Source organism: Microbacterium hydrocarbonoxydans (assembly GCF_900105205.1).
Taxonomy (GTDB): Bacteria; Actinomycetota; Actinomycetes; order Actinomycetales; family Microbacteriaceae; genus Microbacterium; species Microbacterium hydrocarbonoxydans.
The window spans coordinates 281,424-394,552 of record NZ_FNSQ01000005.1; the positions used below are offsets into that span (position 1 = coordinate 281,424).

Below are 113,129 nucleotides of genomic sequence, written 5' to 3' on the forward strand. Positions count from 1 at the left end.
AACCCTGTTAACAACTCGCGATCAGGTGAAAACCGTCGTGATGAGGATCGGTGGCAGGAACGCGACGATCAGGACCAGCGCGACGACGACCGCGGCGAGGAGCAGGATCTGCGCCGTGCGCTGTTCCCGGCGCCTCGTCCTGGTGAGGATGAATGCGACGAGAGCTCCCACGATCGCCCCGCCGAGATGCGCCTGCCAGGCGATCCCGCCGATGACGAATCCGAGCACGAAGTTGATCCCGAGGATGACGAGGATCCCCGTGACGTTCGCGCCGATGTGTCGGCCGATGATCAGCAGTGCAGCCATGAGGCCGAAGATCGCTCCCGAGGCGCCTACCGTCGCGCCTCCCGGATCCAGGACGGCGACGGCGACGGAGCCCCCGAGACCGCTGATGAGGTAGAGCGCCAGGTACCGCGCCCGTCCCAGCATCGGCTCGAGGTTCTGCCCCAGCATCCACAGGGCGAGCATGTTCAGCGCCAGGTGGAAGAACCCGCCGTGGACGAACACGCCGGTCAGCAGGCGCCACGGCTCGAAGGGCAGGAGGAAGAGATCCGGGTACAGGAACCTCGGCGCGAACAGCAGCAGCTGTGTGACCGTGGTGCCGATCCCGGGGATCATCTGCACGAGGCCGATGAACGAGGTCACCGCGAGCAGCACGTACGTGACGAGGGGCTTGCCACTGCGCACCATCGCGGTCGCGGTGTTACGACCACCCCAGCGGCGCTCGGCGCGCTTCTGCGCCGGGGTGCGGTTCTTGCGCTCTGCTGCCATGCACTCCGGGCAGATGACCCCGACGGCCGCCTGCGTCTGGCACTCGGGGCAGATCGTGCGCAGGCACCGCTGGCAGAGCACGAAGCTCTGCCGATCCGGATGCCGGTAGCAGAAGTTGTCGCGGTTGTCCGCGAACTCAGGCGTGGTCATCCGGATCGGCCAGCGTCGGCGTCAGGCCGCGACGATGTCGATCGACTGCAGCACGACGGGCTCGATCGGGCGGTCGCCCGCAGCGGTCGGCACAGCGGCGATCGCGTCGACGACGGCCTTCGAGGCGTCATCCGCGACCTCGCCGAAGATCGTGTGCTTGCCCTGAAGCCACGGGGTGGGGTCGGTCGTGATGAAGAACTGCGATCCGTTAGTGCCCTCGGGCTTGCCCGTGATGGCGTTCCGACGCAGGCCTGCGTTGGCCATCGCGAGGATGTAGGGCTCGTTGAAGTTGAGCTCCATGTTGATCTCGTCGTCGAAGTTGTAGCCGGGACCGCCGACTCCCTGTCCGAGCGGGTCGCCGCCCTGGATCATGAAGTTGGGGATGATGCGGTGGAAGATGACGTCCTTGTAGAGAGGACCCTCGCCGGGCTTGCCAGTGGCGGGGTGGGTCCAGTCCTGGGTGCCGTCGGCGAGGCCGACGAAGTTCTTCACCGTCTTGGGGGCGTGGTCGCCGAAGAGGTTGATGACGATGTCACCGTGGTTGGTGTGCAGGGTTGCGACATGAGAAGCGTGAGCCATGCATCCATTCTCGCAGAGCTTCCCATGAGTTGGCCGTCGTCTAGCGCTGATCGCCGTGAGACGCAAGGGTTCGGCGATTCCCTCCCCCCACCCAGGGTCGCGTGGCAAGATGGGGAATCCGTACTCCAATCGACAGGAGAGCATCGTGAGCATCAGCCGCAAGCGGAAGAAGGAACTGCGTCGTCTTCAGGCCGACGCGAACCAGCTCTGGGAGAACCAGCAGGTACTCGTCGGTCACGCAGCCGACGTCGCACGCGAGGCTGGTCGCCAGCTCGGCCACTTCGGTCGTGAGCAGGTCGGACCTGTCGTGCAGGACACCTACAACCGTCGGGTCGCGCCCGTCGTCGACCGTAGCGTGCGCTTCGGCCAGCACGTCGTCGACGACAAGGTCGTCCCGATCGTCGGAGGCGTCGTCGGCACCGCGCTCACCGCGTGGGACGTCGCGAACTCCAAGCGCCAGGGCGTCGTCAAGCAGGTCAGGAAGGCCACCAAGCCGGAGCCCAAGGGCCCGAGCGTCGGTTCGGTGATCGCCATCATCCTCGGTGCGGCCGCAGCCGTCGGCGTGCTCTACGCCGCATGGCAGGCACTGCGCGCGGATGACGAGCTCTGGGTCGCCGACGACCCGCTGTCCGCTCCCAACGCGTGACATCGAACACGGAGCCCCCGGCCGACGCGCCGGGGGATCTCCATGCTCGCGTGAGGGATGCCGCCGCGGCGCGGGGCCTCGAGATCGAGATCCGGGAGCGCCCCGCCGCTCAGAGTCTCGCCGAGGCCGCCGAACTGCTCGGCATCCTCCCCTCGGGAATCGTGAAGACCCTCGTCGTCAAGCGTTCCGATGACACCTATCTCTTCGCGCTCGTGCCCGGTGGTCGGTCGATCTCCTGGCCCAAGCTGCGCGCGGTCGTGGGCGTGAACAAGCTCCGCCTGCCCGAGCCGGACCTCGCTCTCGCGGCCACGGGCTACGAACGGGGGACCATCGTGCCGATCGGCAGCACCACCGACTGGCCCGTGTTCGCCGACGAGTCCATCGTCGGCCACCGCATCGCCATGGGGGCTGGTTCGCACGGCTACAGCCTGTTCGTCGAGGCGGACGATCTCATCGCCGCCTACGGGGCGACCGTCGCAGACATCTCCGTTCCAGAGGAGCCTCGGGACTGACCGACCTGCGTCCGTACCGTGACGAGGTCAGAGGATGCCCGCCATGCGCAGGGCGATGTCGACGAGCTTCACCCTCTGCAGGTCGTGCACTGCCTTGAGCGGGAACCACTCGGCCATGTCCGTCGAGCCGTCGGTCTCGAACGTCAGCCTTCCGCCGCTCACCGACGCCCGGTACACGATGCGCAGGGTGTGCAGCGGCTGGTCCGAGGCGTTCACCCGCTGACTGGCCGGGATCACCCGGGAGTGGATGCCTAGCAGCTCACCGACCTTGACCGTGTAGCCGGTCTCTTCGCGTAGTTCCCGTCGCACCGCGTCTTCGGGCGCCTCTCCGGGCTCCAACCCTCCGCCCGGCATCGTCCACGCCACTCGGCGACCCTCGGTCCACCGCGCGAGAAGGATGCGCCCGTCGTCATCGGTGACGACCGCGTATGCCGCGACCCGCATGTCCATGCACCCACCCTAATGCCCGCGAATCCGCGGACGAACGCGCGCGACGACCCTGGACGAAACCCGCTCCGACCCCGGTCATGACCTTCATGGGACTCGACGTCATCGAACCATCGATCAGGAATCGAGAAGCGGGGGAGGCAGCGGCATCCCTACTGTGGGATCCATCGCAGACCACCCGTGAAAGGAGCCATGATGGCTGACAACGACAAGAACTTCAGCGCCGAGGAACGCGAGGCGATGAAGGAGGCCGCCGCAGACAAGCGCAAGTCGCGGTCCCGCGCGAAGAAGACCCCGGAGGAGGTGCGCGCCGAGGGCGTCGCCGATCTCGAGGCGGCGATCGCCAAGCTGCCTGACGATAAGGATCGCGAACTGTCGAAGGCGTTGCACGAGCTCGTGACAGAAGTCGCCCCCGAGCTCATGCCGCGGACCTACTACGGCATGCCGGCGTGGGGGAAGGACGGCAAGGTCCTCTGCTTCTTCCAGCCGGCGAGCAAGTTCAAGGTTCGCTACGGCACCTTCGGTTTCGAGCCGATCTCGAACCTCGACGACGGCACGATGTGGCCGACCGCCTACGCGCTGCTCGATCTCACCGATGCGAACCGCCGGGTACTGGCGGAGCGCATTCGCCTCGCTGTCGGCTGAAGGCTCGCAGACCCGAGCGATCGAGCACTAGCGTGGATGCCGTGAGCACACTGCCGTTCCCCGCATCCGTCTACGCATCCCGTCTCGATCGCGCCCGGGAGCTGGCATCCACCGCAGGACTCGACGGCGTCATCGTCGGCCCCGGCCCCGACCTGCAGTACCTGGTCGGTGTCGAGGGTGACACGATCGAGCGGCTGACCGCCCTCGTCTTCGGCCCCGACCGCGAGCCGACGATCATCGTGCCGCGCATGGAGCTCGCGAAGGTCAGGGCGACGGCCGTCGGCGAGCTCGGTCTCGCGGTGTCGGACTGGGTCGACGGAGAGGACCCATACGCTCTGGTCGCGGACGCCCTCGGTCGTGCAGGTCGCGTCGGCGTTTCAGACGCCCTGCCTGCTCTGCACGTCGTCCCCCTCGCCGAGCGGTTGGCTGTGCGGTTCGAACTCGCCACTCCCGTGCTGCGCGAGGGGCGGATGATCAAGGATGCGCAGGAGGTCGCGGAGCTGCGCCGGGCCGGCGAGGCGATCGACGCCGTGCATCGCCGCGTGCCGGAGTGGCTGCGCGCCGGTCGGACCGAGCGAGAGGTCGCGGCCGACATCGCCGAGGCGATCGTCTCCGAGGGGCACCGCTCTGTCGAGTTCGTGATCGTCGGATCGGGGCCGCATGGCGCTGACCCGCACCACGAGGTCTCGGATCGCGTCATCGGGGACGGCGAGATCGTCGTGGTCGACATCGGGGGAGCGGTGCCTTCCGGCTACAACTCCGACAGCACGCGGACTTACGTGGTCGGCACTCCGAGCGACGAGGCCGCCGAGCGGACCGCCGTCCTGGTGCGCGCCCAGCAGGCGGCGGTCGACGCGGTGCGTCCGGGGGCGACGGCGGAGCAGGTGGATGCCGCGGCGAGGACGGTCCTCGCGGAGGCCGGCCTCGGAGACGCCTTCCTGCATCGCACCGGTCACGGCATCGGCGTCTCGGTGCACGAGGAGCCCTACATCGCACCGGGCAACGACCTCGTCCTCCGCGAGGGCATGGCCTTCAGCATCGAACCGGGGATCTACTTCGCCGGGGAGTGGGGCGCGCGCATCGAGGACATCGTCGTCGTGACGGCTGACGGGTGCGAGCGCCTCAATGTCGCCCCGCACAGCCTCACCGCGGTGTAGCGCCGTCCGCACCGCGGGAGATTACGACGTATCCGTTCTCCGCGTCAAGAGTCTCTTGAGGGATCGTCGGGCCTGAGGGCACTGAGGGTCGGGCGGCGCGCCGGCGGGTCAAGCCCCTAGGCCGGCGCGCAGCCCCTCGTCAGACTCTTCCCATGTCAACGGAAGACGCAGATGCTCAGGACAGGTCGACGGGTCCAGAGCACACGGCCGACGGACACCACATCGTGGTCGAAGGACGGCGCTGGCGGTCGACCGATCCGTCGATTCCTGAGAACTTCCGACAGGAGCTCGTGGACGAGCTGATGTCGGCGCGACGCGCCGTGAAGAGCCAGGACCCGGACGCGCGTCGAAGGGTCCACGATGCCAAGACTGCACTGGGGGAGCGAGGCAGGCCATGGTGGGAGTCGCGTGCCGGTGCGGACTTCGACGAGCGGATCGCCGCAACCGTGCGCACCCTCGTCCGCAAGCGGAGCGAGTCCTCGATCTGTCCGAGCGACGTCGCCCGCACCATCGGCGGATCGTCGTGGCGCGCACTCATGCCGGAGGTCCGCCGCGTCGCCGCCGATCTTGCAGACCGAGATGAGGTCGTCGTCACGCAGAAGGGCACAGCCGTGAGCATCCGCGAGGCGAAGGGGCCGGTGCGGATCATTCGGGGGTCGGCTCTGTAGCCGCCCTCCCTCACATAGCGTCGAGGTACCCGCTGTACGGGAAGTCCACGTCGCCGGTGTCCCGCGGATCGTACGCGACCGTCGCGACGCTGATCGTCACCTGCGTGCTGGAGGTGATCAGTACGCTGACCGCCTTGTTCCCCACCACCACCATGTCGACGAAGGTGCCGGCCGTCTTGGCTGCAGCCTCGATGCGTCGGCGGAGATCATCGACGTCCTGATCCTGCGCGAGCAGGAACCGTGCGCCGTCGAAGACCACCTCGGTCTGGATCATCGTCTCCCCGTTGGTCATGCGAGCACGCTACGCGCGTCGATCCGATGTGTGAAGGGGGGTTGAAAACTAGCCAGACTCCTGAGAGGGATCGGTGTGCGAACTCGCACCGGCAGAAACGAGAAGGCCCCGCACGATGGCGGGGCCTTCTCGAACTGTCTCAACACAGTGTGGAGCCTAGGAGATTCGAACTCCTGACATCCTGCTTGCAAAGCAGGCGCTCTACCAACTGAGCTAAGGCCCCGTGAGGGTAATTCTTGAGTTGAGGAGTGGGCCCACCAGGACTTGAACCTGGGACCTCTTCATTATCAGTGAAGCGCTCTAACCGCCTGAGCTATGGGCCCGTCAACCTCCGAAACTTTACCGGAGATTCCCCGAAATACCCAATCGAGCGCGGAGACCCCGGCGGGTCCCCGCGCTCGACCCCGATCAGCGACCGGGGCGGATGGTCACGCTGCCTGCAGAGAGCGACACGTCGATCATGTTCGGGGTGTCGGAGGACCGATCCACGGTGACGTCGAGCGACCCGGCGCTGACGTCCTGGATGACGTCGTAGGACTCGTCCGGAACGGTGAGGTCGACCGAACCCGCACTGACGTCGACAGTCGTCTGCGACGGTGCCCGGCCCGTGAGTTCCATGTCGACCGTGCCGGCAGATACGCCGAGGTCGGCGACGTCGACATCGTCGAGCACGCCGTCCGCACGACCGGCACTCATGTCGAGCGTCAGGCTTTCCGCTGACCCCTCGACATCCAGCGCACCCGCATTGACGGTGACGTCGAGAACCCCGAAATCGCCCACGACATCGAGGCTGCCCGCGTCGAGGGTGAGTTCGGCATCCAGCGCCTCCTCACGGAGGTCCTCCGGCAGCGTCAGCACCGCCGACTCGTCGTCGCCGAACCAGCTGCCGAACCACCATCCGAACCGGAACTCGGGGCTCCGGACCACCAGCTCGTCTCCATCGCGCTCGAGCGTCCAGGCCGACCCTCGCCCGTTGCTCACCGCGAGCTCCGCCTCATCGACGTCGCCGAACTCGATCCGCATGTCGCCGGCATCCACATCGAGGTCGATGGCCGTGATGCCGGACGCATCCTCGGTCAGCACGGAATCGCTGCCGCCGGTGGATGACGCCATCAGGCTCCCCGTCGCCGCGACCGCAGCCGTGCCGCCGGCGCCGAGCAGGGCCACGCCGCCGACGATCGCGGTCACGACCATGATCGCCGTCGTACCGGACGAGCGCCCGGGGGCGGCCGGTCCCCGATCCGGTGACCCTGGCGCGGGCGCCGGCGGCTGCTGCTCTGGCCCCGAAGCCGGAGGCGGTGTCAGCGGGATGTGTCCGCCCTGGAAGTCGCCGTCGTTCGTGGTCATCGTCCCACTCCTGTCTGTGTGGTCGGCGCGGTGCCGCCCGTGTTCTCGATGTGCGCGAGGGCCGCCAGCACGCGGCGGTTGCCCGATTCGCCCTGTTCGAAGCCCAGCTTCTGGAAGATCGCGGTGATGTGCTTCTCGACGCTGGCCTCGGAGAGGAAGAGAAGCCCGGCGATCGCCTGGTTCGACTTCCCCTCCGCGATCAGCGCGAGCACGGTGCGCTCCCGCTCGGTGAGCCGCTGCATCCGATCGTCCCGGTTGCGCCGCGTCAGCAGCTGCGCGACGACCTCGGGATCGAGCACGGTTGCCCCCTCCGAGATCCGCTGCACCGAGGCGAGGAACTCGGCGACATCGGCGACGCGATCCTTGAGGAGGTACCCGAGGGGCCCTCCCTGCGCGGCGATCAGGTCGGATGCGTAGCGCTCCTCGACGTACTGAGAGAGCACCAGCAGCGGCAGCGCCGGGTCGGTGGCGCGAAGTCCCAGCGCCGCGCGGATCCCCTCATCGGTGAATGTCGGCGGAAGCCGGACGTCGAGGATGCACAGCTCGGGTGCCATCTCGGCGACGGCTTCGGTGAGACCTTGGGTATCGGGCAGAGCCGCGACCACCGTGTGACCGGCGTCCTCGAGCAGGCGCACGAGTCCTTCGCGGAGCAGGACGGAGTCCTCGCAGATCAGGATGCGCATGGCACATTCACCTCCAGGCTGGTCGGTCCGCCCACGGGGCTCTCGAGGCGGAATGTGCCGCCGGCGGCCAGGATGCGGTTCGCGATGCCGTCGAGGCCTCCGCCTGGCTGCACCTGCGCACCGCCCATGCCGTTGTCCTCGACGCGAGCCCAGAGGACCCCGCCATCGCGAAGGCGGACGGTGACCCTGGCCTCGCTGGCCCTCGAGTGCTTGGCCGCGTTGGTGAGGGATTCGGCGATGGAGAAGTACACGGCGGCTTCCGCCTCGCGGCTGCACCGACCGTCCATCCGCACATCGAGGCTCACCGGGATGTGCGATCGACCGGCGAGCGCCGAGAGCGCCGCATCCAGTCCGCGATCGTCGAGGACGGAGGCGTGGATGCCCCGTGCGAGCTGCCGGAGTTCGGTGATGGCCGCCTTCGTCGAGGTGTGCGCCTCGGCGATCAGCTCCTTCGCGGCATTCGGGTCGTTGTCGATCTTCTGCTGCGCGAGGCCCAGCGTCATACCGACCGAGACCAGACGCGGCTGGACGCCGTCGTGCAGGTCCCGCTCGATGCGGGTGCGCTCCACATCCGCGGCGCGCACCGCCCCCTCACGCTGGGCGCTGCTGGTGCGAACGCGCTCTGTGAGCTCCGCCTCCCGACTGCGCGCGACGATCGCGAGGGAGAGCGTCCGGTTGAGGAGTGCGAGCCCGATCATGCCGGCGAGGCAGGCGGCGAGGCCGAGGATGCCGATGAGCGGCGCCCAGGCGGGATCGATGCCTCCGCCTCCGAACGGCCCCATCACGGCATCAGCGCCGGTCAGCGGCGCGAAGGAGATCACGATCGACCAGATCACGCCGAAGGCGAGACGCAGCACGACCCAGCCGAGCACCGCGGTGATGGCGAAGTTGGCGAGGGCTCGCCACATCCGGCCGTCGATCGCCTGTCGGCCGAGGGACCGCAGCCACCCGCCGAAGCCCGGGCGATCACGCGGCCGCCAGCGCAGCGGGGCGATCGGGGTGCGGTAGAGCGCACCGACCCGCTCGACCTCGAACCAGCCCACGCCGAACAGCGCGTACACGAGTCCGACGAGCAGCACGAGTCCGACGCCGGCCGCGAACAGCAGACCGAGACCGGTGCCGAGGAGACCGGAGAGGGTCGCGAAGATGAACCCGCCGATGACGCCGATCCCCGCGAGATGCAGGATCGTGAGGAAGATCCGCAGCGGCGGCTTCGTGGCCGTCACCGGTGGCGGTGGCGTGGCTGTCTGAGTGGTCATGCCTCCACGGTACGGCCGCGCTGATCGCGCCGACACCGAGTCAGCCAGACACCCCGGTTCGGGTTTTCCCTACCCCGACGACAGAGGGGGCGGATGCTATGCGCATCCGCCCCCTCGTGAATCCGTGCGTCAGTTCGACATGAAGCCGACGAGCAGACCGCCGGTCACCTTGACGGCGACGTTGTAGATGCCGGCGACGACGGCGCCGAGCACCGTGAAGACGATCAGGTTGAGGATCGAGACGACGGCGGCGAACGCCATCACCTGCGGCAGTCCTGCCACCTCGGAGATGATCACCGAGTTGTCGGTGATCTGACTGATGAAGTCATCGGCCTGGGCGAGGATCCCGGTCGCCTGCAGCACCAGGTAGATCAGGAAGAACGACACCATCGTCACGATGGCCAACGCGACCGCGCCCAGGAAGGAGAGCTTCACGGCCGACCAGAAGTCGATGTAGACGAGGCGCAGGCGCACCTGCTTGCCACTGGTCTTGCGCGTGGACTTCTTCGCCAGCTTGTCGGCTACTGTGCTCATGCGTCTGCTTCCTCAGGGTTCTCGTTCGACTCGGGGGCGGTCGTCTCGGACTCCGTGTCCGCCTCATCCGATTCGTCTTCTTCGGTGAGGCCCCGCTCTCCGTTGCGGGCGATGGCGAGGATCCGGTCGGCTTCCGTCGTCCGTGCGAACACCACTCCCATGGTGTCGCGGCCCTTTGCAGGCACCTCGGCCACGGCAGAGCGTACCACCTTGCCGCTGGACAGAACCACCAAGACCTCGTCGTCCGAAGACACCATCAGACCACCCGCGAGAGTGCCCCGATCGTCGTTCAGCTTGGCGACCTTGATGCCGTATCCGCCGCGTCCCTGGACCCGGTACTCGTCGATCGCGGTGCGCTTGGCGTAACCGCCGTCGGTCACCACGAACACGAACTGACCGGGCGCCGCGACGGATGCCGACAGCAGACTGTCGCCCTCGCGGAACTTCATGCCCTTGACGCCGGCGGTCGCTCGTCCCATCGGACGAAGAGCCTCGTCGGTCGCGCTGAACCGCACCGACATGCCCCGACGGCTGATGAGCAGGATGTCGTCCTCCGCGTTCACCATGAGCGCCGAGACGAGCTCGTCCTCGTCGTTCAGACGGATGGCGATGACGCCGCCCTGACGGTTGGTGTCATAGGTGTCGAGGCGGGTCTTCTTGACCAGGCCGTCACGAGTGGCGAGCACGAGGTAGTCGGCCACCGCGTAGTCGCGGATGTCGAGGACCTGCGCGATGCTCTCATCCGGCTGGAGCGCGAGCAGGTTCGCGACGTGCGTCCCCTTCGCGTCACGACCGGCCTCAGGTACCTCATAGGTCTTGGAGCGGTAGACGCGACCCTTGTCAGTGAAGAACAGCAGCCAGTGATGGGTGGTCGTCACGAAGAAGTGCTCGACGATGTCATCGGCGCGCAGCTGCGCGCCCTTGATACCCTTGCCGCCGCGGTGCTGCGAGCGGTAATTGTCACTGCGCGTGCGCTTGATGTAGCCGGCGCGGGTGATGGTGACGACCATCTCCTCCTCGGCGATGAGGTCTTCCATCGACACGTCGCCGTCGAACCCGTGCAGGATGTGCGTGCGTCGCTCGTCACCGAAGCGGTCGACGATGCCCGTCAGCTCCTCCCGGATGATGTCGCGCTGCAGCGACTCGTCGGCGAGGATCGCCTGGTACTCGGCGATGAGCCGCTCGAGCTCGGCCGCCTCATCGAGGATCTTCTGACGCTCCAGAGCCGCCAGACGACGCAGCTGCATGTCGAGGATGGCCTGCGCCTGCTCGTCGTCGATGTCGAGGAGCTTCTTGAGTCCGTCGCGCGCATCCTCCACCGTCGCCGAGCGGCGGATCAGGGCGATGACCTCGTCGAGCGCGTCGAGCGCCTTGAGGTAGCCGCGCAGGATGTGCATGCGACGCTCGGCCTTGGCCAGACGGAATCGCGTGCGACGCACGATCACTTCGAGCTGGTGGGTGATCCAGTGCGTGACGAAGCCGTCGATCGCGAGCGTGCGCGGCACGCCGTCGACGATCGCGAGCATGTTCGCGCCGAAGTTCTCCTGCAGCTGCGTGTGCTTGTAGAGGTTGTTCAGCACGACCTTGGCGACGGCGTCGCGCTTGAGCACGACGACGAGGCGCTGGCCCGTGCGGTCGGAGGACTCGTCACGGATGTCGGCGATTCCGGTGATCTTGCCGTCGCGTGCGAGGTCGCCGATCTTCACGGCGACGTTGTCGGGGTTGACCTGGTACGGCAGCTCGGTGATCACGAGGCACGTCCGGCCCTGGATCTCCTCGACGTTGACGACCGCGCGCATCGTGATCGAGCCGCGGCCGGTGCGGTACGCCTCCTGCACGCCCTTGGTGCCCAGGATCTGCGCGCCGGTCGGGAAGTCCGGGCCGGGGATGCGCTGGATCAGACCCTCGAGGAGCTCCTCGCGGGGAAGGCCAGGGTTGTCGAGGGCCCACAGCGCGGCAGCCGACACCTCACGCAGGTTGTGCGGCGGGATGTTCGTCGCCATGCCGACCGCGATGCCGACAGAGCCGTTGACGAGCAGGTTCGGGAACCGCGCGGGCAGGACCGTCGGCTCCTGCGTCTGACCGTCGTAGTTGTCGGTGAAGTCGACCGTGTCCTCTTCGATGTCGCGCACCATCTCGAGCGCGAGCGGAGCCATCTTGGTCTCCGTGTATCGAGGGGCCGCGGCACCCATGTTGCCGGGGGAGCCGAAGTTGCCCTGGCCGAGCGCGAGCGGGTAGCGCAGCGACCACGGCTGCACGAGACGCACGAGCGCGTCGTAGATCGCCGAGTCGCCGTGCGGGTGGTACTGACCCATGACCTCGCCCACGACGCGGGCGCACTTGGAGAACGACTTGTCCGGGCGGAAGCCGCCGTCGTACATGCCGTAGATCACGCGGCGGTGCACCGGCTTGAGTCCGTCGCGGACGTCGGGCAGCGCACGGCCGACGATGACGGCCATCGCGTAGTCGAGGTAGCTGCGCTGCATCTCCGACTGCAGGTCGACCTGGTCGATCTTGCCGTGCTCGTGTGCCGGCTCGGGGCGTACTTCGTCAGTCATGTGTGTTGTCGATTCCGGTCGTTATGCGAACGAATGCAGGCGCGTTGACGCGTCAGATGTCGAGGAAGCGGACGTCCTTGGCGTTGCGCTGGATGAAGCTGCGTCGCGACTCGACGTCCTCACCCATCAGCACGCTGAAGATCTCGTCGGCCGCCGCGGCATCCTCGATGGTCACCTGACGCAGTGTCCGCGTCGTGTGATCCATCGTCGTCTCCCACAGCTCCTTGGCGTTCATCTCGCCGAGACCCTTGTAGCGCTGGATGCCGGCATCCTTCGGGATGCGCTTGCCGTTGTCGAGCCCGTGCTTGAGCAGGGCGTCGCGCTCGGCGTCGCTGAACACGTACTCGTGCGGCTGGTTCGTCCACTTGAGTCGGTACAGCGGCGGCATCGCGAGGTAGACGAATCCGGCCTCGATGAGTCCGCGCATGTAGCGGAACAGCAGCGTCAGGAGCAGCGTCGTGATGTGCTGGCCGTCGACGTCGGCATCCGCCATCAGCACGATCTTGTGGTACCGCGCCTTCTCGATGTCGAACTCCTCGCCGATGCCCGTGCCGAAGGCCTGGATCATCGCCTGGACCTCTTTGTTGCCGAGGGCCTTGTCGAGACGCGCGCGCTCGACGTTGAGGATCTTGCCGCGCAGCGCGAGGATCGCCTGAGTGTGCGGGTCGCGACCCTGCACCGCCGAACCACCGGCCGAGTCACCCTCGACGAGGAAGATCTCGCTGATCGAGGGGTCCTTGCTCGTGCAGTCCTTCAGCTTGTCCGGCATCGCGGCCGACTCGAAGACGCTCTTGCGGCGCGCGGTCTCGCGCGCCTTGCGTGCGGCCATCCGCGCGGTCGCTGCGTCGATCGCCTTGCGGATGATGTTCTTCGCCTGGTTCGGGTTGCGGTCGAACCAGTCGCCGAGCTGATCGCCGACGACCTTCTGCACGAAGGCCTTGGCCTCGGTATTGCCGAGCTTGGTCTTCGTCTGACCCTCGAACTGGGGCTCGCCGAGCTTGATGGAGATGACGGCCGTGAGTCCCTCGCGCACGTCGTCGCCCGACAGGTTGTCGTCCTTCTCCTTGAGGAGGTTGTTGGCGCGCGCGTACTTGTTGACCAGGGTCGTGAGTGCCGCGCGGAAGCCCTCTTCGTGGGTGCCGCCCTCATGGGTGTTGATGGTGTTCGCGTAGGTGAAGACGTTCTCGGTGTACGACGTCGTCCACTGCATCGCGACCTCGAGCGAGATCTTGCGCGCGGTGTCCTCGGACTCGAAGGCGATGATCTCGTCGTTGACGACCTCGGCGTGACGCACCTTGTTGAGGTACTCGACGTAGTCGACCAGCCCGCGCTCGTAGAAGAAGACGTCGTTCGGCTGCGTGACGGTGGCCTGACCCTCGACCTCGACCTCGTAGGCGGATCCGGGACGCTCGTCGGAGAGCTCGATGCGCAGGCCCTTGTTGAGGAAGGCCATCTGCTGGAACCGCGTGCGCAGGGTGTCGTAGTCGAAGTCGATCGTCTCGGTGAAGATCTCGGCGTCCGGCCAGAACGTGATGCTCGTTCCGGTCTCGTCGGTCGGCTCGCCCTTCTCGAGCTGCTGCTGCGGAGCGCCGCCGTTCGCGAAGCTGTGCCGCCAGGTGAAGCCCTTCTGCTTGACCTCGACGTCGAACCGCGTGGAGAGGGCGTTCACGACCGACGATCCGACTCCGTGCAGACCGCCCGAGACGGCGTAGGCGCCACCGCCGAACTTGCCGCCGGCGTGCAGGATGGTCAGGACGACCTCGACGGTCGACTTCGTGGGGTCGGAGGAGTGCGGGTCGACGGGGATGCCTCGACCGTTGTCGATCACGCGGACGCCGCCGTCTTCGAGCAGCGTCACGAAGATGGTGTCGGCGTATCCGGCCAGAGCCTCATCGACGGAGTTGTCGACGATCTCGTAGACGAGGTGGTGCAGACCGCGCGGACCGGTGGAGCCGATGTACATACCCGGCCGCTTGCGGACCGCCTCGAGACCCTCGAGGATCTGGATCGAGTCGGCGCCGTACTCACCCGGCTGCTTCACCTTGGGGAGAGCTTGTCCTGGGTGGAGGAGGGGGTGCCCTCGTCGGTCGATTCCGTCTCGTCAGCAGGGGATTCAGGCGTCATCAGAGGGCATTCTCCACATCGATATCACGAACTCCCAGTCTAGCGGTCTTTCGAGACGATATGCGGCTGTGCGGCCACGTGTGGCCCTCTGAGCGTGTCGGACCCCATGCGTGGTGTCCTACCCATAGGTATCGCGCGGACCCCGCCCTGGAACGACTCTGGGACCCCATTTCCACGAGGGTACGTCCGGTCCGATGAAGCGGAGGTTCTCGACACCGGCATCCGGATACCGCCGACCGATCTCGGTGAGGATGGTCGCTCGCATGTACTGCAGGTTCTTCGCCCACGCCGTCGAATCGCACTTCACCGTGAGGACTCCGCGCTCGAGAGACACCGGCTCGGAGTGCTTCGCTGTGTCCGCTCCCGCCAGGTCGCCCCACTGCCGGACCAGATCCTCCCTGGCGAGGGTCTTCTGCCACCCGGAGTCCCGACTGAGCTTGTCGAGCACTGCTCCGAGCGCTCCGGGGTCGCGGCCGGGAGTGAACGGGGCATTGTCGTCGTCGGTCGTGATGCGGCGCTTGCGCTTCCACGTCTTCGAGCTCGGCTGCAATCCGCGCAGCCGCAGGTAGGTGGCGACGGTCTCAGGGGTCTCGGATGCCGGAACGGCGGCGATGTCAGTCATCCGACACCTCTCTCTCATCGCTGATCGTTCCCGCCGAGATGCGCACCACATGCGCATGCAGCACCTCGGGGATATCCTCCTCCACGGCCGCGGTGACCACCACCTGCTCATACGCCGCGGTCAGGGTCGCGAGACGTTGCCGACGATCGGCGTCGAGCTCGGCGAACACGTCGTCGAGGATGAGGACGGGATCGCCGGCGGGGGATTCGCTGCGGAGCAGTTCCGCCGACGCGAGCCGGAGTGCCAGGGCCACCGACCACGATTCGCCGTGCGAGGCGTATCCCTTGACGGGAAGACCCCGCACCCGCAGCACGAGGTCGTCGCGGTGCGGGCCCGTGAGCGTCAGTCCGCGATCGAGCTCGTTCGAGCGCTTCGCGAGCAGTGCGGCATGGAACATCTCCGCGATGTCGCCGGAGGTCTCGGCGGGGGCATCCACGCCCTCTTCGGGGTCGGCGCCGCGCACCGACAGTGCCCAGTCGAGTTGCGGGCGGTGATCTTCACCGGCGATCGCGGCGTAGGCCTCGGCCACCGGCTGCTGCAGGTCGGCGGCGAGACGCTGACGGGCGGTGATGATCTCGGCACCGAGCGACACGAGCTTGTCATCCCACACGTCGAGCGTGCTCAGTCCTTCGCCCCGCACGCCGCGTGCACGCGCGGACTTCAGCAGCGCATTGCGCTGCTTGAGCACCCTGTCGTAGTCCGCGAGGACGGATGACATCCGCGGCGTCCGCTGGATCAGCAGTTGATCGACGAACCGGCGACGAGCCGACGGATCGCCGCGGACGATCTGAAGGTCCTCGGGCGCGAACAGCACGACATGCGCGTAGCGGGGGAGTTCATTGGTCTTCGAGGGCGAGCCGTTGATCCGCGCCTTGTTCGATCCCTGTTTGTTGAGCTGCACCTCGACCAGCACCCGGCGCTCGCCGTGAGAGAGACGGGCGCGGATGATCGCGTAGTCCTGTCCCTCGCGCACCATCGGCGCATCGGACGACACCCGATGGGACCCGAGTGTCGCCAGGAAGACGACCGCTTCGGCCAGATTGGTCTTGCCCTGGCCGTTACGGCCCACCAGCACGTTCGGGCCTCGATGGAGCGCGAGTTCAGCGGTCGCGTAATTGCGGAAGTCGACCAGACTCAGGTGTTCCACGATCACGCAGTCAGCCTACCTTCGGGGTCCGACACCGGTTCCGGTCGCCGACCCGCTCGGGTGCCGGCCGACGCCGACACAGCTGGTCGACAGGATCAGCGCAGCAGCAGGTTGGGCTGGAGCAGGTACTTGAACGAGTCGAGTCCGGCCTGGTCGACCGAGGTCTGGCTGGTGATGAGCACCGGGCTGAGCTTGTTCGCGTTGTCACTCGAGGTGAACGTCACGCGGACGAACTCGCTCTTGACCGCGCCGAGCGCCTCGATCAGGTACTGGGGGTTGAGTCCCAGGGTGACCTCGTCGCCTCCGGAGAGGATCGCGTCGACCGACTCCGATGCGCGAGCGTGCTCATTGCCGGACGCGTCCATGGTGACGCCGTCAGCGGCGAATGTGAACCGAAGCGGTGCAGCGCGGTCGAGAACGAGCGACACACGACGGACGGCTTCGACGAGATCGGCGGTGTTGACGACCGCGTAGTGCTCGGTCTGCTCGGGGAACAGGCGCCGGACCGGCGGAAAGTTCCCCTTGATGAGCAGCGAGGTGACGGTCTTGTTGCCCGCCGTGAAGGCGATGATCTCGCGGTCACCCGCTCCGGAGAACGCGATCTGGATCGTGCCGGCGTGGCCGAAGGTCTTGCCGACCTCGAGGAGCGTGCGGGCCGGAACGAGCGCGCTGGTCTCGACGGCCTCGCCGTCCCAGGGGACGTCACGGAGTGAGACGCGGTAGCGGTCCGTCGCGACGAGGCTCAGGCTCTGGCCGGAGACCTCGAGCTGCACACCGGTGAGCACCGGGGTGACGTCGTCACGAGAGGCGGCGAAGCCGACCTGCGAGATCGCGGTGCCGAAGTCATCCGCCGGCACGACGCCCGACGAACCGGAGACCTCGGGGATCGACGGATATTCCTCGACCGGCATGGCTGCGAGCGTGAAGCGAGCCGAACCGCACGAGACCGTGATGCTGCCGTCATCCTCGACGGCGATCTCGATCGGAGCGTTGGGGAGTCGGCTGGCGATGTCGGAGAGCAGTCGTCCGTGGACGAGGATCGTGCCGGGGGTGTCGACCGTCGCCTCGATGGTCGTGCGGGCGGAAGCCTCGTAGTCGAATGCCGAGAGCGTCAGGCCCGAGCCGTCTGCCTCGATCAGGACTCCGGCCAGGATCGGCTGCGGATTGCGCTGCGGGAGGAGCTTGACGACGAATGACACAGCCTCGCTGAAGACATCGCGGTTGACCTGAAACCTCACGGGTGCTCCCTTGTCGTCGTTCTGAGACGCGTCGTCATCGGTCCTGCCAGTGCAGGGCTTCCCATGCTAGCCCCACAGTCGGGCGTATCCCTACGCCTGGGCCCAACCGGGTTCGCGTTCGACTTTCCCCACCGTCTGGTGATCGGATCGCCCTTGAATTGAATTAACTCCTTAACGGTGTTAACACCTGTGGATACTGTGGATAACTCGGTGGAAAGCAGACGCGAGTAGGGAACTACATGCTTGTCACTTGTGGAATCCCTGAGGAATCCGCGGGTGTGGAGGGTGTGGAGGGTCTCGGGCGTCGAGGTAGTTATCCACAGGTTGCCCGGTTTCCCACACATTCGTCCCGATGTCGACGCGATCCATCCACAAGTTATCCACATGTGCAAACTGGCATCGATCCGCAGCTTCATATGCCGCTCCGACGTACGAGAAGGGGCCGTGGCGTCCTGACGGACACCACGACCCCTTTCGAGCGACGGTCTGTACGATCAGCGGCGGCCGAGCTGCGTGGTGATCTCCGTGACCTGGTTGTAGATCGAACGACGCTCCTTCATGAGCTCGCTGATCTTCTTGTACGCGTACATCACCGTCGTGTGATCGCGGTTGCCGAAGAGCTGCCCGATCTTCGGCAGCGACAGGCTGGTGCGCTCGCGGCACAGGTACATGGCGATCTGGCGGGAGGTGGCGATCTGCTGGGATCTGCTCGAACCGTAGAGGTCGTCGACGGTGAGCTTGAAGTACTGCGCCGTCGCGGTGATGATGTCCGTCGGCGAGATGACGTTGTCCTCGGCCGTGTCGATGATGTCGCGCAGCACCGTCTGCGCGAGAGAGATGTCGAGCGCCGACCGGTTCAGGCTCGCGAATGCCGAGACGCGGATGAGAGCGCCCTCCAGCTCGCGGATGTTGGAGGACACGACGGTGGCGATGTATTCGAGCACTTCGTCGGGGATGTGCAGAGCCTCGCTCTGCGCCTTCTTGCGGAGGATGGCGATTCGCGTCTCGAGGTCGGGCGCCTGGACGTCGGTGATCAGGCCCCACTCGAAGCGGCTCCGCATCCGATCCTCGAAGCCGGTGAGGTGCTTGGGCGCGACATCGCTCGTGATCACGACCTGCTTGTTGTGATCGTGCAGCGTGTTGAAGGTGTGGAAGAAGGCCTCCTGCGTCTCCGCGCGGCCCTGCAGGAACTGGATGTCGTCGATGAGGAGGATGTCGACGTCGCGGTAACGCGCCTGGAACGCGGCGCCGCGGTTGTTCGCGATGGAGTTGATGAAGTCGTTGGTGAACTCCTCGCTCGAGACGTACCGCACCTTCACCCCTGCATAGAGGGACTGGGCATAGTCGCCGATCGCATGGAGGAGGTGGGTCTTGCCGAGTCCGGAGTCGCCGTAGATGAAGAGCGGGTTGTAGGCCTTGGCCGGCGCTTCGGCCACCGCGACCGCTGCGGCATGCGCGAACCGGTTGGACTGTCCGATGACGAAGTTGTCGAAGGTGTACTTCGGGTTGAGTCGTGATTCGTGCCTCAGCTGCGTCGGCTGCTCCATCGGCGACTCGACGCGGATCTGCTCCTGGCGCCCATAGTCCGCGACGGCTATCGGCGCGGTCGGCTGCTCGGCGAGCTCGTGGTTCACGACGACCCGATAAGAGGTGACCTCCTCGCCGATGTGGGAGAGGGCCTCCATGATCGGCAGTCGCAGCCTCTTGTTGATCTGCGCTGCGGTGAGGTCGTTCGGCACCTCGAGATAGAGGGTCGCGGCCATGACACCGGCCGGGACGGCGAGACTGAGGAATCCCTGCAGCTGTGGCGTCACTCGGTCGTCGGCTTCGAGGAGCTCCTGCACCGTGGTCCAGATGGGAACGTCGGGCTGGGCAGGTGATGACATGACGCTCCGTGCTGGGGGACGCGGAGGGTCGTCGAGAAAAAGGCGGCCCCCCTGTGGATAACTTCGGATGCCACGGTAGTCACAGCGGCTGGGAACGGCAACCTGCCTGCGTGAATCCGCGCGCGTGTTGCGCATACGTGCAGGCGAGGGGTTGTGGATAATAGCTGTGCGGATCGTGCAGCTGGTCTCATGTCGAAGCGCGCAGATTTGCTCTGCGCGCCGTCAGGACGTACCCTTAATCGGTTGACTTATGCCTGAACGGCAGATCCCTATGTCTCCGGTCAAAATGATCCCGGTGGCAGCATTCCCGGAGTGATTCCATGAGCAAGCGCACCTTCCAGCCCAACAACCGTCGTCGCGCCAAGAAGCACGGCTTCCGTCTTCGCATGCGCACCCGCGCCGGCCGTGCCATCCTGTCGGCTCGCCGCGCGAAGGGCCGCACCGAGCTCTCCGCGTAGTCCGCTGTGCTCGCCCGCCCGTTTCGTGTGACCCGCGGGAGCGACTATCGACTGGTCGTTCGACGTGGATCACGTTGTGGCGGAGCCCGCGTCGTGACTTCGATGCTGACGACGGGTGAGAGCAGAGCCGCGAGGTTCGGATTCATCATCAGCAAGCAGGTGGGCACCGCTGTGGTGCGCAATACCGTTCGCCGGCGACTCAAAGCCGTGTGTGCGGAGGCGCTTCCGCGAGTCCCCGAGGGCACGGATGTCGTCATCCGTGCCCTTCCTGCATCCGCCACCGCCACCTACGCCGAGCTCAGTGCTGACGTGAACCGGTGCCTCGATCGCCTCTCGCAGGCGCGGTCATGACCGCGCTTCCTGCGTCCTCGATAGGCTCGGCCGAGCTGCAGACGAGGGACATGCTGCGCAGCATCCCGCTGGTGCCGCGAAATCTGGTCCTCGGATTCCTTACGGCATACCGCAAGGTGATCTCTCCGATGTATGGAGATGTCTGTGCCTACTACCCCTCGTGTTCGGCTTACGCTGTAGGTGCGGTGCAACAGCACGGTGCCGTGCGGGGAACGCTGCTCTCGGCATGGCGCATCCTCCGTTGCAATCCCTGGAGCCACGGCGGCGTCGATGATGTCCGCCCGCACGAACACTTCCGCTATGACCTGACCGCCCACGGTTTCGTCGTCCCTGCCCGAAAGGATTGATCGGTGGGTCTTGACCTTCTGCTCGCCAGCACCACCCCGTCGCCGGAGCCCGCCGCCGGCGGCTTCGATCTGATCGGAACCATACTCTGGCCGCTCAAGTGGGTCGTCGAGCTCGTGCTCGTCGCCTGGCACTGGCTGCTCACCGCGGTGGGTCTGCCCGCGGCATCCGGTCTCACCTGGGTGCTGTCGATCGTCGGTCTCGTCATCGTCGTCCGTGCCGCTCTGATCCCGCTCTTCGTCAAGCAGATCAAGAGCCAGCGCAAGATGATGGAAATCGCTCCTGAACTGCGGAAAGTCCAGGAGAAGTATCGCGGTAAGAAGGATCAGCTCTCTCGCGAGGCGATGAGCCGCGAGACTATGGCGCTGTACAAGAAGCACGGCACGACGCCGATGTCGAGCTGTCTTCCGCTGCTCGTGCAGATGCCGATCTTCTTCTCGCTGTTCAGTGTGCTGAGCGACGTCACCAAGCACCACAACGCCAACACCGGTGGTGTCGGGTTCCTCAATGCGGAGCTCACCGAGCAGTTCTACGACGCGAAGCTCTTCGGTGTGGCGTCGCTGCACGAGACGCTGGGCAATGCGGTGGATGCCGGCAACACGACGGCCATCATCATCCTCGTCACTCTCGTCGTGCTCATGATCGGCTCGCAGTTCTTCACACAGCTGCAGATCATCTCGAAGAACCTGTCGCCTGAGGCCAAGACTGGCCAGGCGTACCAGATGCAGAAGATCATGCTCTACGTGCTGCCGCTCGGCTTCATCTTCTCCGGCATCTTCTTCCCGCTCGGCGTCGTCGTGTACTGGTTCATCTCGAACCTGTGGACCATGGGTCAGCAGTTCCTGGTCATCCGCGAGATGCCGACGCCGGGGTCCGAGGCCGCCAAGGCTCGCGAGGAGCGACTCGCTCGCAAGGGCAAAGCGATCGATTCGTCCGGCAAGGTCGTACCGATGGCAGCGTACGAAGCCGAGCAGCAGCGTCTGCTCGAGGAGGCAGAGCGTGCCAAGGCTCAGGCGCCGAAGCGTCAGCAGCCCGTAGGCAAGAAGCGTTCGAAGAAGAAGGGGAGCGGTTCGTGACCGACAACGTGACCGAGACCGTGGAGCCCACGGTCGCCGAGCTGGAGAACGAGGGCGACGTCGCCGCGGACTACCTCGAGGAACTGCTCGACATCGCGGATATCGATGGCGATCTCACTCTCGACGTGCGCCAGGGGCGTGCCTATGTGTCGGTCGAGGCAGAGGGTGACGCGCTCGCGCTGCTCTCCGCGCCTGACACGGTGCAGGCGCTGCAGGAGCTGACGCGCCTCGCGGTGCAGAGCAAGACCGGCTCGTTCTCGCGGCTCATCCTGGATGTCGGTGGATCGCGCGATGCGCGTCGTCGCGAGCTCGAGACCCTGGTGAACGCGGCAGCGGCCAAGCTCGATGAAGGAGCTTCGCAGGCTTCACTGCCCGCCATGTCGAGCTATGAGCGGAAGCTCGTCCACGACATCGCCGCCGATCAGGGGCTCGTCTCAGAGTCATACGGCGAGGGTGCCGACCGCCACACGGTTCTCCGTCGCCGGTGACGTTTCACGTGGAACATCGCTCGAAGGATGCGTCGTGAGCGAGCTTGAAGCCGAGCCCTCTGCGGCTGTCGATCTCTTCGGGGATCGCGTGGAACTGGCCCGCCAGTTCACGGCCGCGCTCGCGGAGCACGGCGAGGAGCGGGGGCTGATCGGGCCCCTGGAGCTGCCCCGTCTGTGGACCCGTCACGTGCTCAACAGCGCGATCGCAGCGCCGCTGTTCCATGGGTCGGTGGCAGACATCGGCTCGGGGGCGGGTCTGCCGGGTATCGTCCTTGCGATCGCCCGCCCTGACGTCCGTTGGACTCTCATCGAGCCGATGGAGCGCCGCACGACCTGGCTGACGGAGCAGGTCGATGCACTGGGCCTGGACAACGTAGAGGTACTGCGGTCGCGAGCGGAGGACGTTCCTGCGTCCTCACGTTTCGATGTCGTCACCGCCCGGGCGGTCAGTGCACTCAAGACGCTGATTCCGCTGACAGCGCCGCTGGTTCGGGACGGTGGAGAGCTCACCCTCTTGAAAGGGATGAATGCGGCGAACGAGATCGACGCCGCTCAGAAGCAGATCAAGAAGTTCCGCCTCTCGGACGTGCGGGTCGAGGTTCTCGGTGAGGGCGTGCTGCCCGAGATCACTCGCGTCGTCCGGGCTGTCGTCCGCTAGATCCCTCCGCCTTCTACCTGGCGGTCGTCCTCAGTGGGCGTGGAGCCAACGGCCTCAGACGGTCGTGACGAGAGCCGGTAGTTGAGCTGGATGCATGGGTCGACGTTCTGTCCAAGGATCGCACCCGGGATTGCGATGCGAACGTGCGGACGCGTGTACAGAGTATGTGCGCTACTGTCTGCGCTGAGCAGGCGTTTCACGTGAAACGCTGCCCTGGGATGCGCGTCTCTGGCGGCCCTCAGCTTATGGATGCCAGACGTGTGAAGAGAACGAGGCGTTCGGTATCGCGAGCTGTGGAGGGAGAGCTTTATGAAGCTACGGGAATCTCGAGGGTCGATCGCCTAGGTCCGGGACACCTGAGTGTCTCGCTGCTGGAGGCTGATGACCGCCGATCTCACCGTTCCAATGCACCGGTGTGCCCTTGCGGAGTATGAGTGGAGAGGATCGAGCCCGCGGAGTTGCGAGTGACTAGTGACAGGTTGAAGACCAGGAGTGGCAGGAAAGGCTGAGCCAGGCGTTGGCGTCCGGCCGATCCTGCAGATCGAGCCGCCCGCTGGGGGCGGCGATCCGCGCCGGGGGAGGGGTGTACTCGTTCATCGGTCCGGAGGGCTCACCGACTCACGCGGACGATGCGCGACCCGGTGCGAGATCAGGGGAAGAGACGCAGATGGACCGCGTGTACGGCGACCCGTCGGTGACCGGTGCGAGTTCGTATCGAGTGGGTGGGATGCCAGAGGTACCGCCGCCGCTAGGGAAGGGTCCCGGATGACGACGCCCCGTGCGGACAAGCAGATGTTTCACGTGAAACGGTCGGGCTCTGCGGTACGGATGACCAGTTCATGGGTACCCGACCCCCTGGTGCCGTAACTCAGAGGTGCGCCGAACATGGTGCGGCGACGGTCGAACTCCTGTTCGGTGCGCGTTCTGCGCGTTCGAGTGTTCCACGTGAAACACATGGCACACCCAGCAGTGCTCCGGCTCCGACTTGAGCCCAAACTCTTGCCCTGCTCTTGCGTCGGACTCGGGCCCTAGTCGCGCGTCGGACGGTTGTCGTGCGTTGGACTCGCGCTCTCGCTCTCGCTCTCGCCCTGACCATTCTCGGGCCTGGGCCGGACCTTGGCTCCGGGTGTCGCCCGGACTTTCGCTTCGGGGCTGGCCCAGGTTCTGAATCCGGATATTGACCGGACTCTGGCTTCGCCCTGGCTGGGATTCTCGGTATGGCCCGGAGCTGGGTCTGGATCGGGCGGCGTCGAGCTCTGGAGTCGACTCTGGCTCCCGAATCGGTCTAGGTTCCGGGTGGCATTGGGCTCGGATACTGAGGAATGCTGCCGACTGCTCAGTGCTGGCCATCAAGACAATAGGGCCGGGCATCGCGACAATTGGCATTTTCGCCCCGCGGGTTGAGCCAGAGCGGGGTCTCATCCAGTGTGCGCTCGACGGTCCCGGGTGCCGCGACGTGTTAGGTACAGTGATGCGCTGCCAACGCTGCCCGTGAGGATCCGCGGCGAGAGCTCTAAACTGCCGCCTTGCTGCGCCCTGTCTTCCGCCGCCTCGACTCTTGCTCCCCCCACATAGCGGTGCATTCCTGTAACGACCCGTTTCACGTGAAACACGATGCATCTGGGTCCTTCCGTGGATCCCAGAGTCGGATCCACGCTGATGAGCTGCCGTTCCACCTACAAGGGCACCGCGGTTGGGATCCAAGCACACGTCGCGAACTATTCGTCAGTGCGTCGTTGGCTGGCGATAGTCGTATTGCTCCTCCGATGATCGTGTCTGGGGGAGCGGGCCGATGATGCCTCGGTTGTGCAGGCGAAGGTGAATGCGGGTCCGGGCGAAGACGATTGCCCGAACCCCGCACCACAGGGTTGGGTTTCACGTGAAACAGCGGCGATGGCGCCGCATGAGTCTGGTTCCTCTCGCCCCGCCCACCGCAAAGGCACAGGGAACAGGGCTGGGCGCTGCACATCGGCGGTCGGAGCGGCCAGTCGTGGCCGTCTACGGTGGGGGAATGACTCGAATCCTCATCACGGGCATGTCGGGCGTGGGAAAGTCCACGCTGCTTACGACACTGAACGAGCGCGGGCACCTCACGATCGACACCGACTACGGAAACTGGAAGACCGCTGCGGGCTTGTGGGATCACAATCTGATGACCGCCGCGCTCAGTTCCCACACCGAGGTGATCGTTGCCGGAACCGTCGAGAACCAGGGTGATTTCTACGATCAGTTCGACCACATCGTCCTTCTCTCAGCCCCGCTTCCGGTGATCCTTCAGCGGGTCATGCACCGCACCGCGAACCCATATGGCAAGACAACCGCGCAGCGTGCGGAGATCGAGGAGAACTTGAAGTCCGTCGAGCCGCTTCTGCGCCGTGGGGCGACGATGGAGTTCGATGCCAGTCGATCGACGGCGGACATCGCGCGAACCATCGAGGCTCTGTTGGCCACGTCGGCCGTTTCACGTGGAACAACGAGCAACGAATAGTCACGCTCACCGCGTCGCGCGCACGACCGGGAGCACCTCTCCCAGTCGGAGAGCGTCGAGACGGGCATACGACTGTATGGTCTGGCGCAGCGGGGTACGTGGCGGGAGTCTCAAGGAGCGCACCGCGTACCTGCGCTACCGGGTGCTGCTGAGCCTGACGAGCGACCAGACCTCGTAAGCAACGTCCGCGATAGCGATTAGAGTGGAACTCGGCCCCGAAAGGAGTGGATGTTTCACGTGAAACAGCCCGAAAAGGCATCACCGAAGGATTCATTCGGGATGGATACGCCGCTCGCGCGGGAACTTGCCGACCTCTCCGCTCGACGCCGCACGCTGGACACGGTCCGGATCGACTTCACGGGTGATACCCGCGTCCTGACGGTCTCCAACCAGAAAGGCGGCGTCGGCAAGACGACCAGCGCCGTCAACATCGCTGCCGCTCTGGCCGATCTCGGTGCGACCGTCCTCGTCATCGACCTCGACCCCCAGGGCAATGCATCGACGGCATTGGGCGTTCCCCACAACGCGGACACCCCCAGCGTCTACGACGTGCTCATCGAGGAGTTCCCGCTGGCGGAGATCGTGCAGCAGAGCCCCGAGAACGAGCGCCTCCTCTGCGCCCCCAGCACGATCCATCTCGCCGGTGCCGAGATCGAGCTCGTCGCGCAGGTGGCGAGGGAGCACCGGTTGCGCCGCGCCGTACACGACTACCTTGCCGAGCATCCGGTGGACTTCGTCATCATCGACTGCCCGCCGTCCCTGGGACTCCTCACGATCAACGCCTTCACTGCGGCCGACGAGGTGTTCATCCCGATCCAGTGCGAGTATTACGCCCTTGAGGGCCTCAGCCAGCTGCTCGGCAGCATCCAGATGATCCAGAAGCACCTGAATCCGGGGCTCCATCTCTCGACGATCCTGTTGACGATGTTCGACGGACGCACGCGCTTGGCGCAGCAGGTCGCTGACGAGGTCCGCACGCACTTCCCGGAACAGGTGTTGAACACCGTCATCCCGCGTTCGGTGCGGGTGTCGGAGGCGCCGAGTTTCGGCCAGACCGTGATCGCCTACGATGGGCAATCCGCCGGCGCCGTCGCCTATCGTGAGGCAGCTGTCGAGATCGCGTCGCGCACAGCGACGCAGAGCAAGGAGAAATGATGGCGAAGCGCACTGGACTGGGTCGAGGCATCGGTGCACTCATCCCCACGGCCGATCAGAGCGAGCGTCCCGTGGACGTGTTCTTCCCGGGCGCGAACCTGCGTCCGACCACGGAGCAGACGAGCGATCAGCCGGCCCCGGCCGAGGAGCTCGAGGTCATCCCCGGAATCCATCTGATCCACATCGATCCTCAGAAGATCGTCCCGAACCCGCGTCAGCCGCGTACCCACTTCAACCCGGAGGACCTTGCCGAGCTCGTGCACAGCGTCCGAGAGTTCGGCGTCCTGCAGCCGGTCGTCGTGCGTCGTAACAGCGACGGCGAGTACGAGCTCATCATGGGGGAGAGGCGCACGCGAGCCGCCAGGGAGGCCGGTCTGCCCGCGATCCCTGCGGTGGTTCGTGAGACGGCCGACGAGGATCTGCTCCGTGACGCTCTCCTCGAGAACCTGCACCGTTCGGAGCTCAATCCTCTGGAGGAGGCGTCCGCCTACCAGCAGCTGCTCGAGGACTTCGGCATCACTCAGGAGGAGCTCGCGACGCGGATCGGACGATCGCGTCCGCAGATCAGCAACACGATCCGCCTGCTCAAACTGCCGGTTCCGGTGCAGCAGCGAGTCGCGGCCGGAGTGCTGACGGCAGGGCATGCGCGAGCGATCCTGAGCTTGGACACCCCCGAGGCCATGCAGCGCCTGGCCGACAAGGTCGTGAACGAAGACCTGTCGGTCCGCGCGACCGAGGTCGCGGCCAAGACCGAGCCCGCCGCTCCGGGACGCACCGCGAAGCCGACGCCGGGTGCACGTCGGGCATATCTCGACGAGGTGGCGGGCAACCTCGGTGATCGCCTGAACACGCGGGTCAAGGTGTCACTCGGTGCGCGTAAAGGCCAGGTCATCATTGATTTCGCATCCATCCAGGATCTCAATCGCATTCTCGAGGAACTGGGCGAATCGGGCTACGGCTCGGCGTGATTCCGCCTCGTCGGGTCTGAGCGGACGTAGACTCGCCGCATCGCCACGATGAAGGGGAGACCATGTCCGCAGCGCCGAGTCCATCCGGTTTCCAGCGAAAAGTCATCGCGGTCAGTATCGCCGCAGCACTAGGTGGCTTCCTCTTCGGCTTCGACACGGCGGTGATCAACGGGGCGGTCGACGCCCTCGCCGGTGACGTCTCCGGATTCGACCTCGGCGTCGGACTCAAGGGCTTCGCTGTCTCGTCCGCCCTGATCGGCTGTGCGATCGGTGCCTGGTTCGCCGGCCCGATCGCGAACAAGCGCGGCCGCATCCCGGTGATGGTGGTGGCCGCGGCGATGTTCTTCATCTCCGCCATCGGGTCGGGCCTCGCCTTCAGCGTCGTGGATCTGATCATCTGGCGCGTCATCGGCGGACTGGGAGTCGGAGCCGCATCCGTCATCGCACCCGCCTACATCGCCGAGGTCTCGCCGGCGAAGATCCGAGGAAGACTCGGTTCCCTGCAGCAGCTCGCCATCGTCACAGGCATCTTCGCGGCACTGCTTTCAGACGCCCTCCTCGCCAACATCGCCGGAGCTGCCGACCAGCCGTTGTGGGGACTCACGGCCTGGCGGTGGATGTTCATCGTCGAGGCGATCCCCGCACTGGTATACGGCATCATGTCCCTGCGGCTGCCTGAATCTCCGCGCTATCTGGTGCGCCAGGGAGACATCGAACGTGCCTCGGAGGTCCTCCAGACCGTCACGGGCACCGTCGATGTGGACGCCAAGATCAAGGAGATCACCAGCACGATCGACACCGAGCGCAAAGAGTCGCTGCGCGACTTGCGGGGCAGTCGGCTCGGGCTGAAGCCGATCGTCTGGGTCGGCATCCTGCTGTCGGTCTTCCAGCAGTTCGTCGGGATCAACGTCATCTTCTACTACTCGACGACGCTGTGGCAGTCCGTCGGCTTCGATGAGTCCAGCGCCCTACTGACGTCGGTGATCACCTCGGTGACCAACATCGTCGTCACGATCATCGCGATCCTGCTCGTCGACAAGGTCGGGCGACGCATCATGCTGCTCGTCGGCTCGGTCGGCATGACCGTGACGCTCGGCCTCATGGCAGTGGCGTTCTCGTTCGGGACACTCAATGCCGAGGGGACCGCCACACTGCCCGACCCGTGGGCCACCGTGGCGCTGATCTGCGCGAACGGATTCGTGGTCTTCTTCGGCGCCACGTGGGGCCCGCTCGTGTGGGTGCTGCTGGGCGAGATCTTCCCGAACTCCATCCGTGCCGGCGCACTCGCCGTCGCCGCGGCAGCGCAGTGGGTCGCGAACTTCTTCATCTCGACGACCTTCCCGATCTTCGCCGACATCGGCCTCACATTCGCCTACGGCTTCTACGCGTTCTTCGCCCTCGTGTCGTTCTTCTTCGTGTACTTCAAGGTGCCGGAGACGAAGGGCAGGGAGCTGGAGGAGATGACGGACGAGCTGAAGGTGGAGCGCCGAGGTACCCGCAAGGCGACGTAGGCTGGAAGCATGACCGAGTCCGTTCCGCGCCGCGCCAGCCTCGAAGTGCTGCGAGCCGAGGCGTCGGATGAGCTCGCCGTGCTGATCCAGGAGCGCCTGCTGGGTGGCGAGGATCCGTGGGAGTTCATGGAGGAACTGCCGAGCGTGGACGAGCTCGTCGTGTACCTGCTGCGCGCCGATAACATCACTGCGAACGACGGGGTGCGGCCCAACGCGGCCAGGCACTACCGGGTGCTGCGGCAGATCGCGTTGGAGTATCCCGAGCTGACTCCCGCTGTCTGGGGGCTGCTCGATGAGAAACAGCGTCACAGGCGCTGGGACCCGACGGTCGTCGACGCCTCCTAGGCCCATATCGTGCCTCGAATGCTGGTCTCCTACGACCCGGAGTGGCCGGAGCAGTTCGAGGCGTTCGCCGCTGAGATCAGACGGGCTGGGAACGCGGCCTGGATCGTCGAGCACATCGGGTCGACAGCGATCCCGGGGATGCGGGCGAAGCCGGTCATCGATCTGGCGGTTCGCGTCGAGGATGCCGATGACTTCGCGGCGCACAGACAGGGTCTGGGCGCGGCGGGATGGCGTCAAGGTAGCGCTGTACGGACGCATCCGGTCATGATCCGTGAATCGGACGGCATCCGGATCGCGATCGCGCACTTCTTCGTGGCGGCGGAGTGGGATGCGGCGCACCAGCGCATTCTGCGGGACTGGCTTCGGGCGCATCCGGAGGACGCTGATCGCTACTCGCACGCGAAGTGCGACGCCGTCGCGGCCGAGGCGAGGGGGCGGTCGACGTACAACGCGGCGAAGTCGCCCGTCATCCAGGAGATCGTCGACCGCGCTCGGGCGTCTCGAGGTCTTCCTGCGGTGCCGATCTCCGACAAGTAGTCGCCGGCCGGGGTCCGCACCGGGTGTCCCGATTCGCGGACTGTGCCCCGATCAGCACACGTTTCGGCCGGATTCCTGTGCAGATCGGGGCGGGGTGTGCAGATCGGGACAGGGGACGGGCGGGGTAGGGGACGGGACAGGACAGGACAGAGGACGAGGCCGGGCGGAGGACGGGGCAGGGACGGGGCAGGGACGGGGCAGGGGACGGGGGATCAGGGGGCAGGGGGAAGCGAAAGGGCCGCCACCCCGAAGGGTGACGGCCCTGATCACGAGGGGATCAGCCGATGAATGCGGCGAGGTCCTGCTCGAGGGCGGGCTTCGGCTTGGCGCCGATGATGGTCGTCTTGACCTCACCGCCCTGGAACACCTTCATCGCGGGGATCGAGGTGATCTGGTACTTCATCGCCAGCTGCGGGTTCTCGTCCACGTTCAGCTTGAGGATGGTGATCTTGTCGGGGTTGTCCGCCTGGATCTGGTCCAGAACGGGGGCGACCATACGACACGGTCCGCACCACTCGGCCCAGAAGTCCACGAGGACGGGACCTTCGGCCTGCAGAACGTCCTGCTCCCAGGTCGCCTGGCTCGTAGCCTTTGCACTCATCAGAGTTCTCCTTGATTCGAGGTTCGCCTGCTACAACAGCGGGCGAGGTGAAAGTGTTCCCGGGGGCTCAGGCCGTGATGATCTCGGCGGCCTCAGCGGCCGGGAACTCGACCGAGGCGTCATCGAAATCCGCGAGGAAGTGCTCGGCATCCAGTGCCGCGACCGTTCCGCTGCCGGCGGCCGTGATCGCCTGACGGTAGGTGGGGTCGATCACGTCGCCGGCGGCGAAGACACCGGGCACCGACGTGACAGACGAGCGGCCGTCGACCCAGATCGTGCCCTCTGCCGTCAGCTCGAGCTTGTCGTGCACGAGGTGCGTGCGCGGGTCGTTGCCGATGGCGATGAAGAGCCCATCGAGGGCGAGGTCGCTCAGCGTGCCGTCGACCGTGTTGCGCAGCTGCACACCCGTGACCGCGTCGCCACCGAGGATCTCGGCGACCTCGCTGTTCCACACGAACTCGATCTTCTCGTTCGCGAATGCCCGCTCCTGCATGATCTTCGAGGCGCGCAGGGTGTCCTTGCGGTGGATGACGTAGACCTTGTCGGCAAAACGGGTGAGGAACGTGGCCTCTTCCATCGCCGAGTCGCCGCCGCCGACGACCGCGATCGTCTTCTCGCGGAAGAAGAATCCGTCGCACGTGGCGCACCACGAGACGCCGTAGCCCGAGAGGCGCTCTTCGCCCTCGATGCCGAGCTTGCGGTAGGCGGAGCCGGTCGCGTAGATGAGAGTCTGCGTCTCGTGCACGGTTCCGCTGCCCAGGGTGACCTTCTTGACGGGCCCGGCGAGGTCGAGCTCGGTGACGTCGTCGTAGACGACCTCGGTGCCGAACTTCTCCGCCTGCTCCTGGAACTTGGCCATGAGCTCGGGGCCCTGGATCCCCTCGGGGAACCCGGGGTAGTTCTCGACCTCGGTGGTGTTCATCAGCTCTCCGCCGACCTCGACCGAGCTCGCGATGAGCAGCGGCTTGAGGTTCGCGCGCGCCGCGTAGATGGCGGCGGTGAACCCGGCAGGGCCGGAACCGATGATGATGACCTGACGCATGTGCTTCCCGTCGTAGTTGCTGAGACGCCGAAAGACGTTCGACTGCTTCAACCAATGGTAACCGCGCGACATTCCCGCGCGAGAGGGGCTCAGCGACCGGGCAGGAACCGACGCAGCATGGCGCCGGCGGTCTTCAGCTCGGGAGCCCGCAGCAGGGCCAGGATGCCGATGTAGACGACCACCACCGCGAGGCCGATGATGCAGGTGCCGAGGGCTCCCTGGATCTTGTCGGCGGTGGTCCACCCGTCGGGTCCGCCGAGGAGCAGGAAGACGCCCCACCCTGCCACTCCCGCAGGGACGGCGGCGATGGCGAAGCGGAGGATCGCGCGCATCCAGGTCCCGATCTGCAGCCCGCCGATCTTTCGGTGCAGCAGCCAGACGGCGACGACGGTCTGGATGGTGCTGGCGATCGACTGTCCGAGCGCGATCGTGGCCGCGAGGGAGGTGACAGCGATCACGTCGGCGGCGAGCAGCCACTGGGCGACGAGAGCGCTGAGCACGACGAGACCGCTCTGGAACAACGTGAACCAGAAGGGTGTGCGGGTGTCGCCGTAGGCGTAGAAGGTGCGCTGCACGATGAAGAGGATCGTCAGCGGCACCAGGCACACCAGGAAGCAGACGAGCACCAGGGCGGCGTCGACGGCATGCGACGCCTGATTCGTGAACACCCGCGAGGCGGGGATCGCCGCAGCGGCGACCGCGGCCACGGCGACTGCGATGAAGAACAGGAGGGTGCGGATGCTCTGCGCGATGTCCGCGCGGACCTCCTTGTCGCGCCCGGCGGCCGCGTGCTCGCTGATCTGCGTGAAGTAGGGGGTGCCGATCGACAGCACGATGACCGAGTAGGGGAGCATGAAGATCAGCCACGCGTACTGGAAGGTCGCCACCGAGGCGCCGATCGCTGACGCCTGGGTGAGGATCTGCGTCTGGACGAGGCCGGCGAGCAGGCTCGCGAGCGCCATGAGGAAGGTCCATCCGGCGAGGCGCCCCACATTGCCCAGACCCACGCCGCGCCAGCGGAAGTCCGGGCGCAGGGCGAGACCCGTGCGCCGCCAGAAGATCAGGAGGATGCCCGCCTGGATGAGGATGCCGAGGGTGGCCGTGCCGCCGAGCGCGGCGATCATCCCCGGCGTCCAGTCGGCCACCCGGGTGAGCGGCCCGCCGAACAGGGCTCCGATGATGAGGAAGCCGACGATCGACACGAGGTTGTTGACGACGGGCGCCCACGTGAAGGGGCCGAAGATGCGGCGGGCGTTCAGCGCCTCGCCGAGGAGCGCGTAGAGCCCGTAGAACAGGATCTGCGGCATGCACCAGTAGGCGAAGGCGGTCGCGAGGGCGAGGAACTCCGCGGAGCCGTCCTTGCCCGCGTACAACCAGACGAGCCAGGGCGACGCGATGGTCGCGAGGCCGGTGATCACGACCAGCACGACGGTGCCGAGCGTGAACAGCTTCGAGATGAACGCGTTGCCGCCGTCGGCATCGGCCGTGGCCTTGACGATCTGCGGGATGATCACGGCGGTCAGCACGCCCACGGAGATCAGCGAGAAGACGTTGTTCGGCAGCTGGTTGGCGATCGCGAACGCGTCTGCCGCTCCTGCACCGACGGAGCCGATCACGCCGACGAGCACGATGGTGCGCAGCAGCCCCGTCACGCGGGAGATGAGAGTCCCCGCTCCGATCAGCGCGCTGGCGCGCCCGAGACTACTCATTCGACTCCTCGATGGCGACGGATTCGGCGCCGGCGTCGGCATCCGCGTCCCGGTCCTTGCTCTGATCGGTGTCCGCCGTCTCAGCGGCCTCACGACGACGCCGACGGACGGTGCGGATGATGCCGAGGCCGATGAGGAGCACGATCAGCGTGCCCAGCAGGGCGAGGCCGATGGTCTCCCACTCGGCCCGCACGGAGACGCGCACCGTCTCGGGCTGGCTGATCTCCACTCCGGTCGGGCTCGACAGCTCGAGCCGCAGGGACACCTCACCGCTCCCGACGCGCGCGGACACGGGCACCTTGACCCGGGTGGTGCTGTCGGGCTGGATCGTCCACGGCGTGATCGCCTGCACGTCGAGTCGCGGGTCGCTGGGATGCACGGAGAGCCGGATGTTCACGGGCCAGGGCAGGTCGTTGCGGACCGAGAACGGCAGGTCGGCGTTCGCGGACAAAAGCTGGATGGTGCTCGCCGGAGGGATGTCGACGGCGTTCAACGTGTCGATCGTCGCGGTGTTCACTGCGGCCACGGCCTCGTCGAAGCCCTTCTCGCCGAGGCCGACCGCGGTGGCCCGCATGATCTGGATGCGCTTCGGGCTCAGCAGCAGCTGTCGGTCGTCGAGGATCGACGCGAACTCACCGAGAACGACCTCGCTGTCCAGCATCCGCTGCAGAGCAGTTCCCCGGGTGCTGTCCGGTTCGACGGAGAGCGTGACCGGCGCTGCAGGGGCGGCCAGCACGCCGCTCAGACCGAATCCGAGCGAGTCCACGGCCGAGATGGCCTCGCTGAGCGCCTCGGCCGTTCGCGTCTCGTCCCGATCCAGGCCGATGAGCCGGGGGACCGACGGGTGCGCCTGCGCGGAGAGCGCGAGGTGCGCGCTGGCCTCGGCGAGCCAGCGCTGGCGGATCGCCGCGTCGGGCTCGTTTGCAGCTTTGGACAGGGCGTCCGATGCGGGTTCGTCGACGACCAGCACGTTCTGCGCGCCGACGGCACCGCGCGCGCCCGTCGCACCGCTGAGCGCCGAGGACGACAGGACCGTCGTCACGGCGTCGTCGCCGACGTACGTGGCGAACGTCGCGAGATCGGCGGCCGAGACATCGCTGCGCGGCCAGAGCAGCCCGGGCGTCGCACCGTCGACCGTGATGAGCTCGGAGTCGTCCGGCAGCACGGGACCGTCGGTGGGCTCAGGCGTGGGCTGCGGCGCATCGGTCGGGGTGGGCGTCGGATCGGGGGTCTCCGGCGCCGGGTTCGTGAACCCCGCCGGATTCACGAAGGGCGCGAGCGTGGTGGGCTGCAGCAGCGCAGGGAGGCCGGCCTGCGCCTGGGTCGTCGCGTCCGCGTCACCGAACTGCAGGGCGAAGCGCTCGTTCGGGAGGGCCTCGAGCTGACGTAGCCACTCCTGTGTGCTCTCCGACGCCGTGGAGCCGAGAGCGTTGATGGCTGCCGGGATCGCGGGGTCGATGGCGAGTACCGCAGAGGTCCCGCTCACGCCCTCGAGGACGGCGGTGAGTCGGCCATCATCCGCGGTCAGGACGTTGAGCTCCTCCGCGGTGAGCAGGGCGCCGTCTGCAGGTGTCGCGGTGATCGGCACCAGCACCGCGACCGAGGGCTTCGCTGCTGCGCTGACGACCAGCACGGACGTCGACGTCACGGCATCGGCATCCTCCTGCGCGTCGGTCGCGGCTCCCGTGAGAGTGGCCCTGATCGGATACACGCCGGGCGCCAGGCCCGTGAGGGTATCGGCGGGGATGAAGAGGCTCGACGTCACCGAGCTCTCGGGGTCGACCGGCGCCGTCGCGTCCGATCCGAGAGCGGTGAAGCCGCCTGCGGCCTCGGAGTCGTCGAGCCAGGAGGCGACCGCGGTCTCGTCGGGGAGCGGCGTGCGGTTCAACTCGACCGTCACACGGCCCGCGGACAGCGCGGAGGTGTCGTCATTGATCACGGTGAGGGATGCCGTCGTGGCGCTGCCGGGAGTGACCGTCCCGCGGACGCCGGCGGTCAGGACGAGCTCGGTGGCCGGCGACTCATCGGTCGTGGAGTCGCTCGCGGCGGAGGCGCTGCCCGCACCCAGACCGCACAGCGCGAGAGCGATCGCCGAGACGACGGTTCCGCGTGCCAGGCGCCGGAAGCGCGGGCGGAGGCCGTTCTCGGGGGTGGTCGCGGTCATGAAGGTCTTCCTCGAACGCCGGGATCCCAGGCTGCTCGTGAGTGGTGACCTTGTGATTCTAGGCGGGTGGGCGAAGGAGAACCCTGAAGACGCGTAGAGTGACGGCCGTGTCAGACACCCGGTTCCCCCTCCCCGATCCCCGGCGCAGCGCCGCGCTCGCCGCAGATCTCGACACCGCCGACCTCCGCTCCGAGGCCCTGCGGCGCCTGTGGGGGGAGGAGGCCGACGACGCGTTGGCCCGGGGGATGCGGGAGCCGATCCTTCGCGCGATCGCCGGTGACGACGGCCCCCTTGCGACTCTCGGACGACTCCTCGTGCTCGGGATGCCGCAGCCGCTGACCGCTGTGGCTGCCGCGCTGCCCCGCCTCGGGGCCGAGGGACTCGTCGATCTCGGACTGGCCAGGACGGAGGGGGATGCCGTCGTCCCGACCGCCCTGCTTCGACCGCAGTCGTTCGTCGACGCAGACGGGATCGGGGAATGGTGGATCGCCAGCGATCTCGACGAGGTCGCCCTGGACGGAGCGCTTCCCGCCGACCACGTGCTCGGCGTCGGCGGTGCGTCTCGCACTCTCGCCGAGATCGTCATGCCGGTGGAGGTCGACCGCGCCCTCGACCTCGGCACCGGCTGCGGCATCCAGGCTCTCCTCGTCGCCCGTCACGCCGGCACTGTCGTCGCGACCGACATCTCTGCCAGAGCACTGGCGTACGCCGAGCTCAACGCGCAGTTGAACGGGGTGTCGAACATCGAGTTCCGCCTGGGCAGCATGTTCGAGCCGGTCTTGGGCGAGGCGTTCGATCTGATCGTGTCGAACCCGCCGTTCGTGATCACACCGCGTGTCGAGGGAGTGCCGGAGTACGAGTACCGCGACGGCGGCCTGATCGGCGATGCCCTGGTGGAGCAGTTCATCCGTACCGCTCCCGACTTCCTCACACCGGGCGGGTCCGCGCAGCTGCTCGGCAACTGGGAGTCCCGCGGAGCCCAGGTGGCGCTGACCGGGCGGGCGGGTCTGGACCGGCTCTCGTCCTGGGTGCCGGGCGACCTCGACCTGTGGGTCATCCAGCGTGAGGAGCTCTCGCCGCTCGGCTACGCCGAGCTCTGGATCCGAGACGGAGGGACCACCCCGCGCGACGCTGCGTTCACGCCGCTGCTCACGGCCTGGCTCGACGACTTCGCCGCACGCGGTGTGACCGCTGTCGGCTTCGGATACGTCCTGGTGCGGCGCCCCGTGGCAGCCGGTGCGGGTCCTGCCCTTCGCCGTCTCGAGCGGCTCCCGCAGCAGGTGTCGAATGTGGGTGCCGCGCTGCGTGACGGCCTCGCGGCGGACGATCTGCTGACAGCAGGGCTGCCCACGACTCTGCTCACGGCACCCGATGTCACCGAGGCGCGCCATCTGCTCCCCGGCAACGACGACCCGAGCATCATCGAGCTCCGTCAGGGCGGCGGTTTTGCCCGGACGATCGCCGTCGACCCTGCGCTCGCCGCATTCGTCGGCGCCTGCGACGGCGAGCTCACCGTCATGCAGATCGCTGCCGCACTGGCCGACCTGTTCGAGGTGCCGCTGGTCGATCTGTGGGCCGACCTCGAGCCGCGCATCCGCCAGCTGGTGCTCGACGGCCTCCTGCTGGCCGGGGACTGAAGGGAATACCCCGTGACTTACATGCGTTCGAATACACCATGAAGGCTTTCGGATTCCTCTCGTTCGGGCACTACGCCGATGTGCCGGGTTCAGCGACCCGCACGGCCGGCGACATGCTGAAGCAGACCATCGAGATCGCCGAAGGCGCTGACGAGATCGGCGTGAACGGTGCCTCGGTTCGCGTGCACCACTGGGCGCGGCAGGCCGCATCGCCCATGCCGCTGCTCTCGGCCATGGCCGCGCGCACGAAGCGCATCGAGGTCGGCACCGGTGTGATCGACATGCGGTACGAGAACCCCTTCCAGTTCGCCGAGGAGGCGGCTGCCCTCGATCTGATCGCGGACGGACGCATCGCGCTCGGCGTGAGCCGTGGCTCACCCGAGACGGCTCTGCGCGGATACGAGACGTTCGGCTTCCACGACGAGGAGGACCCCGAGCGGGGCAGCGTGATCGCGCGGGAGAAGTTCGACCTCTTCCTGCGCGCGATCGACGGCGAAGGCCTCGCCCCCGGCGATCCGCGGATGGTCGGAGCCGGTCGCTACCTCGCGATCGAGCCGCAGTCGCCCACCCTTCGCGACCACATCTGGTGGGGATCCGGATCCCGCGCGACGGCCGAGGAGACCGGACGCAAGGGGCTCAACATGATGAGCTCGACGCTGCTGACCGAGGCGACGGGCGTGCCCTTCCATCAGCTGCAGCGAGAGCAGATCGAGCTCTTCCGCGCCGCCTACAAGGAGGCCGGCCACACCGGGACGCCTCGTGTCTCGGTGAGCCGCAGCGTCTTCCCGCTCGTCTCCGACATGGACAGGGCGTACTTCGGTCTGCGCAGCGAGGAGAACGCGGATCAGATCGGCATCATCGACGGCTTCCGCTCGACCTTCGGCAAGACCTACGCCGCAGAGCCCGACGTGCTGATCCGACAGCTGCTCGCCGATGAGGCCGTGATGGCGGCGGACACCCTGCTGCTGACGATCCCGAACCAGCTCGGACCCGAGTACAACCTCCACGTGCTCGAGGCGTTCGCGACGCATGTCGCGCCAGCCCTCGGGTGGAAGCCGAACACCGAAGGGCCTGTGCAGGGCGACCCGGTCTAGGCCGGGCCGGTCTCGCGCGAGCCGGTCGGCGTGTAGATCACGTGGAGGCGTTCACACACGACGGGCATGTCCGGCTCGAAGCCCCGCGGGTCTTCGGAGTGCTCACGCCAGTACCGCTCATGCGTCTCGCGCCACGAGGACAGGCTCCGGTCGCCTTCCCCTTCGGCGAAGGCATGGGACTCCTGCACCTCACTGAAGGGGACGATCTCGACCGAGACCGTCTCCAGGAGCGCCCTCGGAGCACCGGAACCATCGAGGATGATGTTGAGCAATCCGGGTTCCGGCAGGGGGTCCCCCGAGAACTCGTAGTCCCAGAGGGAGGACGCGGTCGCGGTCTTCGTCCCCGCACGTACGAGGGCCAGAAGGCCATCGGCCTGCGCAGGAGTGGCTCCGAACGCCCAGGCTTCCGGAACCGCCGGAGGGAGACCCGGCACGGCGGCGCGGCATTCCTGCCAGAAGTCTTCGATCGCGTGGGGGTCATTCACCCGGTCAGCCTATCCACGACCGCGGGCTCGCCAAGAGTCGGTGAGTGGGCGACGAGGACATCCCCCTGGCCGGCCGGATGAGGACCGACGCCGCGCGGTCCGCTCGTTTCCGACCCTCGACCAGGGCGGCAATATATCGATACGCTGACCGCATGCGCGCGGCCAAGAGCGGAATCCTCGCCGGAGCCATCGTCCTCGTCGCCGCTCTGGTGAGCGCGATCCCGGCTGCGGCCGCGACGACCACGGCCTGGGCGACGTGGCAGCCGCTCGCAGGGGCCAGCGGGGCATACACGACCTCGGTGCAGATCGCCGCGCAGCCTGCGATGACGGCGACGATGACCAGCGACTCGCGGTCGGGGCAGGTGGGCGTAGTCTCCGGCGCGACGACCTGGCTCTCGCAGGGCACGCCCGTGGGCGCGAAGTACGGCACCAGCCTCAACCAGCCGTACCTGAACCTGCGTCCGAAGGCCGACAACGCCACCAGCCCGTCGACGACAACGTACTCGTTCGCGACGCCGACGCCGGCCTCTGGCTGGACCTTCGTGCTCGGGGACATCGACGCCGACGCCGTGCGGATCCAGGCCATCGGAGCGAACGGCCAGGCGCTGACCGCTGCGCAGCTCGGCTTCAACGGCGGATTCAACTACTGCGCCCCCGGCGTCGTCGGCAAGCCCTCCTGCACGGGCGATGCCGCCGATGTACCGACCTGGGATGCCGCGACGCTGACGCTCACCGGCAATGCCGGAGCCGTCGACACCAGCGGTGCATCCGCGTGGTTCGAGCCGTCGGTGCCGGTCTCCTCGCTCACGTTCTCGTTCACCCGCCGCGCGGGGTTCCCGGTGTACCAGACCTGGTTCGCGTCGATCGCCCGCGACATCACGGGCACGGTCGTCGACGAGGCAGACGGCCCCCTCGACGGAGTCGCCCTCTCGCTGACGGATGGCAACGGCACGGTCGTCGGCACCACGACCACCGCAGCCGGCGGCACTTACTCGTTCCCCGGATTCGTGGCGAGCGACGGATACACCGTCCGGGTGACCCCACCGGCCGGGAAGATCACGACCGGCGCGGTCACGGCGGCGGTGGACCTCACCACGGCCGACGCCGTCGCGGACTTCACCGTCCGCGACATCGTCCCGGTGGCGGTCTCCGGACGCGTCGTCGATGGCAATGGCGACCCGGTACCAGGGGTCACGGTGTCGGTGGACGGCACGACGACGACCACGACGGATGCCGACGGCACCTACCTGTTCGATGAGGTCGCCGTCGGCCCGCACACGGTCGTGATCACCCCGCCGCCGGGCTACAGCACCACGGATCCGACCGAGCCGCTCGTGGTGCCGGACGGCAGCGAGGTCCCGATCACTCTCGCCGACTTCGTGCTCGTCGAGAACCCCGACCTCAGCGGCAGCGTGCGCGCGAACGGCACCGGCGTCCCGGGTGTCACCGTCACGGCATCCGCCGGAGGCGACACCGTCACGGCGGTCACCGATGCGAGCGGCGGCTACCGATTCCCGCGCCTGCCCGCCGGTGACTATGTCGTCGAGGTCACCCCGCCGAGCGGTTATGCGCCGGTCGGGGCGACGTCGCAGAACGAGACCGTCGCCAGCGCGGATGTGACCGGTGTCGACTTCGAGCTCGCTCGGTTCGGCGCGCTCGCGGGAGTCGTCCGCACGGATGACGGTACGCCGGTCGGCGGCGTGGTCATCACGGTCGGCACCGACGAGGGGACGCAGCAGCTCACGACGGATGCCGACGGCGGTTACGGTCTGGGCGAACTGTCACCAGGGACCTACACGCTGACCGTCACCCCGCCGTCCGGCACGACGGTCGTCGGCCCCGCGACGCTCACGGTCGTGGTCACCGCCGCGGGTGAGACCTTCGTCGACCAGGACTTCACCCTCGCCGAAGCGGTCGTCGTCCCGCCGACCGACCCGACCGATCCCGACGATCCTGACGTGCCGCCGACCACGGGTGGCGGCCAGCTGCCCGGCACCGGCCTCGGATCGGAGACGTTCGTCTGGGCCGGCGTGGGCGGCGCGGTGCTCGTGCTCGGCGTCGTGCTGTTCCTCGTCGCCCGTCGTCGCGCGCACCGCGACTGAGGTCGGGTCCCGCCGTCCGGGCGGGCACAGCTTCGGACCTGGAAACCGCCACGCCGGGCTGACGGCAGGTCCGTGCGGCGTGTCGGCCACGGCATCCGAAGCTGTGCCCGGGGTCGAGGGCTGGGGGTAACCCCGGGGGTAGGGGCCAGGGGGCAAGGGCCGGGGGGGCGACGGGAGAGGGATGACGAAGGGCGCCGCCCGGACCGGAATCCGAGCGACGCCCTCAGAGCGGATGCCGCCTGCTACTCGACCGTCTCGACACGGTCCGCGCGGCGGCGCCGCCGCATCGCGAACAGGCCGAGGCCGAGCGCCAGCAGCACGACCGCACCGATGACGTACGGCGTGCTGTCGGCACCCGTGGTCGCGAGAGACCCGTCGGTCGCGCCGTCCGAGCCGGTGCCGCCGGGGGTGGTGGCCCCGCCGCTCGCCGCAGCGGTCACGGTCACCGCGGAGGTCACCTCGGTGCCGTCGGCGAGGATCACCGCGAGGGTGTGCGTTCCGGCCGGGGTGTTCGCGGGGATCGTCAGCGTGCGACGGAACGCCCCGTCGGCGTCAGTCGTGGCGGTGCCGAGGTCGACGGGATCCGAACGCAGCTCGAAGCGCAGCGCAGCATCCGCCTCGAATCCGCTCCCCGAGACCGTGAGCTTTCCTCCGGCGGCGACCGATGCCGCGCCGAGCTCGATCTCAGGATCGGCGGGCTCCTCGATCACGGGCGGCGTGACGCCCGCTTCCGTGACCCACTTCTCACCGGCATCCGACTTCGTCACCGTGAAGGTGTCGTAGACCGAGCCGACGGGGAGGTCGGTCGTGGCATCCGGCTGCTTCTCCGCGAGGTAGGAGCGGTAGACGAGCTGGTTCTTCGACACGTCGATCACCTGGTAGGTGGTCACGCCCTGGCCGCGCAGCACCTGGGTGGCGCCGTTGTTGGTCCAGACGTTCTTCTCCGGCGTCTCGAGCTCGTAGTGCTTCGCGCCCGAGTTCGACACGACGTAGACGGGGCCCGAGGTCATACCGGGGGTGTCGGTCGCATCGGTGTTCACGTAGCCGCGCGCGTAGGTGTGGTCGTGCCCCATCAGCACCAGGTCGATGTCGTTGCGCTGGAACACCGGCAGCCACTCGGCGCGCAGCACCGGCTCATCGCGACCCTCGGAGGCGGAGAACACCGGCTGGTGGAAGGTGACGACGTTCCACTTCGACGGGCTGTCCTGCAGCAGCAGGTCGAGCCAGGCCGCCTGGAAGCGGGTCCACAGCAGGCCGATCTGGGTCGACGGGCACTCCGCGCCCGTGCACGACGGGAGACCTGCGGGCGTGAGGAACGTGGTGTCGCGCGTCGCGTTGAGCGTGATGAACCGGACGCCCTGGTAGTCCGTGTAGTACGCGGTCTCCGCGGCGAACGAGCTCCAGTGGTCGAAGAACGCGCGGTACTGCTGCGCGACCGCCGAGTCGCCCTTCGCGAGGTCGGCGAGCTCACCGATCGTGCTGGTCGAGGGGTTGTTGTGCGGGTACTCGAACGCGGCCTTCCAGGCGGTCAGCAGCTTGTCGCCCGAGTACTCGTGGTTGCCGGGAGCGGCCATGACGTTGGTGCGCGCGGCGGAGTCCTCCATGCCCTTGAACCAGTTGAGCCACTCGTTCTCGTTGCTCGACGTGTTGATGAGGTCGCCCGCGTGCACGGATCCGATCGATCGCGGCGCATTCGCCTCGGCCTGCTTCACGACGCTCGGCCACGTGGTGTCGAGTCCGATCTGCGCATCGCCGTAGTAGATGAACTGGAAGTCGGTGGCCTTCGGGTCGGCCGTGCGGAACTCGAACCAGTCGCTCCAGCTGCCGGGCAGGCCGACGCGGTAACGGTACGCGGTCGCGGGCGTGAGACCCGTGACGGTGGCCGAGAAGTGCTTGTTCGGGTTGCCGTTGACGACCCCGGCGTCGTAGGCGTCGACAGTCCGGGTCTCGCCGCCCTTCGCAGGTGCGATCTCGACCTGGCCGATCGTGTGCGACGCGTCGCCTGCGAGCCACGAGAACGACTGCGACACGGCGGGCTGCTCGGTCGGCGTCAGGATCACGCGGGTGGGCGGCGCGATGACAGGCGAGCCGGGATCGGATGCCTCGACGAGCGTGAGCGACGACATGTCGAAGAAGATGTCCGAGCTGGTCTCGCGATCCTGGAACAGGGCGACCGCGATGTCGTTCGTGCCGTCGTGCAGCAGGTCGCCTTCGGCGCTGAACGTGCTGGTGAGAGGGTCGCCGTTCGAGTCGCCGGCGTACTCGACGTTGACCGTGTCGGTGATGCGGCCGTCGACGTAGCGGGCGACCTCTTCGCCGTTGATCCAGACGACGATCGCGTCGTCGTAGGTGATGGTGCTGCGCAGCGCCGCGACCTGCTCGGCGACGCCCGCCTCGAGCTCGAACGTGGTGCGGAAGAAGTAGGTGGGAACAGTCGGCGCCGCCGTCCCGTCGATGTAGTGGTTCAGCAGCGTCTTCGGGGTGACGGGGCCGACAGGGGCCAGCTTGCCGCTCTTCGCGCCGAACGAGCCGGGTGCCGACTTCCAGGCGCTGTCGTCGTAGTCGGGGAGGGTCCAGTCGCGGAGGGCCGCGGGTGCCGGCGACGGGTCGGATCCGTCGTCGAGGTAGCGCCAGGCCGTGTCGCCCGTGATCAGCGAGCCCGTGGGCACCTCGGGATCGGGGGCAGCTGTCGCGATCGGGGCGACGACGGCGCCGCCGAGCAGGGCGACGACCGCGGCGGAGGCGATTCCATAGCGCCGCCAGCGCACCGCAGGGGTGGGGGAGGTCATGAGAGTGTCCTTCGTGAGGGTGGGGGTTTCCGTGCTCAGCCGCACGGGGCCCGACCAGCCCATCGAAGGAGGATGACCTGGCGGTTGCCATCGCCCGACCGGTGGGTGAACGTCGCTACGGTGGGGGCATGAGTTACGCAGGCGAATCCTCGATCGAGGCACGCGTCCGGGCGGTCACTGCCGACTTCGGCAGGCGTCAGACGCGGCTGTTCATCACGTTCGCGCTGATCGAGGGACCGGTGCTGCTCCTGCTCGCCGTCGCGATCTACGGATTCGAGCTGATCGATCCCGAGGTCGGCATCTGGTTCATCGTCGCGGTCGCCGTGGTCGGCGGATTCCTGATGAGTGCTCTGCTCATGAGGCTCATGCAGGCCCGAGTCCGCGCCATCGCCCAGGCAAAGGGCGAAAACCCGCTGTTCTGACCCCCGGTACGCTGGAACCCATGCTCAACATGGCTGACGGCCTCGCCCGTCTCGGCGCGCTCGCCGAGCATCCGGTCGTCCGCACCCTCGCCACGGCGTTCGATGAGGCCGGTTTCGATCTCGCCGTCGTCGGCGGACCGGTGCGCGACGCCCTGCTGGGACGCCCCACACACGACCTCGACTTCACGACGAACGCGAAGCCCGACGACATCCTGCGCATCGTCACCCCGATCTCCACCGCCCAGTGGGACATCGGTCGCGCGTTCGGCACGATCGGCGCGCGCGTCCAGGGCGAGCAGGTCGAGATCACGACCTATCGCGCCGACAGCTACGACGGCGTCACACGCAAGCCGACTGTCGAGTTCGGAGACACGATCGACGGCGACCTGGTGCGCCGCGACTTCACCGTCAACGCCATGGCCCTGAAGGTGCCGGCGGTGACGCTGGTCGACCCGACCGGGGGAGTGGAAGACCTCGTCGGCGCGGTGCTGCGCACGCCGACGGATCCTCAGGTGTCGTTCGGAGACGACCCTCTGCGCATGCTCCGCGCGGCGCGCTTCAGCGCCCAGCTCGGCTTCCGCATCGACGACGACACCGCGGACGCGATCACCCGGCTCCGCGCGACGCTCGAGATCGTGAGCCCCGAGCGCATCCAGTCCGAACTCGTCCGGCTGATGCAGACGGATGACCCGGTGCGCGGCATCCGCGTGCTGGTCGACACCGGCCTGATCGAGGAGTTCCTGCCCGAGGTGAGCGCGCTGCGTCTCGAGGTCGACGAGCACCACCATCACAAGGACGTCTACGAGCACTCGCTCACCGTGCTGCGTCAGGCGATCTCGCTGGAGAACTCGCGGCATCCCGGGTCCGATCCGGACGTGCCGCTGCGCATCGCCGCCCTGCTGCACGACATCGGCAAGCCGCGCACCCGCAAGCTCGAAGACGGTGGCGCCGTCACGTTCCACCATCACGATGTGGTCGGCTCCCGCATGGCGCGCAAGCGCCTGCAGACGCTGCGCTTCGACACGGACACCACGGATGCCGTCGCGACGCTGATCGAGCTGCACCTGCGGTTCTTCGGATACGCCGAAGGCACCTGGACGGATGCCGCGGTGCGCCGCTACGTCCGCGACGCCGGCGATCTGCTCGAGCGCCTCCACATCCTCACCCGAGCCGACGTCACGACGCGCAACAAGCGCAAGGCCGGTCGCCTCGCCTCCGCGTACGACGACCTGGAGTCCCGGATCGCCGCCCTGCGCGAGCAGGAGGAGCTCGACTCCATCCGCCCCGAGCTCGACGGCAATCAGATCCAGAGCATCCTGGGCATCGCTCCCGGACGCGAGGTGGGAGAGGCCTACCGGTTCCTGCTCGACCTGCGCCTCGATGAGGGGATGCTCGGGCCGGAGGCCGCTGAGCAGCGTCTGCGTGAGTGGTGGGCCGCTCGCGGCTGAGCCGTCGGGGTCGCGCGCCTCTGCATCTGCATGCTCGGATGACACCTGCATGCTCGGATCGCCGATCTCGGCCTGCATCCGTGATCTGAGCATGCAGGTGTGCCTGGGTTCAGGGCGTGCGGCTCAGGCGGAGAATCACTCATCCTCCTGTTAGTCGGGCTCAACGGAGTGGGCCAGTGCCTCCCGGACGAGGTGCGAGATGTCGATCGAGATGATCCGCTCGGTCATGTCGGCACCTCAGGGCGCCGGCGTCGTGGTCGGCTGGGGCGTGGAGTCGGGGCCCGGCGAGGGGCTGGGCGTCGGGTCGGTCGCGTCGAGGTCCGGTGCCTTCTGAAACGGCTGCTCCGGTCGCTTCGTGCTCGACAGATCGGGCTCGAAGGTCGACGCGTCCAACTCGGCCTCGTCGACGGGGTAGATGTTCCAGACGGCCTTGCCCCGGTAGTCTTTGGCCGGCACCGTCACGGTCATGCCATCGTTCTGGAAGCCGACCTCTACCTCGCCGTCTCCCTCCGAGAGGGCGATCGATCCGCCGCCCTCGCCGTAGAGGTTCAGCGGGGTCCCTTTCCCGGTGAAGAGCTGCACGCGATCGATCGGGTTGCCGGCCTCGTCGTAGGCGAAGATGTTCATGACCTGCACCCCGTCGAGCATCAGACCCTGCGGCACATAGTCGTCTGCGACGTACTCCGCCTGCGGCGCGAACATCGAGACGAAGACCGACGGAAGCAGCAGCACCGCGAGGATGCTCGCGACCGTGCGGATGTGGCGGAGCCTGTTCTTCGGCAGCCACCGTCCCCGTCCCCACTGCACGCTGACGACGATGAGGCCGAAGAGCGCGAGCCACTCGAGTGGGTTGCTCGGAACCGCCCACTGGGCGAACGGGCCGTAGGGGTAGGGCGGCAGGAGCGCGATGAGCAGGGTGCCGACGGCCCAGAGGCCGAACGCCCTAAGCACCCACCACACCGGTCGCAGCGCCAGCAGCAGGTCGAGCAGCCAGGCTCCGAAGGCGCTGCGCCGGATGCTCTCCGCCGTCGCCGTGCGCCAGGCGGTGAACCGTTCGCGCAGCGCGGGCCGGCGGTCGCCCTGGACTGTCATCTGCATGTCCAAATGACACCTGCATGCTCAGATCGCCGATTTCGGCCTGCATCCGTGATCTGAGCATGCAACTGTGTGTGGCGACGTGCGCCCCGACCCTCACGGGCCGCAGATGATGCGGCGAACCGTGCGGTGCGTGGGACAGCAGACGAAACGCCACAGCCGGCATCCGATATACCGGGTTCCGCCCGCCGCATCCGGCTCCTACACTGAGGTAACGCTCCACCGATGACGAACGGAGACGCTGTGGTCGCGTCGTGGCAGGGGTCACGTGAGGGCCTTCCCGAGGCCTCTCGTCTGCTGATCGAGCGTGCACACGAAGAGCTCATCGCCGGCAACCTCGACGATCACCGGCTTCAGCAGGTCCGTCCGCTCGTGCGCGAATCGTGGGAGCGTTCGTGGCGAGGGCGGGTCGGCCCCGAGGGATCCCCGCAGATCGAACTGGTGAGCGAGGAGCTCGAGGCGTATCGGCTCACGCATCCGCTCGCGTCCGCCATGGACATGATCCGCGCGCTCCTGCTGCCCGGAACGGGGGAGGAGTCCGGAGTCGTCGTCGCCGTGGGCGACCAGGCCGGTCGGCTGCTGTGGATCGAGGGCGACCGCAGGCTGCAGTCGCTCACCGAGGGGATGGGCTTCGTCGCGGGTGCGAACTGGGCGGAGGATGCCGTGGGCACCACCGCCCCCGGCACCGCGCTGACTCTCGGTCAGACGGTGCAGATCCGCGGCGCCGAGCACTACAACAGGCTCGTGCATCCGTGGTCGTGCACCGCGGCTCCCGTGCGCGACCCCGAGACCCAGCGCGTGCTGGGAGTCATCGACATCACGGGAGGGGCCGAGGTCGTCTCGACGCAGGCGCGACTGCTGGTCGACGCCACCGCGCGTGCGGTCGAGGGCGAGCTGATGGTCTCGCGCCTGCGGGCTCGCAGCGAGGCGCGGCGGCCGGTCACGATCTCCTCGCGCCCGAAGCCGACGACCAGGGCGACGCTGCACGTGCTGGGCCGCGACAGGGCGCGTCTGGAGAGCGAGACCGAGCTGGAGGAGTCGATGATCGAGCTCAGCGCTCGTCACGCCGCGATCCTCCTGATGCTGGCCGTGCACCGGCAGGGTCTCTCGGCCGAGAGGCTGAGCGAACTGGTCTACGGTGCCGGTGCGTCCGCCGACACTCTGCGACCCGAGATGGTGCGCCTTCGCAAGGTGCTCGAGAAGCACGCGCCGAGCCTCGTTCCGGAGTCGCGGCCGTATCGCCTGCCGGTCGCGCTCGAGACCGACGCGCACGACGTGCTGTCGCTGCTCGACCGGGGTGCCCATCGGGTCGCGCTCACCGCGTACCGGGGTCCGGTCCTGCCGGAGTCGACCTCACCCGGTGTCGAGGACTTCCGCGAATCGGTCAGGGCCGCGCTGCGCGAGGCGATGCTCTCGGAAGCCAGCCTGGACGTGCTGCTCGCCTACGCCGACATCCCGGAAGGACAGCGGGATGCCGCGGCGCTGCGACTCGCTCTGGAGATGCTGCCGGCGCGCTCGCCGAAAAGGGCGGGGCTCGTCGCCCGCATCGAGCGGCTCGAACAGGACTGAACCGACGGACGAGGCTCGCGGGGGAGCAGCAGGCACCGCAACCATCCGCAACGGTGCGCACCGAGGCGCAACCCTGCCCGACCTACCTTCGAACCACAGCCGCGCAGCACCGACGCCGCGGCCCGTCGAAGGAGTCACGATGACCATCGTCGAAGAAGACGTGTCCACCGCCCCCGCATCCTCCGCGTACGCCGCACCCGGTCAGCCGGGCGCCGTCGCGACCTACCGACCGCGATACGGGCACTACATCGGCGGCGAGTTCGTCGACCCGGCCAAGGGCCAGTTCTTCGAGAATGTCAGCCCCGTCAACGGAAAGCCGTTCACCGAGGTCGGGCGGGGAACCGTCGAAGACATCGACCGTGCCGTCGACGTCGCGTGGAAGGCGTTCGCGAGCTGGGGCAAGACCAGCCCGGCGGAGCGTTCAGTGATCCTCAACAGGATCGCCGACCGCATCGAGCAGCACCTCGAAGAGATCGCGGTCGCCGAGACCTGGGAGAACGGCAAGCCGGTGCGTGAGACGCTCGCCGCCGACATCCCGCTCGCCGTCGATCACTTCCGGTACTTCGCCGGAGTGCTCCGTGCCCAGGAGGGCGGCATCAGCCAGCTCGACGAGAACACCGTCGCGTATCACTTCCATGAGCCGCTGGGTGTGGTCGGGCAGATCATCCCGTGGAACTTCCCGATCCTCATGGCCGTGTGGAAGCTGGCACCGGCGCTCGCCGCAGGCAACTGCGTCGTCATCAAGCCGGCCGAGCAGACGCCGGCATCCCTGCTCTTCCTGTTCGACATCATCGGCGATCTGCTGCCCGCCGGCGTCGTGAACATCGTCAACGGCTTCGGTATCGAGGCCGGTGCGCCGCTCGCGCAGCACAAGCGCATCCGCAAGGTGGCCTTCACGGGCGAGACCACGACGGGGCGCCTGATCATGCAGTACGCGTCGCAGAACCTGATCCCCGTGACGCTCGAGCTCGGGGGCAAGAGCCCGAACGTGTTCTTCGAGGACGTCGCCCGCGACACCGCCGACCCGTTCTACGACAAGGCGCTCGAGGGCTTCACGATGTTCGCTCTCAACCAGGGAGAGGTCTGCACCTGTCCGTCGCGGGCGCTCATCCAGCGCTCGATCTACGACGGCTTCCTCGCCGACGGGCTCGCGCGAGTGGGCAAGGTCGTGCAGGGCAACCCGCTCGACCCGGCCACGATGATCGGCGCGCAGGCGTCGAACGATCAGCTGGAGAAGATCCTCAGCTACATCGACATCGGAAAGCAGGGCGGCGCGCGACTGCTCACCGGCGGCGACCGCGTCGATCTCGGCGGCGACCTCAGCGAGGGCTTCTACGTGGCACCGACCGTGTTCGAGGGCACGAACGACATGCGCATCTTCCAGGAGGAGATCTTCGGGCCCGTGCTCTCGGTGACCTCGTTCGACGGATTCGACGACGCGATCTCGATCGCCAACGACACTCTGTACGGACTCGGTGCCGGGGTATGGAGCCGCAGCGGCGACACCGCCTATCGCGCAGGACGGGCGATCGAGGCGGGCCGCGTCTGGACGAACACCTACCACCAGTACCCGGCGCACGCCGCGTTCGGCGGGTACAAGCAGTCGGGCGTCGGTCGCGAGAACCACAAGATGATGCTCGACCACTACCAGCAGACCAAGAACCTCCTGGTCTCGTACGCAGAAGGCCCGATGGGCTTCTTCTGAGCTCGACCTCCGGGCGGGCGCTGCACCGGCAGCGCCCGCCCGGAACCACGCGGCGGCTCCCCACACAGGAAGGCTCGGACCATGGTCAGCATCGGCACCTATCAGCGGGTCGACGTGACGGATGCCGCAGCATCCCTCGTCCGCGACCTCACCGTGCAGCACGGACCTCTGATGTTCCATCAGTCGGGAGGATGCTGCGACGGCTCGTCGCCCATGTGCTATCCCGTCGGGATGTTCATCACCGGGCCGAGCGACGTGCTGCTCGGTGCCCTCGATGTGGGGCTCGACGCCGCGGTCGAGGTCTTCATGTCGGAATCGCAGTTCGAGTACTGGAAGTACACGCACCTGACCATCGACGTCGTGCCGGGTCGGGGTGCCGGCTTCTCGGTCGAGGGGCCCACGGGCATGCGGTTCCTGATCCGCTCCCGGATGCTGAACGATGCGGAGCTGGAGTACTTCGGGCTCGCGCCTTCGGCCGAGGGCTAGACCCTCCTCAGTAGACCATCCCCATCGCCGCGCGCACCTCGTCGAGGGTCGTCTCCGCGATCGCGTTCGCGCGCGCATTCCCCTCCCGGATCACAGCTGCGGCGTCAGACATCGTGAGCGATGCACGCCGGGCCCGATGGTCTGCGAGGAACTCGTTCACGGCCTCTGTGGTGAGGCGCTTGAGCGCGCCGGCTCCTGCAGCGCCCACCTCGTCTGCGATCTCCTCCGGCGTGCGGTCGAGAACGACCGCAGCCGTCGCGAGCAACCCCGATACTCCGGGCCGGTTCGCGGGGTCGTATGTGATCGTGCGCTCCGAATCGGTGGGGGCGCGACGGATGGCGTCGGCGGTCTCGTCAGCCGTCATGCCGAGCGCGATGGCGTTCCCGTAGCTCTTCGACATCTTGCGCCCGTCGAGACCGGGGAGCTCGGGAGTGTCGGTGACGAGAGCGGCAGGCTCCGGGAACACGTCGCCGTATCGCTCGGTGAATCGACGCGCGATGGTGCGCGTCATCTCGACGTGCGGCAGGTTGTCCTTCCCCACCGGAACGAGGTTGCCCTTGCAGAACAGGATGTCGGCTGCTTGGTGGACGGGATATGTGAGTAACAGCCCGCTCAGCGATCGTCCGGATGCTGCCAGCTCCGCCTTGACCGTCGGGTTGCGGTGCAGTTCGGCCTCGGTGACCAGGCTCAGGAAGGGGAGGAGGAGCTGGTTGAGGGCCGGCACGGCCGAATGGGTGAAGACCGTGCTCGCTGCCGGGTCGAGCCCGGCGGCGAGGTAGTCGAGAACCGCGTCGTACACGTTGCCGCGCACGTCCCCGACGGAGTCGCGGTCGGTGATGACCTGGTAGTCGGCGAGGATGACGAACGTCTCGACACCGGCATCCTGCAGCCGGACGCGTTCGCGGATCGTGCCGAAGTAGTGCCCGAGGTGCAGTCGTCCGGTGGGGCGTTCCCCGGTGAGAACGCGGAATCTCTCGGGGTGCTGCTCGATCGCCTCGCGGAGAGCGGGCATGCGAGCGAGCGTTGCGGCGTACGAGTCCATGATCTGCTCCTGATTCGAAAGGAGCTGCACGGACGTGGTGCTGCGAACGGGTCGCGGGCTGCCGTGCAGCCCGCGCGAGAATGCGTTACGGCTGCTCCGGCAGCCACCACGACGAAACGGTGAAACGCATGGGTCGAGGATAGTGTCGTTCCGCGTTCGAAGCGAGTCCGGAGCGCACGCTGTGGCGGGGATCGTGACAGACGAGCGCCTGAGAACATGTGTTCCGGAATGCGATTCGGCGGAGCCGACAAGGAGCGCTCCGTCTTGTAGACTGTGTATGCAGGCCCGCCCCACTCTCGTGGATAAGCGGGTCTCGCTGTCTGTCAGGCCATGTCGATCGGATCCCCGAGCGGATTCAAATGTCTGAGGTAGTCGCCGTACCAGGTCCACGCGAACTCATTGCCCGCGTGAGGGTTCAGGTGAGTAAACCCGGACCAGGCGACGATGTCCGCGATCTGAGTCCATTGAGACCGTCGAGAACTGTGGAACATCGGATCCTCGATGATCCGACGCGTGGAAAGGCTCAATGCCCGGTGCGCGCTGTAGTAGATGGGATCAGTTCCATCCCCGTCCATCCCGACGATCCCGAAGTCGTGCGAAGCGTGCAATTGCGAATCCCACAGGGCGACAAGGGATGAGTACACAGCTTCACGGTCTTGATTGATCGCCTTGTTTCGAAGGGGCGACCGCTTGAAACACACACCGATCTCGATGTGCGGGCAATCGCGCACCGCTTCGAGACATCGCAATGCAACCTCGCGTCCGAAGGGCTTCCAGAGAGTCACACCATTCCTCACGAAGCGAGAAGGTGGTGTCGAGGAGACACGGCCGCGGCCGTTGACGAGCGCAGTCGTGTGCAGTTCCTCTGATGTCGGAATTCCGTAGTCCGCGACAAGTCTCTTGCGAAACGTCAGCCAGTACGCGAGCACGGCGTCCCAGCGTGCGACCGCGAGCTCGATCCATCCGTAGACGATCCATCCGTCGTCGAGATTGCCAGAATCGTCCGCGTAGAACATGTGTGAAATCGGTCCCGCCACCCGGAAACCGTATCTGCGTGCCCCGGGCGATCGAGCGGCCAGCGAGAGCTGGTGGACGGAATACCGGAACTGGATTTCAGATCCATCGTCGCGAAACGAAAGGCTGAACGGCACTCAGCGAGGGAGCCGCGGAACCGCGTCGACCAGCGCGCGCGTGTACGGGTCCTGGGGCGCGTGCAGGACTGATGCGGTCGGGCCCTGCTCGACGACGCGACCGTTCTGCAGCACGACCGTGCGGTCGCAGGCCGAGGCGATCGCGGTGAGATCGTGCGACACCATCACGAGCGACAGACCGTTCTCACGCCGCAGCCGGTCGAGCAGTTCGAGCACCTGCACGCGCGTGGTGACGTCGAGGGCGCTCACCGGCTCATCCGCGAGCAGCACGCGGGGACGCGAGACCACGGCTCGGGCGATCGCGATGCGCTGGCGCTGGCCGCCCGAGAACTCGTGCGGGTAGCGGCGGGCGGTGTCGGCGGGGAGTCCGACGGACTCGAGCGCTTCCGCGACGCGACGCTCGGCGTCGGCTCCGGATGCCAGGCGCAACGACCGCAGGGGCTCTCCGACGATGCGGTCGATGCGTTGACGAGGGTCGAGCGACGAGTACGGGTCCTGGAACACCGGCTGCACGCTCGCCCGGAACCGACGCATCTGGGCCCGGTCGCGCAGCGACAGGGGGGCACCGTCGAACAGCACCTGACCGTCGCGCGGCGCCGCGAGTCCGAGCAGCAGCCGCAGGATCGTCGACTTGCCCGCACCCGATTCCCCCACGAGACCGAGCGAGTCACCCTCGTCGAGGCTCAGTGAGACGTCGTCGAGCACCCGGCGCGATCCGTAGGCGAAGCCGGCACCGCGGAGTTCGAGGAGGCTCATGCGCCGTCCTCCTTCGCATCGAGGTACGCGTCGAGCGCGCGGGCACTGTCGACCAGCATCCGCGTGTACGGTTCCGCCGGATGCTGCAGCACCTCGGTGACCGCCCCCTCCTCGACGACCACCCCGTCGCGCAGTACGACGATCCGATCGACCATGCGCGAGACGACAGCGAGGTCGTGGCTGATGAACAGCAGCGCCATGCCGCGGTCGGCGACGAGTCGTTCGAGCAGCGCGAGCACGGCATCCTGCACCGTCACATCGAGCGCGGTGGTGGGCTCGTCCGCGATGAGCAGCTGCGGCCGGGCGGCGAGAGCGATCGCGATCGCCACACGCTGGCGTTGACCGCCCGAGAGCTCGTGCGGGTAGGCGCGGGCGATCCGCGGGTCGGACAGCGCCACCTCGTCGAGCGCCGCTGCGACGGCCGAGCGCAGCTCCGCGCCGCGCAGGCCGAGATGACGACGAAGCGGCTCGGCGATCTGCCGACCCACCCGCATCAGCGGGTCGAGCGCCGTGAGCGGCTCCTGGAACACGACCTGGGCGACCGGTCCGCGCAACGGCCTCAGGTCGGCATCCCGCGCACCGACGACCTGATGCCCGTCGAGCAGCACGGAGCCGGACGGCACGAGAGAATCCGGCAGCAGACCGGTGACCGCGAGCGAGGTGAGCGACTTGCCCGACCCGGACTCGCCGATCAGCCCCAGGCGCTCGCCGGCCTGCAGAGTGAACGAGACATCGCGCACGAGAGCCCCGGATCCGGAGCGCACGGTGAGGCCTGAGACGTCGAGCATGCTCATCGGCTCCTCCTGCGGGTGGGGTCGGCGAGATCTCGCAGACCGTCGGCGAGGAAGTTGACTCCGAGCACGAGCGCGATGATCGCGATCCCGGGGGCGATCGCTCCGACGGGTGCCACCAGCACGGTGCCCTGCGCCTCCTGCAGCATCCGCCCCCACGAGGCGTTGGGCGGGGGAGCGCCGAGTCCGAGGTACGACAGGCTTGCCTCCGCGAGCACGGCCGCGCCGAACTGCAGCGCGAGGCTGACGGCGAGGGTCGGGGCGATGTTCGGCAGCACGTGCTGCGCGATGATCCCCAGTACCGAGGTCCCGCTCGTGCGTGCGGCGGTGATGTACTGCTCCTGCAGCACGCGGCGCGACAGGATCCGGGTGAGACGCGCGACGACCGCCGACATCGCCAGTCCGATCGCGAGCACGGCCGACCACAGCGATGCTCCCTGCACCGCGACGACGAGCATCGCGAGCAGAAGTACAGGGAACGCGATCACGACGTCGAGTCCGGCGGAGAGCGTGTCATCGACCCAGGGGCGCGAGAAGGCGGCGATCAGACCGATGATCACGCCGAGCACGGCGGCGATCGCCACCGAGCAGATGCCGACGATCAAGGCGATCCGGGCACCCCACATGAGCTGCGAGAGCAGGTCGCGGCCGAGTCGATCGGTGCCGAGCAGGTGCAGCGCACTCGGCCCCTCGAGGCGACTTCCGCTCGTGTCGGCGAGCGGGTAGGGCAGCCAGAACAGCGACACCAGCGCGATGAGCGCGATGATGCCGGTGAGCACGAGCCCGATCAGCAGGGTCGCCTTCGGCCGCCTCCGCACAGGGACGGATCCGGTGATCAGCTGCTCGGCGACGCGGCTCATCGATTGCCCGAGACGCTCGTGCGCAGACGCGGATCGATCAGGCGCTGCACGATGTCGGCGGCGAACCCGACGAGCAGCACGAAGAGGGTGCTGACGACGAGGACGCCCTGGATGACCTGGAAGTCGTGCTGTTCGATGGCCGACAGCAGCAGGCTGCCGAGGCCGGGAAGTGTGAAGACGCTCTCGACGACGACGGCCCCGAGCAGAGTGGTGGACAGCTCGATGCCGAGGATCGCGACGACCGGCACCGAGCCGTTGCGCACGCCGTGACGCAGCAGCGCCTCGGACATGCCCGACCCGCCGGCGCGCGCGGTGCGGAGGTAATCGCTGCCGATCACATCGAGGGTGGCGGAGCGCACGTAGCGGCTGAGAGACGCACTCATCACGATCACGATCGTCGTCACCGGCAGGGCGAGAGAGCGCAGCGCGTCGGCCGGATCCTCCCAGTCGTCTCGCGGGAATCCGCCCGACGGCAGCAGGCCGAGGCCGAGGGCGAACACCCACACCAGCACCACGCCGACCCAGAAGACCGGCACGGCCACGCCCAACTGAGCGAAGCCCGAGAGCGCGATGCCGTACCAGCGATCGGACTTCACGGCGGCGGTGATGCCGATCACCAGGGACACGAGCAGGGCGACCGTGAACGCGATGAGCGTGAGTGGAAGGGTCACGGCGAGGCGATCGGCGATGTCGGGACCGACGGGACGCGAGCTCAGGAACGACTCACCGAGGTCGAAGCGCAGCAGCTGACCGGCCCACGTCGTGAACTGCTGCAGGAGGGGCTGATCCGAGCCGACCTGTGCGCGGGCGGCGGCGATCTGCTCGGGCGTCGCGTTCACCGAGAGCAGGGCGTTCGCCGGGTCGCCGGGAAGCAGCCGCAGCAGCACGAAGATCGCGATCATCGCCACGAGGAGCGAGACCACGAGGAACGCGAGGCGGCGCAGCAGGTAGGCGAGCATGGCTTCTCAGGATGAAAGAGGGGGATGCCGACGCGCGGCATCCCCCTCGCGCGTCAGGACTTGACGATGTCGTAGGCGAAGAACTGGGAGTTCAGGCCGTTGACGGGGTAACCGCTGAGGTCGCTCGAGGCGACCACGATCTGCGGGTACAGGTACAACCATACGCTCGCGGCATCCTCGGCGATCTTCTCGTTGACCTGCTTCAGCAGTGCCGTCTGCTCGTCGGTCGTGGCGGCCTGCTCGGCCTCGGCGACCCACTTCTGCACGTCGGCGTCGTCGTAGCCCCAGTAGAAGTCGGGGTTGCCGTACCAGACCACGTCACGGTCGTTCACGTGCTCTTGCAGTGTGGCCTGGAAGTCCTGCTCCTTGAACACCTTCGTGTACCACTCGTCGGCGCTGATCGTGTTGATCTCGACCGTGATGCCGACCTCGGCCAGCTGCGACTGCAGGAACTCCGCGACGGCGGGGTGCGGGTCGTAGCTCGGGGTGTCGAGCGTGAAGGTGAAGCCGTCGGCGTAGCCGGCCTCGGCGAGCAGATCCTTCGAGAGGTCGACGTCGTACGGGTTCACCTCGGTGAGGTCCTCGTACCAGGGGTCGGTCGGCGGCACCATCGATCCGATGAGCGTGCCGTAGTCGCCCCAGATCGACTCGAGGAGCTTCTGGGTGTCGATGGCGGAGTAGATCGCCTTGCGCACCTTGGCGTCGTCGAACGGCGCGACGCGGTCGTTGAACGCGAGCAGCTCCTTCGTGGTCGAGGTGCCCTCGCTCACGACGTAGTCGTCGGAGTCGAACTGCGAGAGCGAGTCGGGGCTCTGCACGCTGGTGATGACGTCGATCTCGCCCGTGAGCAGGGCGTTGTTCTCGGCCGTCGCGTCGGTGAAGTACGTGTAGACGACCTCGCCGTTCTTGGCCGGCTCGCCCCAGTAGTCGTCCCAGCGCTCGAGGGTCAGGGTCGACCCCTTCTTCCACTCGTCGAGCGTGTAGGGGCCGGTTCCGTCCTCCGACTCGGTGATGTCGCCCGCCTCGTCGTTCACGATCCAGACGTAGCTGAGGTTGTAGAGGAACGAGATCGATCGCTGCGAGAGCGTGAACACGACGGTCTGGTCGTCGGGGGTCGCGATGTCGGCGATGACCTCGAAGCTCGACTTGCGGGCCGACACCGAGTCCTCGGCCGTCACGGCCTCGATGCTCGACTTGACGTCGGCGGAGGTGAGCGGGTCGCCGGAGTGGAACGTCACATCGTCGCGCAGCGTCACGGTGTACGTGAGTCCGTCGTCCGAGACCTCGGCGTCCGCGGCGAGGAGCGGCTCGACCTCGCCGTCGTCGGTCAGCCGGTAGAGGCCTTCGTAGACGTTGCCGGTCAGCGCCTCGGTCACTCCCTGGCCGCCGCCCTGAGTGTTGCTCAGGTTGGTCGGCTCGTAGAGCGAGCCGATCAGGATGGTCGCGTCTTCGCTCGCGGCGTCGTCCGTGGCTCCCGACGCGCAGCCGGCCACGAGGGCGAGCGTGGCGACGGCGCCGAGCGCGCCGAGGATGCGGGTTCTTCTCATGAGTACTCCAGGGTGAGAGTGCGCGGCGTCACGCCGCGTAGATGTCGAAGCCGTCGCGGAAGACGACGTTCTTCTCGCCTGCTCGGATAGGCAGGGGGAAGCGGTTGGATGCCGGCGGCAGCGGGCAGTTGTACTGGGCGCTGAATCCGCAGGGCGGCACGAACGCGCGGTTGAAATCGAGGGTCACATCGCCCTCGTCATCCCGCAGCTCCACGAACAGGAACCGGCCGGACCCGTAGGTCTCCGAGCCGTTGGTCTCGTCGCCGAACACGAGCAGCAGGGTGCCGCCGTCGTCGAAGGCGGCGAGGGTGTACTCGCGTCCGTCGAGCTCGAGGTGGATGTCGCCGGGGACCGCCAGGTCGCGGGTGCCGCCGTTGTCGCGGATGTGCTCGAAAGGCACCGTGCGGGCACCGGCGACGGGGGTGAAGCGTCCCTCCAGCACCCAGGCCGGGTCGTAGTCATACGTGTCGATGCGGTCGAACGCTCGGATCGCCGGGGAGTCGGCATCCCAGAAGCGGAGTCCGTACTCGGCCTCGCCGGTGTCGATGTCCGTGCGTCGGAGGGCGGTCACCGTTACAGAGTCCGCTGCGGCCTGTCGCTCGGCCTCCACGTCGGGACGCCCGCCCGTCCAGCGGGTCTCGACGAGGGCGAGGTTGCCGGTCGCGGACGTGACGGAGGCACGGCGCTCGGCCTGCCACTGGCTGTGGGATTCGCGTTCAGACATCGCCTTCCATTCTCTTGCATGCAGAACGCGGTGGGGCCGTCGACGTCACTCGGGGTAACGGGATACCGGGCCGACGCGGATGACAAAGCTTGCCATCGAAAGTAGAATCGCCGTATGGCCACGATGAATGTCTCGCTCCCCGGTGCCCTCAAGGAGTTCGTCGAGGACCAGGTGGTCGAGCGCGGCTTCGGCACCAGCAGTGAGTTCGTTCGCGACCTGATCCGGAAGGAGCAGGCCCGCGCGGCGCTCCGGGCCCTCGTCATCTCCGGCATGGGTTCAGGCCCAGGGTCTGAGATGGACGACGACTACTTCAGGAGGCTGCGCGCGCGGGTGAGCAACGCAGAATTCGCCGACGAGTGAGTGTTCGACGGGTCGTCACGTCTGCATCCGCGGACGAGGACATCCTGGGGGCCATCGACTACTACGTGCTGTCCGGTGCCATCGACGCGGCGAGTGGGTTCATCGATGCGCTGCAGGATGCGAAGGACCTCATCGCGGAGTTCCCTGCGATCGGCTCCTCGCGATTCGCGCTCGAGACGGAGATCCTCGACCTGCGTGACGTCGGGGTGAAGCGGTTCCCCTTCATCATCTTTTATACGGACGACGCGGATGCCGTCCGCATCCACCGGGTCCTCCACAACAGTCGAGACCTCCCGGTCGGCCTCGCCGGAGCATGAGGGAGTGCGGCAGCCGATGCACGAATGTCGCGTCGCAAAGAGCTCCTGAGCCCTCATTTCGCACGTTTCTGGACCGGATGCAACGCGTTCGGTCGACTCTTTTCGACGCAATGGTATGCAACGTATGCCGGTATACCATTACTCGTATACGCGCAGAGTCGTCAGTCCCCAGCTGACCCGCGCGTGTGGACGGTTCGACCGTCCTGCGGAGAAGGAGTCAGATCCTTCTCTGATCCCGAGGGGGGATGGGGTGGGCAGCTGATCCCCAGTCAGCACCCACCCCCACACTCTCCCTCGGGCCTGATCTCAGAGCGATCGGGACCAGATCCAGAACGCCGCGATCCCGATCACGAACAGGATCGGGATCCACTGCACGCTGCGCTTCAGGCGTCGGCCCTGCTGCGCGACGCCTGGCGGAGGCAAGAGCAGCCCCGCCGGTGGGGCGAACGGAAGCCGGTCGCTCGCCTCCTGCGGCGCCACGGGGGAAGCAGCGGATGCCGCCGGACTCTCGAGCAGCAGTCGGTCGTCACGCCACCGGGCCCACTGGTCGAACTTCGTGATCAGCGCGCCGACCGCGCCGAACAGCCACGCCCAGGTCGCCGGATCCAGTGTCGAGACCTTGCGCTGCGTGTAGAGGAACACCCAGTCGTCGACGATCTCGACGTCGAGCTCTGCGGCGTTGTCGATGAAGCGCGCCATGATGTCGGGGCTGAACAGATAGAGGGCGTCGCGCTCGTAGCCCTCGGGGCAGTACAGCGTGAAGTACTGGTCGAAGTCGCCTTCCAGCGAGAGACGCTGCTCCTTCTGGAAGGACGCGGGCAGGTTCGACCCGAAGCCGTTGTTGCCCTTCGCGTCGAGGACGATGTTGGGCAGGGGCACGTCGAGCTTCACGGCGACGTAGCCCCAGCGGTAGGTCGTGGAGTTCTTCCCCGAGCGCACCGTGTACTGGTAGTTGCCGAACTCGACGAAGCGCGGCCTCGTGCCCCGCACCAGATCGGTCGACAGGCGCGAGCTGCCGAGGCTGAAGATCATCCCGGGCAGCGAGGGTGAGGCGACTCTTCCCTCGTACGACATGCCGTTGGCCAGGGCGAAGCGGTTCAGGCGGTAGCGGGTCTCGCGGGCGCGGCGCCATCCCACCACGCCGATGACGCCTCCGACGAAGGCGGCACCTCCGAAGAGGAGGAGGCCGATCGTCGCGATCCCCGTCTCTCCGGACGTGAACATGCTGACGACCGTCATCACGAGCACCGGAACCGTGATCGCCGCGATCAGCACCATGATCACGATGGCGATCACGGACGACAGTGAGGTCTCGGACGCCCCCCGCGACTTCAGTTCGGCGGCGAAGGCGCTGACCGCCTTCGGGTCGACGGGGTCGGTCAGCGGCGCGGCGTCGAAGGACGGGGTCGACCGGGGCTGCGGCGCGGTCATCGGTTCACCTCGTCAGACTCCCAGGTGAGCTCCGCGTTCTCCGGGATGGGGAACGCCTCCAGCCGATCGTCCGCGCAGATCTCGGCGATGAGCTCTGCACTCCCCGCCACGATCGTGGAGTCGTAGTCGATCTCGCTCACGAGGACCCAAGAGCGGTCGTCGGGCCACAGGATGCTGGGGCTCTGGGCCGCAGGGGGGAAGCCGTGCTCCTCGGCCGGCACATCCCGCCACGGCACGTCGAGCACCCACTCAGGGCGGGCGAACGCGCTCGGTGCGCCGCGGAACAGCACGTGGTCGCGGTTCGGCAGTCGGAATCTCGGCCCCTCCGAGATCTCGCGCGACAGGATCCCCTCCTGCCAGGTCGGTTTGCGGAAAACGTTGTTGAACGGGTCATGGATGCTGCGATCCAGCATCGCCTGGTGCTGCGGGTCGTCGCTGAACGTGACGAACGCGCGCGACGGTCCGTGGCCCAGGTGACCGACGAGTCCGCCGCGTCCTTCCCAGAGCGCGGCGAATCCGGCATCCGGAGTGCTCGTGTGGCCGATGAGGTGCGCGGTGACGGCGGCGAGCAGCTCCGGCGAGGTCTCGCCGTCCATCGGCGCGGTGAACTCCCGACCGTCGGGGGAGATGCGCTGGTTCCAGTCCTCGCCCGGAGGGGTGCGCACGATGCGCTGCCATTGCGCGAGGGGATGCAGGGTCGTGCCGAACGCGGATGCCGTCTCGGCCCACGTCGCGGGCGCGTCGATGAGGCGGTCGAAGATCGCCTGCCGCTCGGCCGGCGTCATCGCGTCGTACTCGTCGTGCGTCGGCACCGGGCGGTCGGGCAGCGAGCGCACGGCCGCGGGGTGCAGGATTCGCACGTAGGCGGGGAACCCCTGCGGCACCACGACGTGCATCGTCTCGCCCCACCCCGCATCGAGCCGGTCGCGGAGCCAGTCGCCGGCCGAGGTGTCAGAGGTCCACTGCATGCGACCCACGGTACCGGGGGCCTCTCGCATCACCCGGGGACGCGGCGGAGGAAGGGGGACTCGAAGGGGGTGAGGGCGGAGACGAAAACGACTCGGCCCGGCTGCTCCCGGCGGATTCGTCTCGCACTCACCACCCGGCGGGCCGCCCGCCCAGACGCTTCTCGGCGCCGGATGAACCAGGCCCGGACGCCCTCCATAATCGGAGGGTGAGCTCGACTGCAACGATCCCCTCCCTCGACGGCCGCCGCTTCCTGATGGTCTCCTCGACCACCTCCGCGGTGGATGCGACGTCACCCAGCGAGTTCGTCTACTGGGAGCGCGACGGCGCGATCTGGGGAGAGTACTCGGGCGACACGGTGACCTTCGGGCGGTTCGTCGGCACGCGCACGGCAGACACCATCTGGGTCTCGTTCGTGCACGTGCTCGTGGCCGACGGCAGCGTGGTCACCGGAGACGGCGAGAGCGAACTCGAGCTCACGGAGGACGGTCGCATCCGCCTCGTCGAGCACTACGAGATGCACGGACTGCCGCAGCTGAGCGTCTGCGAAGAACCCGCAGCCGCCTGACGGCTCATGCCGGCGCGCGGGTCAGCGCGGCGGCAGCGTGTCGCGACCGGGAGTCGCCGGTGTCCACCGGGTCATGCCCAGCGGCGTCGCGAGGTCGCGCTCCGGCAGGTCGCTCGGCAGCAGGTACGACCGGCGGACGACCTCGTCGAGCACGACCACGCTGACGACCGTGCGGACCTCTGGCAGCTGGGCGATGACGCCGGTGGTGAACTCATGCACGCCGCTCACATCGACAGCACGGATCAGCAGCATCGCGTCGTGCTCGCCGGTCGTGATCGCGCACCATTCGACATCGGGCATCTCGAGCACGCTCTCACGGAACGACGCCCACGCCTGCGGGTGCACCGTGACGAACACGAGCGCGCCGATGGAGAGCCCGGCCTTGGACTGATCGACCCGCGCGCTGAAGCCCGTGATCACGCCGTCCTGCATCAGCGACTCGACGCGGGTGTACGCATTGGCGCGCGAGATGCCCACCGTCTCGGCCAGCGCGGCGATCGAAATGCGACCGTTATCACGCAGCGTCTCGAGGATTCTGTATCCGATGTCGTCCAATGGAGCGGCACTTCGTCCAGATTGCCTCACGGCTTCTTCGCTCTTGGTGGACACAATGCTCCTCACGGACAGGCTCATGGACAGACTGTGATCACGTCTGCATTCTTGCTGGACACATAGTCCCATACAATGCGAATCTGATCACCGGTCGTCCACCCGGCGTCGACCGAACCCGTGAAACTCCTCGCCCCTGGAGGCCCCCATGTCGTCACGTCGCAGCACGTCCGTCATCGCGATCGGAGCGGTCTCGCTCCTCGCTCTCGCTGGTTGCTCCGGTGGCAACTCGGCGAACAACGGCGGAGATTCCTCCGGTTCCGACTCGCTGGTCATCGATACCGCGTTCTCGATCGAGACCGCAGACCCCGGTCACACGTACGACCCGACCGGGAACATGATCGCCAAGGCCCTGTACGAGACGCTCGTCGACTTCGAGGGATCTGACGTCTCGACCCCGGTCCCCGGCCTCGCCTCATGGGAGCAGAACGACGAGGCGACCGAGTTCACCTTCACGCTCGAGGGCGACCGCGTCTTCTCGGACGGCACGCCGATCGAGGCCAAGGACGTCGTCTTCACCCTGCAGCGCATCCAGGGCATGACCGAGGCCAAGCCGAACTTCCTCCTCGGCGGGCTCACCATCACGGAGGTCGACGAGAAGACCATCTCGATCACCTCCGAGACGCCGCTGCTGCAGCTGCCGGCGATCCTCGCGAACCCGGCGCTGGGCATCGTGAACTCCGACGTCGTGATCGAGAACGGCGGCACCACCGACGGCACCGACAGTGCGCAGAAGTTCCTCGACGGCACGTCAGCGGGTTCTGGTCCGTTCGTGCTCGACACGCTCGACCTCTCCTCGCAGGTCGTCCTGACCAAGAGCGACGAGTACGACGGTGACGAGAAGGCCGCGTACGACCGCGTCGTGGTGCGCAACGTCTCGGAGAGCGCCACGCAGCTCGCCAACCTCAAGGGCGGCGACTCGATGGTCGCGATGGATCTGAACGGCGACCAGGTCTCGGGCCTCGGCGACGGACTGAACGTCGAGTCCGTGCCGTCGGGCCAGACCATCTTCCTGCTGCTCAACCAGTCCGAGGCCGTCGCGGGTGACCTCGCCAACGTGAAGATCGCCGAGGCGATCCGCTACGCCCTCGACTACGACGCGCTGCTGGAGCTCGCGGGTGCGGGCGCCGTTCAGGCGACCGGCGTGATCCCCCCCGGATTCGAGGGCGCCCTGGACAGCGGTGTGGAGCAGGACCTCGACAAGTCGAAGGCTGCTCTCGCCGAGGCCGGTTACACGGGTCAGACCCTGAAGCTGCAGTTCCCGAACGACTACCCGGTCGGCGGCGTGGAGTTCACCCCGCTCGCCGAGCGCATCCAGGCCCAGCTCGAGGATGCCGGCATCGCCGTCGAACTCGCGCCGGCCCCCTTCGCCACCGAGCTCGACGCGTACGTCAACGGCACCGAGGGCTTCGGCCTGTGGTTCTGGGGTCCTGACTACGCCGACTCCGCCAACTTCCTGCCGTTCGCTCCCGGACTCAAGGTCGGCCTGCGCGCCGGCTGGGCTGCCGAGGCGAACCCCGAGATCGCGGGCATCGCGGCCGGTGCCGCCGCCGCGACCGACGAGGCCCAGCGCAGCGAGGCATTCGCCTCCTTCGCCGAGGCGATGCAGGCCGAGGGCCCCTTCGTGCCGCTGATCGTCCCCGGCCGCAACATCGCCACGGCGGATGCCGTCTCCGGCGCCGTGTACAACTCGGTGTGGGAGATGGACATCGCCGAGATCACGCCCGCCGGCTGATCGGGAGCTGACTCATGACGACGGTGGCCGTGCGACGGCAGGCACAGCGTCGCAGGTCGCCGCTCGTCGGATACCTGCTGCGCCGGATCGGCACTTCGCTGCTCCTTCTCGTGGGGGTCACGATCGTGACCTTCGCACTGACGAACCTCGTGCCCGGCGACCCCGTGTCGGCGGCGCTGGGTGAGGGAGCATCGCAGAACCCGGCGACACGTGAGGCGTTCATCAAGGCCCAGGGCCTCGACCAGCCCCTCTTCGTGCAGTACTTCATCTACATGGGGAACCTGCTCCGCGGGGACCTCGGCACATCGCTGGTGACCGGGCGACCGGTCACCAGCGATCTCGCCACCGCCGTGCCGGCGACGATCGAGATCGCGATCGGCGCCATCATCCTCAGCCTCGCCGTGAGCGTGGTGCTCGGGACGCTCGCCGCCTACCGTCGCGGACTCGTCACCGATCAGGTGATCCGCATCGTGACGCTGATCGGCCTGAGCGTGCCGACGTTCTGGCTCGCGCTGGTCAGCTTCTACCTGTTCTTCCTCGAGCTGCGGATCGCCCCAGGATCCGGACGCATCTCGCCGTCCATCACGCCGCCGCCCCGCATCACCGGGCTCTACACGGTCGACTACCTGCTCAACGGCGACGGCGTCGGATTCGCGGATGCGCTCGCGCACCTGGCTCTGCCGGTGATGGTGCTCTCGCTCGTGACGATCGGTCTGCTCACCCGCTTCATCCGCACCTCGGTGCTCGAGGTGCTCGGCAGCGACTACGTGCGCGCTGCCCGGGCGAAGGGCCTTCCCGCGATGCGCGTGATCCTCGACTACGTCCTGCGCGGGGCCTCCCTTCCGATCCTCACCGTCGTCGGCGTCGCGTTCGGCTCGCTGCTGTCCGGTACCGTGCTCGTCGAGTCGGTGTTCGCGTGGCCGGGCCTGGGCACCTACGCCTACAACTCGGCGGCGAACCTCGACCTGCCCGGCATCATGGGCGTGGGTCTGGTCGTCGGCGTCATCTACCTCCTCATCAACTTCGTCGTCGACCTGCTCTACGGCGTCCTCGACCCGAGAGTGAGGATCGCATGAGCCGCATCGACTCGGCATCCGGTCCCTGGCGCTTCCGCTTCCGGTGGCCGCGAGCCTGGCGCACACCGCTCGGCGTGATCGGCACCGTGATCGCGGGAGCGTGGATCATCGTCGCGTTCACCGCGCAGTGGTGGGTGCCGTTCGGCCCGAACGCCCAGGTGCTGCCGCGCCTGCAGGAGCCAGGGATCGACACCCTGCTCGGTACGGACGGCAACGGCCGCGACATCTTCTCACGCCTGATGACGGGAGCGACGGTGAGCCTTCCGCTCGCGCTCATGCTCGTGATCGCCGCGATGATCATCGGCACCGTGATCGGCGCCGTCGCCGGCTACTTCGGCGGCTGGGTCGACGAGACGCTGATGCGCATCACCGACCTGTTCATGGCGTTCCCGACCGTCATCCTGGCGATGGTGGTGGCGGCATCCCTCGGTCCGTCCCTCTTCAACGCCGTGATCGCGGCGATCGTGGTGTCGTGGCCGCAGTACTCGCGAGTCACCCGCAGCATCGTGCTCGGCCTCCGCGGCCAGAACTACGTGATCGCCGGTCGCCTTCTCGGCCACTCGCCGCTGCGGACCCTCTTCATCGACATCCTCCCGAACATCGCCGGCCCCGTGCTGGTGCTGGCCACGCTCGACATCGGAGCCGCGATCCTGCTGCTCTCCGGGCTGTCGTTCCTCGGTCTCGGCGCCCAGCCGCCGACGGCTGAGTGGGGATCCATGATCTCGGCGGCGATGCAGAACTTCGACGCCTGGTGGCTCGGCGTCTTCCCTGGCCTCGCGATCCTGACCGTCGTGCTGGCGTTCAACTTCCTGGGGGACGCGATGCGCGACATCCTCGACCCGACCGCAGAGGTCACGCACGAGAAGCAGGCGGAGCACGTCGCGGCGGCGAAGGGAGCGGCGGCATGAGCGCCTCGGCCCCCACGACTGCTCTGAGCATCCGCGATCTGACGATCGACATCGGGCGCCCGCTCGTGCACGGCATCTCGCTCGACCTCGAGGCCGGCCGCATCCAGGGCCTCGCGGGCGAATCCGGATCCGGCAAGACACTCACCTCGCTCGCGGTTCTCGGACTCCTGCCCCGGCAGGCCCGTACCGGCGGATCGATCACGCTCGCGGGGGAGGAGTTGGTGGGCATGCGCCGACGGGGGCTCAACCGCATCCGCGGCAAGCGCATCGCGATGATCTTCCAGGACCCGTCGGCCTCGCTGCACCCGCAGCTGCCCATCGGTCGCCAGTTGACCGATCACATGCGCGTGCACCTCGGGCTCCGGGGCGCCGCGGCGAAGGCGCGGGCCATCGAACTGCTCGAGACGGTGCAGGTGCCGAATCCGGATGCCGCGCTCGCGCGCTACCCGCACCAGTTCTCGGGCGGTCAGCGCCAGCGCATCGCGATCGCGTGCGCCTTGGCCTGCGACCCCGAGGTGCTGCTGGCCGATGAGCCGACCACCGCCCTCGATGTGACGGTGCAGGCCGGCATCCTCCGGCTGCTGCGCGACCTCGCCATCGAGCGGAACCTCGCGGTGCTGCTCGTCACCCACGACCTCGGCGTGATGAGCGCGATCGCCGACGATGTCGCCGTGATGAAGAACGGTCGGATCGTCGAGCGCGCCGATCGGGCGACGCTGTTCCGCGACCCGCAGCACGAGTACACCCGCACGCTGCTCGCGGCCCTGCCGGGGTCGAAGCTCGAGGACACTGCGGTGGCACCGGATGCCACGGCGGTCGATCCGGTCGTCGATCCCGTCGTGCCGATCGCAGCGCCGGGTGCCGAAGAGGAGGCCGCAGATGAGTGAGACAGCCGTCCTCGACGCGCGCGACGTGGTCGTGCGCTACCCCGGCAGCCCGCCGGTGATCGCCGTCGACGGCGTCTCGCTGAGCGTCGCCCCCGGCGAGACCGTGGCGCTCGTCGGCGAGTCGGGCAGTGGCAAGTCGAGCCTCGCCCGCGCGGTCGTGGGCATCGAGAAGCTCGCCGGGGGAGAGGTCCGGTTCAGGGATGCCCCGTGAAGCCGCTCGGCATCCGTCGGCGCGACCTCGCGCTCACCGGCATCCAGATGGTCTTCCAGGATCCGTCGACGTCGCTCAACCCGCGGCGCCGGGTGGGCGACCAGATCGCCGACGGCATCGCCACGGCTCGCGCTCGTGGAGCCGAGGGGTCGACGGTCGCGGAATGGCTGGAACGCGTGGGACTCCCGACCGAGGTGGCGACACGCTTCCCCCACCAGTTCTCGGGTGGTCAGAAGCAGCGTCTCGCGATCGCGCGAGCGCTCGCCGCACGGCCGTCGCTGCTCGTCGCCGACGAGCCGATCTCGGCGCTGGACGCCTCGACGCAGACCAGCGTGGCCGGACTCATGCGAGACCTCGTCGCCGAATCGGGCGCGGGGATGCTGTTCATCTCGCACGACCTCGCGGTCGTGCGCCGCATCGCCGACCGCACCTTCGTGATGTTCGCCGGTCGGGTGCTCGAGGCGGGCGCGACGGATCGCGTGTGGTCGTCGCCGCAGCATCCGTACACTCAGGCGCTCCTCGCCGCGATCCCCGAGCCGGACGGCGCAGGTCGCATCCCGGTCGCCCCCTCGACGAACGAGCGCGTCGTGTGGTCGGAGATCGCCCCCGTCATCGACTGACGCTCGGTCTGTCGCCCCGTGTGGCGGACTTCGCCGTGATGGGCGGCTCATATGCTGCCGGATCTCCGCCCCACGGGGAGCTCTCCGCCTGTCGCGGCGCGGTCATCCGCGCATCAGCGATCCTGCCGAACGCACTGCGGGCCGAGGCGATTCGCCCCGGCCCGCAGCTTCAGTTCAGTGGATCAGAGCGGAGCCTTGATGTCCTGCTCGACATCCCACTCGGTGACCTCCATCGTGATCTCGATCTCCTGGCCGGCGGCCTCGGAGTTCGCGGTCGAGGCGAGCACGACGTAGTCCGAGGAGACCTCGTAGACGATGTCGACCGAGACGCCCTGCATCTCGGAGGTGCCGGAGACGAGGTAGACGTCCTCGCCGAGGCGGGTTCCGGTGCCGGTGACGGTGAACTCGCCCGTCAGCGCGCCGGCTGCCGTCGCGGGGTCGGTCTCGGCGATGGTCGCGGCGCCGGTGCTCAGGCCCGCGATGACCGGGTCGGACGAGTTCGGGTCGGCGACCTGCCACTCGCTCGTAGAGGACTTGACCCAGACGTCGTCGCCGATCACGATCAGCGATCCCGCGGGCGAGATCGACTCGACCGCGTCGGTCGACGGGTTGTAGCGCGCGGTCGACTCCATGCCGAGGATGGTGGTCTTCGCGGCGTAGCCGGAGCTGTCGTTCATCGACTCCGTGATGCAGGTGCCGAGCTCGGCGCCGTCGATCGTGGCGCCCTCCGCGAGCTCTGGGCAGTTCGATTCCGGTGCGGTGGTCTCTTCCGCTCCGGCGGCGGGCTTCTCGTCGGCGGGCTTCTCAGAGCCTCCTGCGGAACAGCCGGTGAGCAATACGGCGGCGGTCAGGACGATGCCGACCCCCCACTTGTTGACGCGCATGGCGCTTCCCCCTTCGGTCGTGTGCGCGCTGACTCTCATCGCGCACGGATACCAGCATGCCAAGTCCGACGCTCGGGTGGTGGAGGCAGACCGAAGGTTTCTCCGCTAGACTGTCAAGGTTGTCTGCCATCAGGCGCCCACTCGGGCGGCTCGGCGGATGACGTGCACACACCCTCCTGCTCCCGGGAAAGTCCCGGAAGCCGTTCTAGTCCGAAGGAGGTGGGTAAGTGACGCACCAGTACGAACTCATGGTCATTCTGACCCCCGAGATCGACGAGCGCCAGGTCGCCCCTACGCTCGACAAGTTCCTGAAGGTCATCACCAACGATGGTGGCTCGATTGACAAGGTCGACATCTGGGGCAAGCGCCGTCTGGCTTACGAGATCCAGAAGAAGAACGAGGGCATCTACGCCGTCGTCAACTTCACCGCTACCAGCGAGGCCACGCAGGAGCTCGACCGTCAGCTGAAGCTGAACGAGCAGATCATGCGTACGAAGGTCCTCCGCTCTGAGGAAGCTCAGGCGATGGTCGCTTCGGAGGCCAAGCGCTCTGAAGAGAAGGCTGCCCGCAAGGCCGCCAAGGCTGCGAAGGCCTGAGTCCGATGGCCGGCGAAACAGTCATCACCGTGGTGGGAAACCTCACGGCCGACCCCGAGCTGCGCTACACGCAGAACGGACTGCCGGTGGCGAACTTCACCATCGCTTCGACGCCTCGGAACTTCGATCGCGCCGCCAACGAGTGGAAGGACGGCGAAGCGCTGTTCCTCCGTGCGTCGGTCTGGCGTGAGTTCGCCGAGCACGTGGCGGGTTCGCTGACCAAGGGTATGCGCGTCATGGCGCAGGGCCGTCTGCGTCAGCGCTCCTACCAGGACCGCGAGGGCAACCAGCGCACCGCGATCGAGCTGGAGGTCGACGAGATCGGCCCCTCGCTCCGGTACGCGACCGCGCAGGTCACCCGTGCGGCGTCGACCGGTGGCGGCGGCGGTGGCGGACAGTCCCGTCCCGCACAGCAGCAGCAGGTGTCGGAAGAGCCGTGGTCCACGCCCGGCTCGTCGACGAGCGCAGATGCCTGGAGCACTCCGGGCAGCTTCGGCGACGACACCCCCTTCTGAAACAGGATCTCCGGATGCTTCGGCATCCGACTCATAACTAAGGAAAAACAATGGCTGGAAAGTCGAGCGGCGACCGCCGCAAGCCGCGGAAGGGTGGCAAGCCCACCGCTCCCGCGAAGTCGATCCGGGTCGGAGTCATCGATTACAAGGATGTCTCCACCCTCCGTAAGTTCGTCTCGGAGCGCGGCAAGATCCGCGCCCGTCGTATCACCGGTGTCTCGGTGCAGGAGCAGCGTCTGATCGCTACCGCGATCAAGAACGCACGCGAGATGGCGCTCCTGCCCTACGCTGGCGCCGGCCGGTAAGGGGTATCGAGATGGCAAAGCTGATTCTCACGAACGAGGTCGCCGGGCTCGGTAGCGCCGGTGACGTGGTCGAGGTCAAGAACGGGTACGCCCGCAACTACCTCATCCCCCAGGGCTTCGCTACGGCGTGGACCCGCGGTGGCGAAAAGCAGGTCGCTTCGATCCAGGCTGCTCGTCAGGCTCGCGCGATCCACGATCGCGACGAGGCCGTGGCCCTGAAGAACTCCCTCGAGAACACCAAGGTGCGCCTGGCCGTCAAGGCCGGCAACGAGGGTCGTCTCTTCGGTTCGGTCAAGACCGATCACATCGCGGATGCTGTCGCAGCCGCAGGTCTCGGTTCGATCGACAAGCGCAAGGTGCACATCACGTCGGCGATCAAGTCGACCGGTGAGCACGAGGCCACGGTTCGTCTGCACGACGACGTGACCGCAGTCATCACGCTGCAGGTCGTCGCCGCCAAGTAAGGCGCGACGCTCTCGAACGCCCCCTGTCCTCCGGGACAGGGGGCGTTCTGCGTGCCCTGGGGACAGGAGGGCACGACGGATGCCCCGCGCTGGGGACGCGAGGCATCCGTGAACTGTGCGGCACCGCAGATGACGACGGAGGACTGGGGATTCTCCGACCGTCCGGGATCCGCACACCGACGGTGCCGCATCTCCTCCCCCGAGGATGACGACACCGCCGGGGTATGGCTACGCCGTCAGGTGACGACGACGCAGCATCCCTGCTCCGAGGAGCAGGAGAAGGACTGCGACCACGGCGAGTCCGAGCGAGGACGAGCCGCCGGTGGCGGCCAGTCCCTGCGCGGATCCGGCCGCCATCACGGAGACGCCACCGGTGACGGTCACTGTCGTGCCGCCGTCGGTCCCGGGCTGCGTGGCGGGATCAGTTCCCGGGTCCGTTCCGGGATCGGTGCCGGGGTCGGTTCCCGGGTCCGTTCCCGGGTCGGTGCCCGGGTCGGTTCCCGGGCCGGTGCCGGGGTCGGTCACGGTGCTCTCGCCACCCACGGCGATCGCGTTGCCGCCGATCGTGATCGGAAGCGTGATCGGGGCGGTGACCTGCGTGCCGCCGAGGATGCCGTCGTCACCGGTGGTGGTGCTGCCGGTGCCGGTTCCGCCGGTGGCGGGGGTGGTGCCGGTTCCGCCGGTGACGGCGCTGTCTCCGAGGACGGAGATGGCGTTGCCGGTGGCGGTCACGGGTGCGGTGACGGGGGCGGTGACCTGGGTGCCGCCGAGGATGCCGTCGTCACCAGTGGTGGTGCTGCCGGTGCCGGTTCCGCCGGTGGCGGGGGTGGTGCCGGTTCCGCCGGTGACGGCGCTGTCTCCGAGGACGGAGATGGCGTTGCCGGTGGCGGTCACGGGTGCGGTGACGGGGGCGGTGACCTGGGTGCCGCCGAGGATGCCGTCGTCACCAGTGGTGGTGCTGCCGGTGCCGGTTCCGCCGGTGGCGGGGGTGGTGCCGGTTCCGCCGGTGACGGCGCTGTCTCCGAGGACGGAGATGGCGTTGCCGGTGGCGGTCACGGGTGCGGTGACGGGGGCGGTGACCTGGGTGCCGCCGAGGATGCCGTCGTCACCGGTCGTGGTGTTGCCGGTTCCGGTTCCGCCGGTGGCGGGGGCGGTTCCCGGTGCCGATCCGCTCGTCGACGAGCTCTCGCCGAGGAGCGAGATCGCGTTGCCCGAGACGGTCACAGGAGCCGTGACAGGCGCGACGGCCTGGGTGCCGCCGCCGATGCTGTCAGAACCCGACGTCGTCGGGGCCGTCGAACCGGTCGCGGAGCCGCTCGAGGATGCCGGTGCTGCGGCATCCTCTGTCTGGGCGTCGCTCTCACCGAGGACGGCGAGAGAGTTGCCCGACACGGTGATCGGGACGTCGACCTGCAGCAGGGCCTGGGTGCCCGACAGCAGTCCGTCGACGCCGTTCGTCGTGATCGAGGGGGCGGGCGCGGTCGGTGCCGGGGCCTGGGGAGCCTCGGCCGGCGTTGCCGGTGCGGTCTCGCTCGACGACTCGCCGAGGACGCTGATCGCGTTGCCGTCAACCGTGACCGGCAGGGTCACATCCACGACGGCCTGGGTGCCGGAGGCGGTGCCGGAGTCGCCGCTCGTGCTGGGAGCAGGAGCAGGAGCGGGAGCGGGAGCGGGAGCGGGAGCCGGAGCAGGGGCGGGTGCCGGCTGCGCCGTGGACGTTCCGAGCACCGAGATCGCGTTGTCGACGATCGTGACGGGGACCGAGATCGGGGCTACGGCCTGGGTGCCCGAGAGCAGCCCGTCCTCTCCCGATGTGTCGGCCGCGTTGGCGGCGGTTGCGCCGAGCAGGGTGATCCCGCCGGCGAGCAGCGTGCCCCATAGGGCCCGCTTGATGAAAGTACGCATGATGACCTTCTCCTGACTGGAATTGGGTGTGTCCGGATGGGTGCGCGCGAAGAGAATGTGCGCGCGCAGCACGTCATCTGTCGTTCACAGGGAACGACCGGACTACCCGTCAGTCAGGAGAGACGTCGGTGTCGGCGACCAGCGACGTCGGGAGGACGTCGTCGGGTGCGCCAGGAGTGCGTTCCACAGCACGGAACGCAGGAATGCCCACGTCGCTGAGGCGCGCGTGGGAGAGAGCGGATGCCCCGCCGGATGCGGCGGAAGAGGAGGGGACGGCGGGTGCGCCGACCGGAGGAGCAGCGGGAGTGCCCTCGCCGTCGGTTGCGGGCGCGCTCGTAGCCGGCGCAGCGAGGAGTGCTGCCGGAGCGGAGTCGGATGCGGCGTCAGCGGGGTCGGAGATCGCCGGTCGAGCGGACGCACTCGTCACCATGTCATTCCGAGCGGACCAGGCGGACGACGGACGCGCAGAATCGGGCGTCGGGAGCGGAGATGCGCTGCCGGGCGTGGCAGGATCGAGCGCGCCGAGCACCGGCGGCACGGTCTCATCCACGATGCCGCCGACGATGTCGGTGGAGGCGTCGACGACTCCAGTCAGATCATCGAGAAGTGTGGTGACGCCCAGTTCGTCGATCACGTGGCCGACGACGGGCAGTGCGGAGACCGCATCCCGCACCGGCGCCACGACCTGCGACGCCGGAGAATCCTGCAGAAGGTCTGTGACAGGCTCGACGACGGCCTGGGCGGTGTCCGTCACCGCGGTGACGACCGGAGCCGCCACCGGCCCCACGACGGGAGCCTTCGTGACGGTCTCGGAGACGTGCTCGACGACCGGCGGGGCGGCCTGCTGCACGGGAGCGACCACCTGGGTCACGACGGGAGCCACCACCTGTGTGACGACCGGCTTCACGACCTGCGTCACCACCGGCTTCGTCACGGCCGTGACGGTGTCGCCGACGGATGACACGGTCTGGCTGACGACGGAGGTCACACCGCCGAGCAGCGGAGCGTCGGTCTCCTCATCGGCATGGGCGGAAGATCCTCCGGTCAGAACCGTGATCGTCGCCCACGCAAGCGCGCCCAAGCCACCCCAGAGGGCGACGGCAGGTAGGCCGCGCCGGGTTGCCTGAGCGTTCACGTCGACTTCCCTCCCCCGAGAGACGATCGTTCGTTCCGACGCACATCGCGTCGATTGGGGGTGACGATACTCCCGGTATATCGCGTTGTCTAGGGGGATCTGCTCGAAAACGATGACATCTCGCGCACTGTTTCCCGGGGTTGCGGACTGCGACGCGCCCGCCGAAATCTCGGCTTGACTTTCCCCAGGTTCTACACATCCCGCACCGGATTCCATGAACCTTCAACGGGGGGTTGAAGCACATTCTCATCCACAGGGTGGGGAAACGGTAAACCCCAGTTCGGCGGCAAAAAGAAAAGTTCGACGCGAGGTAGTCCACCGGGTTATCCACACCCGTTCTGCACAGACACTCCGGACTTGTTCGCACGCTCTCCACAGTGTTATCCACAGGCTGTGTTGCGACCGAAAACCCGCGCTCGTAGCGTGGGCGAGCGACCCGATGTCGGAAGTGCCTGATTTGCTGTGCAGACGGCCCTTCACGAACGGACATCACAGTGCGCGGCCGGCCCCACCGGCTCCGCAGGCCGGGAGAACGTCGCAGCGAAGGGAGCAGTGTGTCGATCGCCGACATCTCAGAGGAGCGCCTCGGAGGCAAGCGTCCGCCGGAGCGGACGCCTCCGCACGACACCCTCGCCGAGCAGAGCGCGCTGGGCGGAATGCTGCTCTCCAAGGATGCCGTCGCAGATGTGATCGAGACGCTGAAGGGCGCCGACTTCTACATCCCCAAGCACGAGCTGATCTTCGAGGCGATCCTGTCGCTCTACTCGCACGGTGAGCCGACCGATGTCGTCGCCGTCACCGACGAGCTCATCAAGACCGGAGAACTGAGTCGCGCCGGCGGTGCGGACTACCTGCACACCCTCACCTCCATCGTGCCGACCGCCGCGAACGCGGGCTACTACGCGGGCATCGTGTCGGAGCGGGCGATCCTGCGTCGTCTCGTCGACGCGGGCACCCGCATCGTGCAGCTCGGCTACGACGGACAGGGCGATGCGACAGACATCGTCAACAACGCCCAGGCCGAGATCTACTCCGTCACCGGCACCGAGACGGCCGAGGACTATGTTCCTCTGACCACCGCCGTCGACGCCGCGATCGAGGAGATCGAGGCGGCGAACGGACGCGACGGCTCGATGACCGGCATCCCGACCGGCTTCAAGGAACTCGACGAGCTCACCAACGGCCTCCACGGCGGGCAGATGATCGTCGTCGCCGCGCGACCCGCCATGGGTAAGTCCACGCTCGCGCTCGACTTCGCCCGCGCGGCATCCATCGGCCACGACTTCCCGTCGATCTTCTTCTCGCTCGAGATGGGCAAGAGCGAGATCGCGATGCGTCTGCTCAGCGCCGAGGGAGCGATCCCGCTGCAGAACATGCGCAAGGGAACCCTCGACCCGCGCGACTGGACGACCGTCGCGTCGACCCGCGGGCGCATCAACGACGCGCCGCTGTACATCGACGACAGCCCGAACATGACCCTGGTCGAGATCCGCGCGAAGTGCCGTCGGCTCAAGCAGCGGGCGGGGCTGCGCATGGTCATCATCGACTACCTCCAGCTCATGACCTCGGGCAAGCGCGTCGAATCGCGTCAGCAGGAGGTCTCGGAGTTCTCGCGAAGCCTCAAGCTGATCGCGAAGGAGCTGCAGGTCCCGGTCATCGCGCTGTCGCAACTGAACCGTGGTCCCGAGCAGCGTCAGGACAAGAAGCCGGCCATCAGCGACCTGCGTGAGTCGGGATCGATCGAGCAGGACGCCGACATGGTGATCCTGCTGCACCGCGACTCGGTCTACGACAAGGACGTCCGCCCCGGCGAGGCCGACCTGATCGTGGCCAAGCACCGTAACGGTCCGACCGCGACGATCACCGTCGCCTTCCAGGGCCACTACTCGCGCTTCAAGGACATGGCACCGGGCGGCGACTTCAACTGAGTCGTCCGGTCCGCGCCGACGTCGGCGAGAGCGATCGAACTCGCGATGGATCACATGGAATCGGTGGTGCCTAGGTACGCCGGCGAACGGACGCCCTCACACGTGCATCACCCTCCCGTTCGACGTCTACCCCGTCGAGGTCCTCGGACCCTGCGACGGGGCAGCGTTTCGGCGCCGCCACCCCGACAAGATGCCATTATGCGTGAATGAGCGCGGAATCTTGGCCTCGTTCACGGTAACCTGAGACATCAGGGGGACCTGTGATCAACAACGTGACGATCGAACGTATCGAAGTGCTCTGCGCGCGCTATCGGGAGCTGGTTGCGCGGCATCCCGGAGCGCTCGTGCAGATCGCACGGAGTGAGACAGCGGAGTCCGTTCATCAATCGAACGCGATCGAGAACTCCACCCTCACGCTCGAGGACACCGAGAAGATCCTCGCCGGCGGGTTGCCCTCCGCGGCGCACGACCTTCGGGAGGTCTTCGAGGCGAGCAATCTCGCCCGCGTCACAGAGGACCTCCTGAACCCCACTGCCGAGGACGCAGGCGGCATGCTGACCGTCGATCGCATCCTGCACTGGCACGCTTCTCTCCTGAGCGGCATTCGCGATGACGTCGCGGGACGGTTCCGGCAGGGAGACGAGTGGGTGCGGGTCGGCAGCCATCTCGGTGCGAATCCCCTGTTCGTGAGAGAGCTCATGGACCGGGCCCTCGAGCGGTACGTGACCGGCCCGCCGGTGAATGCCATCGAGAGGATCGCCTGGTTCCACTGCGAGTTCGAGGTGATCCATCCGTTCGTCGACGGCAACGGGCGTATCGGTCGTGTCCTGATGAACCACCAACTACTCGGACAGGGGCTGCCACCCGTCATCGTCCGTGCGCGGAACAGGCGGGCCGAGTACTACCCGGCGCTCGACGCGTACTCTCGGGCGAATCGCCACGACGAGATGACGAGGTTGCTCGCGCTGCTGGTGCTGGAAGCGCTGCACAAGCGGATCTCCCTCCTCACCAGTCCAGAGGTCATCCGGCTCTCGGAGTGGGCCCGGAGTGTCGGGATGCGCGGCAATGTCGCGGCGAACCGCGCCAAACGACAGACGCTCCCCGCGTTCAGGGTGAGGGACAGCTGGATGCTCGCTGCGGACCATCGCGGCTGACATCGACCGAGCCACGGCCGCGAACGCGGATCCTTTCGGCGGTCGCTCGGGCCCTCAGGTCAGGGAGGACGGGACGCCCCCACCACGGGGGAGGCGGCAGAAAGGGCGCCCCATCCGATGCCGTCATATGGGCGGCACCCCAGCTGTCGCGTTACAGCGCGACAGAGCTGTGACGCAAGCGTGACACCGGCGGACGCACCGCGCAAGTCCTTTGTTCATCGGCATACCGCACGGGGGCCCGCACCCGGCTCACTGCAGCGTGATGTCTTCCATGCTCCGGAGCGCGATCCATTCGACCGGTCGCGTGGTGCGTCGGGCGAGCACGTCGGCGGCGGCCAGCATCCCGACGTCGATGCCGGTCACCCGAGCGATCTCGGCGATCGGCACCTGGAAGGTGCGGAAGGCTCCGAGGGGCGGAGCGGCGAGCAGCCCCTCGCTCGTCTCGACCAACTCGGACTGATCCAGCACGAACCCGGCGGCGGCCAGACCCGCCTGGCCCTCCCATGCGGCGATCTTCCAGAAGCGGAGCGGGATGCGGATGCCGCGGTACGGCGGATCGTCATCGCCGAGCACCGGCGCGGTGAACACCGACACCCGCTGCCCGGTGGCCTCGGCGTACTCCAGCACGTGGTCCTCGAGACCGAGCCAGAGTTCCTTCGACTGATTGAAGCCGGCCGCCTGCGGGGCGGCGTTCGGGTAGAAGAACGTCGCCTCAGTCGCGGCCCTAGCCTCCTCGACGTCGCCCCAACCGGGGTCCCGACGCCGCACCAGGTGTCCGCGGTCGAGGTCGTTGCGGGTGTAGACCTCGGGACCGGCCTGCTCGTCGGCGCCGATCCTCGGATCCAGCTGCCACTCGCCGGTGCGCGGAAGCTCGCGCAACGTTGCACCGTCGATGTTGACGCCGGTCACGGCCGCGAGGGCACGGATCGGATCGAGCAGCACCGAGAAGCGCGGATACGCCAGCTCGCGCACTGCACGGGGCGGACGGGGGAGCGGCAGTCGCGTCGGCAGGAAGTCAGGATCGTAGCCGCTCGGGGTGAGCTGCTCGTTCTCCCTCGTACCCTCCACGCGACCGCCGTGCCCCTCGGTCCGTCTCGGTCGAGGTCGCCAGGCGAAGCTCACGGCGTCGGCATGCCGCCGTTGACGTTGAGGGTCTCCCCGGCGACATAGCTCGACTCGGGCGAGGCCAGGAAGACGTACGCCGGCGCGAGCTCCGCAGGCTGACCCATGCGGCCGAGAGGGGTGTCCTCGCCGAACTGGTCGATCTTCTCCTGCGGCTGGCCGTCGCTCGGCTGCAGCGGCGTCCAGATCGGACCGGGCGCGACGGCATTCACGCGGATGCCCTTCGGGGCGAGCTGCTGAGCCAGTCCCTTGGTGAACGCGTTGATGGTGGCCTTGGTCGAGGCGTAGTCGACGAGGATGTCCGACGGCGAATATGCCTGGATCGACGTCGTGTTGATGATCGTGGAACCGGCGGGCAGGTGCGGTAGCGCGGCCTTGGTGATCCAGAACATCGCGTAGACGTTGGTCTTGAACGTGTCGTCGAACTGCTCGTCGGTGATGTCGGTGAGCGACTCCTGGTAGATCTGCTTGCCGCCGTTGTTGACGAGGATGTCCAGGCCGCCGAGCGCGCCGACCGCCTCGGAGACGAGCGTGCGGCAGTACTCCGGGTCGCGCAGGTCGCCGGGGATCTGTGCGACCTTGGCGCCGGCATCGCGCAGGATGCCGGCGATGCGCGCGGCATCCTCTTCCTCTTCCGGGAGGTACGAGAGGGCGACGTCCGCACCCTCGCGAGCGAAGGCGATCGCCGTGGCCGCGCCGATACCGGAGTCGCCGCCCGTGATCAGGGCCTTGCGGCCGGTCAGCCGACCGGTGCCGCGGTAGCTCTCCTCGCCGAGGTCGGCCTTCGGGGTGAGGTCGGCGTCGAGCCCCGGCTCCGGCATGTGCTGCTTCTCGGGCTCGATGTCGGCATAGAGCTCGGCCGGGTTGGTGAACGTGTACTGGTCGCGAGACATGGGGGATGTCCTCTCCTCGAACTCGAATGGGGTGACGGGTCTCATGCTCCGTGCGAACCCCGGAAAGGGACAAACGCCTTGCGCGGTCGGGGATGCGCCGCTATACGCGTGGGCATCGGGGGTGTCGACCGGCGGATGCGCGGACTAGCGTCGCCGCATGGGCCGACTCATCTACAGCATGATCACGTCACTCGACGGATACGTCAGCGGACCGGACGGAGGATTCGACTGGGCGCTCGATGAGGAGCTGCACGACTTCATCAACCGGCAGTTCGCCGACGTCCGCACCTATCTGTACGGCCGTCGCATGTACGAGACGATGGTCTATTGGGAGACGGCTCACCTCGAACCCGACCAGCCGCAGGTCGGGATCGACTACGCCCGCGTGTGGCAGGCGGCCGACAAGGTGGTCTTCTCGCGGACGCTGCCCGAGGTGATGAGCGCCCGCACGCGACTCGAGCGGACCTTCGACCCGGAGACCGTCCGGAGGTGGAAGGCCGAGTCCGAGGGGGATCTGACCGTCGACGGTCCGACGTTGGCCGCCGAGGCGATCCGCGCGGGCCTCGTGGACGAGTTCGGGCTGTTCATCGGGCCGGGGATCGTCGGGGGCGGAAAGCCGTTCTTCCCCGACGGGGTGCAGGTCGACCTGGAGCTGGTGGAGGACCGGCGGTTCACCGGTGGCGTGATGTTCCTGCGCTACGCGACCCGGTCGTGACGCGCGGCCTGGCGCTGTCCCGCGCCGTCAGGGACGGACGCGGACGGTGCGGCCTTCGAAGGTGACGAGATCGCCGTCGTGCAGCTGGCGCCCACGACGGCGATCGATCTCGCCGTTGACCTTCACGAACCCGTCGATCACGACCTCCTTGGCGTCGCCGCCCGAGTCGAGCAGTCCCGAGAACTTCAGGAACTGCCCGAGGCGGATCATCTCGCCGCCGATGGAGACATCGTCGATCGGACCGGAATTCGTCATACCTGAATGCTAATCGCAGACGTCTGCGTGTCAGTCGTCGATGTCGGTGCCGACGACGGCGTAGTCGGCGCTGAAGTCGATGTCGATCGAGCGGCGGTCGCTCGTCAGCACGGAGGCGTCGTACGGGCTCACGTCGTCGTTGTCGGCATCGAGGTCGGTGATCATGCCGTCGGCCTCGGCCAGCGCCGCGTCCACGAGTGCGCGGATGGCGGCCTCGTCGAGCGTGTGAGTCGGGGCGGAGTCATCGTCATCCTGCTCGGAGGAGATCACCGTGGCGGCGAGGTCGTCATCCACCCGCACCTCGGTCTCGCTACCGTTCGACGTGGTCAGCTGGACCTCCCAGGTGCCGTCACGCTTCGCGTCGATCGAGGTCACGTCGCCCTCAGCGGCACCACGTGCGGCATCCGCGATCGCGACGAGCTCGTCGGCGGAGTCCGAGCCGATGCCGGTGACGGCGCCGCCACCCTCGGGCGCGCCCTGCTGGTCGTCGTCGCGGTCCTTGTCGTCGTCGCCCGGCTGTCCACCGTTGTCGCCGCCACGGGGTCCGTCGGAGGCCGAGGGGCGATCGTCGTCATCGCCGATGTCGTCGCCGATCGCCGCGCCCAGGGCGACGCCGCCGCCGGCGAGCACCACGGCCGCGGCGATGCCGCCGCCGATGAGCAGGGCGCGCTTGCGTCCACGCTTCGCGGGAGCCGCCGGAGCCGGTGCTGCAGCGGGTGCCTGCTCGGCGGCCATGGGCTCGACCGGCACAGTGGGGGCGTCGGCGGGAGAACCGGGAACCGGCGGAGCGGGAGGCGTCGGGAAGTTCTCGGGCGTCTGGTCGGGGGTCTGGTTCTTGTCGTTCATGTCTCGATGCTCTCGCGAGGGTGCTGAAGCCACCCTGAAGCCTCCTGAAGCGCGCTTCAGGAAGTCAGGATGCGAGGGGCAGGGTCACCACGAACCGGGCGCCGCCCCAGCGGGAGACGTCGACCGACGCCGTGCCTCCGCTCGCGGCGGCGATGCCCTGCACGATCGCGAGACCCAGGCCGCTGCCCCCGGCATCCCTGCTGCGCGCCTCGTCGAGTCGCACGAAGCGCTCGAAGATCCGGTCCCGCTCGTCGTCCGGTACGCCGGAGCCGTCGTCCTCGACGGTCACGAACACCCACGAGCCCTCGGGGATGACGCTGATCGCCACGCGTCCGGCGGCGTGCCGGACGGCATTGTCGGCGAGGTTGCGCGCCAACTGCCCCAGGAGTCGCGGATCGCCCTCGACCCTGGCTGCGCGGATGCCGGAACCGTCGACATCGACACCCCGCGCACGCAGTCGGCGCACCTCGCCCAGCGCGAGGTCGTCGAGATCGACCGGCTCCTGGTGGGCGCCGCCGCCCTCGTCCAGACGGGCGAGCAGCAGCAGGGACTCGACGATGCCCTGCAGCCGCAGCCCCTCCTCGGACACGACCTCGGCCAGCTCGCCGATGCTCGTCGTCGCCGGATGCGCCTGCGCGAGCTCCGCGTGCTGGCGGATCGTCGCCAGCGGCGATCGCAACTCGTGTGATGCGTCGGACACGAATCGGCGCTGCGCCGTGGCCGACGAGTCCAATCGATCGAGCATCCGATTCATCGTGCTCGCCAGCGCCGCGATCTCGTCCGCCGAGGCGGGCACCTCCACGCGTCGGTGCAGGCGCTCGGCCGAGATGCCATCGACCTCCTGGCGGATGCGCGTGACCGGTCGCAACGCGCGGCCGACGACGAGCCAGGTCGTGATGGCGACGAGCAGCAGCAGCAGAGGTACCGCGACGGCGAGCAGCACTGCGACGGTCGACAGCGTCTCGGCATCGTCGTCGACGGGAACGGCGAGGACGAGCGTCTCGTCGTTGTCCAGGTCGTCGGAGACGACCAGGTGCGCATGGCCGTCGATCGACAGCGTGCGCGGGTGGTCCGCCACGGGCAGCGACGCCGATCCGAGGTCGTCACGGGCATCCTCGCTGGCCGCTCGGACGGTCCCATCTCGGCCGATGATCTGCACGATCTCGTCTTCGAGGGAGTCGACGCCACGTCCGCCGGGGCCGTCGAGACGCCCGGCGAGCTCGTCGAGGCGCTGTTCCGCGGCGCGCTCGGTGCTGTCATGGATGCTGGAGCTCAGGATGCCGTAGAACGAGACCGCGCCGATGAGCAGCGCGATCGCGACCACGAGGGTCGCGCCGAGCGTGGTCCTCGCACGCACCGACCTCCACGGGCGACTAGCCACCATCGGCCGCCAATCGGTAGCCGGCACCGCGGATCGTCTCGATCGCCTCACGTCCGAACGGCTTGTCGAGCTTGCGTCGGAGGTGCCCCACGTAGACCTCGACGATGTTCGGATCGCCGTCGAAGTCGTCATCCCACACGCCGTCGATCAGCGCGCGCTTGGAGAGCACCTGTCCGCGATGCCGCATCAGATGCTCGAGCACGGCGAACTCGCGGGCCGTCAGCGTCACGGCCGTTTCACCGCGCCAGACCTTGTGCGACGCCGGGTCGAGCCGCAGGTCGCCCGCCTCGAGGATCGAGGGCCGCGCGACAGCGCCCCGCCGCACGAGGGCGCGGATGCGGGCGACGAGGATCGCGAACGAGAACGGCTTCGTCACGTAGTCGTCGGCCCCGGTCTCGAGTGCCTCGACCTGATCCCATTCGCCGTCCTTGGCGGTCAGCATGAGCACCGGCGTCCAGTTCTCCTCGGCGCGCAGCGCCTCGCACACCTTCCATCCGCTCATCCCTGGCATCATCAGGTCGAGGACGATCGCGTCGTACCGCGTCTCTCGCGCGCGCCAGAGCCCGTCGACGCCATTGTGAGCGACGTCGACGGCGAAGCCCTCGGCCTCGAGTCCTCGGCGTACGGCGTCGGCCAGGCGCACCTCGTCGTCAACCACCAGGATCCGCATTCCTCCAGTGTGGCGGGCGCACGCTGAATCCGCGCTGAAGCGGGGTGTGCGCGCTCGGTGTCGCATCGTCCTCGCCCTGCATCCTCACCCCTGCCCCCTGCCCCGCGCGCGATCCTCGTTCCCTGCCCGCAGCCTGCGAAGGAGATCTCTCGCTACGAAGGAGCGGTTGGGGTGAGGCGTCTTTGCGAGCGAGAGATCTCCTTCGCACGAGGTGAGCTGTGGGACGTGACCTGCGCCGAGTGAGCTGCAGGACGGGACCTGCGCCGCGTGAGCTCCGCCGCGACTGTTGGCACGACCCCCTGCTTGTGGTTGCATGAGCACATGACCGGAATCCGGGGGGACGGGTCGAGAGGTGCGCGTCTGCTTCTCGTCCTCGCCATGACCACAGTGCTCGCGGGCTGCAGCCTGGCGAGCCCCGCACCGCTCGGAGCGCCGCCCGCCGCGACCCCGACGCCGACTCCCACAGCGGCGTGTCCCCAGATCGAGGGGGTCGATCTGCCACCCGACTGCGCGCCGTACGACCCTGACAAGGCGATGGCCGAGAACGACCGATACCGCGACCGGATGGACCTGCCGGACGAGATCCGGGATGCCGCCGAGGACGCCGCCGTGTCGGTGCGGACCGCCCTCGAGACGATGCGCACGGCGGGCGACGTCTCGGTGGACGCGGTCGAGGACGCGATCAGCGGCACGGGGCTCGCCGGCATCCAGACCCAGGGCGATGCGCGATCCGTCGCGTTCGGCGTCGCCGCACCGGAGGGCGGGTGCATCTTCGGCGAGGTGTCGGCCGAGCAGCTCACCGTCGAGGTCGGCGGCTACATCATGGACGGCGGATGCCTGCCCGCAGAGGGGCACTGACCCGCACGAACCGGTCAGGCGTCGGTGCGGAACCCCGCAGCCTTGTGGGTCCCGTCACAGAACGGCTTGATGGTCGAGAGGCCGCATCGGCAGAGCGCCACCGTGCGGCGCTTCACCTCGATCGGCTCACCGTCCGACGACTCGAGCACGGCGGCACCCCGCACCAGCAGCGGCCCGTCGGGGTAGGCGGTGATGGTGACAGGCTCCTCGGCCCTGCTCATCGGTCGTCCCTCGGCCGGAGCGACGATTCGCCGCGCATCCATGAGTCGAGCATGTGGCCTGCTGCCCATCCGTCGACGGTGAGGCAGGCGGATGCTCCGAACATGATGTCGGCCAGCAGCTCGGGGTGATCCTCCGCCAGGCCCCCGGCGAGGTCCCTCGCCGCGATCTGCTCGTGCACGGCATCCGCTTCGACGTGCTCGTCGAAGTAGTCGGTGACGTCGTCCGCGAATCCGAGCCGCCGCAGGCCGTCGCCGTAGAGCCGGTTGGGGATCGACGAGGTCATCTCGAACGCGGCGAGGTGACCGACGATCGCGCCGACGAGGCGTCGATTGAGACCGAACATCGACATCGTGTTGAGCGAAGCGAGCGTGATGGCGGGCACGTCGTCGACGTAGGCACCGTACGTGTCGTCGAGCCCGGCGCCGCGCATCGCCCGAGCGAAGATCGTCGCGTGCACGCGGTCGGGCCGGCCCCCGCCGTACTCGTCGGACTGGATCTCCACGAGCGCCGCCTTCGCCCGCCCGTGCAGGCGCGGGATGGCCCAGGAGTGCGGGTCGGCCTCACGCAGCGTGTAGATCGAGCGCTGCATGAAGAACTCCTGCATCTGCTCGGCGGTCGCCTTCTTCGCGACGTAGCGCGACAGGCTCGGGCCGGTGTCGGCCTCGGCGAGGGCGAACAGGGCGCGTCCCACCGCGTCGACCGTCGGCTCGGGAAGAGCAGGCTGCGGCACGGTCGCCCGCAGAGCCCGTTCGAACGCATGCTCGAGCAGCCCGCGGGTCGTGATGAGCGCCGCATCCCACTCCAGAGCGGGATCGAGGCCCGGAAGCGAGCCGTACGACGAGGCGTAGAGCACGAAGAGCGCGAGCTGGATGTCGTCGTCGCGCACGATGTCGTCGGTGGTCGCGAGCGCGGTCTCGGCCTGAGCGCCGAGGTCGTCGGCGTCGCCGGCGGTCAGCCGCCGCAGGATCGCATCGCTGAGCGGGCCGCGGGCGGTGACGCCGTGGAGGGTGGACGGTGTGAGCGATGGCGCGGACATGGACGTGCTCCCAAGGGTCGGATGCTCGAAGTCTCGTCGCGGATCCCCCGTCCGGGAAGGGACTTGACGCCGGTGCATCGAGTGCGGAAGGGCGGATGCCGCGGCATCCGCTCTTCTCGCGTCCCCAGCGGGCGTCAGGGGTGCACGGGGTAGTGGCTGCTGATCGCGATGCGGTTCCAGCTGTTGATGACCACCGCGAGCCAGGTGACCGCCGCGATCTGCTTCTCGGTCAGCACGCCGTCGATGTCGACTCCACGATCCGCGAGGCGGCCGTGGTCGCCGATCATCGTCACGCGCTCGGCGATCTGCAGGGCCGCCTGCTCCTCGGGCGAGAAGTACTGCGATTCCCACCAGCCCGCGAGCACGGCCAGCCGGTCCGCCGTCTCTCCGGCCTTGACCGCATCCGCGCTGTGCATCCGCAGGCAGAATGCGCAGCCGTTGAGCTGAGATGCCCGCACCTTGACCAGCTCGACGAGCAGCGGCGAGAGGCCGGCATCCGTCCCCGCCTCCGCGGCTCTGCCGGCGAAGTCCAACATCGCCTGGTACGGGGCTGCGTAGATCTTGCCGATGTTCACGTGCGACACGTCGTCTCCTTCACTGGTGGGCGCCGATTGCGCTTCATCAGTACTGACGCCGCAGCCTCCGGATCTGTGACGTCGCCGCGCCGCCTAGGCTGGGACCATGAACAAGAACTCGCTCTGGACCATCGTCGGCGTCGTCCTCGCCGTGGTGATCGCCTGGTGGATCGTCAGCGCGCTGTTCTCGATCCTGTGGTTCATCGCGAAGCTCGCGATCGTGCTCGTCGTCGCGGTCGTGGTGTTCCTCGTGCTGCGCGGGATGTTCAGCTCGAAGGCCGACTGACGCTCGCCCCCGTACTCGCTCAGCCGACGGACACCTTCGCCCCGACTCGGTACCGCGCCGCGCGATGGGTGTCCTGCACCCGGTCGCCCTTGCCCTGCAGCTTGTGGCGCAGGGTCCCCGGCGTGTACTCCTCGGGGTAGACGCCGCGCTCGCGCAGCACCGGGATGACGTGCTCGATCACGTCCTGCCAGGTACCGGGCGTCACCGCGTATGCGAGGTTGAACCCGTCGATGTCGGTCTCGTCGACCCAGGACTGCAGCTCGTCGGCGATCTCGACGCCCGACCCGACGACCGTCGGACCGAGGCCCCCGATCGCGTTGTGGCGGCCGAAGTCGCCGACGGTCCACTCCCGACCGAGGTCGGCCTCCTCCTTGAGGTGCTGGAGCACCGACTGGATGGCGTTCGACTCGACATTGCCGACCGGCTCGTCCTCGGCGTACTGCGACAGGTCCACACCCATCCAGCCCGACATGAAGGTCAGTGCGCCCTCGGGGCTCGCGTAGGAGAGGTACTCGGCGTGCTTCGCCGCGGCATCCTCGCTCGTTGCGCCCGTGATCACGGTGAGCAGGGTGTAGATCTTGGCGTCGTAGCGGTCGCGTCCGGCATCCTCGAGGGCGTCCCGGATGCGCTTCACGGTGCCGGCGAGCACCTCCTTCGAGGGAGCGGCGACGAAGATCGCCTCGGCGTTCTCCGACGCGAAGCGCACGCCGCGGGGGCTGGCTCCCGCCTGATAGATGACCGGGGTGCGCTGCGGTGACGGCTCGGAGATGTGGATGCCGGGAACGCTGAAGTGCGTGCCCTCGTGACCGATCGGATGCACCTTCGACGGGTCGGTGAAGATGCCGCGCTCGCGGTCCTCGACCACGGCGTCGTCCTCCCACGACCCCTCCCACAGCTTGTAGAGCACCTCGACGTACTCGTCGGCATGGTCGTAGCGGTCGTCGTGGGCGAGCTGATCGGTCTGACCCATGTTGCGGGCGGCGCTGGGCAGGTAGCCGGTCACCACGTTCCACCCGATGCGCCCCTGGGTCAGGTGGTCGAGGGTGCTCAGCCGCCGCGCGAACGGATACGGATGCTCGAAGGCCGTACCGGCGGTGATGCCGAAACCGAGGTGCTCGGTGACGGCGGCCATCGCGCTGACCAGCAGGATGGGGTCGTTCACCGGCACCTGCGCGCCGTTGCGGATGGCGGCCTCGTTGGTGCCGCCGTAGACGTCGTACGTGCCGAGCACGTCGGCGATGAAGATGCCGTCGAACGTCGCGCTCTCGAGCAGCTTCGCGAGATCGGTCCAGTACGAGATGGTGTTGTACTGGCGTGAGCGATCGTCGGGATGCCGCCACAGCCCGGACGACTGGTGGGCGACGCAGTTCATGTCGAAGGCGTTGAAGCGGATCTGTCGGGTCATGGCGTCTAGCAAACCCGCCGATCGACGGTCCGACCACCCCGGCGACACGCGCCGACACATTCCGGGATGCTCGGGCACCCGGCGCGTCAGTCCCGGTCGTCGACCGTCTTCGTCGTCGAGGTGATGGGCCGCGGGTCCGGCATGATCGTGTCGACCTGCGGTTTGGCGTTCGCCTGCGCGCGGCACCACACGACGAAGCCCACCGCCGTGAAGACGCCGTAGAACACGTACATCAGGCCCGTCGCGTAGAACCCCGAGCTGAACAGCAGCGGCACGCCGACCACGTCGACGGCGATCCAGATGAGCCAGAACTCCGTCCAGCCCTTCGCCATGCCGTACGTGGCGAGCAGCGATCCGACGAACGTCCACGCGTCGGCCCACACCGGCTCCCACGAGCCGAGCGCGCGGAACAGCGGAGTCAGCGCGATCGTGCCGATGACCATCACCAGCACCAGACCGATGCGGGCGCTGTTCGGCGCCCACCGCGGTGTCACGCGTCCGCCGTCGGCTGCGGCCTGGCGCCAGCGCACCCAGCCGTAGATCGCGACGATGATGAACATCACCTGGCGGCCCGCCTGGCCGAGCAGATGAGGGAGCTCGTGATCCGGATTGAGGATCGACCCGAGGAACACGGTCAGGAGCAGGAGATTGCCGACGATGCCGACGGGCCACGCCCAGATCTTGCGCTGCATGCCGCCGAGGGCGCTGGCGAGGCCGAACGCATTGCCCACGACCTCGCGGACGAGCAGGACCTGCCCGCCGGGCAGCATCCACTGCGAGTTGAAGGCGTCCGCCAGCCAGAGCAGCAGGTTCATCGGATGTCGTCCGGGAACGGGCGTTCGTCGAGCACGAGCTGCAGGAAGGTGAGGTCGAGCCAGCGGTCGAACTTGGCGCCGACCTGCGGCATCCGTCCGACCTGCAGGAAGTCGAGGCGCTTGTGCATGATGATCGAGCCCGTGTTGCTGCTCTCGACCGCGGCGACCATGACGTGCTTGCCGAGGCTGCGCGCCCGGTGGATGAGTTCGAGCATGAGTGCCTTTCCGATGCCGCGTCCGCGCTCGCCGTCGCGCACGTAGACCGAGTGCTCGACGGTATGCCGGTACCCGCTGTGCGGGCGCCAGTCGCCGAAGGTCGCGTAGCCGAGCACGCCGGATCCATCGACGGCGACGAGCACCGGGTAACCCTGCGCGGTTCGGGCGGCGAACCAGGCGGTGCGGTCGGCGAGGTCGACGGCATCCTCGTTCCAGATCGCCGTGGTGTGCAGCACGGCGTCGTTGTAGATGGCCGTGATCGCCTCGAGGTCGGCGGTCTCGGCATCGCGGATCTGGGGCTCGCTCATCGGATCTCCTGCGTCTGCGCTCGGGTGCGCACTGGACGACGGTAGCAGGATGCTGCGCCGTGCCTCTCGTGCACCGTCATCGGCCTGCCTCGGGGATTGCCGCGGGGTCATTTGCGCACCCGAATCCGCCTGGGGCGGTGCGTTAGTGACCCCGCACCGAGGCGAATCGTCCGGATGGATGCGTCAGTGACCCCGCGCCGAGGTGGAAGCCCCGCTCGGTCAGCAGTTGCGCCCGGCCTTCAGCCCGCCTGCCACTGCGTGAGCTTGGCGGGATTGAGGACGATCCACACGCGGCTGACCATGCCAGCGTCGACCCGCAAGTTCATCACCGCGACGACGGCACCGTGCTCGCGGAAGACGAACCCGAGGCCGTCGCCGAAGCGCTGCTCGTGCATGGTCATCTCCGGTCGCTTGGCGGCGACGCCGAACAGGAAACGGGCCACGTTGTCCTGGCCGCTCACGACGTTCAGCGCCGCCCTGACCACTCCGCCGCCGTCGCTGCGCAGCTCGACATCCGGCGCGAGGAACCGCATGAGCGCCGCGACCTCGCCCGTGCGGGCCGCATCCTGGAACGCCCGCACCACACGGTCGTGCTCCGCGCGGGGCACGACCGTGGCCCGATTCTCGCGGACGTGACGACGAGCGGATGCCGCCAGCTGCCGCACCGCCGCCGACGATCGGCCGACGGCCTCGGCGATCTCGTCGAACGGCACGGCGAAGACGTCGTGCAGCACGAAGGCCACACGCTCCGCAGGGGTCATGGCCTCGAGCACGACCAGGAGCGCAGTCGAGACCTCGTCGTCGAGCGTGACGCGGTCGAGCGGGTCCTCCCCACCTGACGTCGGAGACACCGTCGACACCGGCGATCCGAGCGCGCCGGCGAACGTGCCCACGGGCACCGGCTCCGGCAACCACTGCCCGATGTAGTGCTCGCGGCGACGACGAGCCGAACCCAGCAGATCGAGGGCGACGCGACCGGCGACCGTCGTGAGCCACCCCGCCGGGTTGGCGATCGCCTCGCGCTCCGCATCCTCGAGGCGATACCAGCGCAGATAGGTCTCCTGCACCACGTCCTCGGCGTCGGCGAGCGTGCCCGTCATCCGGTAGCCGAGTGCGAGAAGCCGTCGCCGCTCTCGGAAGACGTCGTCGAGGTCGTCGTCCATGGGGTCCTCCCATGCGTGGGGAGCGGATGCCTTCGCAGGATATGACGACGCTGGCACGTCGGATGTGAGGACCTCACATCGGCGGACGCTGCCTCGTCATCTCTGAGACGGTAGGCACAGGCAGAAAGGGAGTCCATGAGGATCGCAGTCGCAGGAGGAACAGGGGTCGTCGGCAGACATGTCGTCGAGGCGGCGGAGTCTGCGGGGCACGATGCGGTCGTGCTCTCCCGTGCCCGGGGTGTCGACGTCCTCACGGGTTCGGGCCTCGAACAGGCCCTCGCTGGAGCGGAAGCGGTGATCGACGTCACGAACACGACGACCCTGTCTGCGGCGAAGGCCACCCGGTTCTTCGAGACGGCGACCGCCACGCTCCTCGCCGCCGAGCGGCGCGCCGGTGTCGGTCACCATGTGGCGCTGTCGATCGTCGGCATCGACGCGATCGACGCCTCGTACTACGCCGGCAAACTGGCGCAGGAGCGCGCAGTGGCCGCCGGGGCTGTGCCGTTCACGATCGCGCGCGCTGGCCAGTTCCACGAGTTCGCCGGACAGCTCCTGGCCGGTATGGCGTGCCCGGTGGCAGTGATGCCGAAGATGCTCACGAGGCCGGTCGCCGCGCGGGAGGTCGGCGCGCACCTCGTCCGCGTCGCCGAGGGCGGTGCCGTCGCCCGCGCCCGAGACCTGGTGGGTCCCCGTGATGAGGTGCTCGTCGATCTGGCCCGCCGCCAGCTCGCGTTCGAGGGCAGTCGCCGACGCGTGCTCGGGGTGAGGCTGCCCGGTGCATACGGGCGCGGGCTCGCCTCGGGGTCGCTGCGAGGAGGGCCGGAAGCCGCGCACGGCGAGGTCACGTTCGACGAGTGGTTGCGCGCCGCCGACCACGGGTAGTCGCGCGTCCGGTGGGGTCGCATGCCGTCCCGGCACACGACCCCGCCCTGCCCGACCCCAGACGGGCAGCGGAGGGAGCGCTCACCCCCGCGAGCGCTCACCGGAGAGACTCCTGCCGACGGTGTTCATGACGCGATTCGCTGCGATCGGCCGGGAGCGAGGGAGGAATCCTCTTGTATACGCGCAGACTCGGGAGTAGCCTGCGAAAAACGTGTATCCGTCCCAGACCCTGTCGGACACGTCCGAGGACGGACGGATGCGATCATGCTCGACGACGAGTGTTTTCTCACGGAAGCGGTGCTGCGGGAGCACGCGCCGTGCACGGCGCGTGCTGTCCGTCGCGGATCGATCGATCGACGCGACCACGTCGCTGCGGTCCCGAGTTCACTGCGGCGCGCGCCGCTGAGGTCCGACGCTTCCAGTCCCCAGGCTAGAAGCAGGGCGTCCGTCTCCCCGGACGGACGCAGGCGTGCGGTGCGCGGCACCGAGCCATCTCCCCAGGATGACGCTCGCACATCGCAGGTCGGAAGCCCTTACCTCTCGGTGGGATAGGTCGGGACGTAAGGTTACGTGGGGCATTGTCATAACTGGGAGTCACCTGTCAGCTCGATGGAGCAGGCGGCCACCCGTGATGAGGGGGAGCTGTGAACAGGACCGAGGACAAAGATGTTCGCCGGAACGCACGACCGTGGAGCGACCGACTCCGCTCGTTGACGGCGGGGATAGCTGCGAGCGTGCTGCTCACCAGCAGTCTCGTCGCTGCCGGTTTCGCGTTCCCGACGGCGGCCCAGGCGGCACCGGGTGATCCGTTCAGCGCTGCGTCCCCCGTCGTCTTCATCGCGCAGGGCACGCCATCGCAGTTGCAGCGGGCCGAGACGACCGGTACGGGAGAGTTCGCGTTCACCCCGGAAGGGGCGCCGGGTCCGGTCAGTTACAACGCGATCGGCTACCGCCCCGCCGACGGCTACCTCTACGGGATGGTGAATGGTGGCGCGACGGCCGCTCTACCGCTCGGATCGCTCGTTCGAGTGGGTCAGGGTGGTGTGGTCACCCGAGTCGGCACTCAGATCTACACCCACCCCGCCACGGGTTCCACTCGGTTCTTCGCCGGTGCCTTCAACCCGGCCAACGGCCTGTACTACATCTCGGACTCGGCACCGAACACGACGGTCCGCGCGGTCAACGCCACCACCGGGGCGATCGTCCAGACCTTCACCATGAACTTTCCGCCCGACGTCCAGGACTTCACGTTCGCGAACGGCTACGCCTGGGGTGCGACCGCCACCGGCGGCATCCGCCGATTCGATTTCGCGGCCGGCACGTACACCACGTATCCGGCGATCATCCCGCCCGGAGCCAACGGCTTCGGAGGTGCATGGACGTTCGGCAACGGCAATCTCGGCTTCTCCAACAACCTGACCGGTGACGTCAGCCAAGTCCAGGTGACGAACCCCACCGCAGCGATCCCGACCTTCCGGGTGGTCTCCGTCGTGCCTGGCCCGCCGTCCGCCGTCAATGACGGCACCGCGATCCCCGGCCTTCCGGCAGACCTCGCGATCGTCAAGACGGGGCCGGCGACGTATGAGCCCGGTGGCCGCATCAGCTACTCCGTGACCGTCACGAACAACGGTGCGGGGACATCGAGCGGATGGACCGTGAGCGACACCCTTCCGGCCGGTCTGAGCAATCCCTCGGTGGCGGGCGACGTCTCCTCGACCATCGTCGGCAGCACGGTCACGGCCAGCGGCGGCCGGCTCGACCCCGGCGAGGCCGTCACCTTCACGATCGAGGCCGACACGAGCGCGACCCCCGGTGCCTGTATCGCGAACACCGCATCGGTCCTCGGCAACGAGGCCGACCCGGTCGCCGGCAACAACCAGTCGACGACGACGGCCTGCGATCTGCAGCTCAGCGTCACCAAGACGTCTGATGCGACCGCCGACACCAGGGCCGGCGACGTGGTCACCTACACCGTGACGGCCACCAACACGGGCGCGGGCGCCTACACCGCCGCCGACCCGGCGGTGGTCGTCGACGACCTCACCGGCGTCCTCGACGACGCGACCTACAACGGCGACGTCGCCGCGAGCGCACCCGGTGATCTGGCTTACGCCCAGCCGCTGCTCTCGTGGGCGGGGGCGTTGGCGCCAGGGGCGACCGTGACCCTCACCTACTCCGTCACTGTGGGCAGCGGCGGGGACGGCGTCGCCCGCAACGTCGCGTGGCAGCCGAACGATCCGGAAGACCCGGTCACCCCGGCCTGCGACCCGGCCGTCGGGGGAGTGGATGCCGTGACCGGCGAGCCCTGCGCGGTGGAGCAGTACGTGCTCCCCCGTCTGACGATCGACAAGTCGGCCGACCGCTCGGACCTGCCGGCCGTCGGCGACACCGTCACCTACACCGTGACCGTCACGAACCCGGGCCCCGGCGCCTACACCGCTGCGGCGCCGGCCACGGCGACAGACGATCTGTCGGCGGTGCTGGATGACGCGACCTTCGTCGACGCATCGCTCTCGGCGTCGACCGGAACCGCATCGCGTGCGGGCGACACGGTGTCATGGTCCGGCGCCCTGGCGCCCGGCGCATCCGCGACGATCACCTACTCGGTGACGTACACGGGCGACGGCGATCAGATCCTCCGCAACTCCGCGTGCGTCCCGGCCGGTGAGACCCTCCCGGGTACGCCGAGCTGCGACATCGTGCGGATCCCGGGCGCCGCGCTCACGCAGTGGAAGTCGGCGACGCCGTCATCCGATCCGGTGGTCGCGGGCTCGACCATCACCTACACGCTCTACTTCGACAACGACGGACAGACGGCAGCGACGATCGACGCGGTCGACGACCTGACGTTCGTCCTCGACGACGCGACCGTCACGACCGAGCCGAGCTCGCCGGACGGGCTCACCGCGGTGCGTACCGGAGCCGAGATCAGCATCACGGGCTCGGTACCGGTGGGGGAGACGTACACGGTCGTGTACACCGTGACCGTGCTGCCGGACGACGAGCGTGCCGACAGCGTCGCGACGAACTTCCTGCTCGCCCCCGGCGAGGATCCTCCGGCGGACGGCGAATGCACGCCGGTCGACGCGCAGGAGCCGAACTGCACCTCGACCCCCATCACCGGCGTCAGCTACTCGAAGGCGGTGGTGGCATCCGACACCCCGGCCCGCACGGGCACCGAGCTGACCTACACGATCACCGTCACCAACACCGGCGCCACTGTCGTCGACGTGCTGCGGGACGACGACCTGAGCGGCGTTCTCGATGACGCGACCCTGGCGGATGCACCGGCATCCGACACCCCGTCGGTGACGGTCGCAGGACCGACCGGCGACATCATCAGCCTCGGAGGCACGCTCGCTCCCGGCGCGGTCGCGACGATCACCTACTCGGTGACGGTGAATGCGCTGGGCGACCGTGGCGACAACCGGGCCACGAACTTCCTCGTGCCCCCCGGCACTCCTCCCGGCGCCGTCTGCGACCCCGCTACCGAGCAGTGCACGAGCACTCCGATCCAGGCGTACACGGTCGCGAAGAGCGTCGACGTCGCCTCGACCACCCCTGGCGGCGTGGTGACCTACACGGTCGTCGTGACCAATGCCGGTGAGGTCGACTACACGGCCGCGGATCCCGCGTCCTTCACCGACGATCTGTCCGGTGTGCTGGATGACGCCGTCTACAACGGCGACATCACCGCCGGCGGAACCGTGGTCGGAGACACGTTGACCTGGTCGGGTCCCCTGGCGGTCGGAGCGACCACGACGGTGACGTACTCGGTCACGGTCGACGACCCGCCGGCCGGCGACTCTGTGCTCGACAACGCCGTCGTCCCGACGGCACCAGGGGGCGAGTGCGACCCCGCAGCCGTCTGCGTGACGGAGACCCCGATCGCCTCGTTCACGCTGACCAAGGACGTCGATGTCACCTCGGCGATGCCCGGTGACACAGTGACGTACACCGTCACCGTCACGAACACGGGACAGTCGCCGTTCACCACGGCCGCACCGGCATCCTTCGAGGACGACCTCGCCGGAGTGCTCGACGACGCCGCCTACAACGGCGATGTCTCCGCCGGCGGCTCCGTGACCGGATCGGTACTCACCTGGTCGGGCGCGCTCGCCGTGGGTGCCTCGGCGACGGTGACCTACTCGGTGACCGTGAACGACCCGATCACCGGCGACCAGGACCTTGCGAACGTCGTCACCCCGACGGCACCGGGAGGCAGCTGCGCGATCGCGGCCGACTGCGTCACGAACACGCCCGTCGCCTCCTACACAGTCGCCAAGGAGGCGAGCGCGGCCTCCGCGCTGCCCGGTGACACGGTGACCTACACCGTCACCGTCACTAACACCGGCGACGTCGACTACACGGGCGCAGACCCGGCATCCTTCACCGATGACCTCTCCGGCGTCCTCGACGACGCGGTCTACAACGATGATGTGAGCGCGGGCGGCACCGTGAGCGGCACCACGCTCACGTGGTCGGGTGCGCTGGCTGCGGGCGACTCGGTGACGGTGACCTACTCGGTGACCGTCGACGACCCGATCACCGGCGACTTCTCGCTGCTGAACGTGGTCGCCCCGACGGGGCCCGGCGGCAGCTGCGACGACGTCTGCACGACGACGACCCCGCTCGGATCCTTCCGCATCGTGAAGGAGACCGAGTCCACCACGGTCGTCCCCGGTGACGTCGTGACCTACACGATCACCGTGACCAACGTCGGCGATGCGGCGTACACGGCGGCCGATCCCGCCTCGTTCACCGACGACCTGTCGGCCGTGCTCGACGATGCGACCTACAACGGTGACGCGACCTCGACCACCGGCACTGGCGTCGCGTACGCCGCTCCCGTGCTGTCGTGGTCGGGCGAGCTCGCCGTCGGCGCGGTGGTGACCGTCACCTACTCCGTGACGGTGAACAGTCCGGCGACCGGCGACGCCAGCCTGTCGAACACTGTGGTGACGCCTCCGGGCTCGGGCGGCAACTGCGAGCCCGGATCGACCGACCCTGCCTGCATCGCCAATGTCCCGGCGGCGGCGTTCACGATCGAGAAGACCGCCGAACCGGCGGTGGCACAGCCCGGTGACGTGGTCACCTACACGGTGACGGTCACGAACACCGGCGGCCTGCCCTACACGGACGCCGATCCTGCCGCCTTCACAGACGACCTCTCGCGGGTGCTCGACGACTCGTCGTACAACGACGACGTGTCTGTGGGTGGCGATGTCACCGGCGACACGCTGACCTGGTCGGGTCCGCTCGAGGTCGGTGAGACGCTCCAGGTCACCTATTCGGTCACGGTCGACGACCCGGTGGACGGCGACTTCCTGCTCCGCAATGTCGTCGCGCCGGCCGCCCCGGGCGGCGAGTGCGTGCCCGACTCCTGCATCACCGAGACGCCGGTGGCGTCGTACCAGGTGCAGAAGCAGGTCGACGTCCCCGATGCGAATGTCGGCGACGTCGTGACGTACACGGTCACGGTGACCAACACCGGGCGGGTTCCCTACACCGATGCGTTCCCGGCGCTGTTCGACGATGACCTCTCGGGTGTCCTCGACGACGCGACGTACAACGACGACGCCAGCGGCGGCGCGTTCGTCGCCGGTGACCTCATGTCGTGGACAGGTGCAGTCGCCATCGGATCGACGGCGACCGTCACGTACTCGGTGACCGTGAACGATCCACTCACGGGCGACGGACTCCTGCGCAACGCGGTGACCGCCTCGGGGCCGGGAGGCTCCTGTGACGAGGCTGCGGACTGCATCACCGAGACTCCGATCGCGACCTACCGCGTCGAGAAGGACGTCTCGACCACGCGAGCGTGGGTCGGAGACAGGGTCACCTTCACGATCACGGTGACGAACACGGGAGAGGTGCCGTACACCGATGCCAGCCCGGCGTCGTTCACCGACGATCTGAGCTCGGCGCTCGCTGTCGGACGGTACAACGGCGATGCCAGCAGCGGAGCGACCTACAGTGCTCCGTCCCTCAGCTGGGAGGGTGCGCTCGACGTCGGTGCCACCGTGAAGGTCACCTACTCGGTCACGGTCACCGAGCCGGGCGAGATCCTGAACGTGGTGGTCACACCACCCGGGTCCGGTGCGAACTGCTCGACCGGGTCCGGCGATCCCGACTGTCGGACGCTCACGACGATCTCTCCGGCCGGCCTGGCCGTCACCGGAGGGACCGTGTGGACGGCCGCCGGACTCGGAGGAATCGCGATGCTGGCACTGGGACTGATCCTGGCGCGCCGTCGCCGCGGAGCACTGCACGACTGAGGTGCCGTGTGAGAAGAGCGGCTGAGTTCTCCTCGGGGAGATGAGGTCGACTCAGCCGCTCACGGGCACCTCCCCAGGTGCCCGGTGGCGAGTGCACAGATGCACCCGCACATACCAAGACACCGCGCGGCCGAAATCATGACGCGGATGTCGAACCAGAATGTTGCGTGCCCCTGAGAAAGAAACTTGGGCCTATCGCGTCACGATCCGCTGATCCCGGTATCCGGTAGGGAGAAGGGGATCACTGTGCGTACCGCTGGTGGCCCGAAGACGGCCATAGGGCCATCAGGGACGGAGAGTTCAGGTGTCTGAACACAACAACACGCGCCGTGCGTTGTCGCTTCTGGGAGCGACCGCACTCGGCCTGGGGGCGATGCTCAGCGCGGGCGCTGCTGCACACGCAGCTCCTCAGGATTTCGGGAACATCGATCCGGACCGCACCGGTTCGCTGACAGTGCACAAGTATCTGCACCAGGACGGTGCCGTCGAGGGTGACATCAGCGAGGCGCCGGCGCCCGGTGACTTCACCGATCCGGTCGCGGACGTCGTCTTCACGGCGTACCCGCTGCTGCAGAACGGCACGCCGCTCGACCTCAACGTGGCGTCGAGCTGGGATGGCCTGAACGCCATCACTCCCGGCGCCGCATGCACGGCACCCGCCGGCTACACGCTGGGCGCTCCGGTTGCGCTGCCCGCGACGGATGCCGAGGGTATGGCCACGGTCGCGCTGCCGGTCGGCGCGTACCAGGTGTGCGAGACCTCGGCTCCGGCGCAGATCGTCGACCGGGCGATCCCGTTCATCCTCACGGTGCCGATGCCGTACCAGAGCGGATGGGTGTATGACGTGCACGCCTACCCGAAGAACGGCGAGGGCGTGATCGAGAAGACGATCGACCCCCAGCAGGACACGGGTCTGGGTTCGGTCATCCGATTCCCGGTGACCGTGCCGGTGCCGACGATGCAGCAGGAGTGGACCGGCTTCGCCATCCGCGACACGCTGGATGACCGACTGGAGCCTGTCGCAGCGGCCGATGTCGTGGTCACCGCAGACGGTACTGCTCTCGACCCCGCGCTGTACACGGTGGAGGTCGTCGGCCAGCAGGTGACGATGAACTTCACCGCAGCCGGTATCGCCTGGCTCAACGAGGGTCCCAACGACCACGTCGGCACTGAGATCCAGGTCGTCTTCGCCGGAACCGTGGTCAGCGTCGGCAACGGCACGATCACCAACCAGGCCGAGCTGTGGCCGAACAACCCGGGCTTCGACCCGGCTGTCCAGCCGCCGCTGCCCTCCAACGAGGTCAAGACCTACTGGGGCAGCCTCGAGGTGCAGAAGCGCGTCGCAGGGACCACCGGCACGCAGGGCACCCTGAACGGTGCCGTGTTCGAGGTGTACAACGCCGTCGACCCGTACGCGGCCGACTGCTCTGCGGCTGAGCCCACCGGTGCACCGGTCGTCGTCAACGGCGAGACAGAGTTCACCTCTGCGGGCACCGGTCTCATCACGGTTCCCGGCCTGTTCGTGAGCGACAGCGTGAACCCGGTGATCGACGCCCAGCAGCGCTGCTACTTGCTCAAGGAGACGGTCGCACCGGCCGGGTTCGTCCTGCCTGCCGACCCGTTCACTGCGGTCGCCGTGCAGATCGGCGCAACGACGCCGGCGGACAACGTCGAGATCGAGAACACGCAGCAGACCGTTCCGGCTCTGCCGATGACGGGTGCTGCAGGGCAGATCGCCCTCATCACCGCAGGCATCGGCGCGCTGAGCCTGGCCGTCGGACTGCTTCTGGTGAAGCACCGTCGTCGCGTCGAGGCGACGAACTAAGAGCACCACCCTGTACCGGACGGATGCGCAGGCACCCGTCCGGTACAGGCCATCGACCATGCGTAGATCCGGGGAGGAACGACGCGATGCTCATGCGTGAAGAAGAGGTGGCGCCGCCAACGGCCGTCGAGACCGGTGAGGGTGCCGTGACGAGTGCGTCGGGACGCCGGTGGAAGCCGGGCCTGCTCACGATCGCCATCGCCGTGCTGGGCCTCGGAGGCCTCGGCGCCGGCGTGTATCCGATGACGGCCGCCTGGGTGACGTCGTTCAACCAGTCGCAGGTCATCGAGAACTATGGAGCGGAGATCGAGAACGTGCACCCCGGTGCACGTGAGCAGCTCCGCGACGCGCGCGACTACAACGACGCCCTGAGCGCCGGCGCAGTGGTGCTCGGCGAGAACGCCAACCTCCCGGTCGGAGAGGGCACGCTCTCCGACGAGTCGCTCGACTACGACACGATCCTCAACGCGAACGCCGAGGGCTTGATGGCCCGCGTGAAGATCCCCAGCATCGACGTCGACCTGCCCGTGTTCCACGGGACCAGCGACGCGGTGCTCACTCGGGGCGCAGGACATCTGGAGGGCTCGCATCTGCCGATCGGCGGAGAGGGCACGCGGTCGGTCATCACGGCGCACCGCGGCCTCGCGAACGCGACGATGTTCACGAACCTCGATCAGGTGAAGACCGACGATCTGATCATCGTCGAGGTCTTCGGCGAAGTGCTCGCGTATCGGGTCCGCGACATCCAGGTCATCGAACCTCAGGCCAACGGCACGATCCGCCCGGAGGTGGGCGAAGACCTCCTCACGTTGATCACCTGCACGCCGCTGGGCATCAACACTCATCGCATCGTCGTCACCGCTGAACGCGTGACCCCGGTGCCCGACGCCGAGGCATCCGCAGCCGGTAAGCCGCCGACCATCCCGGGGTTCCCGTGGTGGGCCGTGCTCGGCGGCGGCGGACTGCTGCTCATCGGCGGCTACGTCGTCAGGCAGGGCTTCCAGGATGCTCGCGCATCCGCTGCTCGGCCGCTGTCCGCACAGGCGGACTCCACAGATCTGAACACACCCCACGGTGACGCCACCGAGGGGCTAGGGGGAAGCAATGAATAGCGATCACCGTTCGACACCGGTGACAGGTGGGCGCAAGTCGATCCGTCACGCTGAGAGACGCGCTCGGATCAGAGCCTGGATGCGCAGGGCGGGCTCCGCGTTGCTCGCGGTCGCCGCCGTGGGCGGCGGGACGCTCGTGCCCGCTGTCGCCGCGCAGGCAGCGACCGTGTATGAGATCGAGGGCGAGTGGCAGGCGCCGGTACCCACAGAGGTCACCTACGGTGACCCGCTCGTCTCGGTGTGGCGCTTCAACATCAATGACGACAGCCCGGCGCCGACCAACGAGCCCGTCGACAACGTCACCTTGACCTTCACGGTGCAGAACGCCAGGTTCACCACTGTGCCTGACGTCTGTCTCGCGACCGGAGTCACGCCGGTGTCCTCGATCTCGGCGGACGGCACGACGCTGGTGTGCAATGTCGGGACCCGCGACCAGGGCACCGCAGAGCTGATGCTCACGGGGCTCGAGGCGCGAGGGGATTCGGGTACCGCCGTCAGCATCACGGGCTCGCTCGGCGCCGTGCAGGCTGCACTTCCCGAGATTCCGATCGTGAACGAGTTCGCGATGGACATGAAGTTCGACGGAGGGAAGCCCGACAACACGCAGGCGGGTGCGCGTCAGCAGATGGCGTTCCCGTGGGCGCTGCGTCATGCGTCGGGTTCGACGCCCGGCCCGAACACGGTCAGCTACAACCTCACCTTCTCGACGACCGGCGGCGAGACTGTGACGCCGCAAGTGGCGGGGTGCACCGAGCAGAGCATCAAGCAAGCGGGGTATCCGTACTCCGGAACAGGACATGCGGCGAACGAGACCGCGCCATTTCCTGCCACGTGCACGCTGGTATCAACCGGCACGAATCGGATGCGGCTGACTCTCACAGGAATCGACTACTCCAAGACGGTGCTGCCGTCGCAGGACTCCGGGGGTGGGGAGCTGGAACCCGGGTGGGATGTCGTCGCCGCAGGCCTGGTGAACATCCAGTTCACCTACATCAACCGCACGACAGTGACCGTCGTGTCTAGCGCCCCCGTGTACACGTCGACTGTCGGTGAGACCTCGGCCGATGCTGCTGCCAACAACACCAATGCGCTCGCGGCTACACGGGGCGATTGGACCGGCGGGTGGGCGCTCGGTTCGCTGAATCCTCCCCAGCCGGGTTCGACCTGGACTGATACCTATCGTGCGATGGCCGGTGGCCCCGCCCGACAGACTGCGGGCGTTCGGACACCGAACGTGGGCGCGACGCAGAGCACTCAGATCTGCAGCATCGTCGACTCCCGTTACGTCAACGTGGTCGACGCGAAGATGGGGACCGTGACCGACGGTGTCGTCGCACCGTACGCGGGAATCACGTACTGGTACTACACCGGGACGGGCGTCAGCAATAACATGAACCCCACGCACGCGAACTACGACCCGAACACGTTCGTCTGCGATGGAAGCACCGGGTGGACGACTGTCAAGCCCGCCGACATGAGCACCGTCCGTGCGGTGAAGGCGATCGTCTCTCCCGCCGCGGGTGCCGCCATCGGCGAGAGCATCGCCCGCCTCTACGTCGACTCGACGGTCAAGCCGACTGTCGCAGTGGGCCAGGACATCTGGACCTGGACGTCATACAGCGTCAACGGCGGAACGAGCTGGTTCAACCTGAACAGGTCACTGAACGCAGCGGATGTGCCTGCCAACGGCACGGTGACACCGGACTCCCGCTACCCGTACACGTCTGGCGGGCGTGATGTTCTGCGTATCATCGCGGCCACTCCCGCCATCACGAAGTCCGTGGACCAGCGCGAGACGATTCCTGGGGCGACGGTCACGTACACGCTGACGTATCGGGCGAACGCAGCACTGAGTGCGACGGTTCCGTCGGTCGCGGTGAGCGATGTGCTCCCGGCGGGAATGCAGTACGTCGCCGGCAGCGCATCGGTCGCACCGACGAGCATCTCGGGTCAGACCCTCAACTGGACGTTCGCGAACGTTCAGACGAACACCGACTACGTGATCACGCTGAGTGCCAGGATCCCCGCCGACGCGGATCCCGGAGACGTGTACGAGAACACGGCGACCACCACGGTCGCCGGGGTGACAGCCACGGCCACCGCCGAGACCAAGATCCGCGACGGCGGCTACACGATGCTGACGAAGACGGCCGCCGAGGCGAAGGTCCCGCACGTTCAGGGTGTCGCCTCGGACTCGTGGACGGTGCGGATCTCGTCGCAGGACACGAGGACCCAGACCTTCACCGATGTCGTGGACGTGCTGCCGTACAACGGCGACGGTCGCGGGACTGACTTCTCGGGCAGTTACGCCCTGAGCGGTCCGGTGACCGCGGTCGCCGGCGCGAAGGTGTACTACACGACTGCGGCCCCGGCCACGCTCGTCGACGACCCGGCCGACGCATCCAACGGAGCGGCGGGCTCGATCACCGGCAACACCGTGGGCTGGTCGACGACGTTCACCGCGAACGCGACCGGCGTGCGCGTCATCGGGCCGGCCCTGGCGCCGTCCAGCGCCCAGGAGTTCGTCATCCCGGTCGTCACGAGCGGTGCCACGTTCGAAGACGTCTACGTGAACCGCGCTGAGGCGCGATCCGACCGCACCGAGCTGGTGATGCGCACCTCGAGCCGCTTCGAGATCGGTGCCGTGAACTCGGTCGCCCTCAAGAAGTACGTGCAGGATGCCGACGGTGAGTGGCACGACGCGAATGACATCGACGACTTCCCGCAGATGCATACCGGTGACACCGTCACCTATCGACTGGTCGTCACCAACACCGGTGACCAGACGCTGCACGACCTCGTGATCACCGACGACAAGGTCGACCTGGCATCCCTCGACCCGCTTCCTGCGGGACTCGAGCCCGGTGCCATCATCGCTGAGCTCCTGCCCGGCGCCGAGAACGCCGTCACGATCGAGTACCAGGTGCCGCTCACGGCGATGCCCGACGGCGGTCAGCTCGTGAACACGGCCTGCGTCGTGCCGGAGGACACCACGCCGCCGGCGCCGGGCGAGCCTGCGCCGGTCGAGGAGTCGTGCGACCCCGCCGGAATCACGGTTCTGCCGTCGAGCCTGACCTGGGAGAAGATCGCTGAAGGCTCCGAGGTGCCTCTGGCGGGCTCCGAGTGGCAGCTCACACCGGTCGATGCGAACGATGCGCCCACGGGCGCGGCAATCGATGTCGTCGACTGCGTGGCCGCGAACGCGACCGGATGCACGGGACGCGATATCGCGCCGGAAGCGGGTGTGCTGACCGTGAATCCGCTGACGGACGGTCGCTACCGCCTGGTCGAGACGAAGGCGCCCGCGGGCTACCAGCTCGACCCGACGCCGCACTACATCGACGTCGTGGGCGAGACGACGTTCGAGGATCCGATCGAGAACGTCCAGTCCGAGGTGCCCACCATCCCGCTCACGGGGGGGATGGGAAGCGACCTCTTCTGGATCACGGCGGGAGCGCTGGCGACAGCGGCGATCGGCGGTCTGCTGTGGCAGCGCCGCCGGCGTAGAACGCGCGACTAGCGAGACCCGGCATAGCCCGGTCGATGCGCTCTCTCGCGTCGGCCGGGCCATCGCTGCTCGACCAGCGCGAATGCGTTGCGGCCGGGCATCCGTGTGGTGAAGAATCCTGAGTGAAGGGGAGACCTTGTCCGATCATCCAGATGGCTCCGAGGCCCGCTCTGATGACGACCTCGTTCAGCTCGTGCGCAACGGAGACACGAAGGCGTACGGGGAACTCTGGAAACGTCATACCGGCCCGGCGTACTCCGTCGCGCGCACGTTCGTCTCGCTGGACGCTGATGACATCGTGTCTGAGGCGTTCGCTCGGGTGCTGCGTGCGATCCAGGCCGGCGGTGGACCGACAACGGGGTTCCGACCGTATCTGATCATGACGGTGCGCAATGTCGGTCGGCGGTGGTACGTGCAGCACACCACCATCAACGTCGCCGACCTCGAGTCCGAGGTCGATCCCGATGCTCGTCACGGCGAGGACACGGTCGTCGCGGAGCTCGAGAATGAGGCCACGCTCACAGCGTTCCGATCTCTGCCGACGCGCTGGCAGGAGGTTCTCTGGTACAGCGAGGTCGACAGCATGAAGCCGCGCGAGATCAGCGTTCTCCTCGGCCTCGCCCCGAACGCGGTCTCCGCGCTGATCGTCCGTGCGAAGCGCGGCCTGCGTGACGCGTGGATCAGCGCACAGCTGAGTGGGGCCCGCACCGCGGAATGCGAGGCGGCGATCAAGGACATGGGCGCGTACACCCGCGGCGCGCTCTCGACACGTGCGAACGCGACTCTCGAGCGACACCTCTCGACCTGTCCGACCTGCCCGAAGTCGCTCGCCGAGGCGCGGAACCTCGCCAACATCGCCGTCGCTCTGCTGCCGGTCGTCGCAGGCACCGCCGGCGCCGCGGGGTACCTCAGCACGCTGGATGCTCCGCCGATGTCCGCCGCCATGGCGTTGGGCGAGGGACTCGGGGTGTCGTCGGATGCTCCGACGCCCCCTCCCGAGGATCGCAAGAAGCGTCGGTGGCTGCTCCTCCTCCTGATCGCGCTGCTGGCAGCCGCTCTGGCCGCATCGATCTGGCTGAGCACCCGACCGTCCGATCCGGCGGGGACGGACGGCGACGGGGAGGGTGCGTCCGCTCCGACGGATCGAGCGGCCCCGACCGCATCCGCCGATCCGACCGCGACGCCGACACCGGCACCGACGCCAACGGCCGAGCCTTCACCGGACGCGAGCACGCCCCCGGGCGGCCCGGGCGCGCCGCAGCCCAGCAGCCCGCCCGGTGACTCGCAGAACCCGCCGGTGAACTCACCGAGCACGCCGCCCCCGGCTCCCGTCGCCTCTGTCGTGCAGCTCAACGGCAGCATGTACCCCCGGATCACTGGAAACGACGCGGCGCCCGGCGCCCGTGTCGAGGTGCTGGCCGGCGGTTCTGTCCTGGCCTCGACGACGGCGCGCAGCGACGGCTCCTGGTCCGTGCACCTCACCGACGCGGCACCGGGCAGTCATGTCGTCGCGGCGCGACAGGTCGTCGGAGGTGTCGCGTCGGCATCCGGTGGCGCGCTCTCGTACACAGTGGGCGGCGGTCCCAGCCCGTCCAGCCCTGCGGCCGGGGCCACGGTCACGGCATCCCGCTTCGCCTTCACGATGACCGCGGCGGCCGGAACGGTTCTCCAGCGCGAGATCGTCGGCGTCACCCCGGTGCAGACCATCCGCATTCCCTCCAGTGGGGCGTGGAAGGAGTACCTGGCCGTCCCGGCCGGCTCGCACACCATGAAGCTGCGGTATGCCAACCCGTCGACCGGAGACTTCGGTCCGTGGTCGAGCACGAGCTTCACCGCGCAGTAGGCGCGACGGCTCCGCGGCAATGGCGGCGTCGAAGCAGGAGGGGTTCAGGAGGGGGAGCGAGAGGCGCTCACCCCTCCTGCCCGGACCGGGTGCCGGGATTCTCACCGGCGGGGAGGCCGGTGTTCTCCGAGTGGGGATCGGAGTAAGGGGTTGGGGCCCCTTTCATAAGACCAGATCCCCTCACCCCGTGATCGTGACGGCAGTTCCGAAACATTTCTTGCGAAGTCGCACGGATCACGAGGCACGGCGCAGAGCCGCCCGTGCCCGGTCCGCCGATTCGGAGGCCACGCAGTAGATCGCGAGGATGAGCGATGTGATCCGCACCGAGTGGTTGAGCCATCCGCGCGCGGCGAGGGTGTTGGTCACGACAGTCTGCTCGCCGAGCAGGTCGCCCTGCCCGCGCAGCCCGTCCGACAGCCACTGACGTGCCATCGTCATGTCGGTCTGAGTGATGGCGCCGCCAGGGGGCACGATCGAACAGCCCTCGGCATCCATCGGGATCGCGTCGATGGTACGCAGCGCGTCGAGGGCTCCCGAGAGCGCGCCGCCGACGAGGTATTGACTGGTCTCGCCACGCAGGAGCGCAGCCCAGGTGTCGAGCGGGGCGATGTCCTGAAGCCTGAACGACCTGGCGTCCTCGGCGGTGAGGGCGCGCTCCAGTGCGCGGTAGACGTCACGGTGGTGAGCGGGAGGGGCGATCGTGGTGCTCATGGGGTCCTGACTCTCTCGATGACCTGTGTCATCAGTTACAGACCCGCCAGAACCCGATCCGTTACGCGGATCCCGGTATCTCGCGTCACATATCAGCGGGATGCGCGTCTTGCTTGTAGGGCGCAGAAGCGCCGTGAGACCCGCATCCGAGAGGCACCTCCGTGGTATCGACGCTCAGCATCTGGAACGACCTCGCTCCGCTCTTCGAGTTCCTCGGTGCAGCCGGGTTGATCGTCGCGATGTCGGCGGCTGCCGTCGCCGGTGTCGCCGCAGGGTTCGACCGGGCGGATGCCGTGGGCGTGAGCACCGGGATCTGGCTGACCGGTGTCCTGTTGAGCGGATGCGCGAGCTATGCCGGTGGATGGTGGGTGATCGGTGTCGCGCTCGCCGCATACCCGGCGGCGTTGCTCGTCGGGACCCTGGCCAGAGTCGTCGCGCTGAACACAGAGGTGGCGGCCGCGTGGCGACGCGCGGGAGCAGATCGACGCGTTTCGGGCTAACCGGATCACGGTTCAGCCGTTTCGTGACGCAGTTCAAAAATGTTCGCGATTCCTACGGCGAGTCGCGATTTTCGAGTAGCGGCGGGGGTTGTCGGCCCGCCATTCTGAGCGGCAGCGCGATGAGGCGCTGATGAGTATCGGGGGATTCTTGTGACTGGTCGATCGATGTGGCGACGTGGTGTCGGTGCGGTGCTGGGTGCGGCGGCGGTGTGGGCGATGGTGCTCGCTCCGCAGGCTGCGCTCGCTGCGATGGAACCAGGAGCGCACTCGTCCGCGGCAGTGGTGTCGGTCGACGCAACGACGATGATGACGACGGCGGACGCGAAGGACGCCGACGACGACACGATCCCCGACGTCGTCGAGCGTGAGGTGTGCGGCACGGCGACGTGTGCGGTGGGCACGGAGGACGAGGATGCCGACGGCATCCCGGACTGGACCGAGGTGCTGTCGTGTGACAGCCCCAGGCCGTCCAGCGTGCTGCAGCCCGAGCAGGAGCCGCGGCTGGCATCGCCTCACGAAACGCCAAAGCGGCGGCCTTCAACAAGCGTGCGACGGCCAGCCTGAGTCGAGGGCCGGGAGGCGGCACCTCGGGCTTCAAGCCGATGAGTATCTCGACCGGGCAGCGGGTAAACACTCCATCCGCTCGGACAAGCACATTCGTTTCGGCGACGCACGCGGAATGTGTGTACTTCGATCACGCCTGCCGCGCGACTCTCTCTGGGCCCCCTGTCCGGCTCTCTGCGGAACAGTGGGTCGGAATGGGACTCGCGGTCCTCGGTGCAGCTGCCATCGTCGCGGGCATGGTATGCATCGCCGCCAGTGGCGGAACGTGCGCCGCGCCGCTCGTCGTTTTCACGAACACGGCAGTGACGGCAGGCCGAGGGGCAGTAGTTCTCTCGAGCGTCACGATCACCGTGGGGGCCGCGGCGGGGACGGCCGTCGGAATCGGCGGCGTCGCCGGGATCACTACCGGCACCGGCGTGCTCTTCAACAAGTCCAACGGGGGAAGCGATGTGCCCGGCTCTCTAAGCCGAGGCGACATGAAGAAGCTCGGGGACAAGCAGTATGAGAAAGCCATGGGAGAAAGCGCTCATGACTTCAAATGGGATGTTGTCGGTGGACAGGTTTCAAGATGGGACATATATCACGGAAAGGACGGTATGCTTTACCTGATAAGCAAAGACGGTCGTGTGATAGTTCCGACGTATAAGCCTTGGAAGGGGTGAAAGCTCATGAATAGCTCGCAACCCGAACTCACCCACACGAGCCGAGCATATTTTCGGGTCACTAGTTCCTCCATGACGCTGGATGAAATGATTGGAGTGCTCGGCGTTGCTCCGAGCAGCGGTTGGTCGAATGGCGACCGAGTGACACGAGGGAACGGCAGCTTTGAGCGCGTCATGACGTTTAGTTCCTGGACACTGGAGTCGCCGTTAGGTCTGGACGCACCCATGCACGAGAAGCTTGAAAGCCTGTATGAACCCGTCCTTGGCCTTTCGTGGCGGCTCTCAGGACACGATTCTCTTAGATGCACGCTCCAGCTTGTCCAATACTTTTCCGAGCCGGGAGATCTCGGATTTAATCTTTCGAATAATTGGTTGTCACTCTTGGCCGCAGTTGGCGCTGAGTTTGACGTTGATCAATATCGATAGGTCTGCTATCACGACGCAAGCGGATGGGCGGTCGACGTCGTATGCGTATGACGGGTTGGATCGCCGCACGGGCGTGACCGACCAGACCCTGCACGGGACGGACACGACCACCACGGCGTGGGACGGGTTCGAGCCCGCCGCGACCGACAGTGACCTGCACGGGGTGACGAGCCTGTTCCGCGACCCCCTCGGCGCCGTCGCCTACCAGGCCGGTGCGTCCGGAGGCGAGTGGGTGCTCGGTGACCAGCGCAACGTGACCGCAACCGCGGGCGCGAATGGGCAGATCACCGACCTGGTGAACTATGCGGACTTCGGTGGTGCGGAGTATGAGTCCACCGGGTGGGCATCCCTCGTCGGCAACGACCAGCAGCCTGGTGACCCCACCCTCGGCCTGGACAACTACTACGCCCGTGACTACGACCCCACGACCGGGTCCTGGGTGCAACCGGATGACTGGCGCGGGTTGTTGGTGCGCCCGCAGTCATTGAACCGGTACTCGTACATCGAGAACACCCCGGTGTCGTTCAGTGACGACCTCGGGTACGTCAGAAGCTATATGAGGGCCAGCGGTGGTGGGAATCGTCCGAGTGTGGTCAAGCGTGCAGCGGCGAAGGCAGGTGCTGCAGCCGGTGTCGCAGCACGGAACGCCAAAGCAGCGGCCGTGCGGACACGGGCCATGGCCAGCCTGACCCGTGGACCCGGCGGAGGAGTCTCCGGCTTCAAGTCCACGAGCATCTCCCCGCGACACCGTGTCAGCACGCCCATGGCGCGCTCCGCCGGGCTCCTGCCGACGAGGCACCTGCTCACACCGACCGGCTGCGACCGCATGGACAAGAACTGCGGAGGCAACGGCAACCTCTTCGGCTGGAGCGACGACATCTGGCGCACGATCGGTGCAACTGCCGTTGGCGTGCTGGTCGGCATCGTTGTAACCGCGGGCGCTATCGCGGCGGCGGGATGCGTCGTGGCCACGCTCGGCGCTTGCGCTGGGGTCATCGCCGCCGCAGCCATCATTGGTGGCGCCGCGGGCGGATTGGCGTCCTACCTCTTCGCCACGCCAGCGAGGGAGCGAACGCCATCAGAGATGGTCCTTTCGACCTTGGTCGGCGCCGCAGGCGGAGCGATTGGTTCCATTGCCGGTGCGCTGATCAGCCGCGTCATCGCGGGCACTGTCGCGGGAGTTGGATCCAAATCAGGATCGGCGTTGGGAGGAGCTCAAGTCGGAACAACGCTGAGTCGCTCCCAACTGAACCCAACTCAGCTAGCGGATCTGAACCGATACACGAAGAGACTGCCAAAGGGTGCAGGTGAAACGACGATTACGCAGGGAGCAGACGGGACCCTGAAGTTCTCGGCGGTAGTGCCCGGGATTGTTCCCGGTTCCTCTGCGATATACACCAAAGTCGTCGACGCTTCGGGCAAAACGATTGGATACTTTAAGACTACGGTTACCCCAGACGGCTCTATCGCCCATATCAAGGATAAATTCGTCAAATGAATCGAAAGCGAGCAAGACTGACGTTGCTGCGAGCACTCGTGACCTGGGACGGAGACCCTGCCCAACTCACGCGCGAGCTTCTGTCATCTCCGCCTTTCGTTCGTTCGGGGCTGGTCGTCTTGCGTCTTCAAGATATCGATGCTGCAATCCGGCGCTTCGTCAGCGGAAGGGCTAGTGCGGAGGATCTGGCCGATTGGGCAGAGTGCGTCCACACAGTTGAAGACATTGACTTGGATGATGCGGCTCGCGACCTTATTGCACAGGCGCTTTTCGAGCTCTCCACCCCCGAACTGTTTGGCTCTATGGAAGACATCTCGACCTCACTGCTTCGCCGAATCAGCTCCAGTTGAGCTGGAGACGCCCGCGCCGGCAAACGCTGCGAGGCGCATCGACAGTTTCGGATGCGCTTGGCAACATCTCAGTCGCTAGCGGGGATTCGCTTGTCGTGGGAGGTGACAATCCCGGCCTGATCACGACTACGGATGAGCCTCCCCACTTGGAGCACGGATACCACTACTACGTGCAGCTCAACGAGGAAGAGGGAATCGTGTCCTCTGCTCGTTACTCGATTCCACCAGCGGGGCTCGGAAAGGGCGAGTCGTTGACCTCGCACGGTGACGTCCGTACGACTGCGTGCGAGTGGCCCGATCGAACTGGGACAGTAACCGCACCGCGTGGGCGGTCACCGGTGCAGAAGCGGGCGATTCTGCCCTGACGGCGACGTTCAACCCGGCGGGCCAGCTCACGGGGACGACAACCACGGTCTACATAGGTGGCGATTTCTCACCGCGGAGACGATCGGAGCGCAGATGCGGCATCCCTACGAGGTGACGGCTTTCGTCGAGCGAGGCTGGTGGCTGGTGCACGCCGTCGACGTCGGCGCACAGGTGCGGGTCAGCACGCTCGCGGAAGTCGAATCTGCGGCCCGCGAGCTCTATGCGCGGCGTCTCGGCATGAAGCTGGCCGACGTCGCGGTCACCATCCAGGTGTACCGGTCGACTCCTGCAGCGGTCATCCGCGCCCGCTGGATCGGGCGCGTACGCCGCTGACCGGCGTCACACGTGGACGTCTGCCGGCGACTCCTCGCCCTCGTGGAAGCTGGGCTTCTTGCCGATCAGGCGGCCGATGCCGAGGATGACACCGACGACGATCAGACCGGCGACGAGACCGGCGATGGCGGAGAACAGGGTGTCGCCGATCCAGACGATGACGCCGCCGGCAGGCTCCAGGAAGTGCTCGATGGCGTGCAGGATGTCGGCGCCGAAGTGCACGCCCACCTCGCCGAGGTTCACCAGCAGCAGGTGGCCGCCGACCCACAGCATCGCCACGGTGCCGAGGATGCTGATGAAGCGGAAGACGGCCGGCATCGACCGGACGATCCTGGTGCCGGTGTGACGAACCCGCTTCGAGGGGTTCTTCGCCATCTTCAGGCCGATGTCGTCGATCTTCACCAGCAGCGCGACGGCCCCGTAGACGACGCCGGTCATGAGCAGGGCGATCACCGCGAGGATCGCCAGGGTGGTCCAGATGTCGAGGCCAGCCTCGAGGTTCGCGAGCGAGATCAGCATGATCTCCGTCGAGAGGATCAGGTCGGTGCGCACCGCACCCCACACGAGCTTGTTCTCGTTGCGGGCGCTCTCATCGGCGTGGCCGTGCTGCACGCCGAACCACTCGAGCACCTTCTCGGCACCCTCGAAGCACAGATACGCGCCACCGAGGATCAGCAGGTAGGGCAGCACCCACGGCGCGAAGGCCGTCAGCAGCAGCGCGATGGGGATGATGATGAGGAACTTGTTGGCCAGCGATCCGACGGCGATCTTCGCGACCACCGGCAGCTCGCGAGCGGGCGTGATGCCCTGCACGTACTGCGGGGTGACGGCGGCGTCGTCGATCACGACGCCGGCGGCCTTGGCCGAGGCCTTCATCGCCGCGCTGAGGATGTCATCGACGACGGCGAGCAGTCCAACCGACATGTGCGTCTCCCTGGGGGTATGTGTCCGGCTGAGCAACTCTATCGACTGCTTTCGAACTCACAGCGCGCTCACAGTTCCGCGGGACCAAATCGGGCCTCCGCCTGGTTCTCCTCTATGACGCTGCAGCCAGCCGCGTCAGACAAAGGAGACAGACCATGTCGAACGAGTACGGCAAGACCCCGCAGGCGGTCAGCGACCTCACGCACCTGCAGTACGAGGTGACGCAGGAGGATGCCACCGAGCCGCCCTTCCGCAACGCCTACTGGAACAACCACGACGACGGCATCTACGTCGACGTCGTCTCGGGCCAGCCGCTGTTCGCGTCGACCGACAAGTTCGACAGCGGCACCGGATGGCCGAGCTTCACCAAGCCGATCGAGCCGGATGCGGTCACCACCCGCACCGATCGCACCCTGTGGATGAAGCGCACCGAGGCCCGCTCCAGCGGCGCCGACAGCCACCTCGGGCACGTCTTCGACGACGGACCGAGGGATGCCGGTGGCCTCCGCTACTGCATGAACTCCGCCGCCCTGCGCTTCATCCCGGCTGACAGCCTGGAAGATGAGGGGTACGGTCGCTACCGTCACCTCTTCGCCGGCTCCGACGCCGACACCACCGCATCCACCTCTGAGGAGCAGTCATGACCGACACCGGAACCATCACCCGCACCCCCGGGACCGAGACCGCCGTGCTCGCCGGCGGTTGTTTCTGGGGCATGGAAGACCTGATCCGCCGCCAGCCCGGCGTGCTCGACACCCGTGTCGGCTACACCGGCGGCAGCAACGATCACGCGACCTACCGCAACCACCCCGGCCACGCCGAGGCTGTGGAGATCGTCTTCGATCCCACGAAGACGACGTACCGCGACATCCTCGCGTTCTTCTTCCAGATCCACGACCCGTCGACAAAGGACCGTCAGGGAAACGACATCGGCTCGAGCTACCGCTCGGCGATCTTCCCGCTCACCCCCGAGCAGGAGGCCGTCGCCCGTGACACCATCGCGGACGTCGACGCCTCCGGCCTGTGGCCGGGCAAGGCCGTGACCACGATCGAGCCCGCTGGCCCGTTCTGGCAGGCCGAGGAGGAGCACCAGGACTACCTGATCAAGTACCCGAACGGCTACACGTGCCACTTCCCGCGTGCAGGATGGGTGCTGCCCCAGCGCGAGCAGAGCGCCACGGTCTGACGGACGCACCGAGAGCCCTTCGTCCTGACGGACGGGGGGCTCTTGTCGTGCTGGTGCGTGTCGGAGTTCGCTGGATGTGTCAGTGCATGCGCGTCGGTGCAGCGCCGTCAGTGCATATGCGTCGGTGGCCGGCTCTGGCCGCGGAACGGGCGATGGTCAGGCCTCGGAGAGGAAGGCCAACGCCGCCTCCTTGAAGGCGCGCGAACCCGGGGCGTTGAAGTGGTTGCGATCCGGGATCTCGAAGAACCTCCCCTGAGGGGCGGCGGACGCCAAAGCCTTCGAACCCTCGATGATCGCATCCTTCGACCCGGTGGCGAACAGGATGGGCCCCGCCGGAGCATTCGACGGGTCGGGGTCGATGGTCCGTGACGACCGCATCCCCTCGGCCAGGGCGACGAGCGCCGCGAGGTCGTTGCCCGGCACTCGCTCGGTCAGCGTGATGTAGTTCTGCGTCGTCGCATCGCTCACCGGGGTGCCGTCGGCCAGGTACGCACGCACCTGGTCGAGATCCAGGCGGGCGAGCGGGATGCCGTCCGGCACGCCGCCGAGCACGGCACGACCGATCCGGTGCGGCAGGTCGCGGACGACCTCCCATCCGACGCGGGCGCCGAGTGAATAGCCGACGTAGAAGGCGTCGTCGACGAGATACGCGTCCATGACCGTCTCGACGTCGGTCGCCAGGGTGCGGATGCCGTACGCATCGGGCTGATGCGGCTTCTGGCTGAGGCCGTGGCCGCGCTGATCGAGGGCCAGCACGCGGTATCCGGCCTTGGTGAGCTCGCGCACCCACCCCGTGAGCACCCAGGTGTCGCGGGCGCTCGAGGCGAAACCGTGCACGATCACCACCACCGGAGCGTCGAGCTCGCCCCACGTGTACGTCGCGAGGCGTGTGCCGTCAGCGGCGTACACCTGCTGAGGTTCGGGCATGTTGGTCAGGTCGGAGAGAGGGACAGCCACGGCATCCATCATCCTCCTGCTCCGTGGTCGGTCGCATCGCG

General features: G+C 67.7%; 109 protein-coding genes and 2 tRNA genes. 58 read left to right on the forward strand and 53 right to left on the reverse strand.

Annotation, left to right across the window (positions count from 1 at the left end):
- Window positions 1-21: 21 nt before the first annotated feature.
- Window positions 22-921: a rhomboid family intramembrane serine protease gene (locus BLW44_RS01615; protein ID WP_060926233.1), complete on the reverse strand. Its 900-nt coding sequence runs from the start codon at window positions 919-921 to the stop codon at window positions 22-24.
- 21 nt (window positions 922-942) lie between these two features.
- Complete coding sequence (locus tag BLW44_RS01620) at window positions 943-1,500, reverse strand: peptidylprolyl isomerase (protein WP_060926232.1); 558 nt, start codon at window positions 1,498-1,500, stop codon at window positions 943-945.
- A 145-nt stretch (window positions 1,501-1,645) separates the two neighbouring features.
- On the opposite strand from BLW44_RS01620, the gene BLW44_RS01625 reads away from it, so the two are divergent.
- Entirely contained in the window at window positions 1,646-2,146 is a 501-nt protein-coding gene (locus BLW44_RS01625; RefSeq protein WP_060926231.1) for a hypothetical protein, read from the forward strand.
- Between the two features lie 50 nt (window positions 2,147-2,196).
- Window positions 2,197-2,658 carry an aminoacyl-tRNA deacylase gene (locus BLW44_RS01630; protein WP_174521344.1) on the forward strand — a complete coding sequence of 154 codons (462 nt, stop codon included), beginning with the start codon at window positions 2,197-2,199 and terminating at the stop codon, window positions 2,656-2,658.
- Between the two features lie 27 nt (window positions 2,659-2,685).
- Here BLW44_RS01630 and BLW44_RS01635 read toward each other — a convergent pair whose 3' ends face one another.
- Window positions 2,686-3,108 (reverse strand): NUDIX hydrolase, encoded by a 423-nt coding sequence (locus BLW44_RS01635; RefSeq protein ID WP_060926230.1) that lies wholly within the window; start codon window positions 3,106-3,108, stop codon window positions 2,686-2,688.
- 192 nt (window positions 3,109-3,300) lie between these two features.
- Here BLW44_RS01635 and BLW44_RS01640 point away from each other — a divergent pair, with 192 nt between their 5' ends.
- From BLW44_RS01640 to BLW44_RS01650, 3 genes are all read left to right on the forward strand, one after another.
- On the forward strand, window positions 3,301-3,750 hold the full coding sequence (locus tag BLW44_RS01640; RefSeq protein WP_060926229.1) for a DUF1801 domain-containing protein: 450 nt from the start codon (window positions 3,301-3,303) through the stop codon (window positions 3,748-3,750).
- A gap of 41 nt (window positions 3,751-3,791) precedes the next feature.
- On the forward strand, window positions 3,792-4,907 hold the full coding sequence (locus BLW44_RS01645) for a M24 family metallopeptidase (RefSeq protein ID WP_060926270.1): 1,116 nt from the start codon (window positions 3,792-3,794) through the stop codon (window positions 4,905-4,907).
- A gap of 152 nt (window positions 4,908-5,059) precedes the next feature.
- On the forward strand, window positions 5,060-5,575 hold the full coding sequence (locus BLW44_RS01650) for a DUF3253 domain-containing protein (RefSeq protein ID WP_060926228.1): 516 nt from the start codon (window positions 5,060-5,062) through the stop codon (window positions 5,573-5,575).
- Between the two features lie 10 nt (window positions 5,576-5,585).
- Here BLW44_RS01650 and BLW44_RS01655 read toward each other — a convergent pair whose 3' ends face one another.
- From BLW44_RS01655 to dnaA, 13 genes are all read right to left on the reverse strand, one after another.
- Entirely contained in the window at window positions 5,586-5,867 is a 282-nt protein-coding gene (locus BLW44_RS01655; protein WP_060926227.1) for a hypothetical protein, read from the reverse strand.
- Between the two features lie 150 nt (window positions 5,868-6,017).
- A tRNA-Ala gene (locus BLW44_RS01660) sits at window positions 6,018-6,090 on the reverse strand.
- Window positions 6,091-6,116: 26 nt separating this feature from the next.
- Window positions 6,117-6,190, reverse strand: a tRNA-Ile gene (locus BLW44_RS01665).
- An 85-nt stretch (window positions 6,191-6,275) separates the two neighbouring features.
- Window positions 6,276-7,214, reverse strand: coding sequence for a DUF4097 family beta strand repeat-containing protein (locus tag BLW44_RS01670; protein ID WP_245647365.1), 939 nt, complete (start codon window positions 7,212-7,214; stop codon window positions 6,276-6,278).
- Window positions 7,211-7,897: a LuxR C-terminal-related transcriptional regulator gene (locus BLW44_RS01675; protein ID WP_060926225.1), complete on the reverse strand. Its 687-nt coding sequence runs from the start codon at window positions 7,895-7,897 to the stop codon at window positions 7,211-7,213. Before BLW44_RS01675 ends, BLW44_RS01670 begins: the two co-directional genes overlap by 4 nt.
- Window positions 7,885-9,156: a sensor histidine kinase gene (locus tag BLW44_RS01680; protein ID WP_060926224.1), complete on the reverse strand. Its 1,272-nt coding sequence runs from the start codon at window positions 9,154-9,156 to the stop codon at window positions 7,885-7,887. The genes BLW44_RS01675 and BLW44_RS01680 overlap by 13 nt, the downstream gene beginning before the upstream one ends.
- Window positions 9,157-9,285: 129 nt before the next feature.
- Window positions 9,286-9,690, reverse strand: a complete 405-nt coding sequence (locus tag BLW44_RS01685) for a DUF3566 domain-containing protein (RefSeq protein WP_060926223.1) — start codon at window positions 9,688-9,690, stop codon at window positions 9,286-9,288.
- Window positions 9,687-12,248 carry a DNA gyrase subunit A gene (gyrA, locus tag BLW44_RS01690; protein ID WP_060926222.1) on the reverse strand — a complete coding sequence of 854 codons (2,562 nt, stop codon included), beginning with the start codon at window positions 12,246-12,248 and terminating at the stop codon, window positions 9,687-9,689. Before gyrA ends, BLW44_RS01685 begins: the two co-directional genes overlap by 4 nt.
- Window positions 12,249-12,300: 52 nt before the next feature.
- Window positions 12,301-14,289: a DNA topoisomerase (ATP-hydrolyzing) subunit B gene (gene gyrB, locus BLW44_RS01695; RefSeq protein ID WP_060926269.1), complete on the reverse strand. Its 1,989-nt coding sequence runs from the start codon at window positions 14,287-14,289 to the stop codon at window positions 12,301-12,303.
- Between the two features lie 201 nt (window positions 14,290-14,490).
- Complete coding sequence (locus BLW44_RS01700) at window positions 14,491-14,994, reverse strand: DciA family protein (RefSeq protein WP_060926221.1); 504 nt, start codon at window positions 14,992-14,994, stop codon at window positions 14,491-14,493.
- Entirely contained in the window at window positions 14,987-16,147 is a 1,161-nt protein-coding gene (recF, locus tag BLW44_RS01705) for a DNA replication/repair protein RecF (RefSeq protein WP_060926220.1), read from the reverse strand. The genes BLW44_RS01700 and recF overlap by 8 nt, the downstream gene beginning before the upstream one ends.
- Window positions 16,148-16,236: 89 nt before the next feature.
- Window positions 16,237-17,379, reverse strand: a complete 1,143-nt coding sequence (dnaN, locus tag BLW44_RS01710; protein WP_060926219.1) for a DNA polymerase III subunit beta — start codon at window positions 17,377-17,379, stop codon at window positions 16,237-16,239.
- Between the two features lie 494 nt (window positions 17,380-17,873).
- Window positions 17,874-19,400: a chromosomal replication initiator protein DnaA gene (gene dnaA, locus BLW44_RS01715; RefSeq protein WP_420811368.1), complete on the reverse strand. Its 1,527-nt coding sequence runs from the start codon at window positions 19,398-19,400 to the stop codon at window positions 17,874-17,876.
- Between the two features lie 185 nt (window positions 19,401-19,585).
- On the opposite strand from dnaA, the gene rpmH reads away from it, so the two are divergent.
- From rpmH to BLW44_RS01775, 12 genes are all read left to right on the forward strand, one after another.
- Window positions 19,586-19,723 carry a 50S ribosomal protein L34 gene (gene rpmH / locus BLW44_RS01720; RefSeq protein WP_022889115.1) on the forward strand — a complete coding sequence of 46 codons (138 nt, stop codon included), beginning with the start codon at window positions 19,586-19,588 and terminating at the stop codon, window positions 19,721-19,723.
- A 6-nt stretch (window positions 19,724-19,729) separates the two neighbouring features.
- On the forward strand, window positions 19,730-20,074 hold the full coding sequence (rnpA, locus tag BLW44_RS01725) for a ribonuclease P protein component (protein ID WP_074731528.1): 345 nt from the start codon (window positions 19,730-19,732) through the stop codon (window positions 20,072-20,074).
- A complete protein-coding gene (gene yidD, locus BLW44_RS01730; protein WP_074731530.1) occupies window positions 20,071-20,421 on the forward strand; it encodes a membrane protein insertion efficiency factor YidD in 351 nt (116 codons plus the stop codon). The genes rnpA and yidD overlap by 4 nt, the downstream gene beginning before the upstream one ends.
- 3 nt (window positions 20,422-20,424) lie before the next feature.
- Entirely contained in the window at window positions 20,425-21,495 is a 1,071-nt protein-coding gene (yidC, locus tag BLW44_RS01735) for a membrane protein insertase YidC (protein ID WP_060926216.1), read from the forward strand.
- Window positions 21,492-21,983 (forward strand): Jag family protein, encoded by a 492-nt coding sequence (locus BLW44_RS01740; RefSeq protein WP_060926215.1) that lies wholly within the window; start codon window positions 21,492-21,494, stop codon window positions 21,981-21,983. Before yidC ends, BLW44_RS01740 begins: the two co-directional genes overlap by 4 nt.
- 34 nt (window positions 21,984-22,017) lie before the next feature.
- The gene (gene rsmG, locus BLW44_RS01745; protein WP_060926214.1) at window positions 22,018-22,641 is read left to right on the forward strand and encodes a 16S rRNA (guanine(527)-N(7))-methyltransferase RsmG; all 624 of its coding nucleotides are present in this window, start codon (window positions 22,018-22,020) and stop codon (window positions 22,639-22,641) included.
- 2,011 nt (window positions 22,642-24,652) lie between these two features.
- Window positions 24,653-25,129: an AAA family ATPase gene (locus BLW44_RS01750; protein WP_060926213.1), complete on the forward strand. Its 477-nt coding sequence runs from the start codon at window positions 24,653-24,655 to the stop codon at window positions 25,127-25,129.
- A 279-nt stretch (window positions 25,130-25,408) separates the two neighbouring features.
- Window positions 25,409-26,284, forward strand: coding sequence for a ParA family protein (locus BLW44_RS01755; RefSeq protein ID WP_245647363.1), 876 nt, complete (start codon window positions 25,409-25,411; stop codon window positions 26,282-26,284).
- Window positions 26,284-27,252 (forward strand): ParB/RepB/Spo0J family partition protein, encoded by a 969-nt coding sequence (locus BLW44_RS01760; protein ID WP_082724484.1) that lies wholly within the window; start codon window positions 26,284-26,286, stop codon window positions 27,250-27,252. The genes BLW44_RS01755 and BLW44_RS01760 overlap by 1 nt, the downstream gene beginning before the upstream one ends.
- Before the next feature lie 62 nt (window positions 27,253-27,314).
- Complete coding sequence (locus tag BLW44_RS01765; RefSeq protein WP_060926210.1) at window positions 27,315-28,763, forward strand: sugar porter family MFS transporter; 1,449 nt, start codon at window positions 27,315-27,317, stop codon at window positions 28,761-28,763.
- Window positions 28,764-28,772: 9 nt separating this feature from the next.
- Window positions 28,773-29,108 carry a hypothetical protein gene (locus tag BLW44_RS01770; RefSeq protein ID WP_060926209.1) on the forward strand — a complete coding sequence of 112 codons (336 nt, stop codon included), beginning with the start codon at window positions 28,773-28,775 and terminating at the stop codon, window positions 29,106-29,108.
- Between the two features lie 18 nt (window positions 29,109-29,126).
- Window positions 29,127-29,645: a GrpB family protein gene (locus BLW44_RS01775; RefSeq protein ID WP_060926208.1), complete on the forward strand. Its 519-nt coding sequence runs from the start codon at window positions 29,127-29,129 to the stop codon at window positions 29,643-29,645.
- A 277-nt stretch (window positions 29,646-29,922) separates the two neighbouring features.
- On the opposite strand, the gene trxA is transcribed toward BLW44_RS01775, so the two are convergent.
- The 4 genes from trxA to BLW44_RS01795 all read right to left on the reverse strand — a co-directional run bounded on the left by trxA (window position 29,923) and on the right by BLW44_RS01795 (window position 35,161).
- Window positions 29,923-30,246 carry a thioredoxin gene (trxA, locus tag BLW44_RS01780; RefSeq protein ID WP_042541543.1) on the reverse strand — a complete coding sequence of 108 codons (324 nt, stop codon included), beginning with the start codon at window positions 30,244-30,246 and terminating at the stop codon, window positions 29,923-29,925.
- Between the two features lie 67 nt (window positions 30,247-30,313).
- The gene (gene trxB / locus BLW44_RS01785) at window positions 30,314-31,288 is read right to left on the reverse strand and encodes a thioredoxin-disulfide reductase (protein WP_060926268.1); all 975 of its coding nucleotides are present in this window, start codon (window positions 31,286-31,288) and stop codon (window positions 30,314-30,316) included.
- 89 nt (window positions 31,289-31,377) lie between these two features.
- A complete protein-coding gene (gene murJ, locus BLW44_RS01790) occupies window positions 31,378-32,997 on the reverse strand; it encodes a murein biosynthesis integral membrane protein MurJ (protein WP_060926207.1) in 1,620 nt (539 codons plus the stop codon).
- Window positions 32,990-35,161 (reverse strand): DUF6049 family protein, encoded by a 2,172-nt coding sequence (locus BLW44_RS01795; protein WP_060926206.1) that lies wholly within the window; start codon window positions 35,159-35,161, stop codon window positions 32,990-32,992. The genes murJ and BLW44_RS01795 overlap by 8 nt, the downstream gene beginning before the upstream one ends.
- Before the next feature lie 98 nt (window positions 35,162-35,259).
- Here BLW44_RS01795 and BLW44_RS01800 point away from each other — a divergent pair, with 98 nt between their 5' ends.
- Together BLW44_RS01800 and BLW44_RS01805 are read left to right on the forward strand one after the other, a co-directional pair.
- Complete coding sequence (locus tag BLW44_RS01800) at window positions 35,260-36,798, forward strand: DUF7059 domain-containing protein (RefSeq protein ID WP_174521342.1); 1,539 nt, start codon at window positions 35,260-35,262, stop codon at window positions 36,796-36,798.
- Between the two features lie 38 nt (window positions 36,799-36,836).
- Complete coding sequence (locus BLW44_RS01805; RefSeq protein ID WP_060926205.1) at window positions 36,837-37,892, forward strand: LLM class flavin-dependent oxidoreductase; 1,056 nt, start codon at window positions 36,837-36,839, stop codon at window positions 37,890-37,892.
- Here BLW44_RS01805 and BLW44_RS01810 read toward each other — a convergent pair.
- Entirely contained in the window at window positions 37,889-38,377 is a 489-nt protein-coding gene (locus BLW44_RS01810) for an ASCH domain-containing protein (protein ID WP_060926204.1), read from the reverse strand. The two genes, BLW44_RS01805 and BLW44_RS01810, sit on opposite strands and share 4 nt — an antisense overlap.
- A gap of 152 nt (window positions 38,378-38,529) precedes the next feature.
- On the opposite strand from BLW44_RS01810, the gene BLW44_RS01815 reads away from it, so the two are divergent.
- Window positions 38,530-40,479 carry a carboxypeptidase regulatory-like domain-containing protein gene (locus BLW44_RS01815; protein ID WP_060926203.1) on the forward strand — a complete coding sequence of 650 codons (1,950 nt, stop codon included), beginning with the start codon at window positions 38,530-38,532 and terminating at the stop codon, window positions 40,477-40,479.
- A gap of 242 nt (window positions 40,480-40,721) precedes the next feature.
- On the opposite strand, the gene BLW44_RS01820 is transcribed toward BLW44_RS01815, so the two are convergent.
- Entirely contained in the window at window positions 40,722-43,268 is a 2,547-nt protein-coding gene (locus BLW44_RS01820; RefSeq protein ID WP_060926202.1) for a purple acid phosphatase family protein, read from the reverse strand.
- A gap of 128 nt (window positions 43,269-43,396) precedes the next feature.
- Here BLW44_RS01820 and BLW44_RS01825 point away from each other — a divergent pair, with 128 nt between their 5' ends.
- Complete coding sequence (locus BLW44_RS01825; protein WP_060926201.1) at window positions 43,397-43,690, forward strand: hypothetical protein; 294 nt, start codon at window positions 43,397-43,399, stop codon at window positions 43,688-43,690.
- Window positions 43,691-43,710: 20 nt separating this feature from the next.
- Window positions 43,711-45,138 carry a CCA tRNA nucleotidyltransferase gene (locus BLW44_RS01830; protein ID WP_060926200.1) on the forward strand — a complete coding sequence of 476 codons (1,428 nt, stop codon included), beginning with the start codon at window positions 43,711-43,713 and terminating at the stop codon, window positions 45,136-45,138.
- Between the two features lie 237 nt (window positions 45,139-45,375).
- On the opposite strand, the gene BLW44_RS01835 is transcribed toward BLW44_RS01830, so the two are convergent.
- Window positions 45,376-46,236 carry a DUF998 domain-containing protein gene (locus BLW44_RS01835; RefSeq protein WP_060926199.1) on the reverse strand — a complete coding sequence of 287 codons (861 nt, stop codon included), beginning with the start codon at window positions 46,234-46,236 and terminating at the stop codon, window positions 45,376-45,378.
- Between the two features lie 222 nt (window positions 46,237-46,458).
- Here BLW44_RS01835 and BLW44_RS01840 point away from each other — a divergent pair, with 222 nt between their 5' ends.
- From BLW44_RS01840 to BLW44_RS01850, 3 genes are all read left to right on the forward strand, one after another.
- Window positions 46,459-47,802, forward strand: a complete 1,344-nt coding sequence (locus tag BLW44_RS01840; protein WP_139305217.1) for a sigma-54-dependent transcriptional regulator family protein — start codon at window positions 46,459-46,461, stop codon at window positions 47,800-47,802.
- A 139-nt stretch (window positions 47,803-47,941) separates the two neighbouring features.
- Window positions 47,942-49,507 carry an acetaldehyde dehydrogenase ExaC gene (gene exaC / locus BLW44_RS01845; RefSeq protein ID WP_060926198.1) on the forward strand — a complete coding sequence of 522 codons (1,566 nt, stop codon included), beginning with the start codon at window positions 47,942-47,944 and terminating at the stop codon, window positions 49,505-49,507.
- Window positions 49,508-49,588: 81 nt separating this feature from the next.
- Complete coding sequence (locus BLW44_RS01850; protein WP_060926197.1) at window positions 49,589-49,993, forward strand: DUF779 domain-containing protein; 405 nt, start codon at window positions 49,589-49,591, stop codon at window positions 49,991-49,993.
- Between the two features lie 7 nt (window positions 49,994-50,000).
- Here the strand turns inward: BLW44_RS01850 and trpS are convergent, their stop codons facing one another.
- The 8 genes from trpS to BLW44_RS01890 form a co-directional block, all read right to left on the reverse strand.
- On the reverse strand, window positions 50,001-51,035 hold the full coding sequence (trpS, locus tag BLW44_RS01855) for a tryptophan--tRNA ligase (RefSeq protein WP_060926196.1): 1,035 nt from the start codon (window positions 51,033-51,035) through the stop codon (window positions 50,001-50,003).
- A 323-nt stretch (window positions 51,036-51,358) separates the two neighbouring features.
- Entirely contained in the window at window positions 51,359-52,072 is a 714-nt protein-coding gene (locus BLW44_RS17915) for a DUF3800 domain-containing protein (protein ID WP_175473390.1), read from the reverse strand.
- Window positions 52,073-52,186: 114 nt separating this feature from the next.
- On the reverse strand, window positions 52,187-52,942 hold the full coding sequence (locus tag BLW44_RS01865) for an ABC transporter ATP-binding protein (protein WP_060926194.1): 756 nt from the start codon (window positions 52,940-52,942) through the stop codon (window positions 52,187-52,189).
- Complete coding sequence (locus BLW44_RS01870; RefSeq protein ID WP_060926193.1) at window positions 52,939-53,736, reverse strand: ATP-binding cassette domain-containing protein; 798 nt, start codon at window positions 53,734-53,736, stop codon at window positions 52,939-52,941. The genes BLW44_RS01865 and BLW44_RS01870 overlap by 4 nt, the downstream gene beginning before the upstream one ends.
- Complete coding sequence (locus BLW44_RS01875; protein WP_060926192.1) at window positions 53,733-54,593, reverse strand: ABC transporter permease; 861 nt, start codon at window positions 54,591-54,593, stop codon at window positions 53,733-53,735. The genes BLW44_RS01870 and BLW44_RS01875 overlap by 4 nt, the downstream gene beginning before the upstream one ends.
- Window positions 54,590-55,552: an ABC transporter permease gene (locus BLW44_RS01880; RefSeq protein WP_060926191.1), complete on the reverse strand. Its 963-nt coding sequence runs from the start codon at window positions 55,550-55,552 to the stop codon at window positions 54,590-54,592. The genes BLW44_RS01875 and BLW44_RS01880 overlap by 4 nt, the downstream gene beginning before the upstream one ends.
- Before the next feature lie 53 nt (window positions 55,553-55,605).
- Window positions 55,606-57,099 (reverse strand): ABC transporter substrate-binding protein, encoded by a 1,494-nt coding sequence (locus BLW44_RS01885; RefSeq protein ID WP_060926190.1) that lies wholly within the window; start codon window positions 57,097-57,099, stop codon window positions 55,606-55,608.
- A gap of 28 nt (window positions 57,100-57,127) precedes the next feature.
- The gene (locus BLW44_RS01890; protein WP_060926189.1) at window positions 57,128-57,823 is read right to left on the reverse strand and encodes a DUF1684 domain-containing protein; all 696 of its coding nucleotides are present in this window, start codon (window positions 57,821-57,823) and stop codon (window positions 57,128-57,130) included.
- Between the two features lie 114 nt (window positions 57,824-57,937).
- Between BLW44_RS01890 and BLW44_RS01895 the strand changes: the two genes are divergently transcribed.
- On the forward strand, window positions 57,938-58,183 hold the full coding sequence (locus BLW44_RS01895) for a ribbon-helix-helix domain-containing protein (RefSeq protein ID WP_060926188.1): 246 nt from the start codon (window positions 57,938-57,940) through the stop codon (window positions 58,181-58,183).
- Complete coding sequence (locus BLW44_RS01900; RefSeq protein ID WP_060926187.1) at window positions 58,180-58,500, forward strand: type II toxin-antitoxin system RelE/ParE family toxin; 321 nt, start codon at window positions 58,180-58,182, stop codon at window positions 58,498-58,500. Before BLW44_RS01895 ends, BLW44_RS01900 begins: the two co-directional genes overlap by 4 nt.
- A 306-nt stretch (window positions 58,501-58,806) precedes the next feature.
- On the opposite strand, the gene BLW44_RS01905 is transcribed toward BLW44_RS01900, so the two are convergent.
- A complete protein-coding gene (locus BLW44_RS01905) occupies window positions 58,807-59,931 on the reverse strand; it encodes a hypothetical protein (RefSeq protein ID WP_060926186.1) in 1,125 nt (374 codons plus the stop codon).
- The gene (locus tag BLW44_RS01910; RefSeq protein WP_060926265.1) at window positions 59,928-60,899 is read right to left on the reverse strand and encodes a hypothetical protein; all 972 of its coding nucleotides are present in this window, start codon (window positions 60,897-60,899) and stop codon (window positions 59,928-59,930) included. Before BLW44_RS01910 ends, BLW44_RS01905 begins: the two co-directional genes overlap by 4 nt.
- Window positions 60,900-61,105: 206 nt before the next feature.
- Between BLW44_RS01910 and BLW44_RS01915 the strand changes: the two genes are divergently transcribed.
- Entirely contained in the window at window positions 61,106-61,465 is a 360-nt protein-coding gene (locus BLW44_RS01915; RefSeq protein ID WP_245647362.1) for an avidin-fold protein, read from the forward strand.
- 21 nt (window positions 61,466-61,486) lie between these two features.
- On the opposite strand, the gene BLW44_RS01920 is transcribed toward BLW44_RS01915, so the two are convergent.
- Complete coding sequence (locus BLW44_RS01920; RefSeq protein ID WP_060926184.1) at window positions 61,487-62,020, reverse strand: Lrp/AsnC family transcriptional regulator; 534 nt, start codon at window positions 62,018-62,020, stop codon at window positions 61,487-61,489.
- Window positions 62,021-62,222: 202 nt separating this feature from the next.
- Between BLW44_RS01920 and BLW44_RS01925 the strand changes: the two genes are divergently transcribed.
- The 6 genes from BLW44_RS01925 to BLW44_RS01945 are packed head-to-tail and all read left to right on the forward strand — an operon-like array spanning window position 62,223 to window position 67,511.
- Window positions 62,223-63,809, forward strand: a complete 1,587-nt coding sequence (locus BLW44_RS01925) for an ABC transporter substrate-binding protein (RefSeq protein WP_060926183.1) — start codon at window positions 62,223-62,225, stop codon at window positions 63,807-63,809.
- Window positions 63,810-63,823: 14 nt separating this feature from the next.
- Window positions 63,824-64,885 carry an ABC transporter permease gene (locus BLW44_RS01930; RefSeq protein WP_060926182.1) on the forward strand — a complete coding sequence of 354 codons (1,062 nt, stop codon included), beginning with the start codon at window positions 63,824-63,826 and terminating at the stop codon, window positions 64,883-64,885.
- The gene (locus BLW44_RS01935; protein WP_060926181.1) at window positions 64,882-65,793 is read left to right on the forward strand and encodes an ABC transporter permease; all 912 of its coding nucleotides are present in this window, start codon (window positions 64,882-64,884) and stop codon (window positions 65,791-65,793) included. The genes BLW44_RS01930 and BLW44_RS01935 overlap by 4 nt, the downstream gene beginning before the upstream one ends.
- A complete protein-coding gene (locus BLW44_RS01940; protein WP_082724483.1) occupies window positions 65,790-66,680 on the forward strand; it encodes an ABC transporter ATP-binding protein in 891 nt (296 codons plus the stop codon). The genes BLW44_RS01935 and BLW44_RS01940 overlap by 4 nt, the downstream gene beginning before the upstream one ends.
- Entirely contained in the window at window positions 66,673-66,891 is a 219-nt protein-coding gene (locus BLW44_RS18155) for an ATP-binding cassette domain-containing protein (protein WP_254775105.1), read from the forward strand. Before BLW44_RS01940 ends, BLW44_RS18155 begins: the two co-directional genes overlap by 8 nt.
- Complete coding sequence (locus BLW44_RS01945) at window positions 66,888-67,511, forward strand: ATP-binding cassette domain-containing protein (RefSeq protein WP_254775106.1); 624 nt, start codon at window positions 66,888-66,890, stop codon at window positions 67,509-67,511. Before BLW44_RS18155 ends, BLW44_RS01945 begins: the two co-directional genes overlap by 4 nt.
- 182 nt (window positions 67,512-67,693) lie before the next feature.
- Here the strand turns inward: BLW44_RS01945 and BLW44_RS01950 are convergent, their stop codons facing one another.
- Window positions 67,694-68,395, reverse strand: a complete 702-nt coding sequence (locus BLW44_RS01950) for a hypothetical protein (protein ID WP_245647361.1) — start codon at window positions 68,393-68,395, stop codon at window positions 67,694-67,696.
- 227 nt (window positions 68,396-68,622) lie between these two features.
- Between BLW44_RS01950 and rpsF the strand changes: the two genes are divergently transcribed.
- Genes rpsF through rplI form a run of 4 tightly spaced genes read left to right on the forward strand, consistent with a single transcriptional unit; the run spans window position 68,623 to window position 70,275 of the window.
- Window positions 68,623-68,991 carry a 30S ribosomal protein S6 gene (gene rpsF, locus BLW44_RS01955; RefSeq protein WP_029264265.1) on the forward strand — a complete coding sequence of 123 codons (369 nt, stop codon included), beginning with the start codon at window positions 68,623-68,625 and terminating at the stop codon, window positions 68,989-68,991.
- 5 nt (window positions 68,992-68,996) lie between these two features.
- Entirely contained in the window at window positions 68,997-69,506 is a 510-nt protein-coding gene (locus tag BLW44_RS01960) for a single-stranded DNA-binding protein (protein WP_053098204.1), read from the forward strand.
- 50 nt (window positions 69,507-69,556) lie between these two features.
- On the forward strand, window positions 69,557-69,811 hold the full coding sequence (rpsR, locus tag BLW44_RS01965; RefSeq protein WP_042541518.1) for a 30S ribosomal protein S18: 255 nt from the start codon (window positions 69,557-69,559) through the stop codon (window positions 69,809-69,811).
- 11 nt (window positions 69,812-69,822) lie between these two features.
- The gene (gene rplI, locus BLW44_RS01970; protein ID WP_060926178.1) at window positions 69,823-70,275 is read left to right on the forward strand and encodes a 50S ribosomal protein L9; all 453 of its coding nucleotides are present in this window, start codon (window positions 69,823-69,825) and stop codon (window positions 70,273-70,275) included.
- A gap of 228 nt (window positions 70,276-70,503) precedes the next feature.
- On the opposite strand, the gene BLW44_RS01975 is transcribed toward rplI, so the two are convergent.
- Together BLW44_RS01975 and BLW44_RS01980 are read right to left on the reverse strand one after the other, a co-directional pair.
- Window positions 70,504-72,180 carry a chaplin family protein gene (locus BLW44_RS01975; protein WP_074731988.1) on the reverse strand — a complete coding sequence of 559 codons (1,677 nt, stop codon included), beginning with the start codon at window positions 72,178-72,180 and terminating at the stop codon, window positions 70,504-70,506.
- Between the two features lie 109 nt (window positions 72,181-72,289).
- The gene (locus tag BLW44_RS01980; RefSeq protein ID WP_245647490.1) at window positions 72,290-73,315 is read right to left on the reverse strand and encodes a hypothetical protein; all 1,026 of its coding nucleotides are present in this window, start codon (window positions 73,313-73,315) and stop codon (window positions 72,290-72,292) included.
- 554 nt (window positions 73,316-73,869) lie between these two features.
- Between BLW44_RS01980 and dnaB the strand changes: the two genes are divergently transcribed.
- Complete coding sequence (gene dnaB, locus BLW44_RS01985) at window positions 73,870-75,243, forward strand: replicative DNA helicase (protein WP_060928705.1); 1,374 nt, start codon at window positions 73,870-73,872, stop codon at window positions 75,241-75,243.
- A gap of 272 nt (window positions 75,244-75,515) precedes the next feature.
- Complete coding sequence (locus BLW44_RS01990) at window positions 75,516-76,397, forward strand: Fic family protein (RefSeq protein WP_139305218.1); 882 nt, start codon at window positions 75,516-75,518, stop codon at window positions 76,395-76,397.
- A gap of 249 nt (window positions 76,398-76,646) precedes the next feature.
- Here the strand turns inward: BLW44_RS01990 and BLW44_RS01995 are convergent, their stop codons facing one another.
- Complete coding sequence (locus BLW44_RS01995; RefSeq protein WP_060928703.1) at window positions 76,647-77,465, reverse strand: DNA/RNA non-specific endonuclease; 819 nt, start codon at window positions 77,463-77,465, stop codon at window positions 76,647-76,649.
- Window positions 77,466-77,515: 50 nt separating this feature from the next.
- On the reverse strand, window positions 77,516-78,412 hold the full coding sequence (locus tag BLW44_RS02000; RefSeq protein ID WP_060928702.1) for an SDR family oxidoreductase: 897 nt from the start codon (window positions 78,410-78,412) through the stop codon (window positions 77,516-77,518).
- A 157-nt stretch (window positions 78,413-78,569) separates the two neighbouring features.
- Here BLW44_RS02000 and BLW44_RS02005 point away from each other — a divergent pair, with 157 nt between their 5' ends.
- Window positions 78,570-79,127: a dihydrofolate reductase family protein gene (locus tag BLW44_RS02005; RefSeq protein ID WP_060928701.1), complete on the forward strand. Its 558-nt coding sequence runs from the start codon at window positions 78,570-78,572 to the stop codon at window positions 79,125-79,127.
- Between the two features lie 27 nt (window positions 79,128-79,154).
- Here the strand turns inward: BLW44_RS02005 and BLW44_RS02010 are convergent, their stop codons facing one another.
- From BLW44_RS02010 to BLW44_RS02025, 4 genes are all read right to left on the reverse strand, one after another.
- On the reverse strand, window positions 79,155-79,382 hold the full coding sequence (locus BLW44_RS02010) for an RNA-binding S4 domain-containing protein (protein WP_060928700.1): 228 nt from the start codon (window positions 79,380-79,382) through the stop codon (window positions 79,155-79,157).
- Window positions 79,383-79,412: 30 nt separating this feature from the next.
- Window positions 79,413-80,228, reverse strand: coding sequence for a hypothetical protein (locus BLW44_RS02015; RefSeq protein ID WP_074731532.1), 816 nt, complete (start codon window positions 80,226-80,228; stop codon window positions 79,413-79,415).
- A 64-nt stretch (window positions 80,229-80,292) separates the two neighbouring features.
- Window positions 80,293-81,585, reverse strand: a complete 1,293-nt coding sequence (locus tag BLW44_RS02020) for a sensor histidine kinase (protein ID WP_245647466.1) — start codon at window positions 81,583-81,585, stop codon at window positions 80,293-80,295.
- A gap of 16 nt (window positions 81,586-81,601) precedes the next feature.
- On the reverse strand, window positions 81,602-82,279 hold the full coding sequence (locus BLW44_RS02025; RefSeq protein WP_060928128.1) for a response regulator transcription factor: 678 nt from the start codon (window positions 82,277-82,279) through the stop codon (window positions 81,602-81,604).
- A 378-nt stretch (window positions 82,280-82,657) separates the two neighbouring features.
- On the opposite strand from BLW44_RS02025, the gene BLW44_RS02030 reads away from it, so the two are divergent.
- Window positions 82,658-83,137, forward strand: a complete 480-nt coding sequence (locus tag BLW44_RS02030) for a hypothetical protein (protein WP_139305219.1) — start codon at window positions 82,658-82,660, stop codon at window positions 83,135-83,137.
- A gap of 14 nt (window positions 83,138-83,151) precedes the next feature.
- On the opposite strand, the gene BLW44_RS02035 is transcribed toward BLW44_RS02030, so the two are convergent.
- The 3 genes from BLW44_RS02035 to BLW44_RS02045 all read right to left on the reverse strand — a co-directional run bounded on the left by BLW44_RS02035 (window position 83,152) and on the right by BLW44_RS02045 (window position 84,979).
- Window positions 83,152-83,358, reverse strand: a complete 207-nt coding sequence (locus BLW44_RS02035; protein ID WP_060928130.1) for a CDGSH iron-sulfur domain-containing protein — start codon at window positions 83,356-83,358, stop codon at window positions 83,152-83,154.
- Window positions 83,355-84,395 carry an iron-containing redox enzyme family protein gene (locus BLW44_RS02040; protein ID WP_060928126.1) on the reverse strand — a complete coding sequence of 347 codons (1,041 nt, stop codon included), beginning with the start codon at window positions 84,393-84,395 and terminating at the stop codon, window positions 83,355-83,357. Before BLW44_RS02040 ends, BLW44_RS02035 begins: the two co-directional genes overlap by 4 nt.
- A 134-nt stretch (window positions 84,396-84,529) precedes the next feature.
- Window positions 84,530-84,979 carry a carboxymuconolactone decarboxylase family protein gene (locus tag BLW44_RS02045; protein WP_060928125.1) on the reverse strand — a complete coding sequence of 150 codons (450 nt, stop codon included), beginning with the start codon at window positions 84,977-84,979 and terminating at the stop codon, window positions 84,530-84,532.
- A gap of 97 nt (window positions 84,980-85,076) precedes the next feature.
- Between BLW44_RS02045 and BLW44_RS02050 the strand changes: the two genes are divergently transcribed.
- Window positions 85,077-85,256, forward strand: a complete 180-nt coding sequence (locus BLW44_RS02050) for a hypothetical protein (RefSeq protein WP_060928124.1) — start codon at window positions 85,077-85,079, stop codon at window positions 85,254-85,256.
- A 19-nt stretch (window positions 85,257-85,275) separates the two neighbouring features.
- On the opposite strand, the gene BLW44_RS02055 is transcribed toward BLW44_RS02050, so the two are convergent.
- The 4 genes from BLW44_RS02055 to sigJ all read right to left on the reverse strand — a co-directional run bounded on the left by BLW44_RS02055 (window position 85,276) and on the right by sigJ (window position 89,163).
- The gene (locus BLW44_RS02055) at window positions 85,276-86,661 is read right to left on the reverse strand and encodes an LLM class flavin-dependent oxidoreductase (protein ID WP_060928123.1); all 1,386 of its coding nucleotides are present in this window, start codon (window positions 86,659-86,661) and stop codon (window positions 85,276-85,278) included.
- A gap of 86 nt (window positions 86,662-86,747) precedes the next feature.
- The gene (gene pnuC / locus BLW44_RS02060; RefSeq protein WP_060928122.1) at window positions 86,748-87,476 is read right to left on the reverse strand and encodes a nicotinamide riboside transporter PnuC; all 729 of its coding nucleotides are present in this window, start codon (window positions 87,474-87,476) and stop codon (window positions 86,748-86,750) included.
- On the reverse strand, window positions 87,473-88,000 hold the full coding sequence (locus BLW44_RS02065; protein WP_060928121.1) for a GNAT family N-acetyltransferase: 528 nt from the start codon (window positions 87,998-88,000) through the stop codon (window positions 87,473-87,475). The genes pnuC and BLW44_RS02065 overlap by 4 nt, the downstream gene beginning before the upstream one ends.
- Window positions 88,001-88,239: 239 nt before the next feature.
- A complete protein-coding gene (sigJ, locus tag BLW44_RS02070; protein WP_060928120.1) occupies window positions 88,240-89,163 on the reverse strand; it encodes an RNA polymerase sigma factor SigJ in 924 nt (307 codons plus the stop codon).
- Between the two features lie 135 nt (window positions 89,164-89,298).
- On the opposite strand from sigJ, the gene BLW44_RS02075 reads away from it, so the two are divergent.
- The 6 genes from BLW44_RS02075 (at window position 89,299) to BLW44_RS02100 (ending at window position 104,611) form a co-directional block, all read left to right on the forward strand.
- Window positions 89,299-90,045 (forward strand): SDR family oxidoreductase, encoded by a 747-nt coding sequence (locus BLW44_RS02075; protein WP_060928119.1) that lies wholly within the window; start codon window positions 89,299-89,301, stop codon window positions 90,043-90,045.
- 734 nt (window positions 90,046-90,779) lie between these two features.
- Window positions 90,780-96,323 (forward strand): DUF11 domain-containing protein, encoded by a 5,544-nt coding sequence (locus BLW44_RS02080; RefSeq protein WP_060928118.1) that lies wholly within the window; start codon window positions 90,780-90,782, stop codon window positions 96,321-96,323.
- 304 nt (window positions 96,324-96,627) lie between these two features.
- Window positions 96,628-98,148, forward strand: a complete 1,521-nt coding sequence (locus tag BLW44_RS02085; RefSeq protein ID WP_060928117.1) for a SpaH/EbpB family LPXTG-anchored major pilin — start codon at window positions 96,628-96,630, stop codon at window positions 98,146-98,148.
- 86 nt (window positions 98,149-98,234) lie between these two features.
- Window positions 98,235-99,260 carry a class C sortase gene (locus BLW44_RS02090; RefSeq protein WP_074731535.1) on the forward strand — a complete coding sequence of 342 codons (1,026 nt, stop codon included), beginning with the start codon at window positions 98,235-98,237 and terminating at the stop codon, window positions 99,258-99,260.
- Between the two features lie 79 nt (window positions 99,261-99,339).
- Window positions 99,340-102,780, forward strand: a complete 3,441-nt coding sequence (locus BLW44_RS02095; RefSeq protein ID WP_060928116.1) for a SpaA isopeptide-forming pilin-related protein — start codon at window positions 99,340-99,342, stop codon at window positions 102,778-102,780.
- 124 nt (window positions 102,781-102,904) lie between these two features.
- Window positions 102,905-104,611, forward strand: a complete 1,707-nt coding sequence (locus tag BLW44_RS02100) for a sigma-70 family RNA polymerase sigma factor (protein WP_060928115.1) — start codon at window positions 102,905-102,907, stop codon at window positions 104,609-104,611.
- Between the two features lie 234 nt (window positions 104,612-104,845).
- Here BLW44_RS02100 and BLW44_RS02105 read toward each other — a convergent pair whose 3' ends face one another.
- The gene (locus BLW44_RS02105) at window positions 104,846-105,322 is read right to left on the reverse strand and encodes a hypothetical protein (protein WP_060928114.1); all 477 of its coding nucleotides are present in this window, start codon (window positions 105,320-105,322) and stop codon (window positions 104,846-104,848) included.
- A gap of 161 nt (window positions 105,323-105,483) precedes the next feature.
- On the opposite strand from BLW44_RS02105, the gene BLW44_RS02110 reads away from it, so the two are divergent.
- The 7 genes from BLW44_RS02110 to BLW44_RS02145 all read left to right on the forward strand — a co-directional run bounded on the left by BLW44_RS02110 (window position 105,484) and on the right by BLW44_RS02145 (window position 110,021).
- Window positions 105,484-105,822 carry a hypothetical protein gene (locus BLW44_RS02110; protein ID WP_060928113.1) on the forward strand — a complete coding sequence of 113 codons (339 nt, stop codon included), beginning with the start codon at window positions 105,484-105,486 and terminating at the stop codon, window positions 105,820-105,822.
- Between the two features lie 150 nt (window positions 105,823-105,972).
- A complete protein-coding gene (locus BLW44_RS02115) occupies window positions 105,973-106,386 on the forward strand; it encodes a hypothetical protein (protein WP_139305220.1) in 414 nt (137 codons plus the stop codon).
- Between the two features lie 194 nt (window positions 106,387-106,580).
- On the forward strand, window positions 106,581-107,048 hold the full coding sequence (locus BLW44_RS02120) for a hypothetical protein (RefSeq protein WP_060927724.1): 468 nt from the start codon (window positions 106,581-106,583) through the stop codon (window positions 107,046-107,048).
- An 87-nt stretch (window positions 107,049-107,135) separates the two neighbouring features.
- Entirely contained in the window at window positions 107,136-107,474 is a 339-nt protein-coding gene (locus BLW44_RS18635; RefSeq protein ID WP_420811379.1) for a DUF4279 domain-containing protein, read from the forward strand.
- Complete coding sequence (locus BLW44_RS17455; RefSeq protein WP_175473391.1) at window positions 107,458-108,972, forward strand: RHS repeat-associated core domain-containing protein; 1,515 nt, start codon at window positions 107,458-107,460, stop codon at window positions 108,970-108,972. Before BLW44_RS18635 ends, BLW44_RS17455 begins: the two co-directional genes overlap by 17 nt.
- Window positions 108,969-109,322, forward strand: a complete 354-nt coding sequence (locus BLW44_RS17690) for a hypothetical protein (protein WP_074731539.1) — start codon at window positions 108,969-108,971, stop codon at window positions 109,320-109,322. The genes BLW44_RS17455 and BLW44_RS17690 overlap by 4 nt, the downstream gene beginning before the upstream one ends.
- Window positions 109,323-109,781: 459 nt before the next feature.
- Window positions 109,782-110,021, forward strand: coding sequence for a hypothetical protein (locus tag BLW44_RS02145; protein WP_060927722.1), 240 nt, complete (start codon window positions 109,782-109,784; stop codon window positions 110,019-110,021).
- A gap of 6 nt (window positions 110,022-110,027) precedes the next feature.
- Here the strand turns inward: BLW44_RS02145 and BLW44_RS02150 are convergent, their stop codons facing one another.
- Complete coding sequence (locus BLW44_RS02150) at window positions 110,028-110,945, reverse strand: DUF808 family protein (protein ID WP_060927721.1); 918 nt, start codon at window positions 110,943-110,945, stop codon at window positions 110,028-110,030.
- Between the two features lie 155 nt (window positions 110,946-111,100).
- On the opposite strand from BLW44_RS02150, the gene msrB reads away from it, so the two are divergent.
- Together msrB and msrA are read left to right on the forward strand one after the other, a co-directional pair.
- Window positions 111,101-111,589: a peptide-methionine (R)-S-oxide reductase MsrB gene (msrB, locus tag BLW44_RS02155; protein ID WP_060927720.1), complete on the forward strand. Its 489-nt coding sequence runs from the start codon at window positions 111,101-111,103 to the stop codon at window positions 111,587-111,589.
- Window positions 111,586-112,131, forward strand: coding sequence for a peptide-methionine (S)-S-oxide reductase MsrA (gene msrA / locus BLW44_RS02160; RefSeq protein WP_060927719.1), 546 nt, complete (start codon window positions 111,586-111,588; stop codon window positions 112,129-112,131). Before msrB ends, msrA begins: the two co-directional genes overlap by 4 nt.
- 156 nt (window positions 112,132-112,287) lie before the next feature.
- Here the strand turns inward: msrA and BLW44_RS02165 are convergent, their stop codons facing one another.
- The gene (locus BLW44_RS02165) at window positions 112,288-113,097 is read right to left on the reverse strand and encodes an alpha/beta fold hydrolase (RefSeq protein WP_060927718.1); all 810 of its coding nucleotides are present in this window, start codon (window positions 113,095-113,097) and stop codon (window positions 112,288-112,290) included.
- Window positions 113,098-113,129 lie beyond the last annotated feature (32 nt).

Excerpts from the sequence above, each read along its gene's own strand:
- BLW44_RS01615 (WP_060926233.1), bottom strand. The coding sequence starts at position 921 with ATGACCACGCCTGAGTTCGCGGACAACCGCGACAACTTCTGCTACCGG.
- BLW44_RS01620 (WP_060926232.1), bottom strand. The coding sequence starts at position 1,500 with ATGGCTCACGCTTCTCATGTCGCAACCCTGCACACCAACCACGGTGAC.
- BLW44_RS01635 (WP_060926230.1), bottom strand. The coding sequence starts at position 3,108 with ATGGACATGCGGGTCGCGGCATACGCGGTCGTCACCGATGACGACGGG.
- BLW44_RS01640 (WP_060926229.1), top strand. The coding sequence starts at position 3,301 with ATGGCTGACAACGACAAGAACTTCAGCGCCGAGGAACGCGAGGCGATG.
- BLW44_RS01650 (WP_060926228.1), top strand. The coding sequence starts at position 5,060 with ATGTCAACGGAAGACGCAGATGCTCAGGACAGGTCGACGGGTCCAGAG.
- BLW44_RS01655 (WP_060926227.1), bottom strand. The coding sequence starts at position 5,867 with ATGACCAACGGGGAGACGATGATCCAGACCGAGGTGGTCTTCGACGGC.
- BLW44_RS01670 (WP_245647365.1), bottom strand. The coding sequence starts at position 7,214 with ATGACCACGAACGACGGCGACTTCCAGGGCGGACACATCCCGCTGACA.
- BLW44_RS01675 (WP_060926225.1), bottom strand. The coding sequence starts at position 7,897 with ATGCGCATCCTGATCTGCGAGGACTCCGTCCTGCTCCGCGAAGGACTC.
- BLW44_RS01680 (WP_060926224.1), bottom strand. The coding sequence starts at position 9,156 with ATGACCACTCAGACAGCCACGCCACCGCCACCGGTGACGGCCACGAAG.
- BLW44_RS01685 (WP_060926223.1), bottom strand. The coding sequence starts at position 9,690 with ATGAGCACAGTAGCCGACAAGCTGGCGAAGAAGTCCACGCGCAAGACC.
- gyrA (WP_060926222.1), bottom strand. The coding sequence starts at position 12,248 with ATGACTGACGAAGTACGCCCCGAGCCGGCACACGAGCACGGCAAGATC.
- BLW44_RS01700 (WP_060926221.1), bottom strand. The coding sequence starts at position 14,994 with ATGACTGACATCGCCGCCGTTCCGGCATCCGAGACCCCTGAGACCGTC.
- dnaA (WP_420811368.1), bottom strand. The coding sequence starts at position 19,400 with ATGCGCAACACGCGCGCGGATTCACGCAGGCAGGTTGCCGTTCCCAGC.
- rpmH (WP_022889115.1), top strand. The coding sequence starts at position 19,586 with ATGAGCAAGCGCACCTTCCAGCCCAACAACCGTCGTCGCGCCAAGAAG.
- yidD (WP_074731530.1), top strand. The coding sequence starts at position 20,071 with ATGACCGCGCTTCCTGCGTCCTCGATAGGCTCGGCCGAGCTGCAGACG.
- BLW44_RS01750 (WP_060926213.1), top strand. The coding sequence starts at position 24,653 with ATGACTCGAATCCTCATCACGGGCATGTCGGGCGTGGGAAAGTCCACG.
- BLW44_RS01755 (WP_245647363.1), top strand. The coding sequence starts at position 25,409 with ATGGATACGCCGCTCGCGCGGGAACTTGCCGACCTCTCCGCTCGACGC.
- BLW44_RS01760 (WP_082724484.1), top strand. The coding sequence starts at position 26,284 with ATGGCGAAGCGCACTGGACTGGGTCGAGGCATCGGTGCACTCATCCCC.
- BLW44_RS01765 (WP_060926210.1), top strand. The coding sequence starts at position 27,315 with ATGTCCGCAGCGCCGAGTCCATCCGGTTTCCAGCGAAAAGTCATCGCG.
- BLW44_RS01770 (WP_060926209.1), top strand. The coding sequence starts at position 28,773 with ATGACCGAGTCCGTTCCGCGCCGCGCCAGCCTCGAAGTGCTGCGAGCC.
- BLW44_RS01775 (WP_060926208.1), top strand. The coding sequence starts at position 29,127 with ATGCTGGTCTCCTACGACCCGGAGTGGCCGGAGCAGTTCGAGGCGTTC.
- trxA (WP_042541543.1), bottom strand. The coding sequence starts at position 30,246 with ATGAGTGCAAAGGCTACGAGCCAGGCGACCTGGGAGCAGGACGTTCTG.
- trxB (WP_060926268.1), bottom strand. The coding sequence starts at position 31,288 with ATGCGTCAGGTCATCATCATCGGTTCCGGCCCTGCCGGGTTCACCGCC.
- murJ (WP_060926207.1), bottom strand. The coding sequence starts at position 32,997 with ATGAGTAGTCTCGGGCGCGCCAGCGCGCTGATCGGAGCGGGGACTCTC.
- BLW44_RS01795 (WP_060926206.1), bottom strand. The coding sequence starts at position 35,161 with ATGACCGCGACCACCCCCGAGAACGGCCTCCGCCCGCGCTTCCGGCGC.
- BLW44_RS01805 (WP_060926205.1), top strand. The coding sequence starts at position 36,837 with ATGAAGGCTTTCGGATTCCTCTCGTTCGGGCACTACGCCGATGTGCCG.
- BLW44_RS01815 (WP_060926203.1), top strand. The coding sequence starts at position 38,530 with ATGCGCGCGGCCAAGAGCGGAATCCTCGCCGGAGCCATCGTCCTCGTC.
- BLW44_RS01820 (WP_060926202.1), bottom strand. The coding sequence starts at position 43,268 with ATGACCTCCCCCACCCCTGCGGTGCGCTGGCGGCGCTATGGAATCGCC.
- BLW44_RS01825 (WP_060926201.1), top strand. The coding sequence starts at position 43,397 with ATGAGTTACGCAGGCGAATCCTCGATCGAGGCACGCGTCCGGGCGGTC.
- BLW44_RS01830 (WP_060926200.1), top strand. The coding sequence starts at position 43,711 with ATGCTCAACATGGCTGACGGCCTCGCCCGTCTCGGCGCGCTCGCCGAG.
- BLW44_RS01835 (WP_060926199.1), bottom strand. The coding sequence starts at position 46,236 with ATGCAGATGACAGTCCAGGGCGACCGCCGGCCCGCGCTGCGCGAACGG.
- BLW44_RS01840 (WP_139305217.1), top strand. The coding sequence starts at position 46,459 with ATGACGAACGGAGACGCTGTGGTCGCGTCGTGGCAGGGGTCACGTGAG.
- exaC (WP_060926198.1), top strand. The coding sequence starts at position 47,942 with ATGACCATCGTCGAAGAAGACGTGTCCACCGCCCCCGCATCCTCCGCG.
- BLW44_RS01850 (WP_060926197.1), top strand. The coding sequence starts at position 49,589 with ATGGTCAGCATCGGCACCTATCAGCGGGTCGACGTGACGGATGCCGCA.
- trpS (WP_060926196.1), bottom strand. The coding sequence starts at position 51,035 with ATGGACTCGTACGCCGCAACGCTCGCTCGCATGCCCGCTCTCCGCGAG.
- BLW44_RS01865 (WP_060926194.1), bottom strand. The coding sequence starts at position 52,942 with ATGAGCCTCCTCGAACTCCGCGGTGCCGGCTTCGCCTACGGATCGCGC.
- BLW44_RS01870 (WP_060926193.1), bottom strand. The coding sequence starts at position 53,736 with ATGAGCATGCTCGACGTCTCAGGCCTCACCGTGCGCTCCGGATCCGGG.
- BLW44_RS01875 (WP_060926192.1), bottom strand. The coding sequence starts at position 54,593 with ATGAGCCGCGTCGCCGAGCAGCTGATCACCGGATCCGTCCCTGTGCGG.
- BLW44_RS01880 (WP_060926191.1), bottom strand. The coding sequence starts at position 55,552 with ATGCTCGCCTACCTGCTGCGCCGCCTCGCGTTCCTCGTGGTCTCGCTC.
- BLW44_RS01885 (WP_060926190.1), bottom strand. The coding sequence starts at position 57,099 with ATGAGAAGAACCCGCATCCTCGGCGCGCTCGGCGCCGTCGCCACGCTC.
- BLW44_RS01890 (WP_060926189.1), bottom strand. The coding sequence starts at position 57,823 with ATGTCTGAACGCGAATCCCACAGCCAGTGGCAGGCCGAGCGCCGTGCC.
- BLW44_RS01895 (WP_060926188.1), top strand. The coding sequence starts at position 57,938 with ATGGCCACGATGAATGTCTCGCTCCCCGGTGCCCTCAAGGAGTTCGTC.
- BLW44_RS01905 (WP_060926186.1), bottom strand. The coding sequence starts at position 59,931 with ATGACCGCGCCGCAGCCCCGGTCGACCCCGTCCTTCGACGCCGCGCCG.
- BLW44_RS01910 (WP_060926265.1), bottom strand. The coding sequence starts at position 60,899 with ATGCAGTGGACCTCTGACACCTCGGCCGGCGACTGGCTCCGCGACCGG.
- BLW44_RS01925 (WP_060926183.1), top strand. The coding sequence starts at position 62,223 with ATGTCGTCACGTCGCAGCACGTCCGTCATCGCGATCGGAGCGGTCTCG.
- BLW44_RS01930 (WP_060926182.1), top strand. The coding sequence starts at position 63,824 with ATGACGACGGTGGCCGTGCGACGGCAGGCACAGCGTCGCAGGTCGCCG.
- BLW44_RS01935 (WP_060926181.1), top strand. The coding sequence starts at position 64,882 with ATGAGCCGCATCGACTCGGCATCCGGTCCCTGGCGCTTCCGCTTCCGG.
- BLW44_RS01940 (WP_082724483.1), top strand. The coding sequence starts at position 65,790 with ATGAGCGCCTCGGCCCCCACGACTGCTCTGAGCATCCGCGATCTGACG.
- BLW44_RS18155 (WP_254775105.1), top strand. The coding sequence starts at position 66,673 with ATGAGTGAGACAGCCGTCCTCGACGCGCGCGACGTGGTCGTGCGCTAC.
- BLW44_RS01950 (WP_245647361.1), bottom strand. The coding sequence starts at position 68,395 with ATGCGCGTCAACAAGTGGGGGGTCGGCATCGTCCTGACCGCCGCCGTA.
- BLW44_RS01960 (WP_053098204.1), top strand. The coding sequence starts at position 68,997 with ATGGCCGGCGAAACAGTCATCACCGTGGTGGGAAACCTCACGGCCGAC.
- rpsR (WP_042541518.1), top strand. The coding sequence starts at position 69,557 with ATGGCTGGAAAGTCGAGCGGCGACCGCCGCAAGCCGCGGAAGGGTGGC.
- rplI (WP_060926178.1), top strand. The coding sequence starts at position 69,823 with ATGGCAAAGCTGATTCTCACGAACGAGGTCGCCGGGCTCGGTAGCGCC.
- BLW44_RS01975 (WP_074731988.1), bottom strand. The coding sequence starts at position 72,180 with ATGCGTACTTTCATCAAGCGGGCCCTATGGGGCACGCTGCTCGCCGGC.
- BLW44_RS02000 (WP_060928702.1), bottom strand. The coding sequence starts at position 78,412 with ATGTCTCGCGACCAGTACACGTTCACCAACCCGGCCGAGCTCTATGCC.
- BLW44_RS02005 (WP_060928701.1), top strand. The coding sequence starts at position 78,570 with ATGGGCCGACTCATCTACAGCATGATCACGTCACTCGACGGATACGTC.
- BLW44_RS02010 (WP_060928700.1), bottom strand. The coding sequence starts at position 79,382 with ATGACGAATTCCGGTCCGATCGACGATGTCTCCATCGGCGGCGAGATG.
- BLW44_RS02015 (WP_074731532.1), bottom strand. The coding sequence starts at position 80,228 with ATGAACGACAAGAACCAGACCCCCGACCAGACGCCCGAGAACTTCCCG.
- BLW44_RS02025 (WP_060928128.1), bottom strand. The coding sequence starts at position 82,279 with ATGCGGATCCTGGTGGTTGACGACGAGGTGCGCCTGGCCGACGCCGTA.
- BLW44_RS02030 (WP_139305219.1), top strand. The coding sequence starts at position 82,658 with ATGACCACAGTGCTCGCGGGCTGCAGCCTGGCGAGCCCCGCACCGCTC.
- BLW44_RS02035 (WP_060928130.1), bottom strand. The coding sequence starts at position 83,358 with ATGAGCAGGGCCGAGGAGCCTGTCACCATCACCGCCTACCCCGACGGG.
- BLW44_RS02040 (WP_060928126.1), bottom strand. The coding sequence starts at position 84,395 with ATGTCCGCGCCATCGCTCACACCGTCCACCCTCCACGGCGTCACCGCC.
- BLW44_RS02050 (WP_060928124.1), top strand. The coding sequence starts at position 85,077 with ATGAACAAGAACTCGCTCTGGACCATCGTCGGCGTCGTCCTCGCCGTG.
- BLW44_RS02055 (WP_060928123.1), bottom strand. The coding sequence starts at position 86,661 with ATGACCCGACAGATCCGCTTCAACGCCTTCGACATGAACTGCGTCGCC.
- pnuC (WP_060928122.1), bottom strand. The coding sequence starts at position 87,476 with ATGAACCTGCTGCTCTGGCTGGCGGACGCCTTCAACTCGCAGTGGATG.
- BLW44_RS02065 (WP_060928121.1), bottom strand. The coding sequence starts at position 88,000 with ATGAGCGAGCCCCAGATCCGCGATGCCGAGACCGCCGACCTCGAGGCG.
- sigJ (WP_060928120.1), bottom strand. The coding sequence starts at position 89,163 with ATGGACGACGACCTCGACGACGTCTTCCGAGAGCGGCGACGGCTTCTC.
- BLW44_RS02075 (WP_060928119.1), top strand. The coding sequence starts at position 89,299 with ATGAGGATCGCAGTCGCAGGAGGAACAGGGGTCGTCGGCAGACATGTC.
- BLW44_RS02090 (WP_074731535.1), top strand. The coding sequence starts at position 98,235 with ATGCTCATGCGTGAAGAAGAGGTGGCGCCGCCAACGGCCGTCGAGACC.
- BLW44_RS02095 (WP_060928116.1), top strand. The coding sequence starts at position 99,340 with ATGCGCAGGGCGGGCTCCGCGTTGCTCGCGGTCGCCGCCGTGGGCGGC.
- BLW44_RS02105 (WP_060928114.1), bottom strand. The coding sequence starts at position 105,322 with ATGAGCACCACGATCGCCCCTCCCGCTCACCACCGTGACGTCTACCGC.
- BLW44_RS02120 (WP_060927724.1), top strand. The coding sequence starts at position 106,581 with ATGGGACTCGCGGTCCTCGGTGCAGCTGCCATCGTCGCGGGCATGGTA.
- BLW44_RS18635 (WP_420811379.1), top strand. The coding sequence starts at position 107,136 with ATGATTGGAGTGCTCGGCGTTGCTCCGAGCAGCGGTTGGTCGAATGGC.
- BLW44_RS17690 (WP_074731539.1), top strand. The coding sequence starts at position 108,969 with ATGAATCGAAAGCGAGCAAGACTGACGTTGCTGCGAGCACTCGTGACC.
- BLW44_RS02145 (WP_060927722.1), top strand. The coding sequence starts at position 109,782 with ATGCGGCATCCCTACGAGGTGACGGCTTTCGTCGAGCGAGGCTGGTGG.
- BLW44_RS02150 (WP_060927721.1), bottom strand. The coding sequence starts at position 110,945 with ATGTCGGTTGGACTGCTCGCCGTCGTCGATGACATCCTCAGCGCGGCG.
- msrB (WP_060927720.1), top strand. The coding sequence starts at position 111,101 with ATGTCGAACGAGTACGGCAAGACCCCGCAGGCGGTCAGCGACCTCACG.
- msrA (WP_060927719.1), top strand. The coding sequence starts at position 111,586 with ATGACCGACACCGGAACCATCACCCGCACCCCCGGGACCGAGACCGCC.
- BLW44_RS02165 (WP_060927718.1), bottom strand. The coding sequence starts at position 113,097 with ATGGATGCCGTGGCTGTCCCTCTCTCCGACCTGACCAACATGCCCGAA.